The 114,140-nt window shown below is 66.7% G+C and carries 103 protein-coding genes and 3 tRNA genes (1 of these 106 running past the window's edge); 56 read left to right on the top strand and 50 right to left on the bottom strand.

What is annotated here, in order from left to right; genetic code table 11:
- Positions 1-92 precede the first annotated feature (92 nt).
- From N825_RS23835 to N825_RS23855, 5 genes are all read right to left on the bottom strand, one after another.
- The gene (locus N825_RS23835) at positions 93-1,382 is read right to left on the bottom strand and encodes a sensor histidine kinase (RefSeq protein WP_198038872.1); all 1,290 of its coding nucleotides are present in this window, start codon (positions 1,380-1,382) and stop codon (positions 93-95) included.
- A 103-nt stretch (positions 1,383-1,485) separates the two neighbouring features.
- The gene (locus N825_RS23840) at positions 1,486-2,172 is read right to left on the bottom strand and encodes a response regulator transcription factor (protein ID WP_037457872.1); all 687 of its coding nucleotides are present in this window, start codon (positions 2,170-2,172) and stop codon (positions 1,486-1,488) included.
- 5 nt (positions 2,173-2,177) lie between these two features.
- Positions 2,178-2,435: a hypothetical protein gene (locus N825_RS23845; protein WP_037457752.1), complete on the bottom strand. Its 258-nt coding sequence runs from the start codon at positions 2,433-2,435 to the stop codon at positions 2,178-2,180.
- 41 nt (positions 2,436-2,476) lie between these two features.
- Positions 2,477-3,340, bottom strand: coding sequence for a MipA/OmpV family protein (locus N825_RS23850; protein ID WP_084165017.1), 864 nt, complete (start codon positions 3,338-3,340; stop codon positions 2,477-2,479).
- A 258-nt stretch (positions 3,341-3,598) separates the two neighbouring features.
- Positions 3,599-3,673 (bottom strand) — tRNA-Thr (locus tag N825_RS23855).
- Positions 3,674-3,837: 164 nt separating this feature from the next.
- Between N825_RS23855 and dapB the strand changes: the two genes are divergently transcribed.
- The 10 genes from dapB (at position 3,838) to N825_RS23905 (ending at position 13,689) form a co-directional block, all read left to right on the top strand.
- Positions 3,838-4,638 carry a 4-hydroxy-tetrahydrodipicolinate reductase gene (gene dapB / locus N825_RS23860; protein WP_037457753.1) on the top strand — a complete coding sequence of 267 codons (801 nt, stop codon included), beginning with the start codon at positions 3,838-3,840 and terminating at the stop codon, positions 4,636-4,638.
- A 354-nt stretch (positions 4,639-4,992) separates the two neighbouring features.
- Positions 4,993-5,958, top strand: a complete 966-nt coding sequence (locus N825_RS36840; protein WP_051512875.1) for a lytic transglycosylase domain-containing protein — start codon at positions 4,993-4,995, stop codon at positions 5,956-5,958.
- Between the two features lie 72 nt (positions 5,959-6,030).
- On the top strand, positions 6,031-6,237 hold the full coding sequence (locus N825_RS23870; RefSeq protein WP_037457755.1) for a hypothetical protein: 207 nt from the start codon (positions 6,031-6,033) through the stop codon (positions 6,235-6,237).
- Between the two features lie 58 nt (positions 6,238-6,295).
- Positions 6,296-6,850, top strand: a complete 555-nt coding sequence (dcd, locus tag N825_RS23875) for a dCTP deaminase (RefSeq protein ID WP_037457757.1) — start codon at positions 6,296-6,298, stop codon at positions 6,848-6,850.
- A 55-nt stretch (positions 6,851-6,905) separates the two neighbouring features.
- Positions 6,906-8,195, top strand: a complete 1,290-nt coding sequence (murA, locus tag N825_RS23880; RefSeq protein WP_037457759.1) for a UDP-N-acetylglucosamine 1-carboxyvinyltransferase — start codon at positions 6,906-6,908, stop codon at positions 8,193-8,195.
- A 65-nt stretch (positions 8,196-8,260) separates the two neighbouring features.
- Positions 8,261-8,749 (top strand): DUF2948 family protein, encoded by a 489-nt coding sequence (locus N825_RS23885; RefSeq protein WP_037457879.1) that lies wholly within the window; start codon positions 8,261-8,263, stop codon positions 8,747-8,749.
- A gap of 237 nt (positions 8,750-8,986) precedes the next feature.
- Positions 8,987-10,108 (top strand): non-hydrolyzing UDP-N-acetylglucosamine 2-epimerase, encoded by a 1,122-nt coding sequence (gene wecB, locus N825_RS23890; RefSeq protein WP_037457760.1) that lies wholly within the window; start codon positions 8,987-8,989, stop codon positions 10,106-10,108.
- On the top strand, positions 10,098-11,393 hold the full coding sequence (gene wecC, locus N825_RS23895) for a UDP-N-acetyl-D-mannosamine dehydrogenase (RefSeq protein WP_051512878.1): 1,296 nt from the start codon (positions 10,098-10,100) through the stop codon (positions 11,391-11,393). The genes wecB and wecC overlap by 11 nt, the downstream gene beginning before the upstream one ends.
- Before the next feature lie 126 nt (positions 11,394-11,519).
- Positions 11,520-12,638, top strand: coding sequence for an NADH:flavin oxidoreductase/NADH oxidase (locus N825_RS23900; protein WP_037457761.1), 1,119 nt, complete (start codon positions 11,520-11,522; stop codon positions 12,636-12,638).
- Positions 12,639-12,675: 37 nt separating this feature from the next.
- Positions 12,676-13,689: an MsnO8 family LLM class oxidoreductase gene (locus N825_RS23905; RefSeq protein ID WP_037457762.1), complete on the top strand. Its 1,014-nt coding sequence runs from the start codon at positions 12,676-12,678 to the stop codon at positions 13,687-13,689.
- 72 nt (positions 13,690-13,761) lie between these two features.
- Here N825_RS23905 and N825_RS23910 read toward each other — a convergent pair whose 3' ends face one another.
- The gene (locus tag N825_RS23910) at positions 13,762-13,980 is read right to left on the bottom strand and encodes a DUF1150 family protein (protein WP_037457763.1); all 219 of its coding nucleotides are present in this window, start codon (positions 13,978-13,980) and stop codon (positions 13,762-13,764) included.
- Positions 13,981-14,062: 82 nt separating this feature from the next.
- Complete coding sequence (locus N825_RS23915) at positions 14,063-14,539, bottom strand: Hsp20 family protein (protein WP_037457764.1); 477 nt, start codon at positions 14,537-14,539, stop codon at positions 14,063-14,065.
- A 307-nt stretch (positions 14,540-14,846) separates the two neighbouring features.
- On the opposite strand from N825_RS23915, the gene trpB reads away from it, so the two are divergent.
- From trpB to N825_RS23950, 7 genes are all read left to right on the top strand, one after another.
- Positions 14,847-16,058: a tryptophan synthase subunit beta gene (trpB, locus tag N825_RS23920; RefSeq protein ID WP_037457885.1), complete on the top strand. Its 1,212-nt coding sequence runs from the start codon at positions 14,847-14,849 to the stop codon at positions 16,056-16,058.
- Positions 16,055-16,939, top strand: a complete 885-nt coding sequence (trpA, locus tag N825_RS23925) for a tryptophan synthase subunit alpha (protein ID WP_051512880.1) — start codon at positions 16,055-16,057, stop codon at positions 16,937-16,939. Before trpB ends, trpA begins: the two co-directional genes overlap by 4 nt.
- 83 nt (positions 16,940-17,022) lie before the next feature.
- Positions 17,023-18,060 (top strand): acetyl-CoA carboxylase, carboxyltransferase subunit beta, encoded by a 1,038-nt coding sequence (accD, locus tag N825_RS23930; protein WP_084165018.1) that lies wholly within the window; start codon positions 17,023-17,025, stop codon positions 18,058-18,060.
- Positions 18,023-19,354: a bifunctional folylpolyglutamate synthase/dihydrofolate synthase gene (locus N825_RS23935; protein WP_245613214.1), complete on the top strand. Its 1,332-nt coding sequence runs from the start codon at positions 18,023-18,025 to the stop codon at positions 19,352-19,354. The genes accD and N825_RS23935 overlap by 38 nt, the downstream gene beginning before the upstream one ends.
- Before the next feature lie 135 nt (positions 19,355-19,489).
- Positions 19,490-20,188: an OmpA family protein gene (locus N825_RS36845; RefSeq protein ID WP_051512881.1), complete on the top strand. Its 699-nt coding sequence runs from the start codon at positions 19,490-19,492 to the stop codon at positions 20,186-20,188.
- Positions 20,189-20,349: 161 nt separating this feature from the next.
- Positions 20,350-20,841: a DUF4399 domain-containing protein gene (locus N825_RS23945; RefSeq protein WP_245613215.1), complete on the top strand. Its 492-nt coding sequence runs from the start codon at positions 20,350-20,352 to the stop codon at positions 20,839-20,841.
- 33 nt (positions 20,842-20,874) lie between these two features.
- Entirely contained in the window at positions 20,875-21,318 is a 444-nt protein-coding gene (locus N825_RS23950) for a DUF4399 domain-containing protein (RefSeq protein WP_037457765.1), read from the top strand.
- On the opposite strand, the gene N825_RS36850 is transcribed toward N825_RS23950, so the two are convergent.
- From N825_RS36850 to N825_RS36855, 3 genes are all read right to left on the bottom strand, one after another.
- Positions 21,305-23,218 carry an adenylate/guanylate cyclase domain-containing protein gene (locus N825_RS36850; protein ID WP_051512883.1) on the bottom strand — a complete coding sequence of 638 codons (1,914 nt, stop codon included), beginning with the start codon at positions 23,216-23,218 and terminating at the stop codon, positions 21,305-21,307. The two genes, N825_RS23950 and N825_RS36850, sit on opposite strands and share 14 nt — an antisense overlap.
- Positions 23,219-23,245: 27 nt before the next feature.
- Entirely contained in the window at positions 23,246-24,442 is a 1,197-nt protein-coding gene (locus N825_RS39105; protein WP_037457766.1) for a DUF4384 domain-containing protein, read from the bottom strand.
- Between the two features lie 98 nt (positions 24,443-24,540).
- Entirely contained in the window at positions 24,541-27,099 is a 2,559-nt protein-coding gene (locus tag N825_RS36855; RefSeq protein ID WP_084165021.1) for an SUMF1/EgtB/PvdO family nonheme iron enzyme, read from the bottom strand.
- 361 nt (positions 27,100-27,460) lie between these two features.
- Between N825_RS36855 and N825_RS23970 the strand changes: the two genes are divergently transcribed.
- The 4 genes from N825_RS23970 to N825_RS23985 all read left to right on the top strand — a co-directional run bounded on the left by N825_RS23970 (position 27,461) and on the right by N825_RS23985 (position 31,027).
- On the top strand, positions 27,461-27,814 hold the full coding sequence (locus tag N825_RS23970) for a hypothetical protein (RefSeq protein WP_157619509.1): 354 nt from the start codon (positions 27,461-27,463) through the stop codon (positions 27,812-27,814).
- A complete protein-coding gene (locus tag N825_RS23975; RefSeq protein ID WP_037457769.1) occupies positions 27,811-28,170 on the top strand; it encodes a hypothetical protein in 360 nt (119 codons plus the stop codon). Before N825_RS23970 ends, N825_RS23975 begins: the two co-directional genes overlap by 4 nt.
- Before the next feature lie 52 nt (positions 28,171-28,222).
- Complete coding sequence (locus N825_RS23980; protein ID WP_037457773.1) at positions 28,223-29,035, top strand: hypothetical protein; 813 nt, start codon at positions 28,223-28,225, stop codon at positions 29,033-29,035.
- Between the two features lie 123 nt (positions 29,036-29,158).
- Complete coding sequence (locus tag N825_RS23985; protein WP_198038873.1) at positions 29,159-31,027, top strand: ABC transporter ATP-binding protein; 1,869 nt, start codon at positions 29,159-29,161, stop codon at positions 31,025-31,027.
- 16 nt (positions 31,028-31,043) lie between these two features.
- Here N825_RS23985 and N825_RS23990 read toward each other — a convergent pair whose 3' ends face one another.
- The gene (locus N825_RS23990; protein ID WP_037457774.1) at positions 31,044-31,358 is read right to left on the bottom strand and encodes a hypothetical protein; all 315 of its coding nucleotides are present in this window, start codon (positions 31,356-31,358) and stop codon (positions 31,044-31,046) included.
- Between the two features lie 126 nt (positions 31,359-31,484).
- Between N825_RS23990 and N825_RS23995 the strand changes: the two genes are divergently transcribed.
- The 8 genes from N825_RS23995 (at position 31,485) to N825_RS24030 (ending at position 39,476) form a co-directional block, all read left to right on the top strand.
- A complete protein-coding gene (locus N825_RS23995) occupies positions 31,485-32,804 on the top strand; it encodes a class I SAM-dependent methyltransferase (RefSeq protein ID WP_037457776.1) in 1,320 nt (439 codons plus the stop codon).
- Positions 32,805-32,971: 167 nt separating this feature from the next.
- A complete protein-coding gene (chrA, locus tag N825_RS24000; protein WP_051512889.1) occupies positions 32,972-34,390 on the top strand; it encodes a chromate efflux transporter in 1,419 nt (472 codons plus the stop codon).
- 110 nt (positions 34,391-34,500) lie between these two features.
- Positions 34,501-35,640, top strand: a complete 1,140-nt coding sequence (locus N825_RS24005; RefSeq protein ID WP_051512891.1) for an ABC transporter substrate-binding protein — start codon at positions 34,501-34,503, stop codon at positions 35,638-35,640.
- Positions 35,641-35,760: 120 nt separating this feature from the next.
- Positions 35,761-36,642: a branched-chain amino acid ABC transporter permease gene (locus tag N825_RS24010; protein WP_037457779.1), complete on the top strand. Its 882-nt coding sequence runs from the start codon at positions 35,761-35,763 to the stop codon at positions 36,640-36,642.
- Between the two features lie 2 nt (positions 36,643-36,644).
- Positions 36,645-37,487 (top strand): branched-chain amino acid ABC transporter permease, encoded by an 843-nt coding sequence (locus tag N825_RS24015; RefSeq protein WP_037457780.1) that lies wholly within the window; start codon positions 36,645-36,647, stop codon positions 37,485-37,487.
- Positions 37,484-38,278: an ABC transporter ATP-binding protein gene (locus N825_RS24020; protein ID WP_037457781.1), complete on the top strand. Its 795-nt coding sequence runs from the start codon at positions 37,484-37,486 to the stop codon at positions 38,276-38,278. The genes N825_RS24015 and N825_RS24020 overlap by 4 nt, the downstream gene beginning before the upstream one ends.
- Positions 38,275-38,991 carry an ABC transporter ATP-binding protein gene (locus N825_RS24025; RefSeq protein WP_037457782.1) on the top strand — a complete coding sequence of 239 codons (717 nt, stop codon included), beginning with the start codon at positions 38,275-38,277 and terminating at the stop codon, positions 38,989-38,991. The genes N825_RS24020 and N825_RS24025 overlap by 4 nt, the downstream gene beginning before the upstream one ends.
- 116 nt (positions 38,992-39,107) lie before the next feature.
- Positions 39,108-39,476 carry a hypothetical protein gene (locus N825_RS24030; protein WP_157619510.1) on the top strand — a complete coding sequence of 123 codons (369 nt, stop codon included), beginning with the start codon at positions 39,108-39,110 and terminating at the stop codon, positions 39,474-39,476.
- A 9-nt stretch (positions 39,477-39,485) separates the two neighbouring features.
- On the opposite strand, the gene N825_RS24035 is transcribed toward N825_RS24030, so the two are convergent.
- From N825_RS24035 to N825_RS24045, 3 genes are all read right to left on the bottom strand, one after another.
- Positions 39,486-40,826: a PQQ-dependent sugar dehydrogenase gene (locus tag N825_RS24035; protein WP_037457784.1), complete on the bottom strand. Its 1,341-nt coding sequence runs from the start codon at positions 40,824-40,826 to the stop codon at positions 39,486-39,488.
- A 137-nt stretch (positions 40,827-40,963) separates the two neighbouring features.
- A complete protein-coding gene (locus N825_RS24040; protein WP_245613216.1) occupies positions 40,964-41,677 on the bottom strand; it encodes a DUF2189 domain-containing protein in 714 nt (237 codons plus the stop codon).
- Between the two features lie 351 nt (positions 41,678-42,028).
- The gene (locus tag N825_RS24045) at positions 42,029-43,045 is read right to left on the bottom strand and encodes a serine hydrolase domain-containing protein (RefSeq protein ID WP_037457785.1); all 1,017 of its coding nucleotides are present in this window, start codon (positions 43,043-43,045) and stop codon (positions 42,029-42,031) included.
- Positions 43,046-43,264: 219 nt separating this feature from the next.
- Between N825_RS24045 and N825_RS24050 the strand changes: the two genes are divergently transcribed.
- Positions 43,265-44,719: an acetamidase/formamidase family protein gene (locus N825_RS24050; protein ID WP_037457786.1), complete on the top strand. Its 1,455-nt coding sequence runs from the start codon at positions 43,265-43,267 to the stop codon at positions 44,717-44,719.
- 218 nt (positions 44,720-44,937) lie between these two features.
- On the top strand, positions 44,938-45,717 hold the full coding sequence (locus N825_RS24055) for a hypothetical protein (protein ID WP_157619511.1): 780 nt from the start codon (positions 44,938-44,940) through the stop codon (positions 45,715-45,717).
- A gap of 52 nt (positions 45,718-45,769) precedes the next feature.
- Here N825_RS24055 and N825_RS24060 read toward each other — a convergent pair whose 3' ends face one another.
- Complete coding sequence (locus N825_RS24060) at positions 45,770-46,009, bottom strand: hypothetical protein (protein WP_037457788.1); 240 nt, start codon at positions 46,007-46,009, stop codon at positions 45,770-45,772.
- 278 nt (positions 46,010-46,287) lie between these two features.
- On the opposite strand from N825_RS24060, the gene N825_RS24065 reads away from it, so the two are divergent.
- Positions 46,288-46,806 (top strand): PAS domain-containing protein, encoded by a 519-nt coding sequence (locus N825_RS24065; RefSeq protein ID WP_157619512.1) that lies wholly within the window; start codon positions 46,288-46,290, stop codon positions 46,804-46,806.
- A 297-nt stretch (positions 46,807-47,103) separates the two neighbouring features.
- Positions 47,104-49,101 carry an NYN domain-containing protein gene (locus N825_RS36860; RefSeq protein WP_198038875.1) on the top strand — a complete coding sequence of 666 codons (1,998 nt, stop codon included), beginning with the start codon at positions 47,104-47,106 and terminating at the stop codon, positions 49,099-49,101.
- Positions 49,102-49,105: 4 nt separating this feature from the next.
- Here N825_RS36860 and N825_RS24075 read toward each other — a convergent pair whose 3' ends face one another.
- On the bottom strand, positions 49,106-49,867 hold the full coding sequence (locus N825_RS24075) for an alpha/beta fold hydrolase (protein ID WP_037457790.1): 762 nt from the start codon (positions 49,865-49,867) through the stop codon (positions 49,106-49,108).
- A 15-nt stretch (positions 49,868-49,882) separates the two neighbouring features.
- Positions 49,883-50,890, bottom strand: coding sequence for a glycosyl transferase family protein (locus N825_RS24080; protein ID WP_037457791.1), 1,008 nt, complete (start codon positions 50,888-50,890; stop codon positions 49,883-49,885).
- 198 nt (positions 50,891-51,088) lie between these two features.
- On the opposite strand from N825_RS24080, the gene N825_RS24085 reads away from it, so the two are divergent.
- Both N825_RS24085 and N825_RS24090 read left to right on the top strand, forming a co-directional pair.
- Positions 51,089-51,286: a hypothetical protein gene (locus N825_RS24085; RefSeq protein ID WP_157619513.1), complete on the top strand. Its 198-nt coding sequence runs from the start codon at positions 51,089-51,091 to the stop codon at positions 51,284-51,286.
- A 175-nt stretch (positions 51,287-51,461) separates the two neighbouring features.
- Complete coding sequence (locus N825_RS24090) at positions 51,462-51,677, top strand: hypothetical protein (protein WP_037457793.1); 216 nt, start codon at positions 51,462-51,464, stop codon at positions 51,675-51,677.
- A 206-nt stretch (positions 51,678-51,883) separates the two neighbouring features.
- Here N825_RS24090 and N825_RS24095 read toward each other — a convergent pair whose 3' ends face one another.
- Positions 51,884-52,945, bottom strand: a complete 1,062-nt coding sequence (locus tag N825_RS24095; RefSeq protein ID WP_037457794.1) for a zinc-binding metallopeptidase family protein — start codon at positions 52,943-52,945, stop codon at positions 51,884-51,886.
- A gap of 402 nt (positions 52,946-53,347) precedes the next feature.
- Here N825_RS24095 and N825_RS36865 point away from each other — a divergent pair, with 402 nt between their 5' ends.
- Positions 53,348-55,351 carry a hybrid sensor histidine kinase/response regulator gene (locus N825_RS36865; protein ID WP_051512894.1) on the top strand — a complete coding sequence of 668 codons (2,004 nt, stop codon included), beginning with the start codon at positions 53,348-53,350 and terminating at the stop codon, positions 55,349-55,351.
- Complete coding sequence (locus tag N825_RS24105) at positions 55,341-56,408, top strand: HD-GYP domain-containing protein (protein WP_051512895.1); 1,068 nt, start codon at positions 55,341-55,343, stop codon at positions 56,406-56,408. The genes N825_RS36865 and N825_RS24105 overlap by 11 nt, the downstream gene beginning before the upstream one ends.
- Here the strand turns inward: N825_RS24105 and N825_RS24110 are convergent.
- Genes N825_RS24110 through N825_RS24130 form a run of 5 tightly spaced genes read right to left on the bottom strand, consistent with a single transcriptional unit; the run spans position 56,405 to position 62,468 of the window.
- The gene (locus tag N825_RS24110; protein ID WP_037457796.1) at positions 56,405-57,187 is read right to left on the bottom strand and encodes a heme ABC transporter ATP-binding protein; all 783 of its coding nucleotides are present in this window, start codon (positions 57,185-57,187) and stop codon (positions 56,405-56,407) included. The two genes, N825_RS24105 and N825_RS24110, sit on opposite strands and share 4 nt — an antisense overlap.
- The gene (locus tag N825_RS24115) at positions 57,184-58,269 is read right to left on the bottom strand and encodes a FecCD family ABC transporter permease (protein WP_037457797.1); all 1,086 of its coding nucleotides are present in this window, start codon (positions 58,267-58,269) and stop codon (positions 57,184-57,186) included. Before N825_RS24115 ends, N825_RS24110 begins: the two co-directional genes overlap by 4 nt.
- On the bottom strand, positions 58,266-59,165 hold the full coding sequence (locus tag N825_RS24120; RefSeq protein WP_051512896.1) for a heme/hemin ABC transporter substrate-binding protein: 900 nt from the start codon (positions 59,163-59,165) through the stop codon (positions 58,266-58,268). Before N825_RS24120 ends, N825_RS24115 begins: the two co-directional genes overlap by 4 nt.
- Positions 59,162-60,283, bottom strand: coding sequence for a hemin-degrading factor (locus N825_RS24125; protein ID WP_198038876.1), 1,122 nt, complete (start codon positions 60,281-60,283; stop codon positions 59,162-59,164). The genes N825_RS24120 and N825_RS24125 overlap by 4 nt, the downstream gene beginning before the upstream one ends.
- Positions 60,284-60,287: 4 nt before the next feature.
- Positions 60,288-62,468, bottom strand: a complete 2,181-nt coding sequence (locus N825_RS24130; RefSeq protein ID WP_037457798.1) for a TonB-dependent hemoglobin/transferrin/lactoferrin family receptor — start codon at positions 62,466-62,468, stop codon at positions 60,288-60,290.
- A gap of 348 nt (positions 62,469-62,816) precedes the next feature.
- Here N825_RS24130 and N825_RS24135 point away from each other — a divergent pair, with 348 nt between their 5' ends.
- The 7 genes from N825_RS24135 to N825_RS24165 all read left to right on the top strand — a co-directional run bounded on the left by N825_RS24135 (position 62,817) and on the right by N825_RS24165 (position 70,837).
- A complete protein-coding gene (locus tag N825_RS24135) occupies positions 62,817-63,767 on the top strand; it encodes an isopenicillin N synthase family dioxygenase (RefSeq protein WP_037457799.1) in 951 nt (316 codons plus the stop codon).
- A 54-nt stretch (positions 63,768-63,821) separates the two neighbouring features.
- Positions 63,822-64,775 carry an ABC transporter permease gene (locus tag N825_RS24140; protein WP_051512897.1) on the top strand — a complete coding sequence of 318 codons (954 nt, stop codon included), beginning with the start codon at positions 63,822-63,824 and terminating at the stop codon, positions 64,773-64,775.
- Entirely contained in the window at positions 64,775-65,794 is a 1,020-nt protein-coding gene (gene proX / locus N825_RS24145; protein ID WP_051512899.1) for a glycine betaine/L-proline ABC transporter substrate-binding protein ProX, read from the top strand. Before N825_RS24140 ends, proX begins: the two co-directional genes overlap by 1 nt.
- A 28-nt stretch (positions 65,795-65,822) precedes the next feature.
- Positions 65,823-66,899 (top strand): ATP-binding cassette domain-containing protein, encoded by a 1,077-nt coding sequence (locus tag N825_RS24150; protein ID WP_051512901.1) that lies wholly within the window; start codon positions 65,823-65,825, stop codon positions 66,897-66,899.
- A gap of 30 nt (positions 66,900-66,929) precedes the next feature.
- Positions 66,930-67,760: a phytanoyl-CoA dioxygenase family protein gene (locus N825_RS24155; RefSeq protein WP_037457800.1), complete on the top strand. Its 831-nt coding sequence runs from the start codon at positions 66,930-66,932 to the stop codon at positions 67,758-67,760.
- A 264-nt stretch (positions 67,761-68,024) separates the two neighbouring features.
- Positions 68,025-69,401: a C4-dicarboxylate transporter DctA gene (locus tag N825_RS24160; RefSeq protein WP_051512903.1), complete on the top strand. Its 1,377-nt coding sequence runs from the start codon at positions 68,025-68,027 to the stop codon at positions 69,399-69,401.
- Positions 69,402-69,490: 89 nt separating this feature from the next.
- Positions 69,491-70,837: a sigma-54-dependent transcriptional regulator gene (locus N825_RS24165; RefSeq protein WP_037457802.1), complete on the top strand. Its 1,347-nt coding sequence runs from the start codon at positions 69,491-69,493 to the stop codon at positions 70,835-70,837.
- 97 nt (positions 70,838-70,934) lie between these two features.
- Here the strand turns inward: N825_RS24165 and N825_RS24170 are convergent, their stop codons facing one another.
- The 7 genes from N825_RS24170 to N825_RS36870 form a co-directional block, all read right to left on the bottom strand.
- Complete coding sequence (locus N825_RS24170) at positions 70,935-71,384, bottom strand: hypothetical protein (RefSeq protein WP_037457805.1); 450 nt, start codon at positions 71,382-71,384, stop codon at positions 70,935-70,937.
- Positions 71,385-71,386: 2 nt separating this feature from the next.
- The gene (locus tag N825_RS24175; RefSeq protein WP_084165025.1) at positions 71,387-71,737 is read right to left on the bottom strand and encodes a type II toxin-antitoxin system Phd/YefM family antitoxin; all 351 of its coding nucleotides are present in this window, start codon (positions 71,735-71,737) and stop codon (positions 71,387-71,389) included.
- A 459-nt stretch (positions 71,738-72,196) separates the two neighbouring features.
- On the bottom strand, positions 72,197-72,610 hold the full coding sequence (gene folB / locus N825_RS24180; protein ID WP_037457806.1) for a dihydroneopterin aldolase: 414 nt from the start codon (positions 72,608-72,610) through the stop codon (positions 72,197-72,199).
- Positions 72,611-72,676: 66 nt separating this feature from the next.
- Positions 72,677-73,762, bottom strand: coding sequence for a site-specific DNA-methyltransferase (locus N825_RS24185; RefSeq protein ID WP_037457920.1), 1,086 nt, complete (start codon positions 73,760-73,762; stop codon positions 72,677-72,679).
- Between the two features lie 107 nt (positions 73,763-73,869).
- Entirely contained in the window at positions 73,870-74,529 is a 660-nt protein-coding gene (locus N825_RS24190) for a ribonuclease HII (protein ID WP_051512907.1), read from the bottom strand.
- Positions 74,530-74,622: 93 nt separating this feature from the next.
- Positions 74,623-76,221, bottom strand: coding sequence for an FAD-dependent oxidoreductase (locus tag N825_RS24195; RefSeq protein ID WP_037457809.1), 1,599 nt, complete (start codon positions 76,219-76,221; stop codon positions 74,623-74,625).
- 59 nt (positions 76,222-76,280) lie between these two features.
- The gene (locus N825_RS36870; protein WP_051512908.1) at positions 76,281-77,300 is read right to left on the bottom strand and encodes a glycosyltransferase family 2 protein; all 1,020 of its coding nucleotides are present in this window, start codon (positions 77,298-77,300) and stop codon (positions 76,281-76,283) included.
- A 255-nt stretch (positions 77,301-77,555) separates the two neighbouring features.
- On the opposite strand from N825_RS36870, the gene N825_RS24205 reads away from it, so the two are divergent.
- Positions 77,556-78,647: a PA0069 family radical SAM protein gene (locus tag N825_RS24205; RefSeq protein WP_037457924.1), complete on the top strand. Its 1,092-nt coding sequence runs from the start codon at positions 77,556-77,558 to the stop codon at positions 78,645-78,647.
- A 102-nt stretch (positions 78,648-78,749) separates the two neighbouring features.
- Here the strand turns inward: N825_RS24205 and N825_RS24210 are convergent.
- Positions 78,750-78,824: transfer RNA gene (locus N825_RS24210), tRNA-Val, on the bottom strand.
- A gap of 168 nt (positions 78,825-78,992) precedes the next feature.
- Between N825_RS24210 and N825_RS24215 the strand changes: the two genes are divergently transcribed.
- The 3 genes from N825_RS24215 to N825_RS24225 all read left to right on the top strand — a co-directional run bounded on the left by N825_RS24215 (position 78,993) and on the right by N825_RS24225 (position 81,226).
- Positions 78,993-79,793 (top strand): DUF3108 domain-containing protein, encoded by an 801-nt coding sequence (locus N825_RS24215; RefSeq protein WP_245613220.1) that lies wholly within the window; start codon positions 78,993-78,995, stop codon positions 79,791-79,793.
- A 64-nt stretch (positions 79,794-79,857) separates the two neighbouring features.
- The gene (locus N825_RS24220) at positions 79,858-80,256 is read left to right on the top strand and encodes a thiol-disulfide oxidoreductase DCC family protein (protein WP_037457812.1); all 399 of its coding nucleotides are present in this window, start codon (positions 79,858-79,860) and stop codon (positions 80,254-80,256) included.
- A 40-nt stretch (positions 80,257-80,296) separates the two neighbouring features.
- Complete coding sequence (locus N825_RS24225; RefSeq protein WP_037457816.1) at positions 80,297-81,226, top strand: alpha/beta fold hydrolase; 930 nt, start codon at positions 80,297-80,299, stop codon at positions 81,224-81,226.
- Positions 81,227-81,257: 31 nt separating this feature from the next.
- Here N825_RS24225 and cydB read toward each other — a convergent pair whose 3' ends face one another.
- The 3 genes from cydB to gph all read right to left on the bottom strand — a co-directional run bounded on the left by cydB (position 81,258) and on the right by gph (position 84,573).
- A complete protein-coding gene (cydB, locus tag N825_RS24230) occupies positions 81,258-82,268 on the bottom strand; it encodes a cytochrome d ubiquinol oxidase subunit II (protein ID WP_037457818.1) in 1,011 nt (336 codons plus the stop codon).
- Positions 82,269-82,273: 5 nt separating this feature from the next.
- Positions 82,274-83,680 (bottom strand): cytochrome ubiquinol oxidase subunit I, encoded by a 1,407-nt coding sequence (locus tag N825_RS24235; protein WP_037457820.1) that lies wholly within the window; start codon positions 83,678-83,680, stop codon positions 82,274-82,276.
- A 206-nt stretch (positions 83,681-83,886) separates the two neighbouring features.
- Complete coding sequence (gph, locus tag N825_RS24240; protein WP_037457823.1) at positions 83,887-84,573, bottom strand: phosphoglycolate phosphatase; 687 nt, start codon at positions 84,571-84,573, stop codon at positions 83,887-83,889.
- A 158-nt stretch (positions 84,574-84,731) separates the two neighbouring features.
- Between gph and glmU the strand changes: the two genes are divergently transcribed.
- The 5 genes from glmU to N825_RS38080 all read left to right on the top strand — a co-directional run bounded on the left by glmU (position 84,732) and on the right by N825_RS38080 (position 89,077).
- The gene (gene glmU / locus N825_RS24245; protein WP_245613217.1) at positions 84,732-86,126 is read left to right on the top strand and encodes a bifunctional UDP-N-acetylglucosamine diphosphorylase/glucosamine-1-phosphate N-acetyltransferase GlmU; all 1,395 of its coding nucleotides are present in this window, start codon (positions 84,732-84,734) and stop codon (positions 86,124-86,126) included.
- A gap of 90 nt (positions 86,127-86,216) precedes the next feature.
- Entirely contained in the window at positions 86,217-86,543 is a 327-nt protein-coding gene (locus N825_RS24250) for a hypothetical protein (RefSeq protein ID WP_051512912.1), read from the top strand.
- Positions 86,544-86,897: a HepT-like ribonuclease domain-containing protein gene (locus N825_RS37560; protein ID WP_063833915.1), complete on the top strand. Its 354-nt coding sequence runs from the start codon at positions 86,544-86,546 to the stop codon at positions 86,895-86,897.
- A 52-nt stretch (positions 86,898-86,949) separates the two neighbouring features.
- Positions 86,950-88,440 (top strand): NADP-dependent succinate-semialdehyde dehydrogenase, encoded by a 1,491-nt coding sequence (gene gabD, locus N825_RS24260; RefSeq protein WP_281174376.1) that lies wholly within the window; start codon positions 86,950-86,952, stop codon positions 88,438-88,440.
- A 34-nt stretch (positions 88,441-88,474) separates the two neighbouring features.
- The gene (locus tag N825_RS38080) at positions 88,475-89,077 is read left to right on the top strand and encodes a DUF4167 domain-containing protein (RefSeq protein WP_084165029.1); all 603 of its coding nucleotides are present in this window, start codon (positions 88,475-88,477) and stop codon (positions 89,075-89,077) included.
- A gap of 33 nt (positions 89,078-89,110) precedes the next feature.
- Here the strand turns inward: N825_RS38080 and N825_RS24270 are convergent, their stop codons facing one another.
- From N825_RS24270 to N825_RS24345, 16 genes are all read right to left on the bottom strand, one after another.
- The gene (locus N825_RS24270) at positions 89,111-90,031 is read right to left on the bottom strand and encodes an OmpA family protein (RefSeq protein WP_198038878.1); all 921 of its coding nucleotides are present in this window, start codon (positions 90,029-90,031) and stop codon (positions 89,111-89,113) included.
- Between the two features lie 358 nt (positions 90,032-90,389).
- A complete protein-coding gene (gene mnmC1, locus N825_RS24275; protein WP_037457827.1) occupies positions 90,390-91,661 on the bottom strand; it encodes an FAD-dependent 5-carboxymethylaminomethyl-2-thiouridine(34) oxidoreductase MnmC1 in 1,272 nt (423 codons plus the stop codon).
- A gap of 10 nt (positions 91,662-91,671) precedes the next feature.
- Positions 91,672-92,901, bottom strand: coding sequence for a DUF2478 domain-containing protein (locus N825_RS24280; RefSeq protein WP_037457931.1), 1,230 nt, complete (start codon positions 92,899-92,901; stop codon positions 91,672-91,674).
- Positions 92,902-93,016: 115 nt separating this feature from the next.
- Positions 93,017-93,871 carry a manganese catalase family protein gene (locus tag N825_RS24285; protein WP_037457828.1) on the bottom strand — a complete coding sequence of 285 codons (855 nt, stop codon included), beginning with the start codon at positions 93,869-93,871 and terminating at the stop codon, positions 93,017-93,019.
- 93 nt (positions 93,872-93,964) lie between these two features.
- Complete coding sequence (locus tag N825_RS24290) at positions 93,965-94,255, bottom strand: hypothetical protein (protein WP_037457829.1); 291 nt, start codon at positions 94,253-94,255, stop codon at positions 93,965-93,967.
- Between the two features lie 165 nt (positions 94,256-94,420).
- On the bottom strand, positions 94,421-97,570 hold the full coding sequence (locus N825_RS24295; protein ID WP_037457830.1) for an efflux RND transporter permease subunit: 3,150 nt from the start codon (positions 97,568-97,570) through the stop codon (positions 94,421-94,423).
- Between the two features lie 3 nt (positions 97,571-97,573).
- The gene (locus N825_RS24300) at positions 97,574-98,746 is read right to left on the bottom strand and encodes an efflux RND transporter periplasmic adaptor subunit (protein WP_063833916.1); all 1,173 of its coding nucleotides are present in this window, start codon (positions 98,744-98,746) and stop codon (positions 97,574-97,576) included.
- A 110-nt stretch (positions 98,747-98,856) separates the two neighbouring features.
- A complete protein-coding gene (locus N825_RS24305) occupies positions 98,857-99,618 on the bottom strand; it encodes a hypothetical protein (protein WP_157619515.1) in 762 nt (253 codons plus the stop codon).
- 16 nt (positions 99,619-99,634) lie between these two features.
- A complete protein-coding gene (locus tag N825_RS24310) occupies positions 99,635-100,303 on the bottom strand; it encodes a glutathione S-transferase family protein (protein ID WP_051512916.1) in 669 nt (222 codons plus the stop codon).
- Between the two features lie 87 nt (positions 100,304-100,390).
- The gene (locus N825_RS24315) at positions 100,391-103,294 is read right to left on the bottom strand and encodes a PAS domain S-box protein (RefSeq protein WP_037457832.1); all 2,904 of its coding nucleotides are present in this window, start codon (positions 103,292-103,294) and stop codon (positions 100,391-100,393) included.
- A 114-nt stretch (positions 103,295-103,408) separates the two neighbouring features.
- On the bottom strand, positions 103,409-103,849 hold the full coding sequence (locus N825_RS24320; protein WP_037457936.1) for a GNAT family N-acetyltransferase: 441 nt from the start codon (positions 103,847-103,849) through the stop codon (positions 103,409-103,411).
- Between the two features lie 231 nt (positions 103,850-104,080).
- Positions 104,081-108,619: a glutamate synthase large subunit gene (gltB, locus tag N825_RS24325; RefSeq protein ID WP_037457834.1), complete on the bottom strand. Its 4,539-nt coding sequence runs from the start codon at positions 108,617-108,619 to the stop codon at positions 104,081-104,083.
- A gap of 48 nt (positions 108,620-108,667) precedes the next feature.
- Positions 108,668-109,006: a hypothetical protein gene (locus N825_RS24330; protein ID WP_157619516.1), complete on the bottom strand. Its 339-nt coding sequence runs from the start codon at positions 109,004-109,006 to the stop codon at positions 108,668-108,670.
- Positions 108,984-109,646: a DUF6036 family nucleotidyltransferase gene (locus tag N825_RS24335; protein ID WP_037457838.1), complete on the bottom strand. Its 663-nt coding sequence runs from the start codon at positions 109,644-109,646 to the stop codon at positions 108,984-108,986. Before N825_RS24335 ends, N825_RS24330 begins: the two co-directional genes overlap by 23 nt.
- A gap of 31 nt (positions 109,647-109,677) precedes the next feature.
- On the bottom strand, positions 109,678-111,132 hold the full coding sequence (locus N825_RS24340) for an NAD(P)-dependent oxidoreductase (RefSeq protein ID WP_037457840.1): 1,455 nt from the start codon (positions 111,130-111,132) through the stop codon (positions 109,678-109,680).
- Between the two features lie 450 nt (positions 111,133-111,582).
- Positions 111,583-112,545, bottom strand: coding sequence for a complex I NDUFA9 subunit family protein (locus tag N825_RS24345; RefSeq protein ID WP_037457841.1), 963 nt, complete (start codon positions 112,543-112,545; stop codon positions 111,583-111,585).
- 198 nt (positions 112,546-112,743) lie between these two features.
- On the opposite strand from N825_RS24345, the gene N825_RS24350 reads away from it, so the two are divergent.
- The 3 genes from N825_RS24350 to N825_RS24360 form a co-directional block, all read left to right on the top strand.
- Positions 112,744-112,830 (top strand) — tRNA-Leu (locus tag N825_RS24350).
- Between the two features lie 92 nt (positions 112,831-112,922).
- Positions 112,923-113,534, top strand: a complete 612-nt coding sequence (locus N825_RS24355; RefSeq protein ID WP_037457842.1) for a ribonuclease D — start codon at positions 112,923-112,925, stop codon at positions 113,532-113,534.
- Positions 113,535-113,876: 342 nt separating this feature from the next.
- Positions 113,877-114,140, top strand: partial view of a KpsF/GutQ family sugar-phosphate isomerase gene (locus N825_RS24360; protein WP_051512925.1) — the 5' portion only. The gene runs 651 nt beyond the window's last position; 264 of the gene's 915 nt are visible here — the first part of the coding sequence; its start codon is at positions 113,877-113,879; the stop codon falls past the right edge of the window.

Raw genomic sequence — 114,140 nt, forward strand, 5'->3', positions numbered from 1 at the left:
TAAGACAAAGGCTCGACCGTGAAAACGGTTGGGCCTTCGTCGTTTTTGGGATTTGGCATCGCGCGTGCTCCCGCCCCTTGAATCAGGTTGGGTCAGGTCAGGGAAACGATGAAGCTGGTGCCGGGTCCCAAGGTGCTGGCCCTGATCGACCAGCGATGCGCGAGAGTGATCTCGCGGCAGATCGACAGGCCAAGGCCAGCACCTTGCTGTCCTCTGGTCGGGCCGCGCCAGAAGCGGGTGAAGAGCTTCGGAAGATCCTCCGGTCTAAGTCCTGCGCCCATGTCCGTGACGCGCAACTCGTCGGCCGTCACGACGACCGTCACCACCCCGGACGGCGGCGAGTGGAGGATGGCGTTCTCCACCAGGTTCTTCAGCAGGATGAAGATCGCGCTGGCATCGGCGGTGTGCGGCACCGGCAGGCCAGGGAGCAGCAGATTGAAGGAGGTTCGATTCTGGACCGCCTGCCGTTCCATGTATCTGACGACATCGACAGCCACGGCCGATAGATCGACCGTTTCGAAACGGTAGTTCTGAAGCTCGCTCAGCTCGGCCAGATGCAGGAGCTGGTGGACCTGGCGGGCCATCAAATCGACATCCATCAGCAACATCTCGCGCGACGCGAAATCCGTTTCCAGCTCGATCTGGCCACGGATCAGGGCCAATGGGGTCTTCAGCTCGTGGGCGGCGGAGGCTAGGAACTCCTGTTGAACGCGAAAGCCGTCTTCCAGCCGTTCCAGGGCGTTGTTGAAAGCGTTGATCAGGGGCCGGATCTCCAACGGCATGCCATCGGTCGAAAGGCGCTGGTGCAGGTTGTTTGGTGAGATCGTCCCGGCGGCGGCGGACGCCTCGCGCAGCGGTCGCAACAAGCGCCGGAGAGCGATGAGAACAATCAGCGTCACGGCGACCAAGCCCAGGATGGTCGTCGCCAACGCGGTCGGTGACGAGATGACCTGCGTTCTGAGCAGATGCAGCAGCCTTTCGCTCATGCTCAGGTATAGCCAGTGGGGATGCTCGTCGGAGCCGACGGAGAAGACACCGGTACGGAAGGCGGAGATATCGTCAGCCGTCCCTCCTGAACGTGGCGTCTCCGCTTGGCCCGGAGAACTGAGGATGGTGTTTCCCGCCGCGTCGATCAGGCGGTAGTGGATATCCATCTGCAACGCCCGCGGCAGCCATTCCAGGTCTGGTGGCAATTCGATCGCCAGCGGTCGGCCGTCTTCGCTCCAGCGGATCTTCTTCGTCAGCACCTCGGCGGCCTTCCCAAAGGTGTGCGCCGCAAGCACGTCGAAATGGATGTCGTCGATCTCGCGCGACAAGGCCTGAACCCCGACGAACACTAGGGCGAGTGCCAGCAGGAGGGAGCAGAGCAGTTTCGTCGCCAAGCTCGATCCGGCCCAGATCCGGGCTGGCACCGCCACCAGTCGCCGCGGCCCGTACCATCGCCTTCCTTCAAAGCGAGGGAAGGCGGGGTGCCGGGCCGGACCCTCAGACGTGCTCGGTGGTCGCATGTAGGGAGTATCCCTGGGCTCGCAGGTTGACGATGATCACGGTGGAACCGATGCCGAGAAGCTTTTTCCGCAAACGGTGGATGGCGACATCGAGCGCGTTGGGGGTCACGGCGTCCGATAGTCCCCAGGCGGTCTGTTCGAGGCGTCGGCGCTGGACCATGCGGCCATCGGCCTGCATGAGGCATAACAGGATTTGCAGCTCGACGGGGGCCAGGACGACGGACGACGGACCGCGGACGACGATCCCCTCGTCCGGCCGCAGTTCGAGATCTCCCAGGACGGGGTGGTCGCTCCGGATTTCCGCCGGCCGGCGGACCAGCGCCTTGACGCGCGCGACCAGTTCCTCCATGGCGAACGGCTTGGCGAGATAATCATCCGCTCCGTGGTCCAGTCCCTCGACACGGTCGTGCACGGCGCCCCGGGCGGTCAGGATCAGGCAGGGGATGCCGTTCCGGCCTTCGCGCAGGCGCCGCAGTAGGGTGATGCCGTCGCCATCCGGCAGGTTTCGATCGAGGATCAGCGCCGCGTAGTTTTGAAGACCGGCGGCCTGCGATGCCGAGGCGATATCGCCGAAGGCATCGACCTCGATCCCGACACGAACCAGCGCCTTGATGATCAGTTCGGCGAGACGGTCGTTATCCTCGACGAAAAGGATGCGGGACATCTCTATCAGGCCTCCCGCCGCCAATGTTCAACCATCGTACCCAAATCATCGACGCGATTGAAGACGACTGGAACGACGAGCGGGTTCGGCGGGGGCGAGGCCGCAAATCCCCCAATGACGGTCAGCGCCACCGACCGCCGGATCCCCGCGTTGTCCACCGAAACGCCATCAGGATCGGCGCTGACGGTCAAGGTCGGTGATGGTGCCCGCGCGCCGGACTTGGTGGGGGAGACGCCATCGGCGGCATCGAAACAGGTCGGCATGGTGTACCCCGATGATTGGAAAGCCACGGTCGCGGTTTCCGCTAGAAGCGGTAGGCCAGGCCAAGAAACACCGATGGCCGCACCTCACGCTCCGTCAGCGGACTGTCGGCGGCGTCCCCGAGGAGCATACCGACACCGACCTCGCTCCTGACCAGCCAATGCTTGTCGAGGTTGTAGGTCGCGGAGAGCTTGAGGCCGACATCCTGGATTCCGGCGTCCGCCTCATATGTCCGAAGCGGATTTCCCGCCGCCGTCGCCCGTGCCGCCTCGACCGCTGTGACGCCGAAGAAGTTTTCCGTGTGGGAGCCGTCCGCGAATCTGACCGACGCTCCGAGGGAGACCCGCAGATCGGGGAGCGGCGAGAACCCATAGTCGGCCCCGAGCTTCACCGTGGTTCCCGAACCATCGCCAAATCGGTGGTTGACCTCGACGGCGGCCGTGAAGGGGGTGAAATCATATTCCAGGACGGCGGAAATCTTGGCCCCGGCGTCGATCTCGTCCAAGCCTCGAAGACGATCGCCATCGTCGTTGTCGCGCCCGCCGGCATAGTTCACGGCGGTGGAGAACTTGAGGGGGCCCCGCGTCAGGAAATCGATCCCCACGCCGCGGCTGGTCGACACGAAGACATGACCGCCGAACATCCCGTCCAGTTCGAAGATGGGGATCGGATTGACGGTCATCTCATCGCCGCCCAGGTATTCCGGCTCGAGAATGGCGCCGGCTCCGATCATCAGCGAGGTCTCGCTTCCGAAAATGCCAGCGCCCCAGCCTTCCGCCCCTTGCGCGAGGCTCTGTTCAGGCGCCAGCACTCCGGTGATCCCGATCAGGATCACGGCGGCGCGCGACGGATGGAAGCGGAAGGGTCCCCAGGATGCGGGGAGCGCCAACCAGTGTCCGAATGCCATTTGACTTTCCTTGGCTACGAGGCCGTTGCGACATGCGCGGCGACCGTAGCTCCGGGAAAATTACGCGATACTTACGGGGAGACCGGATTGGCGGGACGGATCGGATTGGCGGGAAAGATCGGGATGGTGGCGTCGGATTGGATCGTCGTGCCGCGACAGCACCGTGACGCGCTTCCATTCCAGCTACGATACGAGAGGTCGTCGGAAATCTTGGGAAACGCCCGCTTTCAACAGAGGCATGCTGGACATGCCCTGGAATGGTGCTGCTGGACAGGATTGAACTGTCGACCTCTCCCTTACCAAGGGAGTGCTCTACCACTGAGCTACAGCAGCGCGCCGGGGTGCGGGGTGTATGCCATAGCGTTTTTGGGCACGCAAGGGCTAAAGCTTCGTTTTTCCCAATTCTGGATTGCCTGGCATCGGCGGCTGTTCGGCGCCGCCGATCGTGCTAAAGCTTCGGCTGTTCGGGAAAAGCGGTATCCAAGGAGTGGTTTGGCATGAAGATCGGGGTGGTTGGCTGCGCTGGGCGCATGGGGCAGATGCTGGTTCGCCGCATCCTGGTGACTGCGGGATGTGAACTGGCGGGCGGCACCGACAGGGCGGGGAGCGAGGCCATCGGCAGGGATATCGCAGGCATCACCGGGCTCGATCCAATCGGCATGCTGGTGACCGATGATCCCGTCCAGTTGTTCGCCGATGCGGACGCGGTGATCGATTTCACCTCGCCGAACGCGACCGAGCGTCACGCGGCGCTCGCGGCCCAGGCCAAGACCGTCCACATCGTCGGCACGACCGGCCTCAATCCAGGCCAAATCGACGCCCTGCGCAAGGCGGCGCAGCACACCGCCATCGTCCACGCGCCCAACATGAGCCTGGGCGTCAACCTGCTGATGGTGCTGGTCGAGCAGGTATCGCGGACGCTCGGTCCCGATTTCGACATCGAGATCGTCGAGATGCATCACCGCCACAAGGTCGATGCCCCATCGGGCACCTCGCTGGGGCTCGGCCGGGCCGCCGCCGCCGGCCGCGGTGTCGATCTGGATGCCGTCGCCGCGCGCGTGCGGGATGGCCATACGGGCGAACGCCGGCGCGGCGACATCGGCTTCGCCGTCATGCGCGGTGGCGATGTCGTCGGCGATCACAGCGTCGTCTTCGCGGGGGAGGGCGAGCGGATCGAACTGGGGCATCGCGCCGGCGACCGGGGGATCTACGCGGTCGGCGCGGTCCGCGCGGCGCTCTGGGCCCATGGCAAGCCGCCCGGCCTGTACTCCATGAGAGATGTGCTGGCGCTGGGGTGAAGTATTAACGTGGGTGGGGCGAGTTACCGGGTTCGGCCGCTTTCGAGGGCTGTGATCAATCCGCGACTCGGATAGTCACGATGGTATCGCCCGCTCCATCTTCTGTTTTTGTTCTCTGCGACAATTTGGAGCACCCCCAAGTTCGCCCCCTCGTTCGGCCCCGAATCTGTCTGAAGAAGGGCATAGGGATGGCAATTTCGAGGTGATTCCTGCTTGACAGTGTTGCTGCCGTATCAGTAAGCCAGGGGGAGGCAATCTTCGAATGCAACCTTAAGGAAGAGGCGCAACCCCATGACGCAAAAGCGGAACCAAGGACGCCGAGAGGTCTGTTTAGGATTTGGGGCGAAGGCGTCGATGGTTCTGCTTCTTGCCGGGTTCGTTTCGGGTTGCGCATCGTCCGACCAGGGCGACGTCTCCAATTCATCCTTCGGCGCTCCGGTCCAGGTGGTGTCCCTGACACCGGCGCCGGCGGCACCGGTCGATCCCAAGGATCCCTGGCGCGACCTGATCGCCGAGGCGTCCGACCGGTTCGATGTGCCGGAGCAGTGGATCAGGGTGGTGATGCACCGCGAGAGCGGCGGCCGCTCGATGGTCAACGGCAAGCCGATCACCAGCCCGGCCGGCGCCATCGGGCTGATGCAGGTGATGCCCGCCACCTACGCGGAACTGCGCGACCGCCATGGCCTGGGGCCGTCCCCGACCGATCCGCATGACAACATCATGGCCGGTGCCGCCTATATCCGCGAAATGTACGACCAGTTCGGCAGCCCAGGTTTCCTCGCCGCCTACAACTGCGGTCCCGCCTGCTACACGGCGGTCCAGGCCGGGCGCCAGCGCCTGCCGCGCGAGACGCGCCAGTACATGGCGGCGCTGGCTCCGGTGGTAGGGCGGACGGCGCCGCGTGGGACCGGCGGCGAGCCGGCCGCCTCGACGGTCATGGTGGCGTCGGCGGAATCGTCGCGTCGCGTTCCGGCCGGCAAGCCGGCACAGCCGACGCGCGAGACCATCCAGGTCGCCACGGCGCCGTCCGAGCCGGCCCGCGTCGAGGTCGTCCGCGCCGCCGTGCCGGTGGCGGCACCGATCGTTCAGCCGATCGCCGCCCAGCCCATTCCCCAGCCAGCGGCGGAGGTCGGTTACGACGTCGCCAGCATCGAGGACGAGGAGTACGAGGTTCCGCGTCCCGCCGCCCGTCCGGCATACCGCGAGGCCGAAGCCAGGGTGGTGATGCGCTTCACCCCCATGGGTGGCCTGGACGCGTGCGGCAGCCTGCGCGGCGTTTCCGGCGCGTGCCAGCCGCTCGACCAGGGCGGCCGTTCCTAACGGACAAGCCTCAGGGAGCGGGGCCGATTTGGGCTGCGCGTCGCGCCTCTTGGCTCTATAACGGGGATCGAGATGAGCGATGACCGATCCCCTTCCCAATCCAAGATATCCCCGGCGACCCTGAGGCGACAGGAGCGCCAGGCCGCCGCGCTGCGTGAGAACCTGAGGAAGCGCAAGGAACAGGCGCGTGACCGCCGCCAGCCGGAACCCACTTCCCACGAGACCGCCGTTGGGACGGCCGAGGGGGTCGCCGGGAACGACGCGGACGGCCACGCTTGAGCTTGGCCGCCCGGTCGGGTAGAAGCGCAGGCAGTCCAACCCTTCGGAGACTGCACCGATGTCGATCATGCCCGATACCTGGATCCGCGAGATGGCGCAGACGCACGGCATGATCCAGCCCTTCGTGGAGTCTCAGACCCGCGAGGACGTGATCTCCTACGGCTTGTCCTCCTATGGCTACGACGCGCGGGTGTCGGACGAGTTCAAGATCTTCACCAATGTCGACAGCGCGATCGTCGATCCGAAGAACTTCGCCGAACACGGCTTCGTCGACCGCAAGGTCGATGTCTGCGTCATTCCTCCGAACAGCTTCGCGCTGGCCAGGACGGTCGAGTATTTCAAGGTGCCGCGCGACGTCCTGGTGATCTGCCTGGGCAAGTCGACCTACGCCCGCTGCGGCCTGATCGTCAACGTCACGCCGCTGGAACCGGAGTGGGAGGGGCACGTGACGCTGGAGATCTCCAACACGACGCCCCTGCCGGCCAAGGTCTACGCCAACGAGGGACTGTGCCAGTTCCTGTTCCTCAAGGGCGAGACCCCTTGCGAGGTCTCCTACGCCGACCGCAAGGGCAAGTACATGAAGCAGACCGGCGTCACGCTGCCCCGGCTCTGACGGCTGGTTTTCCTCTCCAAGTCGCGTCCTTATTCCCAAGGTGTGTTGAGTTCCCATGGACAAGATCCGGATTCGCGGCGGCCGGCCGTTGCGCGGCACCCTGACGGTCGGTGGCGCCAAGAACGCGGCGCTGCCGCTGATGACGGCCAGCCTGCTGACGGACGAGACGCTGACGCTCGCCCAACTGCCCCATCTGGCCGATATCACCACGCTGGCGAACTTGCTGTCGCAGCACGGCGTCGCCTTCGGCATGGATGGCTCGGCGCCCCAGGATGGCGCGGCTGGCCGGGTGGTCGACCTGACCGCCAAGGAGATCACCAGCACCACAGCACCCTATGACCTCGTGCGGAAGATGCGCGCCAGCGTGTTGGTGCTGGGCGCGCTGGTCGCCCGTTGCGGTGTCGCCAAGGTGTCGCTGCCCGGCGGCTGCGCCATCGGCGCCCGACCGGTCGATCTGCACATCAAGGGCCTCGTCCAGATGGGGGCCGAGATCGAGCTGGAGGGCGGCTACATCCTGGCGGCGGCCCCTGGCGGACTGCGTGGCGCGCAGATCGTCTTCCCGACCGTCTCGGTCGGCGCCACCGAGAACCTGCTGATGGCGGCCACGCTCGCCAAGGGCGAGACCGTGCTGGTCAACGCCGCGCGCGAGCCCGAGGTGACCGATCTCGCGCGCTGCCTGATCGCGATGGGCGCCGAGATCGAGGGGCTGGGCACCGACACGCTGCGCATCCAGGGCAAGGACCGGCTGCACGGCGCCTACCACACCATCGTGCCCGACCGGATCGAGACGGGGACCTACGCCATGGCGGCCGCCATCACCGGCGGTGACTTGGAACTGATCAACGGCCGGCTGGAGCATCTCCAGTCCGTCACCAAGGTGCTGTCGGGCGCCGGCATCGCGTTCTCGCCGACCGAGCGCGGCTTCCGGGTGTCCAGGGCCAATGGCGCGCTGACCGGCGTCGATGTCATGACCGAGCCGTTCCCCGGCTTTCCGACCGATCTGCAGGCCCAGATGATGGCGATGATGTGCGTCGCCGATGGGGCGGCGATGATCACCGAGACGATCTTCGAGAACCGCTTCATGCACGCGCCGGAACTGGCGCGGATGGGCGCCAAGATCACGGTCCACGGCGCGTCCGCCCTGATCCGCGGCGTTCCCAAGCTGACCGGCGCTCCCGTCATGGCGACCGACCTGCGGGCCTCCGTCTCGCTGGTGCTGGCCGGCCTCGCCGCCGATGGCGAGACCGAGGTCAACCGGGTCTATCACCTCGACCGCGGCTACGAGCGGCTGGAGGAGAAGCTGTCGGCCTGCGGCGCCGATATCGAGCGGATCAAAGTGGCGTGAGGATTGTTCGGATCCGGCGTGGCGTGTGACCGCGCGGCGTGGCAACGGCGGGTGGAGTGGTGTCGATGAGCGGACCGATGAGGCTGAGGGCGGAGGACGAGGATGACCTCCGGGTGATTTCCGGCTTTCTCCAGGACTCCATCGTGCCGATGGGCGAGATGTGCTTCCTGCCCCAGGACAATCGCTTCGTCCTGGTGGCCAACCGCTTCAAGTGGGAGACCGCCGTCGAGGAAGCGCCGCCCGAGCCCCCGGTTCAACTCGCCGACGTCAGCTATGACGATGACGAGGGCGACGACATCCTGGTGCCGTTCGAGCGGACCAACTGCGGCGTCTGCTTCGACGGCGTGACCGCCGTCCGGACCCGTGGGCTGGATCTGCGCGAGCGGCGCCAGATGCTGGCCCTGCTGGCGCTGGAAGCGTCCAGCGACGGCGTCACGCTGCATTTCTCCGGCGGCGGCTGCATCCACCTCGATGCCGTCAACTGGGTTTGCCGCCTGCAAGACATCGGCGAGCCGTGGCCGACCAGCCGCCGGCCCGAGCACCCGGCGGAGTAAGCATCGCCGCAAATACCACCGCCGCCTCGGCGTCCACCCGATCAATAAAAAGCGGCACAAGCGCGATCGAATACTGTGGCTTCCCCTCCTTTTGGCGGTGGTAACCCATCCACGCCCCGGCTCCTTTCGTAAACGACCTTAGGCGACATTGACCCCGCCGACCTCGGTCGCGCACTTTTCCCACCCTAGGACACAGGGCCGGAGCATCCTCCGGCCGCACGCCAGCGGTTGGGACGGATGCGGAAAATACTCTCGGTGATCGGAACGCGGCCCGAAGCGATCAAGATGGCTCCGGTGATCAGCGCGCTCGACACGGCGCCGGGCGTCGAGAACATCGTCTGCGTCACCGGCCAGCATCGCAGCATGCTCGACCAAGTGCTTGAACTGTTCAGGATCACGCCGGACCACGATCTCGACATCATGAGGCCGGGGCAAACGCTGGCCGACATCACGACGGCGGTGCTGACCGGGCTGACCCGCCTGTTCGCCGAGGTCAAGCCGGACCGAGTGCTGGTCCACGGTGACACCACCACCGCCATGGCCGCGACGCTGGCCGCCTTCTACGCCCGCGTTCCCGTGGCCCATGTCGAAGCCGGCCTGCGCACCGGCGATCTCCAGCAACCGTGGCCGGAGGAGATGAACCGCAAGGTCATCGACAGCATGGCCGACCTGCTGTTCGCCCCCACCGCCAGTTCCCGCGACAACCTGCTGCGCGAGGGGCTGGAGAACCGCCGCATCGTCGTCACCGGCAACACCGTGATCGACGCGCTGCTGCACACGGTCGAGCGCCTGCGCGGCGACGCCGACCTTACCCGCGAGCTGGATGCCCGGTTCGGCTTCCTGGACGGCGGCAAGCGGGTGATCCTGGTCACCGCGCACCGGCGCGAGAGCTTCGGCGGCGGTTTCGAGCGGATCTGCCACGCGCTCGCCCGGCTGGGCGACCGCGGCGACACGGCCGTCGTCTACCCGGTCCACCTCAACCCCAATGTCCGCGAGCCGGTCATGAGGCTGCTGAGCGACCGTCCCGGCGTCCACCTGATCGAGCCGCAGGATTACCTGCCCTTCGTCCACCTGATGGAGCGGTCGACGCTGATCATCACCGACAGCGGCGGCCTCCAGGAGGAGGCGCCTTCGCTGGGCAAGCCGGTGCTGGTGATGCGGGACGTAACCGAGCGGCCCGAAGCGGTCGAGGCCGGCACGGTCCAACTGGTCGGCACCGACATCGACCGCATCGTCGGCGCCGCCTCGCGCCTGCTCGACGACGAGCGGGCCTATGCCGAGGCACGGCGCGCCCACAACCCCTACGGCGACGGTCACGCCGCCGAGCGTATCGTCAAGGAGCTGACCCGTGCAGCATAAGTTCTCCCGCGTCGCGATCATCGGCCTGGGCTATATCGGCCTGCCCACGGCCGCGACACTGGCCAGCCGCGGCGTCGAGGTGATCGGCGTCGACGTCAACGAGCACGCGGTCTCGATGATCACCCAAGGCAAGGTGCATTTCAGCGAACCCGATCTGGACATGCTGGTGCGCGCCGCCGTGATGACCGGCAAGCTGCGCGCCGTCGTGACGCCGGAGCCGGCCGAGGCCTTCATCATCGCGGTGCCGACTCCGCTGACCGATGGCAAGCGTCCCGACCTCAGCTTCATCGACGCGGCGGCGGCGTCGATAGCACCCGCGCTGGAATCCGGGAACCTGATCGTGCTGGAGTCGACCTCGCCGGTCGGCACGTCGGCCCGGCTGTCGCGCCAGCTTGCCGAGCTGCGGCCCGACCTGAGCTTCCCGCACGCGGCGGGTGAGCGGTCGGACATCCGCATCGCCTATTGCCCGGAGCGTATCCTGCCCGGCCGCATGGTGCTGGAGCTGGTGGAGAACGACCGGATAATTGGGGGTCTAACCCCGGTTTGCGCGGCGCGCGCCGACCAGCTCTACCGGATCTTCGTCAAGGGCGCATGCCTGCTGACCGACGCCAACACCGCCGAACTGGTCAAGCTGACCGAGAACGCCTATCGCGACGTCAACATCGCCTTCGCCAACGAGCTGTCGATGATCTGCGACGGCATGGGCCTGGATGTCTGGCGCGTGATCGAACTGTCCAACCGCCACCCTCGGGTCAAGATCCTGCAACCCGGCCCCGGCGTCGGCGGCCACTGCATCGCGGTCGATCCCTGGTTCATCGTCGATGGCATGCCCGAACAGTCGCGCCTGATCCGCACCGCGCGCGAGGTCAACGACGCCAAGCCGCTGCACATCATCGAGCGCATCCGGCGCCACGCCAGCCGCTTCAAGGACCCGGTGATCGCCTGCCTGGGCCTGACCTACAAGCCCAATGTCGACGACCTGCGCGAGAGCCCGGCGCTGGAGATCACCGCCCACATCGCGGCGGAGGGGATGGGCAAGGTCCTGGCGGTCGAGCCCCACATCGCGAGGCTGCCGCGCGAGTTGGCGGAGTTCGACAACCTGCGTTTCTGCGACATGTCGGAAGCGCTGGCCGAGGCCGACATCGCCGTGCTGCTGGTCGACCACGCCGAGTTCCGCGCGATCGAGGCCAAGGAACTGCTGAACAAGATCGTGATCGACACGCGCGGCTTCTGGCGCGACCGGATCCACGTCGCGGACCGCTATGGCAGGGCGGCGGCCGAGTAGATCGCCGGAATATCTACGACGCAAGGCTGCCATCCGCGGCCGCGCCGGTTCCGAACCTTCTCCCCAGCGGTTACAGTCGCCATGTGTAACCACACCGGCGCCTGACCGCCAGCGGGAGAATTTCACATGAGCAGCAGCCTTTTCACGCCGATCAAGCTCGCGGGGCGCGAGTTCGCCAACCGCATCGTCATTTCGCCCATGTGCCAGTACAGCGCCGAGAACGGCAACGCCAACGACTGGCACATGATGCATCTGGGCATGCTGTCGAATTCCGGCGCCTCCTTGATGATCCTGGAGGCGACGGCGGTGGAGGCGATCGGCAGGATCACGCCGGGCGACCTTGGCCTCTACAGCGACGATAACGAGGCGGCGCTGGGCAAGGTGCTGGCGGCCTTGCGGCGATATGGCACCGCCCAGATCGGCGTCCAGATCAGCCATGCCGGCCGCAAGGCCTCGGCGCAGTCGCCGTGGGAGGGTGGCCGGTCGCTGCCGGCGGGGCAGGGCGATTGGCAAAGCATCGCGCCGTCCGCGATCCCCTTCGCCGAGAGTTGGCCCTCGCCACGTCCGTTCGAAGCGGAGGATTTCAAGCGGGTCCGCGACGGCTTCGTCGCCACCGCCAAGCGGGCCGCCCGGCTCGGCTTCGACGCGCTGGAACTGCATGGCGCCCACGGCTACCTGCTGCACTCCTTCCTGTCTCCCCTCGCCAACCACCGCGAGGATGCCTATGGCGGCGATTTCGAGGGCCGCACCCGCTTCCCGCTGGAGGTCTTCGACGCCGTCCGCGAGGTCTGGCCGTCCGACCGGCCGCTCGGCGTGCGGATCAGCGCCTCCGACTGGGCCGAAGGCGGCTGGACGATCGAGGAGTCCGTGACCTTCGCCAAGATCCTGAAGGAGCGTGGCTGCGACTTCATCGACTGCTCCAGCGGCGGCGTGACGCTCGGCATCAAGATCCCGACCTCGCCGGGCTATCAGGTCCCCTTCGCGGCGCAGGTCAAGCGCGAGGCCGGAATTCCGACCATGGCGGTGGGCCTGATCGTTGAGCCGAAGCAGGCCGAGCGGATCGTCGCCAAGGGCGAGGCCGACATGGTGGCCCTGGCCCGCACCGTGCTGGACGAACCGCATTGGGGTTGGCGCGCCGCCCGCGAGCTTGGCGGCGAGATCGCCTTCCCGCCGCAATACGCCCGCGCCGCCCCCGCCCTGTGGCCCGGCCACTCGTTCCGCGAAGACTCCTCCGTTATGGATTAAGTCGTCGGCTGGTTCCGACCATGCCGAAACCAATTGGATGACCGTGATGAAAAGCCTGTCCGAAACTCCCGTTTCGGTCCTCGACCTGTCGCCGCTGATCGAAGGCGCCACGCCGGCCGACTCCTACCGCTCCACCCTGGATCTGGCGCGGCACGCCGACGGCTGGGGTTTCAAGCGCTATTGGCTGGCCGAGCACCACAACATCCCCGGCGTCGCCAGTTCGGCGACCGCCGTGCTGATCGGCCATGTCGCCGGCGGGACCGAACGCATCCGCGTCGGTTCGGGCGGCATCATGCTGCCGAACCACGCGCCGCTGATCATCGCGGAGCAGTTCGGCACGCTTGAGTCGCTGTATCCGGGACGGATCGACCTGGGGCTGGGCCGCGCGCCCGGCACCGATCAGGTGACAGCCCACGCGCTGCGCCGCGACCTGGGTCAGACGGGGGAGGAGTTTCCCCAGCTTCTGGCGGAACTGCGGGCCTATTTCCAACCGGCGGTGCCGGGGCAACGGGTGCGGGCGATCCCGGGGGAGGGGCTGGACGTTCCGATCTGGCTGCTCGGCTCAGGCGGCTTCAGCGCCCAGCTGGCCGGACAGCTTGGTCTGCCGTTCTCCTTCGCGCGCCAGTTCTCTCCCGCCAACACCCTGCCGGCGCTCGACCTCTATCGCCGCGCCTTCCGCCCGTCGGAGGTCCTGTCGGAGCCCCACGCCATGGTCGGGATCAACGTGGTCGCCGCCGAGACGGACGCGGAGGCGCGCCGGCTGTTCACCTCGCACCAGCAGAGCTTCCTCAACCTGGTGCGCGGCCATCCCATGCGGATAGCGCCGCCGGTCGATGACATGGACGAGATTTGGAGCGAGCGGGAGAGGGCGGCGGTCGAGAGCCAGCTGCGCGGCTCGATCGTCGGCTCGCCTGACACGGTGCGGGCCGGCCTGGAGCTGTTGCTGGAGGAGACCGCCGCCGACGAGATCATGGTGAGCGGCATGGTGTTCGACCACGCGGCGCGCCTGCGCTCCTACGAGATCGTCGCCGACATCTTCGGCAAGCGCTGAGCCCATTCCGTCCAGGCAAACAAAAGGCCGGCCCGATCCTCCAGGATCGGGCCGGCCTTTTGATTCCACGCGTCAGTGGACGCTGACTGGTTCCAGCTCGTGCTGGCGGACGGCCGCGAAGGCGGCCTCGCGCTCGGGCATCACGGTCAGCGGGGTGCCATCGGCGGCGTGGATCGCGTAGCCGGTCGAGCCATCGACATCGACCACCTTGATGTAGGCGAGGTCATTGACGCCGAAAGCCACGAAATCCTGGCTCGAGATCTGACGCAGTGTCGTCGGGGTGATATTCATGATCCAAGATCTTTCTGTAACGAAACTTCCAACGGGTGATGCCCGTGATCCCTAGAGGCCGGCTTCCTGATACGGTTCGGGCTCAGCGCCCCTGCTCCGGCGTCACGTCGATGGTCCGGGCTGACGAGCCGCCCTCCTGCCCACCCGCCGGCTGCTGGATCGCGATCGTCCGAACCTTCGGTTCCGGAATGGGGCGCTTGAGATCGACATGGAGCAATCCATTGTCGAGTGTGGCGCCCACGACCTCGATCCCCTCTGCCAGGACGAAGCTCCGCTGGAACTGCCGCGCCGCTATGCCGCGGTGCATATAGATCCGCGACTTGTCGTCGGTCTGGCGGCCGCGGATGACGAGCTGGTTGTCCTCGGTCTGGACGGTCAGGTCATCCATCGTGAAACCGGCGACCGCGAGCGTGATCCGCAAGCCATCCTCGCCGATCTGCTCGATGTTGTAAGGCGGATAGCCTTCCGCCGAGTTCTTCGAAATACGGTCGAGAGTGCGCTCGAACTGGTCGAAACCCAGCAGGAGCGGACTGTTGAACAAGGACAATCGTGTCGTCACGCGGCATCCTCCTCCAGCGAGCGAGTAGCTGTTCGGGCCCGAGACCGGCACCCTGGCGGCAGCCCCGGCCGGCGCTGCCATACCGATAGATGGGTAATCGGCGGCGCTGGGGCAAGGCTGACCTGCATCGCATGCTTCCCATGCGTATCATCCTTTAAAAAGAGACGGAGCGCCGCTATGGTGGCCGCTTCCGGAAGGCACGAGAGTTAGCGCAGTGACATCTCCGACCACCAATCAGCCGACCTCCACGATGTCCGCCACATCCTTGACTGGCGACGGGCAGCCCGGCGACCCGCGGGGAAGCGTGATGCAGCGGTTGAACACTTATCGCTCCGGTCCCGACGAGCATGGGCATTTCGGCATCTTTGGCGGTCGTTTCGTCGCCGAAACGCTGATGCCCCTGATCCTGGACGTCGAGGGGGCCTACAACGCCGCCAAGGTCGATCCGGCCTTCAAGGCGGAACTGCGGCACTACCTGACGCATTACGTTGGCAGGCCCAGCCCGCTGTACCACGCGGAGCGGCTGACGGCTCGGTTCGGAGGCGCCAAGGTCTATTTCAAGCGCGACGAGCTGAACCACACCGGCGCGCACAAGATCAACAACTGCATGGGCCAGATCCTGCTGGCGCGCCGCATGGGCAAGCGCCGGATCATCGCCGAGACGGGCGCCGGCCAGCACGGCGTGGCGACCGCGACGGTCTGCGCGCTGTTCGACCTGCCGTGCACGATCTACATGGGCGAGACCGACATCGAGCGGCAGAAGCCCAACGTCTTCCGGATGAAGCTGCTGGGCGCCGAGGTCAAGGCGGTCAAGTCGGGTGCCCGCACCCTCAAGGACGCCATGAACGAGGCGCTCCGCGACTGGGTGACCAATGTCGAGGACACCTTCTACATCATCGGCACCGTCGCCGGTCCGCATCCCTATCCGGCCATGGTCCGCGACTTCCAGTCGGTGATCGGCGAGGAGGTCCGCGAGCAGATGATGTCCGCCGAGGGCCGGCTGCCCGACAGCCTAGTCGCCTGCATCGGCGGCGGGTCCAACGCGATGGGCCTGTTCTACCCGTTCCTGGACGAGCCGACCGTCAAGATGGTCGCGGTCGAGGCGGCGGGCCATGGGATCGAGACGGGAGCCCACGCGGCCTCGCTGACCGGCGGACGGCCGGGCGTGCTCCACGGCAACCGGACCTACCTGCTGCAGGACGAGGACGGGCAGATCCTGGAGGGCCATTCGATCTCGGCCGGCCTGGACTATCCCGGCATCGGACCAGAGCATTCGTGGCTGCACGATGTCGGCCGCGTCGAATACGTCTCGGCGACCGACAACGAGGCGCTGGACGCCTTCCAGATGTGCTCACGCATGGAGGGCATCATCCCGGCGCTGGAACCCGCCCACGCGCTGGCCGCCGTCATCAAGCTGGCGCCGACGCTGCCCAAGGATCACCTGCTGGTGATGAACATGTGCGGCCGGGGCGACAAGGACATCTTCACCGTGGCGGACGCCCTGGGAGTCAAGATATGAGCGCTGCCATCGACACCGGAAACACGGGGTTCGGGGACACCGGGCGCGCCGCCGACAGCGGACGCTTGGCCGCCAAGTTCGAGACGCTGAGGCGCGAGGGGCGCGGCGGTCTGGTGACCTTCGTCACCGCCGGCGATCCCGACTACGCGACCAGCCTGCGGATCGTCCAGGGCCTGCCCGGCGCCGGGGCCGACGTGATCGAGATCGGCATGCCGTTCACCGATCCGATGGCCGATGGTCCGTCGATCCAGGCGGCCTCGCTGCGGGCGCTGCGGGCGGGCATGACGCTGCGCGGTACCTTGAAGCTGGTGACCGAGTTCCGCCAGACCGACGCCGAGACGCCGATCATCCTGATGGGCTATTACAACCCGATCTATTCCTATGGCGTCGAACGATTCCTGACCGACGCCCGCGCCGCGGGTGTCGACGGTCTGATCGTGGTCGACCTGCCGCCGGAGGAGGATGGCGAATTGTGCCTGCCGGCGCTGGCCGCCGGGATCAACTTCATCCGCCTTGCGACGCCGACCACCGACGACAAGCGGCTGCCGACCGTGCTGGCGAACACCAGCGGCTTCGTCTACTACGTCTCGATCACCGGCATCACCGGGGCGGCGACCGCGACCGAGGAGGCCATCACCGAGGCCGTCGGACGGCTGCGCCGCCACACCGACCTGCCGGTCGCGGTGGGCTTCGGCATCACGACCCCGGCGGCGGCGGCCTCCGTCGCGAGGCTGGCCGATGCCGCCGTGGTCGGTTCCGCCATCGTCAACCGCATCACCGCCAACCTCGACGAGACTGGCCTGGCCGCTCCCGGACTGGTGGATGACGTGCTGGCTTTCGTTCGCACCCTCTCGGAAGGCGTTCGCGCCGCGCGGGGCTGACCGGAAGCCATCCGCCCGGCGCCGCCTTCCCAGTCCCCAGCCCTCACGGCATCGGCCCCTCACGACATCGGCGAAGACCCTCCATGAACTGGCTCACCAATTTCGTCCGCCCCAAGATTCGCGCCCTCTACACCAAGAAGGACGTGCCGGACAACCTCTGGCACAAGTGCCCGAACTGCGAGGCGATGATCTTCCACCGCGATCTGGAAGAGAACCTTCATGTGTGCCAGCACTGTGGTTTTCACATGCGGCTGGACGCCGACAAGCGGCTCAAGATGCTGTTCGACGATGACGACTTCCAGGTCATCGAACTGCCCAAGGCGCCGATCGATCCGCTGCGCTTCCGCGACCAGAAGCGCTACACCGACCGGCTGAAGGAAGCCCAGGCCAAGACCGGCAAGAGCGACGCCATCCGCGTCGCGCACGGCAAGATGGGCGGCATCGGCACCGTCATCGCCGCGTTCGACTTCGGGTTCATGGGCGGGTCCATGGGCATCGCGGTGGGCGAGGGGCTTCTGGCCGCCGCCCGGCTGGCCGTCCTGCAGGAGGCTCCGCTGGTGGTGGTGCCGTCCTCCGGCGGCGCCCGCATGCAGGAGGGCATCCTGTCGCTGATGCAGATGCCGCGCAGCACGATCGCGGTCCAGATGGTCAAGGAGGCTGGTCTTCCCTACATCGTCGTGTTGACCGACCCGACCACCGGCGGCGTCACGGCGTCCTTCGCGATGCTGGGCGACCTGCACATCGCCGAGAAGGGCGCGCAGATCGGCTTCGCCGGCGCCCGGGTGATCGAGGACACCATCCGCGAGACCCTGCCGGAAGGCTTCCAGCGCTCCGAATACCTGATGGAGCACGGCATGGTGGACATGGTCGTCCACCGCAAGGACCTGCGGGAGACGCTGATCCGCGTGCTCGACCTGCTGAGCCGTCCCGGACCGTCCGCCGAGATCGTCACCCTGCCGAAGCAGGAGCCGGAGGCCGTGGTCGCCCCGACCGAGGCGGAATCGATCGAGGATCTGACGGCCGAGCCGACCGTCGCCGTCACGTCCGACACTCCCGGCGCCCAACCCCATAGCGGTGAGACCCTTGAGCCTGCCACCCCCGGTGATCGTCCCGAGCGCTGAGCGCGCCGATCCGGTCCTGGACCGGCTCAAGCACCTTCACCCCAAGGTCATCGATCTCTCGCTCGGCCGGACCTTCCGGATGTTGGAGGCGGTCGGTAGCCCGCATCTGCGGCTGCCACCGACGGTCCACGTGGCCGGCACCAACGGCAAGGGCTCGACCATCGCCTTCCTGCGGGCCTTCCTGGAGGCCGCCGGCAAGCGGGTCCATGTCTACACCTCGCCCCATCTGGTGCGCTTCCACGAGCGGATCAGGCTGGCCGGGAAGCTGATCCCCGACGACCACTTGGCGGAAATCCTGGAGGAGTGCGAGACGGCCAACCAGGGGCAGCCGATCACGTATTTCGAGATCACCACCGCCGCCGCCATGCTAGCGTTCTCGCGCGTGCCCGCCGACGTGCTGCTGCTGGAGACCGGCCTGGGTGGCCGGCTCGACAGCACCAACGTGCTGGACCGTCCGGCGGTCACGGCGCTGACGCGCATCTCCTACGACCATACGCAGTTCCTCGGTGACACCTTGACGGCGATCGCCGGCGAGAAGGCCGGCATCATGAAGCCGGGCGTCCCCGCCGTCGTGGCACCGCAACCGGAGGATGAGGCCATGGCCGCTTTCCGCGCCAAGGCCCAGGAGATCGGCGCCCCTCTCTTCGCCGCCGGCGAGGCTTGGACCGTGGTGCCGACCGCCACCGGCTTCCGGTTCGACAGTCCGGCGCGCGGGGTCGACCTGCCGCTTCCCGGACTGCCGGGAGCGCACCAGATCGTCAACGCCGGGGTGGCGCTGGCTTGCCTGGACCACTTGCCGGGGATCAGGGTCCCGGACGAGGCGGTGGCGCGCGGTCTGGCGACCGTCGAATGGCCCGGCCGCCTGCAACGCCTGACCCGCGGACCACTGGTCGACCGGCTGCCGCCGGGCTGGGAGCTTTGGCTGGACGGCGGCCACAACGATTCCGCCGGCGAGGTGCTGGGCGCCCAGGCCGCGCGCTGGAGGCGGGAAGACGGCCTGCCGCTCACCCTGATCTTCGGCATGCTGGCGACCAAGGAGCCGACCGATTTCCTCCGTCCGCTCAAAGCCCACGTGACGATGCTGCGCGCGGTCGCGGTTCCCGGCGAGGAAGCCTCGCTCGCTCCTGGTGACGCCGCAGACGCCGCAAGGGCCGTCGGCATCGCGGATGCCGCCGCCTCCAGCGGCGTGGAGGCGGCGCTGGCGGAGGTCATGGCGCGGGCCGCCGGGCCGACGCGGGTGATGATCTGCGGTTCGCTCTACTTGGCCGGCGCGGTCCTGGCTCGGCACGGCTGAGTACTCCCACCGCGATTTTCGGAAATCTCCAAAGTTATGAACCGGTTCACTGCGGTGCCTCGCCGCGGTGGTTAATGTCGTCTTCATGAACAGGGCATCGCCCAGCCCCAAGCTTCCAGATCATGGAGACCGGACATGAACAGCACCATCGCCCGCCGCATCGCCACCGCCGCCCTGTTGCTCCCGGTGCTGACCGGTCCGGGGAATGCCGCCGAGGTGCGGATGTTCGACCGTCCCCCGACCGTCGCCGAGGTCCAGGAACTGCTGGCCTCTCCCGCTCCCCGCTACCGCAGCATCGAGATCATCGGCGCCGCCGGCAAGGCGGCCCAGAAGGCGGCGCCGTCGTCCATGGCCCAGGCCTCCTACTCGCCCGCCCCCCAGGAAACCGCGACGGCGGTGCCAGCGCCCGCCCACGAGGAGCCGGCCCATCAGGTCGCCGCCACCCAGCAGGCCGCTCCGGCGCGGCCCGAACCCAGCCGGGAGCCCAGCCGCTCCTCCGATCAGACCGCTTTCGGTTTCCGCATCAACTTCGCGTTCAATTCCGCCGTCATTCCCGCCGAATCGTTCGAGTACATCGACACCGTCGGTCAAGTGCTGCGCGGCGAACCCGATGTCGCGATCGTGGTCGAGGGCCACACCGACGCGCGGGGCGCCGACCAGTACAATCAGAGCCTTTCGGAGCGCCGCGCCGAGGCGGTGGCCAAGTACCTGGAGCGCAAGCACCAGATCCCCGCGTCGCGCATCCTCGTCGTCGGCAAGGGCGAGAGCGAGCCGCTGACCGGCAACGCCTTCGACGACGCCAACCGCCGCGTCCAGTTCGCCCGCGTCAACTGAAGGAGCCAGGACTGAAGGGGCCAGGCGGGTAATCCACCCGGTCATGCCCCCTCATCCAAAGGACACCCAGCCCCAAGGGCATTTCAGCTTTGGTCGATCCTGGCCGACAATCACGCCAACGACCGTGGTGATCTTCAAAAAGAACCGCCGGAGAAGTCGAAATGATCGTTCGGGTTGCCGCCTTCCTCCTCGCCTGCGCCATTCCCGGGACGGCCTTGGCCCAGGATGCCGGCCATGGCACCCACGACATGACGGCGCCGGATGGCCAGACGGCTCCGGGGGACGAGCGGCCCAAGCGGATGGCGGCTCCCAAGGATGCCCGGGCCTACATCATCTGGCCCTCCAACGGCACGGTGATCAACGGCGGCAAGTTCTGGGTCCGCATGGGCTTGCAGAACTACGGCGTCGCTCCAGCCGGTGTCCGCCGCGAAGGCACCGGCCATCATCACCTGATCATCGACAGCGAGCTTCCGCCGCTCGACGAGCCGATCCCCAACGACCGCAACCACCTGCATTTCGGTGGCGGCCAGACCGAGGCGCGGGTCGAACTGCCTCCTGGCCAGCACACGCTCCAGATGCTGCTGGGCGACGCCGACCACGTGCCCCACGACCCACCGGTCACGTCCAGCAAGATCACCATCACGGTTCGCTGAGGCCCGGTACGCTGAGGTAAGGAGGTTCAAGCCATGAGATCAAGCGCCCTGGTCGCGGCCGTCGCCGCGGGTTTCGTATCGGTCTTCGTGGCGTTGGCTCCCGGCGCCGCCCCGGCGGACGACCGCCATCCGGCACCCAAGGACGCCTACGCCTATATCGGGTGGCCCAATGACGGCGAGGTCGTGACCGGACGGTTCAAGGTCTGGCTGGGCTTGCGGAACTTCGGCGTGGCGCCGTCCGGCGTCGATAAGCCCAACACCGGCCATCACCACCTGCTGATCGATGTCGGCGTGCCGCCGCTGGACGAGCCGATCCCGAACGACCGCAACCATGTCCATCTCGGCGCTGGACAGACCGAAACCTATCTGGAACTGCCGCCCGGCCGCCATACGCTGCAATTGCTGATGGGCGACGCCGACCACGTGCCGCACGACCCGCCGGTGACCTCCAAGAAGATCACCATCACGGTTCGCTGACCCCGTCCCGCAACAGCCAAATCCTCACCGGCAGGCGTTTGCCACGCAAGCCGATCTCGCCGACCGGCAGTCCATCGGGGATCGGCCCGGCCCCGGCTCCCGCCCGCGCGACGGCCTCCCAGGTCGTCTCACCGACGATCACCTGTGACCAGGGCGAGGTCCGCTCGGCCACCTGCTTGGCGTGGGCCTCCAGCCGGGCCGCCGTGTTGGCGGTGTCCCCCAACAGCGAATATTCCCGATGTCCGGCGCCGCCCAGGCTGCCGACCACCAGCGGACCCGTGTGGATGCCGACCCGGATGATCACCGACGGCAAGCCCTCGGTCCGCCACATCGCGTTCAGGGCCTCCAACTCGCGGCCCATGGCGAGGGCGCAACTCACCGCCTTCGCCGCGTCGGCGTCGATCTCCTCCCGTGTCGTCCGCGCCACGGGTGCCCCGAACACCGCCAGGATCGCGTCGCCGATGAAGCGCAGGACGACGCCGTCGTGGGCGGCGACCACCCGCGTCATCGCCTCCAGGTAGCTGTCGAGCCAGCGGATCAGGGGTTCCGGAGGCAGCGCCTCGCAGATCGTCGTGAAGCCCTTGATGTCCGAGAACAGCACGGTCGCGGTCAGTTCCTGCGGCTTCGGGCGCCCTCCCGCCATGAACGTCGCCCGCTCGCGCCACATCTCCTCCGCGACCGGACGCGAGACATGGGTGGCGAACAAGCTCATCAGGGTCCTGCGGTCGGCACGCTCGCGGAGCGAGCGGTGCGCGGTCATGCCGCCGATGCCTCCCGCCAGCGCCAGCGACGGCGCCAACAAGGGGATCAGCGCCCCACCGGAGGCGAACAGCGCCGCGGCACCCGCCCACAGGCAGGCCATCAGCGCCGTGCCCGCCACCGCCAGCAACCAGACCGGCAGGCCGGCCACCGCCAGCGCCACCCCGATGCCGCCGAGACCCAGCGTCAGGGCGGCCTCCCAAGCGGGATCGAGGCGCTGGCTCGTCCTGTGATCCAGCAGTTGGGCCAACACATGGGCCTGGATCTCGACGCCGGGCATGCTGATGCCCGTGCGGGACAGCGGCGTCCTGTGCCGGTCCGTTCCAGACAGCACGGTGCCGACCAGGACCACCTTGCCGGCCAGCCAGTCCGGAGGCAGCAGCGAGATCAATTCCGCCGGATAGATCGGGAAAGGCGGGGTGGCGTCGTCCGGTCCATGGCGCCACGCGATCCGGAAGGCATCTGGGGGCGGCGGCGTGCCGCCCGCCGCCACCGCCAGCCGCGCCGGAAAGCTGAGCGTGCCGTCATCGGCCGCCGGGACATGCCAGCGCACCGAACCGTCCAGCGTGTCCTTGGCCAAGTTGGCGTAGCCATGCGGAACGCCGGCCAGGAAGCCGCCGAGGAACTCGCGTTGACGTTCGGTCAAACCCGTCCGCTCGAGCGCGGAAATGGCGACCACGGGCATTCCGGGATCGGCTAGGCGGCGACGCAGCCGGTCGTCCAGGTCTGGCAGGGTAGGCTGGTCGAACAGGATGTCGATGCCGACCGCGCGGACCCGCGCATCCCGCAGCTTGCCGATCAGGTCGGCCAGGAACCCGCGATCGACTGGCGAGCGGCAGGCCAGGGTCGCGAAACTGTCCTCGCCGAAAGCGACCAGGGCGATACCGGTGTGCTGCGGCTCCGGCGGCGCGAAGTGCCCGATCATCAAATCGCCGAAGCTCTCGTCCGCCAGCCTCAGCGGCGGCAGGACGCGGGGCAGGGCGAAGGACGCCGCCGCGATGGCCAGGCTGATCGCCAGCGCCATCCTGAACGGAGCCACCTTGGCGGGGATGCCGCGCGGCCGCTGGGTCACCCCCTTGGCGTCAAGCTCCCGCTCCGGCGGTCCGACGTCCCGCGAGCGCTCTCCCGCATCCTTGGGCATCCGGGTTCCATCCGGTCCGTGGAGGCTTCACTCGACCCGCATGACGATCTGGGCCACCACCAGACGCGTCTGGCGCAATCCGTCCAGCGTGGCTTCCAGGCGTTCGACCGCGTCCTTGCCCATGGGGCGGAAGGCTTGGGCGCCCGCTTGCGCGCCAGACTGGCTTCCACCTGGCAGGGATGGCGTCAGATCGCGGTCGGCGGCGAAGCAGCGGACCTCGCTGTCTCCCCCCAGGTCGGACGCGGACAGCGGAAGCGGCATGCGGTCACCGGGGAAGGTCATCGGCGTGTGGCTCTTGACCAGCGAGCCGCCGCTCTCGGGCGACGGGAAGATTGGGATCAGGTCGTTCCGCCGGCGCAGATAGCAGTACAGATGGGCGTCCCGGTTGGTTTGGAGGACCAGCCTGATCTGGTCGCCCTGTCGATATGTCGGATACAACCCGCGATCGGACGACAGTGACAGGTCGAGCGGTGCCAGGGTCTCGCCCAGCGCCGCCAGCACGGGTTCCGCCTGCCGGGTGCAGCCGGCGCGGACCAGGGCCACCGCCAGCGCGCCGGCATCGCCGGAAGCGCCCGTCTTGTCGTCGACCAGCCGAAGCACGAGCGCGCTGCTATGGGTGCGGTCGCCGCTCAGCGCCAGCATGCGCGCGCCGTCCACCAAGGGTGCCTTGGCCGGCCACGGACGCACCTGCGCGCCGGTTGGCCACGCGATCGTCGCGTCGTCGACGCCGGGCGCGTGCAGGATCACCGTGTCGAAGGCGGGATCGGAAGGCTTCTGAAGCTCGGGCGGCCGGTTGGTCGGCGCGCACCATGTTCCCGGCAAGGAGAGGTCGATCGGCGCCAATTCGCCGCCCGATCGGCCCTTGGCGGGGCCGACGGTGCGGGCGGCGCCCAATTCACCTTGGGAAAAGCGGTCGGCGGCGAACAGCCCCGACAGGCGGCCCTGTGCCGGCGAGCCGCCGGACAGTCGGTCGAGCGGACCATCATAGGGTCCCTTGATGGTGATCGTTCGGCCGCTGGCGAACAGGAACAGGGCGTTGGTCCCCTCCGGCAGGTGGACGGGAGCGCCGTCCTCGACCACCTGACCGACGGTGAAGCCAGGGACGGTGGCGGCCACGACGATCGCCTGATCGGCGGTGGCGCTGCCCACGCCGCCCAAGCAAGCCGCCAGCGCCAGCCCTAGGGCCGAGCGTGCGAGATGGGTGAAGGGATAGCGGATGCGCATGGTTAACCTCCGTGAATGCCGCTCCATGCTGCATGCCCCCACCAAGGCCCGCAGTAAACCAGCCGACACCCCGCGCCGGTTTTCAGGTGATCTTTGGACTAGTTCAGCTCCCGGGCAACCCGAAAGCCGTTGGCCAGATAGCGCACGTCCTCGTCATAATTGAGGCGGCCGGTGGCCGACAGCGAGTTGGCGTCGTTCCGCCACGACCCGCCGCGCAACACGCGCTTGCGGCAATCGCCCTGCGTCCAGGCGCCGCCGTCGGCGGGGGCGCCACGGTAATTGTTGTTCCAGCAGTCCGCCACCCACTCCGCGACTCCCCCATTCATATCGTAGAGGCCGAGCGGGTTGGGCTTGAAGCTGCCGACCGGCAGGGGGGTCATCCTCTCGTACATGCCGCCGCAGTTCTCGCAATTCGCGTTGGCGACGCCGACGATGTCGCCCCACCAGAAGCGTCCGGCCGTGCCCGCGCGGGCGGCGTATTCCCACTCGGCCTCACTGGGCAGGCGGTATTTCTGCCCCGTCCGCTTGGACAGCCACGTCACATAGTCGACGGCGTCCTTCCAGTGGACATTGTGGATCGGCGTCTCGTCGGTGGCGCTGGTCATGCGCGGCATGGTCTCGCACCCGCCACCTTGGACGCAGGCGCGCCATTCCGCCACCCGGACCTCGAACATCCCCAGCGCGAAGGGGCGGCCGATCGTCACCTTGTGGCTCGGCATCTCGCTGGGATCGCCCTTGACCGTTCCCATGGCGAAGCTTCCGGCGGGAACGCGCACCATGATCGGACATTCCGCGCAGTCCTGGAAGCTGTTGGACTGCCCCTTGTTCCGCGTCGCCGGCTGGGGAGCGGGATCCGCGGCGGTGGTCTGGGCGGGAGCGGGCTTGACGGGTTCCGGTTTGGGCGGCTCGACCTTCTTCGCTTCCTGCTTGGCCGGCGCCTGGGCGGGCGTGGGGACGGGCGCTGGCGCCGGCTTGGGCGGTTCGGCCTTCGCGATCTCCGTCCTGGGAGCAGGGACCGCCGCGGCGGGGGCAGGTGGAGCAGCCGATGCCATTGGAGCGGGTGCCGGCGTCACGAGGGCCAGCCGGCTCCGCGCCAGCGCGGCGTTGCGGCTGTCGGGGAAAAGCTGGAGATACGCGGTGAAGTCCCCCGCCTGGGCGCTGTCGCGGATGCGCTGCCACATCGCGTCCTCCAGGTCGGGGCCGCTGGCGGGGGTGCCGGCGGGTTCAACCTCGATCCGGACCGACGCGGTCGCCTTGCCGCCCTTGCCATCCTCGGCCAGGATGGCGAAGCTGCCAGCGTCGCCGGGGGCGGACTGGCCCGGGTCATACAAGAGGCCGGGAATTTCGGCGGCCGTCACCTTGTCGCCCAGGCGCAACGCTTGCGAGCCTCTCCTGACCGTGCCCCGCGACGGCAGGGTGGCGACCGTCAGTGTCAGTGGGTCGCCGTCGGGATCGGTGGGCGTCTCCAGGCCAAGTCGCGGCACCGCCAGGCGGAAGGTGCGCTCACCGGCCACCACCGGCGGACGGTTCGACTGGTCGACCGTGATCGCGATGCTGCCGGGCGCCATGCCGCCCTTGTTGTCCATCACCGCGAAGTCGAAGCTGCCTGCGGCACCCACGCCGCCGATCTCCGGCTTGTAGGTCAATTGGGACAGTTGCGCGGCGCTGAGGTAGTCGCCGATCAGCACCAGCCGCTCGCCCAAGCGGATCTGTCCCAGTGTCGGCAGGTTGGAGACCTGCGCGAAGACCTCGTCGCCATCCGGATCGGCGACGCGTCCGATGCCAAGCTTGACCGGTTCGGCCGAGTCCCCGATGACGATTGGCTTCAGGGCGGGAAGTTCGGGGATGCGGTTCGGCGGCGCCGGATTGAAATAGAAGGGTGTGGCGCCCAGCGAGCCGAAGATGAAGGGTTCCTGGCGGCCCTGAGTCGCCTCCATCACGTTGTCGCGCACCCGGCGGAAGAACAGGCCAAGCTCCAGTCCCGGCACCGCGAAGTTTCTCAGCAGCGCGTTGGTGTAGGGACTGTGCTCGCCGCTGCCGTCCTCGGCCAGCGCGTCGGCTCGTGTCGCCAGGGCTACCAGCGTATCGCTCGGCGTGTCGTCGATCCGCGACAGGCCGGCGGAGACGTCGCGTTCCCGCAGGGCACCGGCGTTGTTCTTCGACAGGCGGTCGGCGAAGGGATTGTTGCGGCAGGCGTCCAGGATCAGCACGCCCAGCTTCCGGGCCTGCGCCAGCTCTCCCATGATCAGGTTGAGCGGCATCGCCTCGTAGACCAGATCGCGCTCGCGCTCCAGCTTGGCGTCGGACGGCAGCAGATAGTTCTGGCCGCGCACCTGAAGCCCATGGCCGGCGTAGAAGATCACGGCCACATCAGCCGAGGCGGCGCGGATGCCGAAGTCGCGCAGACGGCCGGAAAACCCCCGGTTATCCAGGTCGTAGGCTTCCTCGACCTCGAAATTCAGCTTCCGCAGGGAAGCGGCGATGGCTCGGGCGTCGTTGCCGGGGTTGGGCAGGGCTGGAGCGAACTGATAGGCGCCGATGCCGACCACCAGGGCGATCCGCTTGTCCGTCTCGGCGGCGCGCGCGATCGTCGCGCCGGTGACCAGCACGCCGCAGACCAGGATTACCAGCAGGCTCAGGAACCGAGTAATTCTCATCAGGGAAGCGTCCCACCCGTCGCATGCCACGCCGCCCGACCAGGATTTCGAGCTCGGCCGGCCGCGACAGCCGACGGCAACATACTCGTTAGATTATATCCCCGACGGGCCAGTTTGAGACAAGCATGAAAAGTAAGTATTCCGAATGCTCAACCAAATCGATTGGGGGATATGCGTAAGGGAATGATCGTTGCTTGTCTTGAGTGGGAAGATGTCCGGTAGCGTGTCCATCGATGGGCTCTTGGGAGGTGTTTCGAAAGAGGTGAATGGCTTCACAGACAAGGGTTATGCGTCCGCCTAACGTTTGCGGACCGACACGGTGGAGCCTCCACCGGTCACCGTAGCCGAGGGGAACGCCTCCATGCCGACACCGACCCGCTTCCTGATCGCCGGGGCATTCATGGCCTTGGCTTCCGCGACCGGCGCCTTGACGGTCGCCATCGGCACGACCACCAGCGCCGCCGCGGCGGAGTTGAACCAGCGCACCCACCTGGAACCCCGCTTCAACGACAAGATCCAGATGCAGATCGCCAAGAGCTGGCGCCGCCAGGGCGAACTCCAGAACCAGGACTTCACCCGCGGAAGCCAGCAGGGCTGCGGCAGCCAATCCGTCGGCAACGTCTTCGTCCCCAAGGGCGCCCAGGCCCCGCGCGAGGTCGTCACGATCATCACCGGCGACGTGATCAACAACGTCGGGCGGGGAGGCTGCCGATGACACCGAGGTTGCTGGCCCTCAGCCTCGCGCTGTCCGCCCCGATGGCTTTGGTTGTCACACTGGCCTTGGGCATCGGAGGCGCGGCGGCCACAGTGGTCAAGGAGGGCGGCCCGCCGGTCGGGGCCAAGGCGGGCGGAGCCCCCGGCCTCTTCCCGAGCGGGGCGGTTCGGCTTCAATGCTGGCAGCATGGCGACCGCATCATCGACGAGAGCGACCTGCGCGACACCGCGATCGATTACTTCGACAGCTCCAGCGGCCTGCGTTTCCGGCGCGGCTCGGCGCCCGACCGGATGGTGATGCTGCTCAACCCCGCGCCGGAGACCACCTGCCTGCTGCAGGAGGAGAAGGCCGAATAGGGCGACGCCCCAATCCATTCCGCCGCGATCACCCATTCACAGGAGAGAACCGATGCCCCCTTGGAACCGACTGGGCCGCCAGCTGGCCGCCGCCGTCCTGACCACCGGCCTCGTCACGGGCGCCGCCGCGGCGGCGCGGGACCGCGCGTCGATCGACGAGACCTTCACGGCCAAGGCGGCCGACCTGCGGGGTGTCGCGGGCCACGTCCATGTCCGACTGCACGACGGCCCCGGTATCCGGCTCAAGGCCGAGGGGCCGCGCTCCTGGATGGGCGAGCTGTCGCGACGGACCGAGCGCGGCACCCTGGTGGTGACGGCGGGCTCCCTGTCCGTGGCCTCGTCGGGATCCTCGGTCAACATCGCGAGCGGCTTTGGCGCCCGGGCGGTCAGCCAGATCGGCGGCTTCACCCTGTCCTCCGGCGATCAGGGTGAGGACGACCTGCCGGAGGTCGAGCTGTGGGTCCCGCGGGGTACGCCCCTGACCGCCACCGGCATGGTTGGCGACTGGGAGATCGGCGACCTCAAGGCGCCCGTGAGACTGGACGTGTCCAGCGGGCGGGTGACGGCGGGCGCCGTGACCGACGGCGATTTGTCGGTGCATGGTGGCGGCACCGTCGCGGTCGCCCGTGTCGATGGCGACCTCGACGCCGATCTGGCCGGCGCTGGCGGCATCACGGTGGGCGGCGGCAAGGTCGGCATGCTGAAGGCATCCATCACCGGTACCGGCAGCATCAGGGTACAGGCTCCGGTGGAACGCGCCGACCTCAGCATCTCCGGCATCGGGTCGATCGATGTCGACAGGATCCGGGAGGAGCCGACGGTGCGGGTCAGTGGTCTCGGCACCGTGCGGACCGGATCGCGTTAACGTTCGTTAAACGGCGCTCGCTGCTGCGGAATCTCGGTAAACGCTGCTTTAACCATGACGACGATAGTGTGCGCCACCGACCGGATCGGCATCCGACGCGCGGTGAGAGCACGAGACGTCATCATGGCATCCTCCCCTTCCTTCGACCGTTCCTCACACGACCTTTCCTCCAATGACAATCAGGAGGCCGTGACCCATAGCGGCATCACCGGTCTCTACAAGGCGTTCTGGCGCCATGCCGAGGGACACAGGCCGCTGGTCGCGGCTTTCCTGTGCCTGCTGTTCCTGGCCCAGACCGTGCGCTTGGCGATCCCCTATTTCTTCGGCGAGGCGGTCAACTCGCTTCAGACGGCGGGAACACAGGCCGACGGCCAGAACATGTCCTTGGCCGGCTGGTACATGGCGCTGATGTTCGGCACCTGCGTGGTTGGCTGGCTGATGCATGGGCCGGGGCGGGTCATCGAGCGATTCATGGCGGTCCGTATCCGCGAGCGGTTCGCCGACGCGCTCTACGCCAAGGCGGTGACGCTGCCGCTGCGCTGGCACGAGGGCCATCATTCCGGCGACACCATCCAGCGCATGGCCAAGGCGACGGCGGCGCTGTTCGGCTTCTCGCAGAACCAGTTCATCTATCTCCAGAACTCGGTCAGCCTGATCGGACCGCTGGTGGCGCTGTGCCTCGTCTCCGCCTGGACCGGCGCCGCGGCGATATTGGGTTATGTCTTGATCTTCGCGATCCTGATCCGGTTCGACCGCATCATGGTCTTCCTGCTGAACGAGGAGAACCGCTTCGAGCGCCGCTACACCGCCGAGCTGATCGACTGCCTGGGCAACATCTCGACGGTCCTGACGCTGCGTCTCCAGGCGGCCACCCGGTCGGCCGTCGCGGCCCGTCTCACCACCGTCTTCGCGCCGCTCCGCCGGGGCATCGTCCTCAACGAGGCCAAATGGTGCGCGATCGACCTGCTCAACAACGGCATCCGCTGCGGTCTGGTGGCGCTGTACGCGTGGCTGGCGTGGCGGAGCGAGGGCGTCATCCTGCTCGGCACCGCCGTCATGGTCCATCAGTACTCCCAGCAGATCGGCAACGTGGTCGGCTCGATGGCGACCAATTGGCAGGATCTCGTCCGCTACCAGACCGATATCGGCAGCGCCGACGAGATCCTGTCGGCGGCCAGTCGCAAATCGGCCTCCGCCCTGCCGGTGGCGTCCGGCTGGACCGAAATCGCTGTCGAGGGGTTGGAGTTCAGCCATGCCAACCAGCGGCAGGACGGGCCGACGCTTCGCGACGTGTCGCTGATCCTGCGGCGCGGCGGCCGCATCGCCTTCGTCGGCGAAAGCGGATCGGGCAAGAGCACGCTGCTGCGCGTGCTGGCGGGATTGTACGAGGCCGACCGCGTGACGCTGTCGATCGATGGCGTGGCACGGTCCGACCTCCGCGACCTCGGCCCGATCGCCACGCTGGTGCCGCAGGACCCCGAGATCTTCGAAGGCACCATCACCCAGAACATCACCATGGGCGTCCCGTACCCGCCGGGTGCCGTCGAGCGGGCTTGCGCGCTCGCCTGCCTCGGACCCGTGATCGAGCGGATGCCCCAAGGGTTGGCGACCGAGATCACCGAGCGGGGCCTCAACCTGTCGGGTGGCCAAAAGCAGCGGCTGGCGCTGGCCCGCGGCATCCTGGCGTCGCGCGATAGTTCGCTGATCATGCTGGATGAGCCGACCAGCAGCATGGATCCGACAACCGAAATGCGGATCTACGACAATCTCCTGGCGGAGTTCCCCGACGCCTGTGTCGCGTCGTCGATCCACCGGCTGCATTTGCTGACCCGGTTCGACACCATCGTGTGGATGGCCGATGGCGCCGTGGTCGACTTGGGCTCGCTGGAGGATCTGCTGGACCGCCAACCCGTGTTCCGAGCACTGTGGGAAACCTACGCTGGCACCCGCGGAAGCGGCGCTTCCCCGGCTGGCTTGGTGCTGGCGGCCTGAACCGGCCCCAACTCCGCTAGGGCTGCTCGCGCCGGGAGCGGCGCCACGAGGTCCAGCGCCGCTCGCCCCGGATCATCACGCCCGCGGTGGGCCGGCGCAGGAAGGGAATGTCCAGGGCCAGCAGCAGCAGGCCGAGCGGCACCATCCAGAATCCCAGGATCGGCAGGAAGCCCAATATCCCGCCGATGATCAGCAGGACGCCGGCCGGTATCCGGATCCACCGCTGGTCGGGATTGCGGAGTCCGCCAACCATCCGGGAGATCCAGCCCGGCAGGTTGCGTTGAAGTCGGTCCAGGCTACGGTCGAGCCTGCGTTCGTCGTGGTTCGTCATGATGCGCCCTGAACTGGGGTGCCGATGTCGGATTGTGAAGAGGCTGCCGCCCGCGTTCGCTCTTTCGGGTTTGCCCGGCACCGCCGGCGCGGGTAGATAGCCGGCGGCGGTGAACGGGGAGTGGTGATGACCGAGTTGGAGCAAGCGGCGCGTGGGCTTCTGGTGGCCAAGCGATACCGCGCGGCGCGCCGGCTGCTCGCCGCCCAGCCGGATCTGTCGGCACAAGGGCACGCCTTGCTTGGCCGGGCCCATCTCGGCATGAAGGACTTCGAGCCGGCGCTCGACCACCTCCGTCGCGCCGCCGCGCTGGACCCCGGCGACATTGACATCCGCGTCCATCTCGCCCGTGCCCTCACCGCCGCCGGATCGCCGCACCTGGCCGTCACCCTGCTGGAGCCCTTGGCGGCGGCGCCTGAGGTGGACCCGCCCGCTTGGGAGGCACTGGCATCGGCTTATCGCCTGGATGCCCGCTACGAGGACGCGATCCGGCTGGTGTCGCGCGCGGTCGCGGCGGGTGGCGTCACAGGCCAGCTTCTTTACGACCAAGCCATGTGCCAACACGCGCTCGGCGACGCCGCCGGCGCCCTGGCGGTGTGGGATGGATTGCTCGACAGTCGGCCCGATCTCGCGGCGGCCTGGTTCCAGAGCCACGCCGCCGCCCTTCAGGTCATCGGCATGGACAACGCGCTCGACCGTCTCCGCCGCGCCGCCGAGTGTCATGGGGCCAACGGCAAGTACTGGGCCTTCCTGGCGGCATACGCCCTGCTGGAGGGCCGCGAGGCCGACGCCGAGGTCATCATCGCGCGGCCACTCCGGGACCGTCCGCATCATCTGGCGCTGGTCGATGGGGTCCGGGCGCTGCTGCCGCGCCTGGCGTGCGATTTCCGGCTGTTCGGCTGCGGCGCCGACCTGCTGCGCCACGGCGTCGCCTTGGCGGAGCGAACCGGGCTCGTGCTGGAGTTCGGCGTCCGGCGCGGCACCTCGATCAACCACATCGCCGACGCCGCCGGTCAGGACGTCCACGGCTTCGATTCGTTCGAGGGCCTGCCGGAGGATTGGGGTACCCAGCCCCAGGGCAGCTTCACCACCGGCTTGGAACTGCCACCCGTGCGGCCGAACGTGACGCTCCACCCCGGCTGGTTCAGCGACACCGTGCGGCCTTTCCTCGCCGCCCATCCCGGCTCGCTCCGCTTCGCCAATCTGGACAGCGACATTTACTCATCGACCAGCACCGTCCTGACCGCGCTGGCCGACCGCCTGGAACCCGGCGTCATCCTGGTCTTCGACGAGTTCATCGGCAACCGCACTTGGCGCGACCACGAGTACAAAGCCTTCATGGAATGCGCCGCCGAAACCGCCATCGATTACGAGTACGCAGCGGTGTGCCCCTTCACCGGCCAAGTCGTGGTGCGGGTGGTGGCATCAGGCCGTGCCACTCAACCGTAGGTCGGCTACAGCGAAGCGGCAGCCGACAAGCAGGCGCGTTGGGAGTGGTGTCGGCTGTCGCTTCGCTGTAGCCGACCTACCTCCGGCTTGCTTGTCTCCGGGGTGAAAGTCGGGCCGGCGCGTGATAGGGTCCGCCTCCGCGAAGAACAACACCAGGAAGATGTCCGATGACCCAAGCGCGCGCCGACGCGGAGACGGATCCCGCGCCCGTGGCGAGCCCCCGTGGACATGGCGTCGGCCTTGGTGAGGCCTTCTGGGTCTGGGCCCGCATCGCGGCGCTCAGCTTCGGCGGACCGGCGGGGCAGATCGCGGTCATGCACAGGATCCTGGTCGAGGAGAAGCGCTGGATCGGCGAGACGCGGTTCCTGCACGCCTTGAACTATTGCATGCTGCTGCCGGGGCCGGAGGCGCAGCAGTTGGCCGTGTATATCGGCTGGCTGATGCACCGGACCGTGGGCGGCCTGATTGCCGGCATCCTGTTCGTGCTGCCCGGCGCCGTCGCGATCATGGCGCTCAGCTGGATCTATGCGGCCTTCGGCAATGTTGGGGTGGTGCAGGGCCTGTTCTTCGGGTTGAAGGCCGCCGTGCTCGCGGTCGTGCTCGACGCGGTCATCCGCATTGGCAAGCGGGCGTTGCGGAACAACGCCATGATCGGCATCGCGGCGGCGGCGTTCCTGGCGATCTTCGCCTTCGACGTGCCGTTTCCGATCATCATCCTGACGGCCGGCCTGATCGGCTTCGTCGGCGGCCGCCTGGGCAACCCGGTCTTCCGGGTCGGCGGCGGGCATGGCAAGGCTGGATCCTCGGTGGTGGCCGACGCCGACAGCCTGCTGGGCGAGGAATCCCCGCTCCACGCCCGGCCGAGTGTGGCGTGGTCGCTCCGGATCGGCGGCATCTTCCTGGCGCTCTGGCTTGGACCGGTGGCGGTCCTGGCCCTCACGTTGGGGTGGGGCGACGTCTACAGCGAGATCGCCGTGTTCTTCTCGAAGATGGCGGTGGTCACGTTTGGCGGCGCGTACGCCGTCCTGGCCTATGTCGCCCAGCAGGCGGTCGAGCATCACGGCTGGCTCCAGCCCGGCGAGATGCTCGACGGTTTGGGTATGGCGGAGACGACGCCCGGCCCGCTGATCATGGTGACGCAGTTCGTGGGCTTCATGGCGGCTTATCGGGACGCGGGCTCGCTGCCGCCCCTGGTGGCCGGCACGTTCGGCGGCCTGCTGACGACCTGGGTCACCTTCGTGCCCTGCTTCCTGTGGATCTTCCTTGGCGCCCCGTTCATCGAGGGCCTGCGGGGCAACGTGGCGCTGGGGGGAGCGCTGTCGGCGATCACCGCCGCTGTCGTGGGCGTCATCCTGAACCTCGCGATCTGGTTCGGCCTGCACGTCATCTTCCGCGAGGTGCGGGAGGTCGCGTTCCTGGGAATGTCGCTGGACATCCCGGTGCCCGCCTCGGTCGACCCCGCCTCGCTGGCGCTGACGGTGCTGGCGGCGCTGGCGATCTTCCGGTTCAAGATCGGGCTGATCCCGACGCTCGGCGCCAGCGCGCTCGCCGGGATGCTGTGGTTCCTGGCCGCGAACGGCCCGTGATGGTCCCTCCGGACGTGGGCGTTTCCCCACCGACGCCAGCCGCCACTTGCATTTTATCGGCTGGCCGTACAAGTATCCGGCCCAAATCGTGAAACGCAGGGAGAATTGAGATGTCCAGGTTGCTTTCGACGGTGGGAGCGATCGCCATCGGCTCGCTTCTGGCCGCTCCGGCCGCCACCACGGCGTGGGCGCAGGAGACGGTGACCGTCGGCGCCATCGAGATCCTGTCCGGGCCGAGCGCCGCCTATGGCACCGCGATCAAGGGCGGACTGGAACTGGCGCTCGACGAGATCAACGCGGCCGGCGGCGTCTTGGGCGGCAAGAAGATCGCCCTGATCATCGAGGACTCGGCCGGGAACAAGGACCAGGCGGTCAACGCCGCGCGCAAGCTGGTCGGCCGCGACAAGGTTCCGGTCGTGATCGGCCCGACGCTGTCCAACGAGATGTTCGCGGTCGGTCCCGTCACCAACGAACGCAAGGTGGTCACGGTCGGCACCTCGACCACCGCCAAGGGCATCACCGAGATCGGTCCGTTCATCTTCCGCACCTCGCTGCCCGAATCCGACGTCGTTCCGGTGACCCTGAAGACGGCCAAGGACAAGTTCGGCGTCAAGAAGATCGCGATGATGTACGCGAACGACGACGCGTTCAGCAAATCCGGCTTCGACAGCATGAAGGCGGCGGCGGAGCAGCTCGGCTTCGAGATCGCGACGATCGAGACGTTCGGCAGCAAGGACAGCGACTTCTCGGCCCAGTTGACCAAGATCAAGGGCTTGAACGTCGACGCCATCACCATCTCGGCGCTGGTCGAGCCGATCTCCGGCGTCGTCCTCCAGGCGCGCCAGCTCGGCATCCCCGCCAGCGTCCGCTTCATCGGCGGCAACGGCGCCAACTCGCCGAAGCTGGGCGAGATCGCCGGCGGCGCCGCCGACGGGTTGCTGGTCGGCAGCCCCTGGTTCATCGCCAAGAAGGGCGAGACCAACGAGAAGTTCGTCGCCGACTACAAGAAGCGGAACGGCAAGGACCCCGACCAGTTCGCGGCGCAGGCCTATGACACGATGTACATCGTGGCCAAGGCGATCGACACCGCCGGCGCCGCCGACAGCGACAAGATCCGGGAGGCGCTGTACAAGACCGACTTCAACGGCGTGATGGGGCCGTTCAGCTTCACCCAGGGCCGCGATCCCGCGTCGAACGAGGGTGTCGTGGTGCTGGCCATGAAAAACGGCCGCTTCGAAATACTGGAGTAGTCCCGCGAACGGTCCCGTGCTAAGGGAGGCCCGCTCCCGGAGCGGGCCTCCGCCACCGCGGATATCCGTGCCACCCGCGACGCGGGACGCTCTTGTTACTGTGAATGGCGTATCGCTTCCATGCTGTCCCAACAATTGGTCAACGGCCTGGTGCTGGGTTCGACCTACGCGCTGTTCGCGCTGGGGTTCACCTTGATCTTCGGTGTGCTCCGGGTCATCAACCTGACCTATGGCTTCTACTTCTCGATCGGCGCCTTCGTTGCGCTGACGGCCGCGCGGTCGTTCGGCGCCAACATCTGGGTGGCCTTGCCGCTGGGCGCCATCGCGGCCGGACTGGTGGCCGTCGTCGCGGACTGGATCCTGCTGACGCGGCTGCGCCGGGCCAAGGCCGGTGAACTGTCCTCCCTGATGGTCACGCTCGGCGCCGTCCTTGCGCTCTATTCGCTGATGGCGGTGTTCATCGGCACCGACATCCAGCGCTTCCCCTTCGGCTTCGTCGACAACTCGGCGATCGAATTCTCCGGCATCCGCATCTCGCTGGTGCAGATGCTGATCATTGGCACCACGTTGGTGCTGGTGGCCCTGCTGTTCGTGCTGCTCCAACGCACCAAGCTGGGCCTGATGATCCGGGCCTTGGCGGAGAACGAGGACGCGGCGCGGCTGATGGGCATCAATGTCGGCCTGACGGTCGCGGCGGTTTCGTTCCTGTCGGGCATGCTGGGCGGGGCGGCCGGCGTGCTGATCGGCCTCAACTTCAACGCGATCCAGCCCTTCATGGGCGAGCACATGATGCTGCGGGGCTTCGCCGTGATCATCATCGGCGGGCTCGGTGACATCCGGGGCGCCCTGATCGCCGGCGTGCTGCTGGGCGTGCTGGAGGTTCTGACGGCGGGCTATATCTCGTCCAACGCCAAGGAGGCCGTCGCCTTCACCATCCTGGTGCTGACCCTGTGGTTCCGCCCGGTCGGCCTGTTCGGCCGCGCCCAGGCGAAGAGGGCGTGACCATGGCTGAATGGCTCGACGATTTCCTCTTCACCTACGAGAACCTTGTCCACGCGCTGGGTGTCCACGGCTTGCTGGCGCTGTCGATGTATTGCGTCATGGCGGTGGGCCAGCTCTCGCTGGGACAGGCCGCCTTCATGGGGATCGGCGCCTATACCGGCGCGCTGCTGACGCTGAACCTGGGGCTGCCGTTCTGGCTGGTGCTGCCGCTCTCCGCCCTGGCGCCTGCTCTGGTGGCGCTGGTCATCGGCGGTCCGACGCTGCGCCTCAGCGGCGTCTATCTCGCGATCTCCACCATCGCGCTGGGTGAGGTGCTGCGTGTCCTCTACATCAACGCCGAATGGCTTACCGGCGGCGCGCTTGGCCTGTCGGGCATCCCGCGCAAGGCGGATCTCTGGCTGATCTACCTGCTGCTGCTGATCGGCGTCGTCGCCTTCTGGGCGGTCGGGCGGTCCAAGATCGGCCGCGCGATGGAGGCGATGCGCGAGGACGAGGCGGTGGCCGGCGTGATGGGCGTCAACCTGCCGCGCTACAAGCTGGGGGCGCTGATCGTCTCGTCGATGATCGCCGGGCTGGCCGGCTGCCTGTCGTCTCACAGCAACAGCTTCATCGGTCCCAACGAGTACGGTTTCGAGATGGCGGTGACGATCCTCAGCTTCGCGCTGCTGGGTGGCATCGGCACCCCCGTGGCTCCCGTGATCGGTGCCATCATCCTGACCGCGCTGCCGGAGGTGCTGCGGCCCTTGCAGGATTTCCGGCTGGTGTTCAACGGCTTGATCATCGTGATCGCGGTGCTGTTCCTGCCGCGCGGCGTCATTCCCTTCCGGTTGAGGCGGGCGCCATGACCACCTTGCTCACCGCCAGCAAACTGACCAAGCAGTTCACCGGCCTGCTCGCCGTCAACGAGGTCGATGTCGCCGTCGAGGCCGGGAGCGTCCACGGCATCATCGGACCGAATGGCGCCGGCAAGACGACCTTGTTCAACCTGATCTCCGGCCTGCTGCCGCCGACATCGGGCAGCCTGACGCTGGATGGCCGGGACATCACGGCCGCGGCGCCCTACGAGCGCACGCGGCTGGGCGTCGCCCGCACGTTCCAGAACATCCGCATGTTCTCCGACATGACGGTGATCGAGAACGTGATGACGGGGATGCACACGCGCCTGGAGTATTCCGGCGTCGCGGCCTTGTTCCGGCTGCCCGCCTTCCGGCGCGGCGAGCGCGCGGCCAAGGAGCGGGCGACGGAGCTGCTGGAGTTCGTCAACCTCGCCGGCAAGGCGCGGTCGCGCTCCGGTGATCTATCCTATGGCGACCAGCGCCGGCTTGAAATCGCCCGCGCGCTGGCCGGCGATCCGCGCCTGCTGCTGCTCGACGAGCCGGCCGCCGGCATGAACCCGACCGAGACCCGCGATCTGGCGACCCTGCTCCGGCAGGTCGGCCAGCGCGACATCACGCTGCTCCTGGTCGAGCACAACATGGGCTTCGTCATGGACCTGTGCGACCGCATCACGGTGCTGAACTTCGGCCGCAAGATCGCCGAGGGCACGCCCCGGCAAGTACGCGACGATCCGTCGGTGATCGAGGCCTATCTGGGCACCAAGGTCGCCGAACGTCTGGCGAAGGCGCACGGCGCATGAGCGCGCTCCTGGAAGTCACCGGCCTCCATCTCGGCTATGGCAGGACCACCGCCGTCAAGGGCATCGACCTGTCGGTGCCGGTCGGCGGGGTGGTCTGCCTGATCGGCGCCAATGGTGCCGGCAAGACCACGACCATGCGCGGCTTGGCCGGACTGCTGAAGCCGACCGCCGGCAGCATCCGGTTCGAGGGCGCCGACATCACCGGCACGGCCGCCCACCGCATCGCGCGCTTGGGCATCCGCCAAGTGCCGGAGGGACGGCAGGTCTTCGCCGAGATGACGGTCGACGAGAACCTTCATCTTGGCGGCTTGCAGGCACCGGACTCGGCCGAGTTCGCCAAACGGCGCGACTTGGTGCTGGAGCGTTTCCCCCGCCTGCGCGAGCGGCTGTCGCAGCAGGCCGGCCTGTTGTCGGGTGGCGAGCAGCAGATGCTTGCTATGGGCCGCGCGCTGATGGGAGCCCCCCGCCTGTTGCTGTTGGACGAGCCGAGCATGGGGCTGGCCCCCCTGTTCGTCGAGGAGATCTTCCGGATCATCGGCGACCTGAAGCGTGAGGGCACCACGATCCTGCTGGTCGAGCAAAACGCCCAGGCCGCGCTGGAGATCGCCGACTACGCCTATGTGCTGGAAAGCGGCGTCATCACGCTGCACGGGCCGGGTCCCGAGATCGCCGACAACCCGCGGGTGGCGGCGGCCTATCTTGGCGGCCACTGAGGCGTTAAGGTGATCTCCGCACGCTTTCGTTGGTGGGCCAGTGTCGGATTGGGCAGTAATCGGTGGGGATGATGGCACGAAACAGTAACCGCGGCGGGGCGCGTCAGGGTCGCCGCGTGATCCGGCCCAGCGCTCCGGCGAGGGTGACGGTGGTCAATGGCATGGCCAGCGTGACCGTCCAGGTCCCCGAGGCCGCGACCGCCTTCATCGAGAAGGCGGCGGAATTCATGCGCGACGGGTCCGATCCCGCCGCGGCGCTCCGCCGCGCCGGTGGCAGCTTCGACGCCTCCGCCCCACCGCCCAGCAGGGACGCGGCGCTGTCGGACGACGACATGGCGCGCCAGCGTGACCAGCACCAGATGGCGAAACTGCGCAACCGCCTGGAGTCCCAGGAATTGCGCAGCGCCGCCGAACTGGGCCAGCGGGTCAGGAACCTGCGCGGCTGGCGCTTGGTCCTGGCCCGCATGGCCGGGGTCGTCGTTTAGTCCAAGTGGTCACTGGGTGGCGGCTTCGCCGACCGCCGTCGTGGCGCCGACACGCCAGACCTTGTTGCCGACATCGTCGGTCACCAGCAGGCCGCCCTTGTTGTCCGGCCTGACATCGACCGGCCGGCCCAGCGCGTCGCCGCCCTCGGTGACGAACCCGGTCAGCACGTCGACCGGCTGGCCCGAGGGCATGCCGTTGGTGAAGGGCACGAAGATCACCTTGTAGCCGCTGCGCGGCTTGCGGTTCCACGACCCGTGCTGGCCGACGAAGACGCCGTTGGCGAATTGCGGAGTGAGGGTTTCGTCGTTCGAGAAGCTCAAGCCGAGCGAAGCGGTGTGGGGCCCGAGAGCGTAGTCCGGAGCGATCGCCTTGGCGACCAGCTCGGGGCGCTGCGGCTGGATCCGCTCATCGACGTGCTGGCCGTAATAGCTATAGGGCCAGCCGTAGAACCCGCCGTCCTTGACCGACGTCATGTAATCGGGAACGAGGTCGCCGCCGATCTCGTCACGCTCGTTGACCGCCGTCCACAGCGCTCCCGTCGTCGGTTCCCAGTCAAGGCCGTTGGGGTTGCGGAGACCGGAGGCGAAGATCCGATGGTCGCCGGTGGCGGGGTTGATCTCCCAGATCGCGGCGCGGCCCTCCTCGGACTCCATGCCGTTCTCGCCGACATTGCTGTTGGAGCCGACCGTCGCGTAGAGCAGCTTGCCGTCAGGGCTGGCGATGACGTTCTTGGTCCAGTGGTGGTTGAGACCGGCGGGCAGGTCGACCACCTTGGTCGCGGGCGCCGTGATCTTGGTCTGCCCCTCCTCGTAGGGGAAGCGCACGATCCCGTCCGCGTTGGCGACATAGAGGTCGTTGCCAACCAAGGCCATGCCGAAGGGCGAGAACAGGTTCTCCAGGAAAGCGGACTTGGTCTCGGCGACGCCGTCGCCGTTGGCGTCGCGCAGCAGGGTGATGCGGTTGGCGCTGGGCACCCCGGCGCCGGCGCGGCTCATCACCAGCCCCATCACCCAGCCCCGGATGCCGGTGCTTTCCTCCTTGGGGGGCGCGTTGGATTCCGCCACCAGCACGTCGCCGTTGGGCAACACATGCAGCCAGCGGGGGTGGTCCAGCCCTTCGGCGAAGGCGGTCACGCCAAGGCCCTGGGCGGCGGTCGGCTTGGCGCCCTCCGGCCATCCGGTCGCCGTGGCGATGTGGACGGTGGGCATGATCGACTCTTCGTTTGGCGCGGGCAGTTCCGGCTTCGGTCCCGTTCCGGCCGCGACGGGAAGGGCCGCGTTCTCGCCACAACCGGCCAGTGTCAAACCGGCCGCGGCGAGAAGGAGCGAAGCGGTGGGAAGGTTGCGCATGTTACCTGGTTCCTGAAATCTAAAGGTGTTGGATCAGATAACAAACCGCACGCCCAGCGGTTCCACCGCCCCCTTTCACAATCCAGTGATCCGATCGCCTGATAAGCGCCAATCGCCTGTTAAGCGATCGTCTCGGATCAATCCGCGATCACCTTGCGGTAAAGATGCCACGTCGCGTGACCCAGGACCGGCATGACGACCGCCAAGCCGACGAAGAAGGGCAATGCTCCCAGGGCGATCGATACCGCCACGATCAGGCCCCAGATCGCCATCGGCACAGGGTTCATCATGACGGCGCGGAGCGAGGTACGAACAGCGGTGACCGGCCCGACATCCCGGTCCAGCAGCAGCGGGAACGAGATGACTGACAGCGCCAGCACCGCCGCCGCGAACAGGAACCCCACCACGTTTCCGACGATGATCAGCCGCCAGCCTTCGGACGTCGTCAGGAGATGATGGACAAAGCCTTCGTTCGAGGCCGGCGCCGAGCCACCGATGGTCATGTCGTAGATCATCGACGCGGCGCTCAGCCATGCCACGAAGATCGCGACCAGCACGATGCCAAGCATCAGGATCGAGGAGATCGACGGCGATTTCAGCACATCGAACGCGTTCAGCCACGTGACCTCCAAGCCCCGCTCGCGCCGCCGACTCAACTCATAGATGCCCAATGCAGCGATCGGGCCCATCAGGGTCAGGCCGGCCACCATGGGATAGAGCAGGGGCCGCAGGTCGGCGCCATAGGCGGCGCGCGCCGCCACCAAGCCGACCAGCGGATAGATGATGCCCAGGAAAACAAGCTGCGTCGGTGTCGCCAGGAAGTCCCGGACGCCCAGTCTCAGGGCGCTCATGATATCCTCGAGCCCGATCCTTCGGACTTCCGGTCTCGAGTTCGCCGTCCTCGCCGCTCCGGGATATGCTGGGTCATACGCCATCCCCGCCAGCGCGGGTCCGTTCGTAACCGTTCTGTTCGCCATCTTCGTGCCTCCCCATGAGAGCGGCCGTCAGAAGCGGTCTTGCCGCGACATCGTCGCGGGGGCCAGGATCCATCGGCCGTCGACCTTTGGGCGGAAACGAGCCGGTTTCAGCCTCTGGTACTAAATCTACCATTGTCCAGAGCGGGGACCACCGCGCTTGGGCGATGGTGTGACGTTTGTCCCGGGTCAACGGAGGGGTGACTAATCCGAACGAGTGGATAGGTGTCAGGGCGCTTGTTCCGCTGCCCGAACGATGCCGTCCCCGATCAGGTCGTGAAGCTCCCGGGCATAGCCGGTGCGGCCCGACGGACTGTCCGTGTCCGACGTGATCACCGCCGTCAGCCCAAGGTCCGGGATCACGTGGATCATCTGTCCTCCGAAACCCCAGGCGTAATAGACCGGGTGTCCCCGCGCCTCGGTGATGAACCAGCCATAACCATAGGCGTCTCCCGTGTGGACCGACCGCGCGCGCGGCGTCCAGGAGACGTCGATCCAACGCTCGGACAGCACCCGCCGGCCGTCGACCACGCCGCCGTTCCGGTACAGTTCACCGAAGCGCAGCAGGTCGCGCGGCGACAGCAGCATGTTGTTGCCCCCGAAATAGATCCCTTGGGGATCGCGCTGCCACGCCGGGATTTGGATGCCGAGTGGTTCGCCCAGCCAATCGCGCGCCAGGGCCAGGGTATCGCGCCCGGTCGTCCGCGTCAGCGCCGCCGACAGGATGTGCGAGTTGCCGGTCGAATAGAGCATCCCGCCGCCGGGTTCGTCGACGAAGGGGCGGGCGAGGGCGAAGCTGACCCAGTCGCGGCTGCCGACCCAACGGCCATAGAACGGCCCCGATGTCCGCTCCAATCCCGCCCGCATCGACAGCAGGTGATCGACGGTGACCCGGCGCAGGCGGGGATCGGCCGAGGCCGGCACGCGCCCTCCCAAGAGCGCCACGATCGGCTGGTCCACACCTTCGAACTCGCCGCGGTCGATCGCCACACCGGTCAGCGCCGCGATGATCGTCTTCGAGATCGACTTGATGTTGACCGGCTGGTCCAGGCCGGGACCGCGAAAGACTTGCTCGATCACCGGCACGCCGTCGCGGGCGACGATCAGCGACCGGAGGGCCGGGAATGCGGCGGCCCGTTGGAGGGTTTCCTCCATCATTCCGGGATCGAGCGAGCGGGCGGCTTGGGCCGGGGCGACTGTCAGGAAGACGAGAAGACAAGTGGAGAGGGCGAGCTTTATCTGCATGGTGCTTACTTGGCGCTTGCGGCCGCCCGGTCAACGGAGCCGCTCGATGTGCCCGAATGTTGGTCTTTCAGCCATATTCCAGGGCATGCCTGGCGGGATTGTTCATGCCCTCCGCCTCTCCCGAAGGCAGGCCCGGGCCTTGCATAATTTAGTATGCGCCCAGGCGCGTCGCGGGGGCGCGACCGGCGCGGCCCCGGACCATACCGGAGACCAAGGAAGATGTGTCAGGGAGACGACCGGAACTGCCCGGATTTCGAAGAGCACCGTCGGAGCTTTCTCAGCACGATGGACCATGAGCGGCGCGGTTTCCTCAAGAGTGCCTTCGCCACCGCCGGCGGCATCGGAGCCCTGGGCGCTGGCGGCCTGTCGCTCGTCAGCCCCGCCATGGCGGCCGCCGCCCAGGCCCAGCAGCCGGAGAGGACGAGCCATCATCACCTGCCGGCCACGGCCGACACCGTCCACTGGGGCTATTTCAGCAAGAGCCTCGCTCCCCGACTGGAGATCTCGCCCGGCGACTACGTCACGATCGAGGCCCTGACCCACCACGCCAACGACGACGCCGAGCGCATGGTCAAGGGCGATCCCGGCGCCGAGAGCGTCTTCCACTGGACCAAGGAGAAGAAGAACGTCGATCGGCGCGGCGCCGGGCCGATGGACGCCTCGATCCTGGGCCGGGGTGCCGGCGAGGGCTTCGGCGTCCATATCTGCACCGGACCGGTCGCCATCCGGGGCGCCGAGCCGGGTGACGTGCTGGAGGTCCGCATCCTCGACATGAAGCCGCGGCCCAGCGCCAACCCCGAGCATGCCGGCAAGACCTTCGGTAGCAACGCCGCCGCGTGGTGGGGCTATCACTACAAGGACCTGCTGACCGAGCCGAAGGAGCGCGAGGTCGTCACCATCTACGAGATCGACGCGCGGGGCGAACGCAATTGGGCCAAGGCGGTCTATAACTACCGCTGGACACCGCAGACCGATCCCTTCGGTGTCGTCCACGCCAAGATCGATTATCCCGGCGTGCCGGTCGATCACGCGACCATCCAGAAGAACTTCGACGTGCTCAAGGGCATCCGCATCCCGGTGAGGCCGCATTTCGGCGTGCTGGCCGTGGCCCCGCGCGAGGTCGAGATGGTCGACAGCATTCCGCCCGGTTATTTCGGCGGCAACATGGACAATTGGCGGCTGGGCAAGGGGGCGACCATGTACTACCCGGTCGCGGTTCCCGGCGCGCTGTTCTCGGTCGGTGATCCGCACGCCTCCCAGGGCGACAGCGAGCTTTGCGGCACGGCGATCGAATGTTCCTTCACCGGAACGTTCCAGTTCATCCTGCACAAATCGGCCGATCTGGCGGGAACGCCGCTTGAGGGGCTGGACTATCCGATGCTGGAAACGGCGGAGGACTGGGTCATGCACGGCTTCAGCTATCCCAATTACCTGGAACAGCTGGGCGCCAACGCGCAGTCGGTGATCTACGAGAAGTCTTCGGTCGATCTCGCCATGCGCGACGCCTTCCGCAAGATGCGGCAGTTCCTGATGAACGCCAAGGGCCTGACCGAGGACGAGGCGATCTCGCTGATGTCGCTCGGCGTCGATTTCGGCATCACTCAGGTGGTGGACGGTAATTTCGGGGTCCACGCGATCATCAAGAAGGCGATCTTCTCAGCCACCGACGCCTGACGACAAAGCGCTGGCCGAAGTGGGACGACCGCCTGGAACGACCTCCGGTTCCGGGCGGCGTCGCATTACTATCGCTTGATCGTTCCTGTTCCGAACGAATAGACAGGACGGGTGGAGGGAGAGCGGAGCAAACCGTTAACCGGAGTGTGCGATGACTGACGGCCCTTCCGCACGGTGAATGCGACAGGATGGTGTCCGTGAAAGTTGCTGGAATGCCCATGATCTCGAAATCGGCCGCGTGTGTCCTTGTGGGGGCGTTCCTGGTCTCCGCCTGCGTCGCCGAACAGGTCACCGACCACGCCTATACCGCCGTTCGGGAATCGGGCGTGTTCGACCAGGTGGCGAAGCGGACCGGAGTCACCGCCCTGTTCGACGAGGCGGCCGCCCGCTACGCCGAGGCGATGGCGACCGACGCCGTGCCCATGTCCACCGTCGGGGTGCCGCTGACGCAGCTGGCGGGTGGAACCATCACCGGGCCGCGTCCGCCAGACTTGGTCCAGCAGGCGCTGACCGAGATCGCCGCCGAGCAGGGGCCGGGTGTCGCGCGCCGCATGATGATCGCCATGGCGACCGGTGGCACCACGCTGGTCACCAACCTGCCGTCGATGGCGTCGGGAGTCAAATCGGCCCAGGAAAAACTGTTCGCCGCCCAGGAGGCGCAGATCCAGGTCGACGCCGCCTATGCCGCGAGCGAGGCGACGCGGGCGGAAACCACCCTGATACCCGACGAGGACCGGCCCTTCGAGGCGGCGGCCCTTCTCAATCTGGTCGATCAGCCCGCTGGAACCAAGCTCGGCTGGAGCAATCCCGCGACGGGCGCGGTTGGCGCCGTGTCGGTTGGGGCCGCCGAGACGGCCGGCGAAACCGCTGGAACCAAGCCGCGGGACAAGGGCGTCACCTGCCGCACCGTCATGCGCGAGTACCTGCATGGCGCGGTGTCGCGCGGCGGCTTGGGAACGGTGTGCCGGGAAGGTGAGATCTGGTATGATCTAAGTTGACATCCGGGTCGGGATCGGGAACCAGCGGATGGTGTTCCTCGGAAACACTCGGCTACAGGAGCTTCTCGATCCGCTTCGGCGCGATCGGCTGGGGTTGCGCCACAAGGATGGGTTTGGACGGTTGGTGAGCGATGCTGGTGTTGGCGACATCGACGTGGACCGCTGTCGGCCAAGGGCTTCCCACGGTCGCTTGTTCCGCGGCGCCGGCCGCGTACCCAATTGAACAGGCCAGGACGATGGTCATGGCCTTGACCGTCCTAAGCACCGCCGTTTCAGTCGTTTGGACGTGCATATCTCGTCTCCCGCTTGATCCGGTCCTAATTCAACAATCGACGTCCCGATTCGTGGCGAGTCGAAACAATGGAGCGAATCATTTCATCCGCAAGGGGGCGTGGCTGTGATTGTGATCACCGCGCGATCGTTAAACTTTGCGGCACATTTCGACTCATCTACATTTTGTGCTGCTCTCATCGTTTGCTTACAATGCCTAAACTATAGTTTGGGCTGGATTATGGATGGCCGTAAAACACGTCAGGTTATTCTGATTGGCAGCCAACGGAGTGCGATGGTTTGACCAGTATTTGGGCCGAATACGCCAGGAGCGGCCTTGAAGGGTTTCCGTCGGTCTCCTCCCCATTGGTCGAGGAGGCCTGGGCCTACTGGAGCGTCAAGCGCGGTCGACGGCGGATGCCGTCGCGGGCCGACTTCGATCCCGTCGAGATCCCCCGCCTGCTGTCCTCGACGGCCTTGGTCGAGGTGCTGCGCGATCCGCTCGATTTCCGGTTCCGGTTGTTGGGCACCGCGATCGACAAGATCACCACCAAGAACCTACGCGGCGTCCGCTTCTCCGAACTGCCGTTCCTCCACCAAGGCAACAAGGGTTGGCAGGATTACGAGTACGTCGCCACCACTGGCCGCCCTCTGTTGACCGACCGTCCCTATGTCGGGGAAAGCAAGCTGGTGCTGCGCCTGACGGATTCGCTGTTCCCACTGTCCAACGATGGGGAGACGGTGAACATGGTCTGGAGTTTCCTGGACATCTGGCAGCTTCCGCCACGCGAGCGGATCTGGAACGGCATCGCCGGCTAAGATCGCGGAATAAAAAAAAGCCCCGCAGCGGATGACGCGCGGGGCTCAAGTCTACAAGGAAGAACCGCACCGAGATTGGCGCCCGCACAGTGTGGGGCTGAAATGGTTAACGAGTCGCTAACCATAATCAACTTCCATTTGTTTTTTGGAAGAGCGCCAACAGCGTTCCGCGCCATCGCCTGGTTATGGATTTTTAGGCTTATGTTATCTAAACTTTCGGTAGGATAAAAGGCGAGCGTGATCCGTGCTGGTATCCATCCAGCCGGGCAGGGCCGCGAATGAGTGGGAACGGTGGCCGTGACGCAGCAAGTGGATCGTATCAAGACAGCCGTTTTCGTCGATTTCGACAATGTCTATCTAAGTCTGCTGAACGTGAATCCTCAGTCCGCCGAGCGGTTCGCGACGGATCCGCTACGGTGGCTGAAGTGGCTCGAGAGCGGCTCCCACGAACAGAGCGAGCATCCGGCGAAGCGCGCCATCCTGATCCGGCGCTGCTACCTCAATCCCTCCGCGACCGGATTCGGCAATTACAGGGCCTATTTCAGCCGAAACGCCTTCTCCGTCATCGATTGTCCCCCCGTCACGGCGCGCGGCAAGAACAGCGCCGACATCGTGATGGTGATGGACATCCTGGACACGCTGACCCACACCACCCGGATCGATGAGTTCATCATCCTGTCGGCCGACGCGGATTTCATGCCGGTGCTGCTGCGTTTGCGCGCCCACGACCGCCAGACCACGATCTGGAGCCGGTTTTCCGCCGCGGCCTATCGGGCGGCTTGCGATTTCGTGATCGACCAGAACGTCTTCGTGGAGCAGGCCTTGGGCATCGAGCCGCGGTCGACCTTCAGTCCCCAGCCGGCCATGGCGCCCGTCGCCTTGGGGCGCGATACCTACACCGCCTTGTTGCCGCGCGTCGCGGGCGCGTTGGTCGAGCGGGCGCGTTCGACCGGCCCCATCGCCAGCCGGGATGTGCATGAGGCCATGCGCAAGTTCCCCCAATTCACCAACAGTTCCTGGTTCGGCTTCGGTAACCTGCGCTCGCTGGTGGACCACCTCTGCCACCTGGAGCCTGGGCTGGAATGCAGGACCCTGACCGATTCCGAATGGCGACTGGAATGGCGGGCCGGTGTTCAGCCCAGCTTCGGGCAACCGGGTTTCGGGCAGCCGGGCCTTGGGCAACAGCCAGCGGTGTCGGAGGCCACGCGGTTGGACGACGCGGCGCTCCGGACCCGCATCATGGATATCGTGCGCGCGGAACTGCGCGCGTCCGACCGCCCGGTATCGCTGGCCGCCCTGGGCCAGACCATCACCCGCACGCTGGGCCACGAGGTCAAGGACCAGCGCCAGTGGGCGGGTCACGGCACCTTCAAATCGCTGATCCTGGCGAATGGCGGGGCCGATATCGGGATCGACACGACGGGAACCGGCTTCGCGTTCGACCGCTCGCGCATGCCGCCCCAGCCGGCGGCCGCCCCGAACGACCACTCGGCCGATCAGCCGCCCGACCGGCCAACCGACATGGAGGCGGCGGAACTCCAGGATTTCATTGGCCGGATCGCCTCGATCACCGATATCCCGCCGCTGTCCGCCGCCACCTATGGCAAGCTGTTCGCCCTGATCGGCGAGGCGTTGGCGCGTGAGCCGTTCCAGGATCAGCTGGGGCTGGAAAGCCAGGTCGCGGCGCTGTGCGCGGACCAGGGCCTCGATGTCGACAAAGCGTCGATCTGCTATGTCGTCACCGGGCTCGCCATGTCCGACTTCAGCTTCACGACCGACCGGCCAGACCCTGGCGTGATCGCCCGCGTCTTCATGGAGAACGCCATCGCGAACTGCGCCAACGCGCAGCTGCCACTGGCGGATCGCGACCGCGCGCTGTTCTCCATCTGGCTGACCGGGGCCACGTGGCGCGATCTCCAGTCCGGCCGCAATGCCGTCACCGGCACCGGTTTCGCCTCGACCTTGGAAAGCGACGGCTTCCCGGCCCTCATCCAGACGACGGCCGACATGGTGCTGAGGGAGGTCCGGGCCAGGGGCACCCTGACGGGGCTCGATCTGGTCGAGATCGTCCGGCGCGTCAACACCCGCGGCGACCGGTCGTGGTTCGGCTGCGGCAACCTGCGCATCCTGGTGGAGAGGATCATCGACCTGTATCCCGAGATGATCGTCGATCAGCCGCCCGGCCAGCCCTGGGGCTTTGTCCTGAAGGGGGAACGGGCACCGATCCAAAATCCAGCATCCGATCCTGGGACCGATCAGTCGAATGACCGGGCCGAACCCATGCTGGTCGGCTGACGTCTCAAACGCGGTCGATGAAGCGGGCGATCGCGTCCAGTGTCCGTTCCGGCTGGTCGCGGTGGGGGATGTGGCGGCAGTCGGGCAGGTCCAGCCGCTCGAAGGAACCGCCGGTCTGGCGCTCGATCGCGTCGATCTGCGCCAGGGTCGCGTACTCGTCCTCCAACCCCTGGATGGCGAGAAGCGGGCAGCGGATGCCGGGCAGCAGGTTCTCGATGTTCCATGAGCGGAACGATGGGTCGAGCCATGCGTCGTTCCACCCCCGGAACGTCGCGTCGGCATCGTCGTGATAGCGGCCCAGGCGCTTGGAAAGGTCGGTGTCGCGATAAGCCGCCTTGGCGTCCTCGATCCCGGCGATCGTGATGTCCTCCACGAAGACATGGGGCGCCATCACGACGGCGCCGCGCAACCGCCGCACCCCCGATCCCGCCAGGATCAGCGCGATCGACGCGCCATCGCTGTGCCCGATCAGCACCGGATCGGCGATCGAAAAGGCGTCGAGCACGTCGGGCAGGGACCTCAACGCCTCGTCATGGAGATAGCCGGGGCCGCGCGGCCTCTCCAGCCGCTCCGACCGGCCGTACCCGTGGCGGGAATAGACCAGCGCGCCGCAGCGTGACGCCGCCGCGACCTTGTCCGGAAAGTCGCGCCACAGTCCGATCGACCCCAGCCCCTCGTGGAGGAACACCAGCGTCGGGCGGCCCTCGTCACGCGGTTCGATCCACCGTGTCTCCAGTCGCCGTCCGGCCGCCATGATGAAGGGCATTGGTCCGCTCCCCCGTCACTCGCGGAACCGAGTCAGCGAACGGGACCGCCATAGGGACTCGGCCATCTCCTCCGCCTGTTCGATCGACCCCGCCCGGCCGACCGCCTTCAGCCCGATCGCCGCCGTGGCGATCACCGCCTGCTCGGCGACCGGATTATCCAGCTCGCCGGCCCAGAGCGATGCCGGGTGGCTCGGGTCCAGGTCCTCCGCCCGCCACTGGTAGGTCGTCTCCATCCGCTCGGCCAGCCGGGGTGCCCAGAACTCCTCCGCCGCCTCGCCGTCGATCACGGTCGCGACCGTGCATTCCTTCAGGGGAGAGCGCTGCGCCTCGCCACCGATGCCCTTGAAGATCGCGGCGCGCGGCTGGCCCAGTCGGATGGCGATCTCCTGGTGCAGCGGGCGGTAGGGCGGGTGGAAGACGCTCTGGATCTGCGCCGGCGCTCCCAAGGGGTTGATGTCGCGGGCGAAGGTGTTGACCGCCGTCCGCACGCCCAGCAGCGGCCGAAGCTGGAACAGCCGTTCAAGCTCCGGGCAGAAGTCCGGCAGGCGGATATAGGCGAAGCTGGAGCTTCGCAGGCTGGCGGCCGCCTCGGTCAGCGAGCCGCAGGGTTTGATGCCAAGCCGCGCCAGGGCGGCCGGGGTGGGGGCGTAGCCTTCCGATCCGCCGTCGATGCCGTGCATCAGCACCTTGACGCCTTCGGACGCCAGCAGCAGCGCCGACAGCACGAACCAAGGCTGCTGGCGGTGGCGGTCGGCGTAGGATGGCCAGTCCAGATCGGGGACCACCGCGTCGTCCGGCGGCGTCAGCACCGATTTGGCGGCGCGGACGAATCCCGCCAGTTCCGCCCCGGTCTCGCCTTTGCGCCGCAGCAGCAACAGGAAAGCGCCGAGCTGGATCGGATCGACCTTGCCGCGCAGGACCATCGCCATGGCGGCCTCGGCCTCGTGCTCCTCCAGGTCGCGGAACAGCTTCGGTCCCTTGCCCAGCGCCCTGGTGTATTCGGCGAACGGATGCTCCTGCATGCTTGGCTACTTTCCCGGATGTTCGACTGGGTCACGGTGGATCGGGTCACACTATAGGGCGTCACGGCGCGCCGCGGCCAGTTCGTCGGCCAAGGGGGTGGGGCCAAGTGTTTGGCCAAGCGGTTGGAACGAGCGGCCTGGTCCCTGGTTCCCACCACGACACCCATTTCTAGTTTCACTCCGGAGAGGATGCCGCCGATGGCCGAGGACAATCAGGATCAAGCCCGTGAGATGGCCCGCGAGGGTCTGGAAAAGGCCAAAGCCAACAAGCCTGGCGAGGCGACCGAACTGATCGAGGAGGCGAAGCGCCTGGATCACGACGCCATCGCCGATATCGTGCCGGAAAGCGAGGACATCGACCGCGACGATCCGGCCGGGACGGCGCCCGCGACATGATGACCTATGCCGCGGCGCATGACGCCGAACATCGCGGTTGATGCCACGGCGAAATACGCCTAAAGCCATAATACCATTGACATGGCATGCGGATTCTTCACAAAATCCGCATGCTTCCGCAACCGTCGAGAGATCGCGTGGAGGCTGACACTCCACGATCAGGGAGCGCGCGCCCATGGCCAGCTACGCGAACATCAAGCCCCGAACCCTTCCGCGGTTGATCGAGGACCCCGCCACGCCAGCGGAAAGCGGCACCCTGACCTTCGCCCCCCGCTCCCCCTCGGCGGAGATGATCGCCGCCGGTATGGCGATCAGCGGCCTCAGCGCCCTGAAGATCCGCGCGCTCTACGAGGCGATGATCGACGCTGGAGACGAGGTGGAGCAGGCGTGAACATCACGAGCGGCTAAGTGGCTATTCCCGTAGGTCGGATAAAGCGAAGCGGCATCCGGCAAGCAGGCGCGTCGATGTCGGGTGCCGTTTCGCTCTATCCGACCTACCATGATACTTGAATTGGCGTGCCATCGTATTGGAACGATGGCGCACCGATGGCTGGCGAATACTTGAGAGTACCCGCCAGAACCGTCGCACCCGAACCCTCAATGCGTCAGGTCGTGGATGTAGCCCAGCTTCGTGATCACCGCCGGTGACAGGATGAAGGGGTAGAAGTCGGGCTGGCCCATGCTGCGGTTCATGGCGTTGACCGCGTAGGTCAGCGGCAGCCAGTTGTCTATCAGGATCTCGATGTTGGTCGCCTTGTGCGGGTCGAAGTCCACTTCGGCCTGCATTTCGGAACCCAGCTTGATCTTCGGCTTGACCTTGATGCCGAAAGCGCGCGCCGTCTCCAGCGTGTCGACGATGTGCAGGTAGTGGGCCCAGGTCTCGGCGAAATCCTCCCAGGGGTGGGCGGTCGCGTAGGTGCTGACGAAGCTTTCCTGCCAGTTGGCCGGCGCGCCATTGGCGTAGTGGGTTTGGAGCGCTTGGCCATAGTCGGCGCGCTCGTCGCCGAACACGGCGCGGCACTTCTCCAAGGCTTCCTCGCCCTGATCGCGGATCAGCTTGTCCCAGAAGTAATGGCCGACCTCATGCCGGAAGTGCCCCAGCAGGGTGCGGTAGGGTTCGCCCATCTGGGTCCGGCGGCGTTCGCGCTCGGCGTCGTCGGCCTCAGCGACGTTGATGGTGATCAGGCCCTCGTCATGGCCGGTCAGCACCGTCGTGACATTGCCGTTGGCGTCGACCTGATCGGACAGGAAGTCGAAGGCAAGCCCACCCTGGGGATCGTCCACCCGGTTCCGCAGCGGCAGCTTCAGCTTGAGCAGCGTATAGAACAGGTGGTGCTTCGCCATCTCCAGCTTTCGCCAACGGGCCATGTTCTCGGCGTCGGACAGGTCGGGGATGGTGCGGTTATGACGGCAGGCGGCGCAATGCGTCTCGGTGGAATCCGACGGGATCAGCCAGTTGCAGGCGTCCAGTTCGGCGTTCTGGCAGAACTTGTACAGGGTTCCGGGAGCGCCCAGCGCCGTGAAAACCTGACCTTCCGGCTCCAAGGCCGTGACCTTGTTGACTTCGGGAATGTAGCCCAGCTGGTGACCGCAGCTCTCGCAGAGGGTGTTCTCGAAGTAGAGCGGCTGACCGCAGTGTTCGCATTCAAACAGCTTCATGTGACATTCGCCTTGCCAGAAAGGTGCTGCGTCACGGGAATGCGTCTCCGCGTCCCGCCCCCGCGCGCGATGGCCCACGTAACGCGTTATCGGCGTGCGTGTTCCAAGAAAAGCGGCTGAAGTTTTAGGGAAGTTACCGTCAGGCGAACAATGCCGCGCAACAAAGGTTTGGATGAGAGCAGAAGGGGCGGTGGATCCAATCGCCGCAAGGCGCCGCTCCCGCATGACAACCTTCTTGCCGGCTTGGGTATTCATCCACCCCGCCAACTATAAGATAAAATCGCCGAAGTTAACAAATCGAACAGGATCCTTGAATTATTATCGATTCACCATGGTTTACAGGCTTGTCGGCATATGAACTTCGAGATACTAGGGTTATGCTTCACGTCTGACGAAGGCGGGATGGTCTTTTCGCATAATCCATGGCTGGTGGCGCTTTCCTTCGCGACCGCGGCCTTCGCCTCCTTCGTCGCCTTGGACATGATCGAGCGGCTTCGCCAAGCGAATGGGCGCGCCCGTCAGGTATGGCATGCCGGCGCCTCGGCGGCGCTGGGTGGTGGTATCTGGTCGATGCACTTCATCGGCATGCTGGCGTTCAGCGGACCGGCGGAACTCCAATACGATCCGGCGATGACGATCCTGTCGCTCGCCATCGCGATCGTCTTCGTCGGTGCCGGTCTCGGAGCCATGAGGCGCGCCAGGGATTACCGGACGAGGAGCCTGACGGCTGGCTTGCTGGTCGGGCTGGGGGTTTCGGCCATGCACTACACCGGCATGGCGGCGATGCGTTTCTCCGGAACGATCGCCTACAAGCCGTCCCTGTTCGCCCTCTCGGCCGTGATCGCCGCAGCCGCTGCCATCGTGGCGTTGATGCTCGCCTTTGGTTTGAGGAAGGCGCACCAGCGCGCCATCGCGGCGGTCGTCATGGCATTCGCCATCTGCGGCATGCACTATACGGGCATGGCGGCCACCGTGATCCGGCTGGAACTCCTCGCCCCGCCAACGATGGGCACCAGCCACACCTCGCTGGCCATCGCCGTCGCCGCCGGAACCTATGGGCTCCTGTTCCTGGCGCTGGTCGCCACCATCGCCGACCGCAGGATGACCGCGGCCGCCGTCCGGGAAGCCGGGCGCCTGAAGGTCGTCAACCTCGCCCTGGAACAGGAGATCGGCGAACGGCGTCGGATGGAGGAGGAGTTGAGGGTCGCGCGGGACGAGCTGGAACTCCGGGTCGTGGAGCGGACCCGCGACCTTGAGGAGGCCCGCTCCCGCGCGGAGGCGGCGAACCATGCCAAGTCGGATTTCCTCGCCAGCATGAGCCATGAGCTGCGGACGCCGTTGAACGCGATCCTGGGCTTCGCGCAGCTTCTGGATTTCAACAGCGCCCGGGAGCCGCTGACCGCGAAACAGAGACGGGCGAGCGAGCAGATCGCCAAGGCCGGGCGGCATCTGTTGCAATTGATCGACGAAGTGCTCGATCTGGCACGGGTCGAGGCTGGACACCTCGTCCTGTCGATGGAGGCGGTGGATGCCCGCGGCTTGCTGGACGAGGTCGTCATGGCCTTGCAGCCGGTGGCGCAGGACGCGGGTGTCACCCTGTCGACCCTCGGGTCGGAGATGCTGCCGGTGATGGCCGATCGGACACGGCTTTCCCAGGTCGTCACGAACCTCGTCTCCAACGCCATCAAGTACAACCGCCGTAATGGGACTGTCGAGTTGTCCGGCGAGCGGAGGCGCGACGGCATGATCGAGATCACGGTCCGTGACACCGGCCTCGGCATTCCGGCCGACCGTCTCCAGGACTTGTTCGTTCCGTTCAACCGGCTCGGCCAAGAGTATGGCACCATCCAGGGCACCGGCATCGGCTTGAGCATCACCAAGCGGCTGGTCGACGCCATGCATGGCACCATCGGCGTCGAAAGCACCGTGGATGTCGGCAGCGTCTTCCGCGTGGCGCTGCTCCTGTCGCCGGTCGAAGCCCAGCCATCGCTGAGGGTGCCTCAGGAAGCGACGGTAAGGGCCGGTTCCCACAGGCTGCTGTACATCGAGGACAACCCGTCGAACATCGAACTGATGCGCGATCTCGTCGATGTGGTTCCCAGCCTCGATCTGCAAGTCGCCGCCGATCCACTCATCGGTCTCGATCTCGCTTGGACCACGTCGCCCGAGGTGATCATCCTCGATATCAACCTGCCCGGAATCAATGGCTTCGAGGTCTTGAAGCGCCTGCACGCGGATCCCCGGTCGGCTGGCATTCCGGTGATCGCGCTGACCGCCAACGCCATGCCCCGCGAGGTGGAAAAGGGGCTCGCCGCCGGGTTCCATTGCTACCTGACCAAACCGCTGAAGGTGACGGAGTTCCTCGCCGCCTTGGATAGCGCGCTGGAGCGGCGTCATGCGGCCTGACGGTTGGAGCTCCGACGACAGGATGGCCGGCGCGCGCATCCTGATCGTCGACGACCTGCGGGCGAACATCGAGGTGCTCGAATCGCTGCTGGAATCGGCTGGCTACGAAGACATCGTATCCGCCACCGAACCCCACGCCGGGCTCGACCTCTATGCCGACCTGAAGCCGGATCTGGTGCTGCTGGACTTTCGGATGCCGGGGATGACTGGCGCGGATTTCCTCCGCGAAGCCCTGCGGCGCGTGCCGGACCAGTATCCGCCGGTGCTGGTCGTGACCGCGCAGAACGATCAGGCGACGCGCCGAGCCGCCTTGGAGGCGGGAGCCCGCGACCTCGTCACCAAGCCCTTCGACTTCTGGGAGCTTCTCGCCCGGGTGCGCAATCTCCTGGAGCTGCACTTCCTGGCCCGCGAACAACAGGAGCGGGCGGATGCGCTGGAATCCGTCGTGGAGGCCCGAACGCGGGAGCTTAGGGTGGCCCATCGGGAAATCGTCCAGCGGCTATGCGCCGCCGGTGAATTTCGTGACCAGGACACCGCCCAGCATGTGGCGCGGATCGGTTCCGGAGCCGGCGCGCTGGCGCGGCGGATGGGATGCGCCGAGGACTTCGTGGGGCTGATCGAGGCCGCCGCTCCCCTGCATGACATCGGCAAGATCGCCATTCCGGATAGCATCCTCCTGAAGCCGGGTCCCCTCACCGAGGATGAATGGGTGATCATGAAAGGGCATACGACGGCCGGACACAGCATCCTCGCCGGGAGCGGCGTCGGGATGCTCGACCTCGCCGCCGAGATCGCGCTGAGCCACCATGAGCGGTGGGACGGCAAGGGCTATCCCCACGGGCTTTACGGCGTCTCCATCCCGCTCGCGGCCAGGATCGTCGCCATCGTGGATGTCTTCGACGCCTTGAGCTCGGAGCGTCCGTACAAACGGGCTTGGCCTCGGGCCGACGTGGTGGCTTACCTCCGCGACCAAAGGGGCCGTCATTTCGACCCGGAGATCGCCGACGCCTTCCTGGCCGGGCTGGACGCCTGGGACGATTCCACCGCCAAAGTCTAGGCCGCCGGAACGATCAACGGCCGGTCCAGGTCGGTTCGCCGCGACACCAGGACGGGATGGTCGAAGGTGGCTGACAGGGCCTCGGGCGTCATGACGCTCCAGGGGGTGCCAGTCTCCAGCACCCGGCCGCCCCGCATCAGCACGATGGTGTCGGCGTGGACGGCGGCCAGATTGGGGTCATGCAGAACCGCCAAGACCGCCCAGCCCCGCCGGGTCAGTCCATGCGCCAGTCCCAGCAGTTGCGCCTGATGGCGGATGTCCAGGCTGGCGGTCGGTTCGTCCAGGATCAGGTGGCGCGCGGAAGTTTCGGCCGGATCGTCCAGTTGGGCCAGCACGCGGGCGAACTGGACCCGCTGCTGTTCGCCGCCCGACAGGGACGGGTAGGAGCGTCCCGCCAGATGGATCGCGTCGGCGGCCACCAGGGCCCGCTCGACGATCCTGACATTCTCCGCGTGGGTGCGGCGGGAACGGTGCGGCGCGCGGCCCAGCATCGCCACCTCGCCGACGCGGAGCGGGAAGGACAGCGTCACCGCCTGGGACAGGACCGCGCGCCGGCGGGCGAGATCCCCGGGATCCCACTCGGCCAGCGGGCGCCCGTCCAGCGTCACCGAGCCGCCATCCGGCGCCACCTCGCCCGACAGCAGCCGGACCAGCGACGACTTGCCGGCCCCGTTCGGCCCCAGCACCGCCGTCAGCGTTCCCGGTGTGAGATCAAGCGAGACGCCGTCGACCAGAGCCTTGCCGCCCCGGCGCAGCGACACGTTGCTGGCGCGGATCACGGCGACAGTTCCCGCCGCCGGCGGATCAGCAGCCACAGGAAGAACGGGCCCCCCAGCAGCGCGGTCACCAAGCCGATCGGCAGTTCCGCCGGAGCCACCACCGTGCGGGCCACGATATCGGCGCAGACCAGCAGGGTGCCGCCGAGCAGCGCCGAGGCCGGCAGCAGCCTGCCATGGCCGGCGCCCGCCATCAGCCGCACCAGATGCGGCACGACCAAGCCGACGAAGCCGATCACGCCCGCCACAGCCACGCTGGCGCCGACGGCGGCCGCCGCGACGATCACGATGCCCCGCTTGGCCGGCTCGACCCGGAAGCCCAGCAGCGCCGCCTCCCGCTCACCCAGCAGCAGGGCGTCCAGCACTCCCGCCCAGCGTCCCGCCGCCAGCACGGCGCCCAGCGCGAACGGGGCCAGCCCCAGCACCGTCGTCCAAGTGGCCCCGCCGATCGACCCCATCGTCCAGAACGTGATGTCGCGCATCTGCCGGTCGTCGCTGCCGAACACCAGATAGCCGGTCGCGGCCGAGGCGATGGCGCTGATCGCGATGCCCGCCAGCAGCAGCGTCGCGACATCGGTCCCGCCGGTCCGCCCCTGACCTCCCTGCACGTGGCCGCCGCGCGCGATCCGCTGGACCAGCAGCGTTGTGCAAACGCTGCCAAGGAAGGCGGCCAAGGGCAGGCTGAAGGGGCCGAGCATCCCCGCGGCCAAGGCCGGCACCCCCAGCACGATCACCGCGACCGCCGCCAGCGCCGCACCGCTGGAGATGCCGATCAGCGCCGGATCGGCCAACGGGTTGCGGAACAGCCCCTGCATCATGGTGCCGCTGACCGCCAGCGCCGCACCGACGCCGAACCCCAGCAGCGTGCGCGGCAATCTCAATTGAAGAACGATCGCGGCGTCCCGCGCCGCCACGTCTCCGCCCAACAGGGCCGCGATCACCGTCCGGGACGGGACGGCGGAGGCTCCGATCGCGAGGCTGGCGATCACCGCGCAGCATGCCAGCACGGCCAGCGGCACCAGCAGGCCGACGGTGCCGAACCAGCGCCAGGGCACCGAACCGTCCCGCAGCGGCACGGAGGTCATGACCGTTCAGCTGCTGGCTTCGGGAAGTCCCCGGCATGGTCTGGATGCAGCGCCCGCGCCAGATCGGCGATGGCGTCGGGCAGCCGGGGCCCGAAGCCCAGCAGGTAGAGCGTGTCCATCGCCACCAGCCGACCGTTCATCGCGGCGGGCGTTCCGGCGAACTGGGGCATGCGGAGGATCGCGTCGCGGCCTCCCGCGGAGTCGACGGCGTCGGCTGGCAGCAGCAGCACGTCGGGGGCCGCCGTCAGGATCGCCTCGCCGGACGCGGGCTTGTAGCCCTCGTACCCGTCGATCGCGTTGACGCCGCCCGCCAGCGTGATCATGGCGTCGGCCGCCGTGTTCCGCCCCGCCGCCGTGGGGGCGCCCCGGCCCAGCCCCATCAGGAACAGCACGCGGGGCTTGTCCTGGATACTGGCGACGATGGACCCGACGGCGGTCAGGTCGCCGGTGATCCTTTGAGCCATCGCCTCCGCCTCGCGCTCGCGGCCCAAGGCGGCGCCGACCGCGCGCACCTTCTCCACCACGCCCTCGACCGTCGGCCGGTCCGGCACCATCCGGGTGGGAATGCCGAGCGAGCGGATCTGCTCGATCACTGGCGGTGGACCGGCGTTGTCGCTCACCAGCACCAGATCGGGCCGCGTCGCCACGACGCCTTCCGCCGACAGCGCCCGCATGTAGCCGACCTGGGGCAGGGCCCGCATGGCGGTCGGGAACTGGCTGGTGCTGTCCACGGCGACCAACCTGTCACCCAGATCCAGCTGGTTGACGATCTCCGTGATGGCCCCGCCGACCGAGACGATGCGGTCCAGGGGTTCGGCGGGCTTGGTGGGTTCGGCGGCGACCGCGATCGACGCCAGCACCAGCGAGAAGACCACCGGCGGCAGCCATGCCCTCATGGCGCGCTCTCCGCATCCGGCAAGCTGGCGGCCAGTTCCCGCCACCCCTCCAATTCCGGTTCCGACGGCCTGCGGCGGCCGAACACGAAGGCGATGGTCTCCCCGGCGGCGTCGAACAGTTCGAGCGAGGTCACGACGCCGTCCGAGGTCGGCTTCCGCACCACCCAGGCCGACGCGATGTGGTCTTCCCGAAGGTGCAGGTTGAAGCCGGGATCGAGCACGTTCAGCCACGGCCCCATCGTCTTGATCCGGTGGACCGGCCCGGTGTGGATCTCGATGCAGCCGCGGTTGCCGACGAATACCATGATCGGCAATCCGCTTTCCGCCGCCGAGTTCAGCACCACCGCCAGCGCCGAGACCGCGACTGGCCGCGCCCGCTCCACTCCGGCGAGGCGCAGCGCCTGCACCCGCCCAAGATTGAAGCGCCGCAGCAGGCCGAAGAATTCGTGGGTATCCAGCAGCGCGTCCCAGCCGGTATGGAATCCCGCCAGATCGACCAACTCGTCCGCCTTCGGTGCCGGACGCTCCGGCGGCGGTTCCGCGACGAACGCCGTCGTCTGGTCGTCGGTGCCGCGATCGGCCACCAGCCGGTCGAACGCGGCGCGGTCGCTGGCGTCGGTCAGGTAGATCTTGTGAACCGCCACGCCCGCCGCGTCGAACACCTGGAGACTGTGCCGCGCGTTGCCGTGGCTGTCCTCCCGCACCATGAACAAATGGCGCCAATGGTCGAGGAACAGCCGCAGGTCGATATCGGGATCGAGCACCAGCCCCATCGACGCGCCGCACTGGATGTTCCGATAGGTTCCCGTCTTCTCGATGACGGCGTGCTCGTTGCGGGTCAGCGCCATGACCGGCCCGATCGCACCGACCCGTTCAAGGAAGTCGCCCCAGTCGCCGCCGCGCAGCCGCAGGCTGATCCGGCCGCAGCCGCTGGCGATCAGCGCCGCTTCCGGCACCTCCAATTGGTTGGCCGCGTCCCGCGCCCGGATGCCGGGATGGTCTTTCCGCAGCACCTGCCAGCAATCCCACAGCAGGTCGTTGGCGGGCAATGGCATACCGGGCAGGGCCTTCAGGGACATGCCGATCAAGGCGGGCGCGGGGGCGGTCTTGGACTTCATGGACTCACCACTTCAGGATGGCGTTGACCGCGATGGTGCGGCCGGGTTGGGCGTAGCGTTCGATGCTGGTGGAGGTCCGGCTCTGGCCCGTCACGTCCTGCGGGTTCCAGTACCGCTCGTCGGTCAAGTTGAAGAGGCCGGCGTTGAGCGTGAAGTTCGGCGTCACGTCCCAATAGGCCATCAGGTCGACCACGGTGGAGGACGGCGGCTGATACAGCGTGTCGTCACTGACCCTGGATTTGCGGGCGGTGTATGTGGTCGCCAGCTCGACGCCCCAGGCGTCCTCGGGATGGTCGTAGCGGATGCCGCCGACCAGCTTCAGGGGATCGACGCTGTCGATCGGATCGCCGGTCTCCTCGTCCTCGCCCCGGGCATACCCAAGGCTGCCCAGCAGGGTGACGCCGTGGCCCACGGTCCAGTCGCCGCGCGCCTCGGCACCCCAGATCTTGACCCGCTCCAGGTTCCGCGCCTGGAACAGTTGCAGCCCGCCCGCCGTGCCGACCACGACCTGTTCGATGAAATCGCGGTAGCGGTTGTAGAAGCCGCTGACGCTGAAGCCGGCGTCGCCGAAGTCGCCGCGCAGGCCCGCCTCGAAACCGTCGCTGGTTTCCGGCTCCAGATCGGGGTTGGGCAGGACGGCATAGCCGAACGCCGCGTTGGTGAAGCCGATATTGGCGTCGTCATAGGGTGGGCTGCGGAAGCCATGGGCGTATTGCCCGAACACGGTGAAGCGGTCGTCCAGGTCATAGGTCACGCCCAGCTTGGGCGACACCGCCGTCTCGGTCACCTTGCCGACATCCAGGGTGCCGGGGTTCAGGTTGCGGTAGTCCTGGTCCGGTTCCGGATCGAGCTTGTAGTAGTCGATCCGCACTCCGGGCGTCAGGCCGAACCGGCCGATCCTGATCTCGTCCTGGACATAGGCGCCGGCCAGCAAGGTGGTGCTGTCGGGAAAGGTCTTGTTGGGGAACAACTCGCCGCCGACGAACCGGGTGACGGCGCCGGTCACCAGATTGGTCTCGGTCCGGTCGCGCGGCCTCGACGTGTCGGAATAATCGATGTCGATGCCATAGGTGAAGGTGTTGGAGAGGCCCGCCAGCACCGCCTTGCTCATCAATTGGACATCCAGGCCATAGATGTCCTGGTCGAACTCCTGGTCGGTGACGCGGAGCCGCCGCTGCCCGGCGGTCAGACGGCGTTGCGTGCTGTCCTCGCTCCGGCTGACCCGCTGCCAGGAGAGCTGCCAATTGATCTGGTCGATGAAGCCGATCGGGGCGTCGTGCTGGTGGTCCAGCGACAGGCGATAGCGGTCGGTCGTGTCGCGCGCCAGGCTGTCCAGCACCGTGGCGGAGCGCTCCGACCGGATGTCGGTCCAGGTCACCGCCTTCCGCATCTCGCCGGTCAGCTTCAGCGTGTCGTCGTCGCCGGCGTTCCAGACCAGCTTGCCCAGCAGGTTGTTGGAGAAGTAATCCTGCGGATTGGCCGTGGCCCGGCCATTGGTCTCGACCTCCTCGCCGTCGCGCCGGGTCGCCACCAGCATGCCCTCCAGGCTGCCGACCCGGCCGGCCAGCGTGGCGGTGCTGGCGAAGCTGTCATCGGCGCCGTCATAGGCGGTCTTGCCGCTGACGAAGACGTCGCGGCCGAATTCCGCCAGGTAATCGGCGGGGTCCTTGGTGATGTAGGCGACAACGCCGCCGATCGCGTCGCTGCCGTGGAGCGACGACGCCGGGCCGCGCACGATCTCGACCCGCTTGACCGTGTCCAGGTCGACATAGTCGCGGTTGAAGGTCGGGCTGGTCGCCGGAAAGTCCGGAAGGCGCGCGCCATCGACCTGGACCAGTACCCGGTTCCCGCCGATGCCGCGGATGTTGTAGTTGGTCAGGCCCGAGCGGGAGGGATCGTTGCCGATCGACACGCCCGGCTCGTAGCGCAGCAGATCGCGTGGGTTCGACACCAGCCGCCGGTCGATCTCGTCGTCGGTGATGACCGAGACGGTGCCCGGCACCTCGCCGATCGGCCGCTCGCTCCGCGTTGCGGTCACCGTCACGGGATCGAGCCGCAGCACCGATGCCGGCGGCGGGCTTTCCTCCGGCGGAGGCTGCTGGGCGAGGGCTCCCATGGCACCTAGGGCGATGAGGCTGGACGACATCAGGACCGTGCGGCTGAGGCGGAAACCAGGACGGGACATTCCCGCGCCCGTGGCTCTGATGCTAATGATACTAAGACTCAGTCGCAATTTGTTTTTCTCCGGTCTGGAAGTCGGGTGACCCGGTGGGCATCTAATTGCTAATGAGAATCGTTCTCATTTACAAGGTGGAAATTGGGCTAATTTTCTGGTGGCGCCTGAACGGACGATAAAGTGGAAACCGATTAATCAGTATGCTGATGAATTGACGCATACCGGTGCCATTCGCCCGCGTCTCCGATCCTGAAACACCCCGGTATGCTGATAAACCCGTGCTGGCACGATCCTTGCCAACCCGTTCACCGTCCCGGTGTCTCGACCGGGGCGCGGGGAAGAGCAGGGGAACCGGCCATGGACGATTTCACGACGATCCCGATGATCGACGTCAGCGCCTTGAGGGGCGGCGGCGGCGACGAAAAGGCTGCTTGCGCTGGTTTGATCGGCGACGCCTGTCGACGCGCGGGGTTCTTCCAGATCACGGGCCACGGCGTCGATCAAGCCCTGCTCGACGGCGTCCACGACGTGGCGAAGGACTTCTTCGCTTTGCCCACCGCGGACAAGATGGCGGTGGCGCTGACCAAGTCACCCCAGTATCGCGGCTACTTCCCCCTGAAGGGCGAGGTCACCGACACCGCGTTCGGCGGCGATCCCAAGGAAGGCTTCGACATCTCCCTGGAACTGCCGGTCCAAGCGGCGGGCGCTGGGGGGTGGCCGAAGCTGCGCGGTCCCAACCAGTGGCCGGACGGCATGCCGGAGTTCCGCCAGCGGCTGACCGATTACCACGGAGCGCTTTGCGACCTGGGCCGCTCGTTGTCACGGGGCTTCGCGCTGGCTCTCGACCTGCCGGAGGATTTCTTCCTGTCGAAGCTGGACGCACCGACCGCGATCCTCCGCATCCTCCACTACCCACCGGTCGAAACCGTCGCCGATCCCACCAGCCTGCCGCCCCACGGGTGCGGCGCCCATACCGACTACGGCTACCTGACCATCCTGGCGCAAGACGGTTCGGGCGGCTTGCAGGTCCAGAACCTGGCTGGCGCCTGGATCGACGTGCCGCCGACCCCCGGCGCCTATGTCTGCAACATCGGCGAGATGATGGCGCGCTGGACCGGCGACGAGTTCCGGGCGACCTCGCACCGCGTCGTCCGCGTGTCCCCTGGCTCCCGCTATTCCATTCCGTTCTTCCTCCATCCCAATCCCGACGTGCTGATCGAGCCGCTGCCAAGCCGCGGCGCCGTGGCGTTCGAGCCGACCACCAGCGGCGCCTATCTGCTACGGCGCCTCGAAGGAGCCTACGCCTGACCGCCCCCGATCCCGCCAACCGCCTCCCGACCCCCGGGCCACTGGAGACGCTCCATGGGTAACGACGACTGGTTCTCCGCCGTCCATATTCCCGTCCAAGGTTGGGCCGACAATCTGGTGCTCTGGCTGGCCCAGCATTGGCGGCCAGCCTTCCAGACGGTCCGGGCGCCGATGATCGCCGCCATCGACGCGCTGACGACGGTGCTGACCTCGGCGCCGCCGCCGCTGGTGCTGATACTGCTGTTCCTGCTGGCGTGGCAGATCAGCGGTGTCCGCAACGCGGTCGTCGCCACTGCCCTGATGTTCGCGGTCGGCATGATCGGCGTCTGGTCCGACGCGATGCGGACCCTGTCGCTGGTGACGGTCGCCGTGCTGCTGTGCTTCGGGATCGGCTTTCCGCTCGGCATCCTGTCGGCGCGCTCCGACCGGCTGGAGGGCGCGCTCAAGCCGCTGCTCGACCTGATGCAGACCCTGCCGGCCTTCGTCTATCTCGTGCCGATCGTGCTGCTGTTCGGCATCGGCGACCTGTCCGGCGTGTTGGTGACGGCGGTCTTCGCGGTGCCGCCGCTGATCCGGCTGACCAGCCTCGGCATCCGGGGCGTCCCGCCGCCGATGGTCGAGGCCGCCGTCAGCCTGGGTGCCACACCCGCCAACGTGCTGTTCATGGTCAGCCTGCCGATCGCCTTGCCCGCCATCCTGACCGGCATCAACCAGACCATCATGATGTCGCTGGCGATGGTGACCTACGCCTCGATGATCGGCGTCGGCGGACTGGGGCAGCTGGTCCTGCGCGGCATCGGCCGGCTCGACATGGGGCTGGCGATGGTGGGCGGCGCCGGGATCGTGGCGCTGGCGATAGTCCTGACCGACCTGGTCCAGCCACGCGGCACGGCGCCCCGCGTCAAGCGCGTCTCCCGCTCCACCCCGATCGGCCTCGTCCGCGCCCTGATCGCCCGCGTCTCCCGTCCCGCCACACCCACCGCGATTCCCATGAAGAGAGGTTCCTGATGCCGTCGTTCCACCGCCTTGGCAAACTCCGCCTGCTGGCGCTTCTCGCGCTGGGATTGGCCGCGGCGCCGGCCGTCAACGCCGCGTCATCCCTGCCGGGAGCCGGCGTCACCGTCCAGGCGACCCATGACAGCACGGCGGAGACGCTGTTCCAGACGGAGATCGTCAATATCGGGCTGGAGAAGCTGGGCTACACGGTCAAGCCGATCCTGCCGCTGCAAATCCCCGCGATGTATCTGGCGGCGTCCACCGGCGACGTCACCTTCACCGCGTCGGCCTGGAACCCGCTCCAGAACGCCTTCTTCGAGCGTGTCGGCGGCAGCTCGACGCTGGTTCGCATGGGCGGTCTGATCTCCGGCGCCAGCCAGGGCTATCTGGTCGACAAGAAGACGGTCGCCCAATACGGCATCAAGAACGTCGAGCAGCTGAAGGACCCCAAGATCGCCGCCGTGTTCGCCGATGGCGGCACCAAGGCCAAGCTGATCGGCTGCCCGCCCGGCTGGGGCTGCGAGCGCGCGATCGAGCATCAGCTCACCGCCTACGGCCTGCGGCCGACCGTCGAACACGTCCAGGGTGACATGGCCGTGCTCGCCGCCGACGTGATCGCCCGTTACAACGAGGGCAAGCCGGTCCTCTACTACACGTATACGCCGCTCTGGCTGTCGCAGGTGCTGGTGCCCGGCCGCGACGTCGAGTTCCTGGAGGTGCCGTACACCGCCTTGCCCGAACCGACCGATCCCAGCGCCACCACGCTGCCCGACGGGCGCAATGTCGGGTTCACCAAGAACACCATCCACGTCGTCGCCAACAAGGAGTTCATCGAGAAGAACCCTGTGGCCAGGAAGTGGTTCGAGCTGGTCTCCATCCCGATCGCCGACGTCAACGCCGAGAACTTCCAGATCTACAAGGGCGAGAAGTCGTCGGAACAGATCCGCAAGCACGCCGAGGACTGGATCGCCAAGCATCAGGCCGAGGTCGACGCCTGGATCGCCGAGGCGGCCCAGGCCGCCAAGTCCTGACCTTCATCGGCATCCGGGAAACGCCGCCATGACCTCCGCCACCCCATCCTCCGCGACACCGACGGTCATCACGATCGAGAACCTGTGGAAGCTCTATGGCCCGGCCCGCAAGGTCAAGGCCGCGGCGGCGGCGCTGGGGCGGGGCGGCGCGGTCAAGCATCTGCCGACCGGCCACGGCGTCTTCGCCGCCGTGGCGGATGTCAATCTGGAGGTCCGGCGGCGCGAGATCCTGTGCGTCATGGGACTGTCGGGCAGCGGCAAGTCGACGCTGATCCGCCACATCAACGGGTTGATCCCGCCGACGGTGGGGACGGTGCGGGTCGATGGCCGCTCGGTCCAGGACCTGTCGGCGCCGAGCCTGCGGGAGCTGCGCGCCAGCCAGGTCGGCATGGTGTTCCAGAGCGCCAGCCTGTTCCCCCACCGCTCCGTGCTGGAGAACGTGACCTTCGGGCTGGAGGTGCGGGGATTGCCCAAGCAGGCGCGGGAGGACATGGCGCGGGAGTGGCTGGCGCGCATGCGGCTGCACGACTGCGCCGACCTGTTCCCGACCGAACTGTCCGGCGGCATGCAGCAGCGGGTCGGGCTGGCCCGCACCATGGTGACCGACCCCGACATCCTGCTGCTGGACGAGCCGTTCAGCGCGCTGGACCCGATCATCCGCCGCGACTTGCAGGCGCAGTTCGTGGCCCTGGTGCGGGACCTGAACAAGACGGCGGTCTTCATCACCCACGATTTCGACGAGGCGCTGAAGATCGCCGACCGCATCGCCGTCATGGTGGAGGGGCGGATCGTCCAGATCGGCCCGCCACACGACATCCTGATGCGCCCGGCCACTCCCCAGGTCGCCGACTTCGCCACCGACGAGCTTCGTCGGCGCCATGCCAGGGCCGGCGACCTCGCGATGGGCGACACCTTCGGAACGGACACGCCAGCCAGCGCCACCATCCGTCTGCCGGCGGCGGCTCCCTTCGCCGACGTGCTCGAAGCCCTTGGACGGGATGACGTCACCATCGCCGTGATCGCCGAGGACGGCAGCACCACCGGCCACATCGACCGCGGCTCGATCATCCGGCATCTGGGGGGAGCCGGACTGTCCGCCGCCTGACACACCAACCACCATCGAAAAAGGTGAGACATGCCCAAGCATTTGACCAAGGATCAGGTCCGCCATTTCCGCGAGGAGGGCTGGCTCGCGCCCCTGCGGGCCATGAGCGCCGAGGACGCCCTGAAATGCCGCGACGGCGTCGAGACGCTGGAGCGCCAAGTCGGCCGCGAGGCCAACGCCTTCATGAAGATCAAGGGCTACCTCGCGTCACCGTGGATCGTGGAACTGGCCCGTCGGCCGGAGATCCTGGACGCGGTCGAGGACATCATCGGCCCCGACATCATGCTGTTCGGCGCGTCGATCTTCGCCAAGGGCGGCCGCGATAGCCGTTATGTCTCGTGGCACCAGGATTCGGCTTATTTCGGCCTGTCACCGCATGAGGAGATCACCGCCTGGGTGGCGTTCACCGAGAGCACGGTGGACAATGGCTGCCTGCGGGTGGTCCCCCGCACCCACACCGGTCCCGACCGCGAGCACGTCGAGACCTACGCGCCCGACAACATGCTGGCGCGTGGCCAGGAGCTGCAAGGGATCGACGAATCCCAAGCGGTCGACCTCGTGCTGAAGCCCGGCGAGTTCTCGCTGCACCATGAACGCACGGCGCATGGCTCCAGCGCCAACCGCACCGGCGACCGGCGGATAGGGTTGGCCTTCTTCTACATTCCCGCCCATGTCGGCTCGACCATCGGCCGCCGCACGGCGACGCTGGTCCGGGGCGTGGATCGTTTCAACCACTGGGACCCCGATCCCCTGCCACAAACCGAACTGGATCCCGTCGCCTTCAAGGCGCTGGAAGCCGCCTGGGGTCAGTACAAGGACGGCGAGGTCCGGCAGGCGGCGAACGAGCCCACCACGGCCTGAGTGTTCACCGCGTCGTTTTCCGGAATTCCAGCCACGCCAACCGGGCGGCGTGCCGAATTCCGGAACGATGGGCCGGCGCTTCGCCGACCTCCGCCGGCATGACCCATACGTGTCAAACACTTAACGTCTTGTCGACACCGGTCCCAAGAATGGCACGGAACCTGCTCTAGGTCCCTCAGTTGTACTGCCGCTCGACACGAAGAATGCCCGGCATCCCCAGTGGGAACGGTCGGCGATAGCGGTAGGGTCAAGGGAGAGGGAACCATGCAGGCCACAGGAAGCGCCGGCGCCGCCGCCGCGCCCGTTCACCACAAGAAAATCTACCAGCACCTCTATTTCCAGGTCCTCTGCGCCATCGTCATCGGCGTGGCGGTCGGGTATTTCTACCCGGAATTCGGCGCCAGCCTCAAATGGCTGGGCGACCTCTTCATCAAACTGATCAAGATGCTGATCGCCCCGATCATCTTCTGCACCGTCGTCCACGGCATCGCCAGCATGGAGGACATGAAGAAGGTTGGCCGGGTCGGCATCAAGGCTCTGATCTACTTCGAGGTCATGACCACCCTGGCGCTGATCATCGGTCTGGTCGTAGTCAACCTGTGGCAGCCGGGCGCCGGCATGAACGTCGACGTCAACTCGCTCGACACCAAGGCGATCGCGGCCTACACCTCGAAGGCGTCCGAGCAGGGCACCATCGAGTACATCATGCACATCGTGCCCTCGACGGTGGTCGGAGCCTTCGCGGAAGGCGAGATCCTGCAGGTCCTGTTCTTCGCCCTGCTGTTCGGCTTCGCGCTGTTCTCGCTGGGTGAGAAGGGCAAGCCGCTGCTGGGCATCATCGACCAGTCGGCCCATGTCTTCTTCAAGATCGTCGGCATCGTGATGAAGGTGGCCCCGATCGGCGCGTTCGGCGCGATGGCCTTCACCATCGGCAAGTACGGCGTCGGCTCGCTGCTGTCGCTGGGCCAGCTGATGCTGGCGTTCTACGCCACCTGCCTGCTCTTCATCTTCCTGGTGCTGGGAACGGTCGCCCGACTGGCCGGCTTCAGCATCATCAAGTTCATCAAGTACATCAAGGAGGAGCTGCTGATCGTCCTCGGCACCTCCTCGTCGGAATCGGTCCTGCCCCGCATGATCGCCAAGATGGAGTTGCTGGGCTGCGAGAAGTCGGTCGTCGGTCTGGTGATCCCGACCGGCTATTCGTTCAATCTCGACGGCACCTGCATCTACCTGACCATGGCGGCGATCTTCCTGGCCCAGGCGACCGGCGTCGACCTCAGCCTGTCGCAGGAGATCGGCATCATCGCCGTCCTGCTGCTGACCTCCAAGGGTGCCGCCGGCGTCACCGGCAGCGGCTTCATCGTGCTGGCGGCGACGCTGGCGTCGGTCGGCCACATCCCGGTCGCCAGCATCGCGCTGATCCTGGGCGTCGACCGCTTCATGTCGGAGGCGCGGGCCCTGACCAACCTGATCGGCAACGGTATCGCCACCGTCGTCGTCGCCCGTTGGGAAGGCGCCCTGGATGTCGACCGCATGCATCGCCATCTCAACAACGAGACGGACGCCGAGGCCGATAGCCCGGAATCGGTCCTGGTGACCGAGGAGGAAAGCTCCGGCATCGGCCAAGCGCGCGCCTACTGAGCCTGGGTCCACCGAACCCTGGGTCACCATGATGGCGGGGAGTCCCTCGGGGCTTCCCGCCATCTTTCGGTTCGATGGGAGCCAAAGAGATGTCGGGAACCCTGAGCGTGCTGCTGGTCGAGGACGACGACGCCGTGCGCGCGTCCAGCATCCAGACCTTCCAACTGGCCGGCATCGACGCCAAGGGCTTCGGCTCCGCGGAGCCGGTCAGGGACATGCTCCACCCCGATTTTCCCGCCGTCATCGTCACCGACGTGCGACTGCCCGGCATGAACGGCCTGGCCTTGCTCGAACACGCGACGCGGGCCGATCCAAAGCTGCCGGTGGTGGTGATCACCGGTCACGGCGACATCTCCATGGCGGTGGAAGCCATGCGGATCGGCGCCTATGATTTCATCGAGAAGCCCTTTCCGACCGAGCGCCTCGTCAATTCGGTCCAGCGCGCGCTGGAGCGGCGCGCCCTGACGCTCGAGGTCGGCACGCTGCGCCGCAAGCTGTCCGACCGCGACGGCATCGAGACGGTGCTGCTCGGCCAGTCGCCCGCCATCCAGGAGGTCCGCCGCGTCATCCTCCAGGTGGCGGACGCAGCCGCCGACGTGCTGATCCTGGGCGAGACCGGGACAGGCAAGGAACTGGTCGCCCGCTGCCTCCATCAATTCTCGCCCCGCCGCGACAACAACTTCGTCGCCCTCAACTGCGGCGCCATGCCGGAGACGATGTTCGAGAGCGAGGTGTTCGGCCACGAGACCGGTGCCTTCACCGGCGCCAGCCGCCAGCGCGTCGGCCGGCTGGAACACGCCGACGGCGGCACCCTGCTGCTCGACGAGATCGAGAGCATGCCCCTGGCGCTCCAGGTCAAGCTGCTGCGCGCCGTGCAGGAACGCATGGTCGAACGGCTCGGCTCGAACAAGGAGATCCCGATCGACGTCCGGATCGTCGCCGCGACCAAGGAGGATCTGGCGGAACTGAGTCGTCAGCAACGCTTCCGCGCCGATCTGTATTACAGGCTGAACGTCATCTCGGTGACCCTGCCGCCGCTCCGCGAGCGGCGCGAGGACATCCCGCTGCTGTTCGAGCATTTCGTGCTGCAGGGTGCCGCCCGCTTCCGCCGCGAGGCCCCCGTGCTGTCGAGCGGCCAGCGCCAGAAGCTGATGGCCTACGCGTGGCCCGGCAACGTCCGCGAGCTGCGCAATGTCGCCGACCGCTTCGTGCTGGGCGTCCACGGCAGCCCGCTCGACCTCACCAAGGCGGGCGCCGACGCCGAGCCGCCCTCCTTCGCGGAGCAGGTCGACGCCTTCGAGCGCGCGACCCTGGCCGAAGCGATGTCCCGCCACCAAGGCAACATCGCCGCCGTCAGCGATAGCCTCAAGCTTCCCCGCAAGACCCTCTACGACAAGCTGAAGCGCCTCAACCTGGCGATCGAGACGTTTCGGTAAGGCTCTATCAGCGCGGATTGTTGGCGTCCCATGTCCTCCCCATATCCGAGGCCGGGTGGGCGTGCTGTCGGCGGTGCTGACCTAATCGAGCGATTGGTCAGTACCGCCGCACTTGCAAGACCTTCTTGGCTTGGTAGCGTTCGACGAACGCGTCGCGAATGCGGCGGAACTCGCTCGGCGGCAAATGACCGTAATGGAAGCGACCCGGCTGACGTGGAAGGTTCCGTAAGTCTTGCGGCCATAGGTCGATGTTGCACTCCGAAATCAGCAACCATTGTGGGGCGGAATCCAGCCCGGCTTTTCGCTTGGCATGATCGGAAAGTTTAATCCCAACTTGATCGTCGCTTGGCGGCGAATGGGAAATCGGGAGATAGACAACGTACTGATCCAGCTCGGAGCCCGGCTCGGTATCATCCTGCGACTTCTTCCTAAATGTCGCAACGACACACGCCGGATGATCCTTATCAGCGGTCGGCGCATCCTTCCGTCGATGCCATCTGTATTCATACTGAACCACCAGACCGAGATCCAGTTCTGGCAGTGGCATGCTCAGGCATCCTCGTCGAGATGGTTATATCTTGCGTCCATCTCGGAGTTTGCAATCTGCTCGACCAGCCATTCAGGCAAATCCTCGGTTGCCATGGCCCGCTTATCGCGTTTTTTCAAGCGCGCGTACTCTTCCGCCGATACGATGACAACTGACGGCTTGTTGTAATGTGAGACATACACAGGCTCTTCCTCAGCGATCGCTCTGTACTCGCCAAAGTTTTTCTGCACATCTCCTGAACTCACTTGCGGCATGGTCATCTCCACAGCATTCTCACGGCAAATCTTACGTAACATGTTGGCTATTGTCCAAGCCTGCTTATTCCAAGGCTGAAAAAAGGCTGGATCCAACATGTTTCGCTAAACAGAGCCTTCGGTAATCACTCCCGAGATGGCCATCCGGCTGTCCAGATCGTTCGGCAGCCGTGCCGAGATCTGGCTGGCACTTCAATTCGATCACGACATGGCGAAGGCGGGAAGCCCCGCCTAGAGAAGTTCCCGTCTAGAGAGGTTTCCGATCAGGATGGGGGGCGTGCTTCCATAGGGGCCGATCTTCCTCTTGAAGCAACATTCCGGGCGGGCTTTCACCCCTTTCGTCATGCGCGGACTTGATCCGCGCATCTGTAATCCGGAGTTCAGCGAACGAAAACAAACTGAGGTGGAAATCCTCATATCGGTTTCCGCTCGGAGATGCGCGGATCAAGTCCGCGCATGACGAAGAGAGTGGAAGAGACGGAACGTCCTTGAGGCTCAAAAACCATGTCCGCGCCGATCGAACCTGATCCGGGGATGCAAGCTGATCGAAAACCGCCCTTAAACCTGCTTGCGCTCGATCTCCACGCCGATGCTGGCGGCTTCGGCGAAGACGTCCAGCTTCTCGACGCGCACCGTGGCGACCTTGACGCGGCGGTCGATCAGCAGGCGCTCGGCGATGCGCTCCGCCAGCGTCTCGCACAGGTTGACATGGCCGGCGCCGACGATCTCCTTGGCGGCCGCGATCATGGTGTCATAGGACACAACGTCGGCCAACTGGTCCCGCGACGGGCCGGGACGCAGCTCGACTTGGAGGTCCAGGTTGACGCGGATGCGCTGCGGCTTCTCCCGTTCGTGATCATAGGCGCCGATTTGCGCGTCGAGCACGAGGTCACGGATGAAGACGCGGGTGAGAGCGCGCTCGGCGGACTGGCGCGCCACCGGGGCGACGACTTGGGCGAAAAGCTTGTTCATGGCGCGCTGCTTTACCATTCCGGCCCCTTCAAGCCAAGCGTCGGCGATGAGATAATAAAGGGTTTATCAGCAATGCAGCTCCGCGAGAACTTTCTGCCTCAGCATGTCGATTGGGCGCTGCTCTCCATTGCCCGCGTCGAAATGCCAGAAAGTCCAGCCATTGCAGGCCGGCAAGCCCTGCATCGCGGCGCCGACCTGATGGATCGATCCGCAATGATCGCCCAGATGGTTGCTGCCGATCAACATGCCATCGGCGCGGACATGCGCCGTGTGCTTGCGGCGCTGGTCGGATAGGACGGTGCCGGGGTTCAGCAGACCGCGCTCGATCAGCCAGCCGAACGGCACCCGCGGCGCTTGGCGCTTGGCCGGCGCGTAGAGCAATTCCTTGTTCGGAGCCTCCTGGACGGCGGCGATCCGCGCGTTGGCGACCTGGGCGTATTGGTGCTCGCGCTCGATCCCGATCCACGACCGGCCAAGCCGCTTGGCGACGGCGCCCGTCGTGCCGGTGCCGAAGAACGGGTCCAGCACCACGTCGCCCGGCTCGGTCGAGGCCATGATGCAGCGGTAGAGCAGGGCTTCCGGCTTCTGGGTCGGATGGGCCTTGTTGCCGTCGGCGTCCTTGATCCGCTCCTGGCCGGTGCACAGCGGGAACAGCCAGTCGCTTCGCATTTGCAGGTCGTCGTTGAGGCTCTTCATCGCCTCGTAGGCGAAGTGGTAGCGGGCCTCCTTGGACTTGGCGGCCCAGATCAGGGTCTCGTGCGCGTTGGTGAAGCGGCGGCCCCGGAAGTTGGGCATCGGGTTTGTCTTGCGCCAGATCACGTCGTTGAGCAGCCAGAAGCCCAGGTCCTGGAGCGCCGAGCCGACGCGGAAGATGTTGTGGTAGCTGCCGATCACCCAGAGGCAGCCGTCATCCTTCAGCGCGTGCCGGGACGCCGCCAGCCAATCTCGCGTGAAGCGGTCATAGGTCGCGAGATCGGCGAACTTGTCCCAGTCCTCCTCCACCCCCTCGACGCGGGAATGGTTCGGCCGCAAGAGGTCGCCCCCCAACTGGAGATTGTAGGGAGGGTCCGCGAACACCATGTCGACCGAACCGGCCGGCAGGCCGTTCATGACGGTGACGCAATCGCCGACCAGAATGCGGTTCTGGTGCATCGGGACCACGGTGGAGGGCGCCTTGACGGCGGGCCCGCGGAAGGCCTTGGGGGAAAGTGCTTGACTCATTGCGGCAAGATGAGTCGAGCGCGAATCCGCGTCAATCCTTATTTGTCGAACTTGGAGTCGCCCGCCACTTTCTCCATCGATCGAGTCTCCAGCGCAACCTTTACCGGTCCGAAGCTGCGCCGGTGATGCGGTGTCACTCCCAATGAAATCAATGCCTTACGGTGCTCCGCCGTCGGATAGCCCGCGTTTCGCTCCCAGCCGTATCCCGGATGCCTCCGCGCCAGTTCGGCCATCATGCGGTCGCGTTCCACCTTCGCCACGACCGACGCGGCGGCGATCGACAGCGACGCGGCGTCGCCGCCGACGATGGTGACCGTGCGGCACGCCAGACCCGGCGCCTTGTTGCCGTCGATCAGCGCCACCGCCGGGGTGGAGCGAAGCCCTTCGACCGCCCGCCGCATCGCCAGCAGGCTGGCCTGGAGGATGTTGATCCGGTCGATCTCCTCGACCTCCGCGATCCCGATCGCGACGTCGCAGCACGCCAGGATCAGTGGCGCCAACTCCTCGCGGACGCCGGCCTTCAAGAGCTTGCTGTCGTTGATCAGGGCCGCCAGGGCGGGGGGCAGGCCCTCGGCGGGCAGGATGGCGGCGGCGGCGACCACGGGACCCGCCAGGGGACCGCGTCCGACCTCGTCCACGCCGCAGACGAGGATGCCGGTGCCATAACCGGCGGCGATCTCGTGGGTCAGGTCGGGCATCGGGGGACCGTTCGGGTTGCGCCGCCGCCGGGGACCCGGCGCGGCTGTCCGGCGGTGATAGCCCAGCCGTCCCGGCCAAGCCAGTGTTCCCCGTCAGATCAGCGCCACCTTGAGGTGATCGGCCAACCGCAGCGCCAAGGCCACGATGTTGATCGTCAGCATGGCGCAGCCTCCGGTCGGCACCACGGAGCCGCCGGCGACGAACAGGTTCGACAGTCCGTGCACCCGGCAATCACCGTCGACCACGCCGGTCTTGGGATCGGCGCTCATCCGGGTGGTGCCCATATAGTGGCTGGACTGGTGGATGGTGTCGGGCCACGGCTGTTCCGGACCCGCCGGGATCAGCTGGAGCCGCCCACCACCTCCCGCACCCATGCCGCGGGCGACGAGGTCCTGGCCGGACGCCCAGGTCCGCTTGTCCAGCTCCGTGGTCCGCCAATCCACCACCATGCGGCGCAGGCCCAGCGCGTCCCGGTCGTCTCCCAGCATGATCCTGCTGTCGGGGTTGGGAACCTGCTCGAAGAAATGCTGGACCTCGTAGACGCTGGACGCGCTCTTGTCGTTGAACCAGCGGTTCCAGGTTCCCTTGAGCGCGGAGCCGAAATCTCCCAGCAGGGTCTCGACATCGTGGCGCAGGTGCTCCGATACCTGGCGGTGCTTCAACCGGGCCACCAGATGCCGAAGCGCCTGATAGCCCGCCGTCTCCTCGCCATCGAAGGTCTGGTTGATGAAGGCGACATAGTTGCCGATGCCCTCGGCCTCCTGTCGCGCCGGGGTTGGCTGGAACCCGATCAGCATGTCGACCCAGGTGGGGGCCAGCCGGTCGGCCCAGCCCTCCGGATCATAGAAGCGGTAGACGTCGATCGCGTCGGGGATCATCACGCGGCCGGCGACCATGTTGAGGTGTTCCATGAAGTACCGGCCGACGACATCGTGGCCGTTGGCCAGTCCCGCCGGCGCCTTGTCGTTGGACAGCAACAGCAGCCGCGCGTTCTCGATGCCGGCGGCCAGCACGACGGCGCGGGCCTTGATGGTGTGGGTGTGGCCCGTCAGCGTCCTGACGTCCAGTTCGGTGACCTTTCGCAGGTCGTCGTCCGTCCGCAACGCCACGGCGGTCCCATTCAGCATCACGGTGACGTTGCCGGCATCCGGTTCGAAATCGGCTTTGTAGCGATGGCCGAAATGGGTCCGTGGGCTGCGCTGATAAACCTTCTCCTGGACCAGGCTCTTGTCCAGCGGCAGCCGATAGGCCGCGAAGTCCGGTTCCACCCCCGCCCACTCGTCGGCGTCGAAACCATGGCCGCCCAGTTGGAACAGCGGCTTGGCGCGGTTCCAGTAAGGCTTCAACTCGGCATGCCCGATCGGCCAGCCGGAGAGCGGCACCCAGGGACGATCCTGGAAGTCGATCGGGTCCAGCGGCGCGCAGTTGCCGCCCCAGAGGCTGGTCATGCCGCCGAACAGGCGGGCGCGGAAGCTTTCCAGGTCCAGGATCAGGTCGGACTGGTTGCCGGCCACGTTCAAGGCCGCCGTGTCGGCCTGGAAGTCCATTCCGCCGCTTTCCAGCAGGATGACCTTGAAGGGAGACCCCAGCATCTCGCGCGCGATGGAGATGCCGGCGGCGCCAGCGCCAACGATGCACAGGTCGGCGTCGAACCGCTCCCCATCGGAGAGTTGGCGAAGATCAAGGAACATGGGCTACCCGACGACGTGCGATGCAAACTGAAGGTTTGGGTACCATGTGGTCGACGCGATCATAGGGCCGGACCGCCGTGGTGGCCGATATGCGTCACATCCAGGAACTTGCGCGCGACACCCCGCAGCGCCACCCGGGACCGGCGGCCGGCCGCGCGGCCCAGACGCTTCGACATGCGGGGAACGCTGAAGAACGGATTGCACAGCAACGCGAGCGTCAGGCACAGCGCCGCCTGGGAGACCCTCTTCTCCGCGTGGTGGACGCTGGCGTTGCGATAGTTCTGCCGCGCCTTGCCGTCGATCCATTCCAGGAAGCGGATGAAATCCGGAGCGCTGTCGAGCGCCCCCATGAACTCCTCGGGGGTGCGCATGGGCCGCCCGGCCAGGATGGCCCGGTTGCGGGCCTCGATGTAGCGGATCAGCCGAATCTGGTGCGCGGCCTTGCCCGACGTGATGCTGCCGCCATGGACGCGGTAGTCGGTCAGGATGGTCGGCAGCACCCGCGCCTGCCCACGGGCCGTCATGCGGTGGAGAAGCTCCAGGTCCTCGGCGGAATTGAAGAACGGATCATAGCCGCCGATCTCGAGCGCGATGTCGCGCCGGAACATGACGGTCGGTCCCTGGATCACGAACATGGAGCCGGCCAAGCGGGTTTCCTCGAACTCGGCCGCTGTCGTCGGTCCCGTTCGCAGCGTGCGCAGAGGCTTGCCCGCTCGATCGACCAGACGGGCGAAACCACCCCACAGAACGACCGATGGGTCCTGTTCCGCCGCCCTGATCTGAAGCTCCAGCCGGGCCGGCACCATCACGTCATCGGCGTCCAGCCGGGCGATCCACGGGTATTTGGCCTGGAACAGGCCGACGTTGCAGTTGCGGCTGATGTTTCGGCTGTTGTTTCGAAGCAGCCTGATCCGGTCGTCCTGGCGCGCCAGCCGTTCCACGATTTCGATGGTCGCGTCGGTCGAGCCATCGTCGCACACCAGCAACTCGAAATGCGGGTATGTCTGGGCCCTGACGCTTTCGATCGCTTGCTCGATGAATTCGGCGGAGTTGTAGGACGGCATGACGACTGAGATCATGGCGGATATACCCTGCTTTTTTAGACTTAAATTTGTCTCCCTTGATAGCAGGCATGACATTCGGCGTACGCGTCCTAATCGGCCCTAGAACACCCGGCGTAAAAGTAACCAATCCAGATGATGTTGCAAATTTACCGGGCAATTCGCGCGCTTTCGTGTGACGCGCCCAAGAGACTGGTTTGGCGCGGGATTTTGCCCTGAATAAGCCATAATGTTCACTTTACGTTCCGAGTTTTGGCGGTTATCCTGATCGGCATGGACGAGATCGCGCGCAGGGCTCTGAAGGGGCGGGGTGCCATCGGGAACGAGAGTTCGCGCTTCGAGCGCGAGCGCCGCGTACTGGTCGATGACGGCTGGTCAGGAGCTTGGGTCCCTGGTGGCGACGAGGATCCGCCGCCGCTCCGGACCACCGTGTCCGACGACGCCTCGCGGACGATCATCGCGCGCAATGACTCGCCCGATATCCCGTTCGAGCAATCTTTGAACCCGTACAAGGGTTGCGAGCACGCCTGCATCTATTGCTTCGCCCGGCCGACCCACGCCTATCTAGGCCTGTCGCCTGGTCTCGACTTCGAGACCCGGCTGTTCCGCAAGAGGAACGCCGCCGACTTACTGGCCAAGGAACTGCGGGCCAAGTCCTACACTTGCCGGCCCTTGGCGATCGGAGCCAACACCGACCCGTACCAGCCGATCGAGCGGGATGAGCGGATCACCCGCTCGGTGCTGGAGGTCTGCCGCGACTTCAACCAGCCGATCGGCATCATCACCAAGTCGGGCTTGGTGACCCGCGATCTCGACATCCTGGCGCCCATGGCGGCCAAGGGGCTGGCCAATGTCTCGGTCTCGATCACCACGCTCGACCGCGACCTCGCCCGCCGGATGGAACCGCGCGCCAGCACGCCGCCCAAGCGGCTGACGGCCGTGCGGGAACTGGTCGCGGCGGGAGTGCCGGTGTCGGTGCTCGCCAGCCCGATGATCCCCGGCCTCAACGACCACGAGATGGAGGCGATCCTCGAGGCCGCCGCCGGGGCGGGCGCCACGGGGGCCAGCTATATCTTGCTTCGCCTGCCGCTGGAGATCAAAGACCTGTTCGAGGAATGGCTGCGCGAGCACGTACCCGACCGGGCCGCCCGCGTGCTGAGCCTGATCCGTCAGGCGCGGGCTGGGGCGCTGTACCAATCGGACTTCGGCACCCGCATGACCGGGACCGGTCCGATCGCGGACCTGCTGTCGCGGCGCTTCAAGCTCGCCACCCGGCGCCTGGGGCTGGGCGGCCGGCGATGGGAACTCGACTGTTCCCAGTTCAAGCCGCCGCCGATGAGGGGCGACCAGCTGGCGCTGCTTTAGATTTTCCTCCGGCACACGACGCCGATCCACCGAGAGCGGAACTATTTCACCAGGTGTTCTGCCGACCTACGGCTACTGATTTATGATTGAATATCGGGGGGATGGTGGGCGGTACTGGGATTGAACCAGTGACCCTTCGCGTGTGAAGCGAATGCTCTCCCGCTGAGCTAACCGCCCATCCGTGTTCCGCCGGGGCAAAAGCCCGTCCGTGCGGCGGAGGCCCTATTTATTCGGGGCCGCGGTCAATGTCAAGCGCCGGAAGCGTGGTTTTGAATTTGCCGGGATGGGGCCGAGCCCCACATGCATGGGGTGGTTCGATCAACAGGAGGCTACCCCGTGCCGATCATGACGCCATCGCGTTTCCTCCCGGCCACGATGCTGGCCGCGGCAGCCTTGATGGTGGGTGCGCAAGGTGCCTTGGCGGCGGAGAGGGTCAGGCTCGGCTACGCGATCTATGCCGGCGGGTTCGAGGTTCTCCAGGCGTCGATGCTGCTGGATGTCCAGCGGAACAGCTACTCGGTCGAGGTCAGCGCCGAGACGCAGGGGCTGCTCGGCACGTTCTTCCCATGGCGGACCCTGTCGCGCTCCGACGGCGTGCTGCGGGCGGGCGAGGCCGAGCCCCGCGTCCACCAGCAACAGGGAAGCTGGCGCGGACAGGGGAGGACGGTGCGCCTCGACTATGACGGCGCCGGTGGTGTCGCCGCCGATGTCATGCCGCCCGACGACCCGGCCGAGCGCGAGCCGGTGCCGCCCGAGATGATCCCCAACACGACCGATCCGCTCTCCGCCGTGCTGTCGGTGGCGGCCGGCGTCGCCCTCGGGCGCGGCTGCACCGAGACGGTGCCCGTGTTCGACGGCCGCCGCCGCTACGACCTGAGTTTTCGAACGGTGGGAAACCGTCAGCTGGCGCCCAACCGGTACTCCGTCTTCAGCGGTGCCGTCACCCAGTGCGAGGTCACCTCCAAGGTCCTGGCCGGCAACTGGAAGCGGGACGGTGCCGCGACCGAGGAGGAGAAGCGGACGCCCTACGCGCTGATGCTGGCGCCGGTGATCGAGGGAATGCCGCCGATCCCCGTCAGGCTGGAGGGTGCCAGCCGGTTCGGCGACGTGATCATGCACCTGACCTCCGCCGACGCCGCCCAGTGAGCCGCCAATCCGTGGCACGATTTCGCCCCTGGTCGGGCGGCATTGGACACCCATCTCCCTCGATATGACAGACCAACCAACCCCGTCTCCCGCCGCGACCGTCTATTACGACGGCGGCTGCCCGATCTGCTCGCGCGAGATCGCCCTCTACCGGCGCCGCGACGTCGAAGGCCAAATCCGTTGGCACGATCTGCGCGCCGAGCCGATCGCCGCGAATGGCGATGGCCCTGGTCAGGAGGCCGCACTGGCGCGCTTCCACCTGCGCCGCGCCGATGGCGTCTGGCTTTCGGGTGCGGCGGCTTTCGCGGCCCTCTGGTCGATCGTCCCCGGCTTCAAGACGGTTGGCATGTTGGCCCGTCTTCCCGGTATGCTCTGGGTGCTGGAGCTGGCCTATCGCGGCTTCCTGCGCGTACGGCCTCAGCCCGCGGGCGCCGTGTGCTCGGACGGTTGCCGTAGCGCCTGAGCGTCCACCAATCAGTCCGGGAGTAGGTGGTGTGAGAGCCATGACGATCATACCGCTTTTCCTCGTACTGGCCATCATGGTCGGGGTCGGGCTTTGGCTCTGGACGCCCGATAAATCGCGCGCGGACCTGGAGGCGCGCTATCTCCAGTCGCCGGACGACCTGATCGAGGTCGCCGGCATCCGCCTCCATGTCCGCGACAGCGGCTCTCGCGAGGCGCCGCCCAAGGCGCCGGTGGTGATCCTGATCCATGGCTTCGGGTCCAGCCTCCACACGTGGGAATCCTGGGCCCGCGAGCTGTCGGTCGATCACCGGGTCATCAGCTTGGATCTTCCAGGGTCCGGCTTGTCGGATCCGGACCCGACCGGCGATTACACGGTCGGACGCGACGTGGAGATCGTCAGGGCCGTCATGGACGCGATGGGGATCGATCGCGCCAGTTTGATCGGCCAGTCGATGGGCGGCAGGATCGCCTGGAACCTCGCCGCCCGGGACCCTGGGAGGGTCGAAAAGCTCGTCCTGATCGCCCCGGACGGGTTCGCCGCTCCCGGCGTGGAGTATGGCCGCAAGGCGGAGGTCCCGTTGCCGATGAGGCTGATGCGGTATGCCCTGCCGCGGGTTCTGCTGAGGATGAACCTGGAACCGGCCTTCGCCGATCCGGCCAAGATGACGGACGCCTATGTCACCCGTTATCACGACCTGATGCTGGCTCCCGGCGCCCGCGACGCCTTGATCGCCCGGATGGAACAGGACACACGCGAGGATCCCGTTCCCCTGCTGCGCCTGATCCAGGCGCCGACGCTGCTGCTCTGGGGTACCAAGGACGCGATGATCCCGATCGCCAACGCCGCCGATTACCTCGGCGCCTTGCCGAACGCCAAGCTTGTGCGCCTGGACGGCATCGGCCACGTTCCCCAGGAGGAAGCGCCCGCGGCGGCCCTGGAGCCGATCAAGGCGTTCCTCAAGCCTTGAGGCATGGCAGCCCCAGGGTCAACGCCGATAATCAATGATACCCGGCATCCTCGGTGATCTTGCCGCGGAAGACGTAATAGGAATAGATCGTGTAGATGACGATCGTCGGGATCAGGAAGGCCATCCCGACCAGCAGGAACTCCTGTGTCTCCGGCGGCGACGCCGCGTCCCAGATGCTGATGTCCGGTGGGATCACGTTGGGCCACAGGCTGACCGCCAATCCCGCGAAGGACAGCAGGAACAGCCCCATCGACAGCAGGAAGGGCTGGACCTCGCGGCGGTTGTTGATCGCCCGCCAGAACAGCAGCCCCAACCCCACGGTCAGGATCGGCACCGGCGACAGGTACAGGATGTTCGGCCACGTGAACCAGCGGGCGGCGATGGTCTCGTTCGCCAGCGGCGTCCAGACGCTGACCAGGGAGATGAAGCCGATCACGCCCAGGAATAGCGGCTTCGACAGCTTGTAGGCCCAGGCCTGGAGCGTCCCCTCCGTTCGCCAGATCAGCCAGCCGCAGCCGAGCAGCGCGTAACCCAGCACGAGGGCCACGCCGGTGAACAGGCTGAAGAGGGAGAACCAGTCGAACATGCCGCCGACATAGCTGCGGTTCTCCACGGTGAAGCCCTGGATGAAGGCGCCCAGCGCCATGCCCTGCGCGAAGGTCGCGACCAGCGAGCCGAAGTGGAAACTGGCGTCCCACAGGTACCGGCTGCTCTTGGCCTTGAAGCGGAACTCGAACGCGACGCCCCGGAAGATCAGGGCTATCAGCATCGCCAGCAACGGCAGGTACAGCGCTGGCAGGATCACCGCGTAGGCCAGCGGGAACGCCGCGAACAGGCCGGCGCCGCCGAGGATCAGCCAGGTTTCGTTGAAGTCCCAGACCGGGGCCACCGAGTTCATCATGACGTCCCGGTCCTCATGCCGTCCCGCGAAGGGAAACAGGATGCCGAGGCCGAGGTCGAAACCGTCCATCAGGACGTACATGACGATCGCGAAGGCGACGATGCCGGTCCAGATCAGGGTGAGGTCTTGCCACCATTCCATAACAATCACTCCGCCGGTTCGATGGCTTCGTCGGTGGCCGACAGGGGCCGCTTCGGCCGCCCGGTATCCAGTCGCGCGTTCTTCGTGGTCTCCCCGCGGTGTGGCTGGGGACCCAATTGCAGCAGGCGCAGGATGTAATAGGTGCCGGCGGTGAAGATCAGCGCGTAGGTCACCATGAAGGTCACCAGCGAGGTCAGGGCGCCTCCCGCCGTCAGCGACGGCGTCACGCCATCGGCGGTCCGCACCAAGCCTTGGACCATCCAGGGTTGCCGTCCGATCTCGGTGGTGAACCAGCCGGCGATGATCGCGACGAAGCCGGCCGGCGTCATGGCGACCGAGAGCCAGTGGAGCCAGCGCGTCTCGAAGGCCCGCCCGCGCCACCGCAGGAAGGCGTAGGCGGCCCCGACGAACAGCATCAGGAAACCGATCCCGACCATGATTCGGAAGGTCCAGAAGACGATCGGCATGTAAGGCCGGTCCTCCGGCGCGAATTCCTTCAACCCCGGAACCACGCCGTCCAGCTCATGCGTCAGGATCAGGCTGGACAGATAGGGGATGCCGATCTCGTAGTGGTTCTCCTCCGCCGCCATGTCGGGCAGGGCGAACAGGATCAGCGGCGCTCCGGCGCCCCCTTCCCAGTGCCCTTCCATCGCCGCGATCTTGGCTGGCTGCATTTCCATCGTCTTCAGGCCGTGCAGGTCGCCCAGCAGGATCTGCAAGGGGGCCAGCACGACGATCATGCCCATCGCCATGGGATAGTTGATGCGGGTGTATTCCGGGAAACGGCCCTTCAGCATGTACCAGGCGCTGATGCCGGCGATCACGAAGGATGTCGTCAGGAAGGCCGCCGTCACCATGTGGGCGAGGCGGTAGGGGAAGGACGGATTGAACACCACTTCCCACCAGCTGGTCACGAAGAACCGGCCGTCACGGATCTCGAATCCGGCCGGGGTGTGCAGCCAGCTGTTCGACGACAGGATCCAGAACGACGAGATGATGGTGCCCATCGCGACCATCAGCGCCGCGAAGAAATGCATGCCGCGTGGCACCTTGTCCCGGCCGAACAGCAGGATGCCCAGGAACGCCGCCTCCAGGAAGAAGGCGGTGATCACCTCGTACTGGATCAACGGGCCCAGCACGTTGCCGGTGATGTCGGACCAGCGGCTCCAATTGGTGCCGAACTGGTACGACATGACGATCCCGGACACCACGCCCATGCCGAACGAGATGGCGAAGATCTTCGTCCAGAACTCGGAAAGCCGGCGATAGACGTCGCGGCCGGTCCGTAACCAAAGTCCTTCGAGAACCATGATCCAGTTCGCGAGGCCGATGGTGAAAGCCGGAAATAGGATGTGAAAAGATATCGTGAAAGCAAATTGAATGCGCGACAACATCAACGGATCGATGTCCATTGTCCGCTCCTGTCCCTGACCTGCGTGTTCCGAAGCGGCGCTTTGGATCGCCTTGCCTCCGGTACCACCTAGCTGGCGCTTGGCGATACCTTGACCAGTGCGACGACTTGGCATCCCTCTTTGGAGCCGCGAACCCCCCGCGGGCCCCTCGATGGGCGGTTCAATGGACGCGGGAACGAAACGTTGCGGTGATTTCGCTCAGGAACTCATCGGCGGCCCAATTTATCGAGCAGGCCATCGAGGGCGGTCGGAAGTTCGGTGAAGTGGTCGATGATGGCGTCGGCACCCATCTCGGCCGTCGGCACGTGCGGATAGCCGTAGCTTGCGGCCACCACGGGGATGCCGGCGCCGCGCGCCGCCGCGATGTCGTTGTGGTTGTCGCCGACCATGATGGCGGCGCCATCGGTCACGCCAAGCTGGTCCATCACCCAGCTGACATGGCCGCCATCGGGCTTCCGCACCGGCAGGGGGTCGCCGCCGGCGACCGATCCGAAATACCGGGCGAGGTCGAGCTGGCCCAGCACCTCGCGGGTGACCGTCTCCGGCTTGTTGGTGCACAGGCCCAGGCGCAGGCCACGCGCCAGCAGCAGGTCCAGCGTCTCCAGCACGCCGGGAAAGATCTGGTCCGGCGAGGCGCTTTCCCGTTCGTAGAAGTGCAGGAAGTCGTCGTAGATCTTGGGAGCCTGGTCGGGGTCGAGGGGCGCGCCGGTCGCCTCGAAAACCCTGCGCAGCAGGATCGGGGCGCCGTCGCCGACCATGCCTCGGATCTGGTCGACGCCGACATGCGGGCGCTCGTACTTGGTCAGCAGCTTGTTGACCGCCGCCGTGATGTCGGTGGCGCTGTCGATCAGGGTGCCGTCCAGGTCGAAGATGACGGCTTGAAGCTCGGGCATCGAAGTTTCCCCAAATGAGTCAGTCCAGGTCGAACAGCCAAGACCCCGTCCCAAGAGCCCAGCCCAAGAACCCATCGAGGGCTTTGGCCTTGGCCGGAGGTGTGGCACAAGGGAGGCCAAACACCTCCCGTGAACGCGGATCGAACGATACCGGCAGCATGACAATGACACACCAGCGTACAGATTCCAGCCGTCCCTTCGCCTGCATCATCTTGGCGGCGGGCAAGGGCACCCGCATGAAGTCCGACCGGCCTAAGGTGCTGCACGAGGTCGCCGGCCGTTCGATGGTGGGCCATGTGGTGGCCGCCGCGTCGGCTTTGGCGCCGGAGCGGATCGTTGTCGTGGTCGGGCCCGGCATGGACGACGTCGCGGCCGAGGTCGCCCCCCACGCCACCGTCGTGCAGGAACGCCAGCTCGGCACCGCCGACGCCGTCATGGCGGCGCGGCCTCTGCTCGACGGTTTCGCCGGCGACGTCGTGGTGGCCTATGGCGACACGCCGCTGGTGACGCCGGCGACCCTCTCCGCGATGATCGCCGCCAGGGGAGGGCGGGGTGGTGGCTCGGGCGGCGATCCCGCCGTGGTCGTGCTCGGCATGCGGCCGGATGAGCCCGGCGCCTATGGCCGGCTGATCCTGGGGGCGGACGGCGGCCTGGAGGCGATTGTCGAGTACCTGGACGCGACGGAGGAGCAGCGGGCGGTGACCCTATGCAACGCCGGGCTGATGGCGTTCGACGGCGGGCGCATGTTCTCCCTGCTGGACGGCATCGGCAGCGACAACGCCAAGGGTGAGTTCTACCTGACCGACGCCGTCGCCGTGGCGCGCGCGGCGGGTCATTCCTGCCGCGTGGTCGAGGGACCGGCGGAGGAGGTGATCGGCGTCAACTCTCGGGCGGAACTGGCCGTCGTCGAGCGGCTGATGCAGGGCAGGCTGCGGGCGGTCGCGATGGCGGGCGGTGCCACATTGGCCGATCCGGAGACTGTCTATTTCAGCCACGACACCCGCCTTGGCCGCGACGTGACGGTTGGGCAGAACGTCGTGTTCGGCCCTGGGGTCGAGGTCGGCGACCGGGTCGAGATCCGCCCCTTCTGCCATTTCGAGCGGGTCCGCGTCGCGTCGGGCGCCCAGATCGGCCCCTACGCCCGGCTGCGTCCGGGCGCCGATATCGGACCGGACGCCCATATCGGCAATTTCGTCGAGATCAAGAACGCCCGGATCGACCAAGGCGCCAAGGTCAACCACCTGACCTATATCGGCGACGCCACCGTCGGAGCCAAGGCCAACATCGGCGCCGGCACGATCACCTGCAACTACGATGGCTTCTTCAAGAGCCATACCGAGATCGGCGCCGGAGCCTTCATCGGCTCCAACTCCGCGCTGGTGGCGCCGGTCACGATCGGCGCCGGGGCCATCGTCGGCGCCGGCAGCGTCGTCACCCGCGACGTGCCCGCCGAGGCCCTGGCGGTGGAGCGCGCCAAGCAGGCGGTGTTCGAGGGCTGGGCCACCAGCTTCCGCGCCCGCCGCGCGGCGGAGAAGGCGGCGAAGTCCAAGTAGCCTCGGATTATTGGCTGGGGCGGGAGATACCCATGCTGGCATGCCGGCATGGGACCGCCTATATTGAGGCCATCGCATCGAGGACGAAACATGGGCCATCTGGCGCTCGACAGGTACAAGAACATCGAAGCGAAGCTCGATGCCTTCTGTGATCGCTGGAAGGTCGCCGAATTGGACCTGCTGGACCTACCGGAGCAGGAGCGTTCCGACCCGGAGGCCGAACTGGACGTGCTCGTGACCATGCGTCCCGACGCGGACTGGACCTTGTTCGACCGCGTCAGCATGCAGGATGAGCTTTCCGACATCTTCGGCCGCAAGGCTCATTTCTACAGCTGGACCGGATTAGTCGAGTTTGGCGATCGGGATCGGGCGCGGATGTTCCGCGATTCCGCCCACCGACTTTACGTCGCCGTCTGAATGTCACCGTCCGACCGGCTGGCGCTCGGGCACATCCGCGACGCCTGCGGCTTGATCGAGAGCTTCGTCGGCACGCTCGACGCGACTGGGTTCGAGAATGACAGGCGGTCGATATCGGCGGTGGCTTACCAGATGATCATCGTGGGCGAGGCGACCAAGCGGCTCTCCATGGTTTTTCGGGACCAGCACGGCGGGATCAACTGGCGGTCAATCGCCGGTACTCTGGATGTGCTGGTCCACGACTTCCAGAACCTCGATGTGATCATACTCTGGCGCGCCGCCACTCGGCACGTGCCCGCTCTGGGATCGGCCGTCGCTGGCATGCTCGAACCTGTCATGCCCGCCGCGACCTGATCAGGGAAACCAGGGGTCCATACAAGAAACACGCTAAGCAAGGAGACCACCGATGAGCGTCATGACCCAAACCGCGAACGCGCTAGGCTTGAAGGATGCCGGGCTGTTGCGCGGCCAGTGTTATGTCGACGGTCAGTGGATCGATGCCGACAGCGGCAAGACCATCGACGTCACCAATCCGGCCAATGGCGAGAAGCTGGGCACCGTTCCGGCGATGGGCGCCGACGAGACGCGCCGCGCGATCGAGGCCGCCAACAAGGCCTATCCGGCGTGGCGGGCCAAGACCGCCAAGGAACGCGCCAAGATCATGCGCGCCTGGTTCGACCTGATGATGGAGAACCAGGAGGATCTGGCCCGCATCATGACCGCCGAACAAGGCAAGCCGCTGACCGAGTCGCGGGGCGAGATCGCCTATGCCGCCTCGTTCATCGAGTGGTTCGGCGAGGAGGCCAAGCGAGTCTACGGCGATACCATCCCGCAGCACCTGGCCGGCCGCCGGATCGTCGTGACCAAGGAGCCGATCGGCGTCTGCGCCGCCATCACGCCCTGGAACTTCCCAGCCGCAATGATCACCCGCAAGGCGGGTCCCGCCTTGGCGGCGGGCTGCCCGATCGTGATCAAGCCGGCCACGGCGACTCCGTATTCCGCCTTCGCCATGGCGGTGCTGGCGGAACGGGCCGGCGTGCCGGCCGGCATCCTCAGCGTGCTGACCGGTTCCGCCAAGGAGATCGGCGGCGAGATGACCGGGAACCCGATCGTCCGCAAGCTGTCCTTCACCGGCTCGACCGAGATCGGCAAGCAGCTGATGTCGCAATGCGCCGGCACGGTCAAGAAGGTGTCGCTGGAACTGGGCGGCAACGCGCCGTTCATCGTGTTCGACGACGCCGACCTGGACGAGGCGGTCAAGGGCGCCTTGGCCTCCAAGTACCGCAACGCCGGTCAGACCTGCGTCTGCGCCAACCGCCTGCTGGTTCAGAACGGCGTCTATGACGCCTTCGCCGCCAAGCTGGCCGAGGCGGTCAAGGCGCTGAAGGTCTCCGACGGCATGGAGGAGGGGGCCCAGCAGGGTCCGCTGATCGACATGGCCGCGATCGAGAAGATCGAGGACCACATCCGCGACGCGCTGTCCAAGGGCGCCCGGGTCGTCGTCGGCGGCGAGCGTCACAAGCTGGGCGGCACCTTCTTCCAGCCGACCATCCTGGCCGACGTCACCACCGAGATGAAGGTGACCCGCGAGGAGACCTTCGGACCCGTCGCCCCGCTGTTCCGCTTCGACACCGAGGAGGAGGCGGTGCGGATGGCGAACGACACCGAGTTCGGCTTGGCCTCGTACTTCTACAGCCGTGACATCGGCCGGATCTGGCGGGTCGCCGATGCCCTGGAATACGGCATCGTCGGCATCAACGAGGGCATCATCTCGACCGAGGTGGCTCCGTTCGGCGGCATGAAGGAGAGCGGCACCGGCCGCGAGGGCTCCAAGTACGGCATCGAGGACTACCTCGAGATCAAGTATCTGTGCATGGGCGGCATCGACAAGATCTGATTTCCAGCTCAGGTTTCAAAGGTCGCCAAGGCTGATGGGGGGTGTCGGATGTGGTTCCGATGCCCCTCGATCGAAAAATGGTAAGCGTTCCTCAATCGAACCGACGATTTTGCATGACCGGAGCCCCTGTTCCGGTCTATTCCAAAAGGTTCGAACCAATCGCGGTGCGGCGCGTACACGTTTCAAGCGCCACCATCGCGAGCCGGTCCCAACAAAGGACGCACAAGTGCCGCCGCCAAGACATAATCGCCCCTCCTTCCGAAGCCAGAACCGAGCCCCCGGCATTGATGGCGGCAGTCCCGAAAGGGTCCGCGGCGACGCCATGACCAAGCACGCGCGGTATCTGGATCTGGCGCAGGATGCCAAGGCCGCTGGCGACGAGATCACCGCCCAGGGCCACCTGCAATACGCCGAACACTGGTACCGCACGGCCATGGCCGACCGCAGGCCGCCCGATCCGATCGAGCAGCCGCAGGACGACGACGGTCAGATGATGATGGACCAGGGTCCCGGTGGCGGCCCCGGCGGTCCGAATGGCCCGAACGGCGGTCCGAACAACATGGACCGCAAGCCCCGCCGGCGTGGCCAGCGCACGGGGCCCCTGCGCCGCCGTCCGCCGCCGGACCAGCCGCTCTAGGCGGCTTCGGGCCCGCGGCTCACGGGAGGTCGCTCACGGAAGATCTTCGACCGCGACCAGGATGCCGACGCAGCGGTTCAAGGGTTCCGACACCCCGTCGTTCGTTGGCATCGGCATCTTGGCCTCGCCCATCCCGACCGTTTCGATCAGGTGACCGGGAACTCCGGTCCGCTCCAGCAGCTTGGCGACCGACCCAGCGCGTGCCAGAGCCAATTCCTCGTTGAAGGTCGCGGACCCCACGGTGTCCGCGTAGCCGACGATCCTGATCGCCCGCACCCGCAGTTCCGATATGAAGCGGCTGGCCGTCAGGGTCTTGCGCTCGCCGCCGGGCGTCAACGTGGCGCTCCCCGGATTGAAATGCACCTCCTGGATCTTGAACAGCATCTGGCTGAGATCCGGCTGTGCGCCCACGCGTGCCCGCGTCGGCACCACCGAAACGTCCGATGGCAACCGCTCGGCCGGCGCCAGCGAGGTGACGGCACCGGGCTTGCGCGCCGGCGCGTGTGCCGGCTCCTCGCCTCTGGCGGCGACGGCGATCCGTTCCGGCTTCTTGGGCGGGATGGCGGCGACCTGCGGGTCACGCGCCGGGCTCGGCTTGGCCGGGCTTGGCTTGGTTGGCGGCGTCCTTACTGGAGCCGCCCCTGGAGCGGCCATCCTGTCCGGTGACGCGGAGGGGGAGGGCGACCCGGCCGAGGGCTCCGATCCGGTGATGGGAGCCGGAGCGGGAACCGGCTCTGGCTCCGGCTGGGATGGGGTGATCCCAAGGGAGGCTTCGGCGTCCTCCTCCTGATCGTCCGCGCCCGCCAATTCGTCCGGTGGAATCGATTCGCCACCCGCTTCCGGTTCGTCGCCGGTGGCGCCCGCGACCACACCGGGCTGGGCATCGGGCTCCGGGATGACGGCTTCCGGCTCGTTTAGACCTGGCGGCGTGACCTCCGGCGGCGTGGTCGGCACCGGCGATGGCTCTGGCTGGTTCGCCAGTTGATCCTGTGGCTGACCGGCGCCCTGGTTCTCCGCGACCGAATCCTGTGACGTGGCTGAGCTATCTTTCTTTTCCGACTCGCTGTCGCACGCCACCAAGGCGAAGGCGAGAACAAGACTAAATAAGCGGGCGTTATGCCGCTTCCTCCAAGAATTCATTGTCAGGCCCCGTTCCCCGTAATTTTACGGATCGACCGTAGCCACCGGATCAGGCATTTCGCTTGTGGCAATTCGTGGACGGAGACGCCTTGTCGCAACACTGTGTCTCGATTTACACAGTTATCCTGTCGCGCGTCTGGATCAATCCGGTTTTTTACTACTTTCGCGCGGATCAGGCCCTGCGCTGCTTGAGATCGCGCACCAGAAAGCGGGCGGGATGAAGCGCCGCCATCATCTCCCGCCGAGCGGCGAGGTCTGGCGATCCGGATTCTCCGGTGATCAGCGCCGCCAGCAGTTCCCCGGCGAAAGGCGCCGTGACCAAGCCCCGTGCCCCCAGGCCCGCCAGCACCCATAGTCCCGGATGACACTTGGCATCTGGAAAGCTCCGCTCCAGCTTGCCTTGACGCAGTCCAGCGAAGTCCTCCATGAAGCGGTCGTGGATGACGACCGGGCCGACCAGCGGCAGATGGTCGGTCGTCATCGCCCGCAGCGACGCCCGCCCACCGAGTGGTGCCGCGCCGGCGAACAAGTCCGGGAGAAGAGCGGCGGCCTCCGCGAGGTTGCTGGCGTCGTCGGAGTCGCTGGGATGTTGAACCAAGGCCGGTACCGCGTCCTCGACCCGGTCGAAGGTGGCGCCGATCAGGTATTCCCCGTCACGGGCCGGAATGACATAACCGCCATGGCTGATCACGCACCGGGGGCCTTCCCGGTTTCGGCTGGCCGATACCCTGGTGACTTGGCCGCGGCGCGGCGATAGGGGAAGCCAGTGGGTTTGCTCGAAGGCGCGGGCATCCAGGCTGTTCGCCAGGATCACAACATCGGCGGGCTCCAGGTCGCGGCCATCGGCGCAACCCGCGTGCCACGCTCCACCTTCGCGCCTCAGGTCGACGATCTGGCACTCCAGATGGACGATGGCGGTGTCCGAGAGCAAGCCGCGGGAGTACGACGCCGGATCGATCCAGCCCGCGTCCGGAAACCATAGGGCTGGATGATCGATGCGAACGCCGGCCAACACCGTCGCCTCCTCGGCGGCAACGGCGCGCATTGCGGAGGTCGGCAAAACCTCGGCCCGCAGGACGGCGGCATGGCTTTCCACCTGCCGATGGTTGATCGCCAGTTGCAGCACGCCACAGGCCGACCGATCCACCGCCGAACCCAACCGCGTCAGTTCCCGCGAACCATGAAGATAGGCTTGCGTGTGGAAGAACCGCTCGGGCGACCGTCCCGCCACCAGGCGCGGCATGTGGATGCCGGCTGGGTTGCCGGACGCTTCGGCGGCGACACGCCCGCGCCGTTCCGCCACCGTGACGCTCCAGCCCCGTCGCGCCAAGGCGGCCGCGGCGGAAGCTCCCGCGATCCCGCCGCCGACCACGAGCGCCCTGGCCGGTGCCACGATCGGCGGTGGCGGCCGGAACCACGGTGGAATGCCGTCCGCGGCCTTCATTACCGTACGATCATTCCGGACGGCGTAACGCCACTTGCCGACCAAAGTTCTTGAACCGCTTCGGAGTGGCGTCGTCCGCGACGCAGTCCGCCATGCCGTCCGGATCGTCGACCACGAAGCCGGCGAGGATCTCGACGCCATAGCTGAACAGCCGAGGCGTCAGGGGAGTACCCGGACCGGCCAGCGCCACCCGCGAGCCGCGCGCCAGATCGAGCAGCCGGGGCAGGGAGCGGTTCGCCAGCGTCGATGCCGTGATGACCGCCGCGGCACACCCCGGCAACAGCCAGTCGGCGGCGGCCGCCGGGTATTCATCGGCGCTGGGCAGGGCGTCGATCACCCGGGCGCGCGGCATCCGGCGCGCCACGTCGGGAAATGACCCGACGCAGACGACACGGCCTTCCTCGCCGGTGAAGGCGTCCAGGCCATTGGTGTTCGGGCCCTTGGTGTTCGGGCCATTGCCGTCACCGGCGACGATGTCGGGCCGATTGTAGTGGGCGTTGATTGCGGCCACACCCAAGGCCGCCTCGAACAAATCGGTCGACTGGACCAGCGCGGCGAGTCCCTTCAGCCCCAGCGCCGCGAAGCCCTCCAGCGGACGGCCCGCTTGGTCCGCGCCCCGCGGCACCCGGGCCAAGCCGCAGCCATCGGGCCCCTCGACCAGTAGCCAATGGGCGCCCCGCGTGACGCGCTGGACCTCGCCATCCCCAACCCCGAACAGGAGGTCTTGATATAGCCGCTGGCCACCCCACCAAGCCCACAGCGCCGCCTCGTCGGGTCGCAGCAGGTCGCAGTGGCCGCCGCAGAACTCCAGCCAGTCGTCGATCAGGCGGCCCGAGACGGCGGTGAGGACAGGATATCCTTCGGACATGGCCCATAGCAGCTCATCGGCCAAGCCCCCGCCACTTTTCTCCAGTCCGCCGAACTTGTTGACGATCACCAGATCGGGCTTGCCGTCCAACGCCGCGCGCAGCCGCGATCCGGCTTCGGCCACCCCGGCCGGATCGACCCGGCACGAATTAGAGCCCGTTCCCAGATCCTGTGAGATCCGGATGGCGTCGCCGCTGGCGACGTCGACCAACTCCATGACGCAGGCGCAACCATCGCCGACATCCTGATTGCGCTGGATCAAGCCCGCGACGTTGAAGCCCCGCCGGCTCAGTTCGCTGGCGAAATCGCCCAGCAGCGTGTCCGTCATGGCCTTGGGCCCATGGATGACGGCACCGGGTCTCAGTACCGGCATCGAGACTGGCACCTTACCCACCGCCACCTCCCGCATGTCGTGATCCACTCCGAAGGAGCGGCGCGGGAGTGTAGGTCATGCCAGCGGCGGAGTCACCGCCGCCGGCCGACCATCGTCACATCTGTTCGCTTTGGGCGCCCGAGCCCTTGCGCGCCGGTCCCAGCACCGGCTCGTCGCCGAGCGGCGCCGCCTGGACGGCGGAGAAGGTGCCCTTGCCGTCCATCGACGCGCCTTGCGTGAACCGGCCGGCGGGAGGTGCCTCGCCATCCTTGTTGGTGCCGAAGAAGGCGTAGCTGTATTCCTGCTTCTCCAGGCTCTGGTCGAAGCTGTTCGGGATCGGCAGGGCCGCGGCGCCGCCCAGTTCCTCCAGTACCGCCAGCCATTGCTGCTGGTGCATGGTGTCGCGGGCGATCAGGAAGCTCAGCATGTCCTTCATGCCGGGATCGTGCGCCGCGTTGTACAGCCGCACCGCCAGGGTGCGCCCCGTCGACTCGGCCGTGACGTTGGCGAACATGTCGCCCGCCAGATTGCCGCTGGCGTAGACATGCGAGCAATCGAACGGCACGCCGTCGGCATTGCCGGGGAACGCCGCGAGACCGGTCGAGAGCAGGTGTTTGTGCAGCATCCCCTCGACGGTGTGCCGGGGGCGTTCGCCGCTCATGACGGCGTTGACGAGCGGGTTGGACTCGGCGGCGGTCTCCTGGAGCGACAGCGGAGCGTCCTCCAGGTTCAGGGCCACCGCGGTCGCAAGCATCTCGATATGGCCGATTTCCTCGGTCGCGGTATGCAAAAGCATGTCGCGATACTTGGTGGTCGGACCGCGAGCACCCCAGGCTTGGAAGAAATATTGAAGACAGACGCGGATTTCGCCTTCTATACCACCGATCGCTTGTTGAAGCTGGCGTGCGAACAACGGATCGGGGGTCTCGACGCGAACCGGATACTGCAGACGCTTATCATGATAGTACATGGCGGAAACCTTCGTCTTACGGAATGACGCCTCCCGCAACAGAACGAAGGTTATGCCGTCATGAAAAAAATCGCCCCTACCACCAATGCGCGGTCAGCCGGCGTGGAGGCTGTTCGGCGCGGTGTGGATGGTCACGTTGCCAATGCCAGCCAGCATCTGGCGGAGACGGGCGACGACCTTCTGCCCATCGGCTTCCTTGGCGGCGACGGCGCAGACGACCATGCGATCCTGCGCGCTGGTGTCGAGCAGGATATGGTCGGTGTGATAGACGCCAGGACTGTATGCGACCAATCCGCTTCCCTTCAGCAGACCGCGCAGTTCCTCGACGGTGAGAGTGTTGGGTTCCGCGACGATTTCGACCGCGCTGATTTCAGCTATGCTCATGGCGTGATTGTTCCCCGACCCCTGGTTCAGCGGCCTCGGCTCATCCAGACGAAGCCATCCCGGATATGATACCGCGCCGCAACAAAACCATGAGGCGAGATTTGGCGGAGCCATAAGAACTTTAGCGGGATCCATCCGGATTACACCACGGGCGGAACGTGCCGATCACTCCGCCGGGGCTGGTGTGGGGTCTCGATCCGGGCGGCCCTGGACGCGCCGGGTGGTCCATTCACGCATGTTCTGGATCACGACGTAGAGCATAGGTATCACGAACAGGCCCAGGCTGGACGCCGTGATCATGCCACCAAACACCGCCGTCGACACGCCGCGCCGGCTGGCCGCCGCGGCGCCCGCGGCGGTCACCAGCGGCACCAGACCGAAGATGAAGGCGAGACTGGTCATGATCACGGCGCGGAACCGCAACCGGGCACCCTCGCGCGCCGCGTCCTGGATCGACTCCCCCGCCTCGCGCCGCTCCTTGGCGAATTCGACGATCAGGATGGCGTTCTTGCTGGCGAGCGCGATCAGCACGACGACGCCGATCTGGGCGTAGACGTCGTTCGCCAACCCAGTCACCATCAAGGCCAGCATGGCGCCGCACAGTCCAACCGACACCGACAGCAGGACCGCGATCGGGATGGTCCAGCTCTCGTAGAGTGCCACCAGGAACAAGTAGGCGAACAGCACGGCCAGGGCGAGGATGATCGGGGTCTGGCCCGCCGCCTCCTGCTCCTGCAATGAAATTCCCGACCACGCGAACGAGAAACCCGCGGGCAGCGTGTTTTCCGCCACCTCGGTCATGGCGTTCAACCCATCGCCCGAGCTGAAGCCGGGGGCGGGCGACCCCTGGATGGCGACGCTGCGGTAGTTGTTGTACCGGTTGATCGCCTGCGGCCCCAATTGGAACCGTACGGAGGCGAGGCTTCGCAGCGGCACCATGGACCCGCTGGCGCTTCGGACATGGATGCGCCACAGATCCTCGACCTGATCGCGGTCCTTGGCCTCGGCCTGGACATTGACCTGCCAAGTCCGGCCAAACTTGTTGAAGTCGTTGACGTAGAAGCCGCCCAGCGTGGTTTGCAGCGCGTTGTAGACATCGCTGACCGCGACACCGAGCGCCTGCGCCTTGTCGCGGTCGACCTCGACGAACAGCCGGCGGGTATCGACCCGGTAGGTTGTGAAGACCTGCGCCAGCCTGGGATCCTGGTTGGCGGCGACGACCAATCCGCCGGCGGCGGCCGACAGCCGCGCGGGCTCTCCCCCCGTCAGGTCCAGCAGCCTGAAGTCGAACCCCGCCGTGTTGCCCAAGCCGGAGATCGGCGGCAGGTTGAAGGCCAGCACTTGGGCGTTCGGCACCGTCGCGGTGCGCTGGGTGATCTGGTTCAGCACGCCGAAGGCCGAGGTTTCCGCCTCCGCCCGCTCCTCGAAGGGGTCGAGCAGCACGACCATGAAGGCGGCGTTGCCGGTCTGCAGACTGTCGAGCAGGCTGAAGCCGGCCACCGCCGTGACGCTTCGGACACCCGGAATGTCGCGGACCTGGGCCTCAACGTCGCGGACTACCTGTTGTGTCCGGTTGAGCGCCGCGTTCTGCGGCAGCCGGAGTTCCATGAACAGGGCGCCCTGGTCCTCGTCTGGCAGGAAGCCGGCGGGCACGATGGTGGACAGGCCGAAGTAACCGCCGAACGCCACCCCGACCGCCACCAGAGACAACAGCGAAACCCGCACCAGCCGGTTGACCACGCGCGAGTAACCGTTCCGCGTGTTGTCGATGCGGTCCTGGATCCAGCCCATGACCCGGCCATGCTTCTCGTGCGGCTTCAGCAGCAGCGCGCACAGTGCCGGGCTCAGCGTCAGGGCGTTGACCGCCGACAGCAGCATGGCGACCGAGACGGTCAGCGCGAACTGGGCGTAGAGCGAGCCGGTGATGCCGGGGATGAAGCCGACCGGGATGAAGACCGACAGCAGCACCAGGGTGATCGCGACGATCGCGGGCGTTATCTGCGACATCGCCTTCCGCGTCGCCTCCCGAGCCGGCAGGTTCTCGTCGCGCATGACCCGCTCGACGTTCTCGACCACCACGATGGCGTCGTCCACCACGATGCCGATCGCCAGCACCATGGCGAACAGCGAGATGGTGTTGGCCGACTGGCCGAACAGCAGCAGGAACGCGAAGGTCCCGATCAGCGCCACCGGGACCGCGATCAGCGGGATCAGCGTCGCCCGCCAATTGCCGAGGAACAGGAAGACGACCACCAGCACCAGCACGAACGCTTCGATCAGCGTGGTGACGACCTCCTCGATCGACGAGGTGACGAACACGGTGGTGTCGTAGGTCACCTCGTAGTGAACGCCTTCCGGAAAGCGCGATTTCAGCCCGTCCAGCACCCCCAGGACCTGCGACGCCGTGGTGACCGCGTTGGCCCCCGGCGACTGGTAGATGCCGAGCACGGCGGCCGGCCTGCCGTTGGATGTCCCGGCGGAGGAATACGAGCGCGCCGCCAGTTCCACCCGCGCCACGTCGCTGAGGCGCAGCAGCGAGCCGTCGGCGTTGGCGCGCAGCACGATGGCCTTGAACTGATCGACATCGGTCAGGCGGCCGGCGGCCTGGAGCGAGAATTCGAGCTGCTGGTTGTCCGGCTGGGGCTGCGCGCCGATCTGGCCGACCGCCGCCTGGACGTTCTGCGACTGGATCGCGGTGACCACGTCATTGGGCGACAGGCCGAAGCTGGTCAAGCGGTCGGTCTCCAGCCAAACCCGCATGCTGTAGTCGTACTCGCTGAACAGCCGCGCCTCGCCCACGCCGGGCACCCGCGAGATTTCGTCCAGCAGGTTGATGCGGGCGTAGTTGTTGAGGAACAACTCGTCGTACTCGGGTGATTCCGAGACCAGACTGATCATCTGCAGGAAGGCTGACGACTGCTGGCGGACCTGCACGCCCTGCCGCGCCACCTCCTCCGGCAGGGACGCCTCGGCCAAGCGCACCCGGTTCTGGACATTGACGGTGTTGATATCCGGGTCCGTGCCGACGGCGAAGGTGACGGTCAGCGTGTAGCTGCCGTCGTTGCCGCTGGTCGAACTCATGTAGATCATGTCCTGGACGCCGTTCACCTGGCTTTCGATCGGCTGGGCGACCGTCGCCTCCACCGTCTCGGCGTTGCCGCCGGGATAGACGGTGGTGACGCTGACCTGGGGCGGCACGATGTCGGGGAACTGGGCGACCGGGATGCGGGTCAGGGCCAGCAGGCCCGCCAGCGTGATCACGATCGAGATGACCATCGCCAACCGGGGGCGGTCGATGAAGACGGAGGAGAGCATGGCTCAAGCCCCCTGGTTGGGATCGACCGGACTGGGCTGGACGGATGCTCCGGGGCGGACCTGCTGGATGCCCTGGATCACCACGCGGTCGCCCTCCTTCAAGCCCGACCGGACGACGACGCGGCCTTGCTCCAGCGTCTCGCCGGTTTCCACCCGCAGGATCCGCACCTTGTCCTCGCCATCGACGCCGAGAACGAAATTGCCTTGCTGATCGGCCTGGATCGCGGCTTGGGGGATCGTGATGGCGAGTTCGGCCTGTTTGGGTTGGATCAGGACGCGGACGAACTGACCGTCGCGCAGCATCTCCTGGGGGTTGGGCACCTCGGCGCGGATCGGCACCGTGTCGGTCTGCTGGCTGACCGTGATGCCGACGAAGTTGACCGAGCCCGGGTGCGGATATTCCGTGTCGTCCGGCAGCATCACGCGGACCACGAAGTCGTTGGCGTCCAGTCCCTCGTCGCCCGCCGCGCGCTGGGCGTCCAGCAAGGTGCGCTGGCTGACCTGGAACAGCACGTGGATGGGATCGCGTGTCACCAGTTCGGCCAGGGGGCCTGACTCCGGGTTGACCAGGTCGCCCACGTCGAACAGCGCCAATCCGATCCGGCCGGCGATCGGCGCGCGGATCTCCGTGTAGCTCAAGTCGATCTCGGCTTGCCGCAGGGCGGCCTGCGCCTGGAGCACCCCGGCTTCCGCCGTCCGGGCGGCGGCTTGCCGCTCGTCCACGGTCGCTTCCGCGATGTTGTTGCGCTGGACCAGTTCCTGGGCGCGGCGGAGCTGGACCGTCGCATTTTCGCGTTCAGCCTCGGCCCGGGCGAGATCGGCGCGGCGCTGCTCGACGATGGCTTGGTAGATCTGGGGCTCGATCCGGAACAGCGGCTTGCCCTGGTCGACGATCTCGCCTTCCCTGAACAGCCTCTCCTGGAGGAAACCCGTCACCCGCGCCCGGATCTCGATCCGCTGGACCGCCTCGATCCGGCCGATGAAGGTTTCCCCGATGGTCACCGGCTCCGGCTTGACCTGGAAGACGCCGACCGGGATCGCTTGCCGCTGTCGCGGGGCGCCTTCCTGCTGGGCCTGCCCGCCGCCCTGATCGCAGGCGGACAGCGCCAGCAGGGCTAATGCCGCGACCAATACTCGGCGTGGGGCGATGTGCGGGGGGACTGGCAACCTTCTCATCGCCTTGGCTCCGTGGGCAAGCGGGCTGGGCCACGGTGATGCGGCGATCCCGGATACGGTTGCCAAACGCGCGAGAAAGCCCGTGGTTCAAGCCCGCGGCTGAAAGTAGCCTATTTGTTGGGCGCCTGAGTGGGGGCCGTGGTCGGTGCCACGGCCGACAGCACGACGCGGGCGCGGATGACCAGCTTCTCCGAAACGTTCATCGGCGATTCCTCCGCCGCGTCCGCCGGTGCCGCCATCGCCATGGGCATCGCCGCTTCGCGGGTCTTGCGGACGAAGGACTGCACCGGCGCGTCGGCGAAGTCGATATTGCCCATGCGGAACGAGCGGCCGGGGAAGCTCTGCTCCAGCGACTTCAACTCGGCCGCCGCCTTGCCATAGATCTCGGCGCGCAGCCGCGCCCGGACTGTCTCGGTCTCGGCCAGGGTCGGGGTGAACTCGATCGCGCCGATCCGGAGCTGAAGTCCCGGCCGGCTCGCCTGCTTCGCCTTGTCGGCCAAGCCGCCGAGCGCCGATTCCGGCAGGCGGGCCTCGATCACCGCCCGGCGGCGTTCCAGTCCGGCTTGGTCGGTCGAGCGGTCGAACTGGACGATCCGCCAGTCGGCGTTCGGAACCAGTGCCCCGACCGACTTCAGAAGATCGTCGCGTTGCCCACCCGAATCGGATCCTTGGCCCGACGCCGCGGCGTCGGCGACGATCGAGACGCGCGCCGTATCGGTGCCGACCCAGTCCTCCGCCGTCAGGTCCAGCACCACCTGATCCATCGTCGGAGCGATGATCTGCGCCGCGGCGGGGGTGCCGAGGACCAAAGGCAGGCCTAGGGACAGACCCAAGGCGAGCGGAAGGGCGAGGGACGGAAATATGCGTGGCATGCTTGGGGATCCAGGCTCAGAAATCGAGGTCGGCGTAGTGGGCCGGCGGCGGGTTGCCGGGTAGGGCGTCGCCCAGCAGGGGCCGGAAGCAGCGGCGCGACTTGATGCGCGAGTACCACAGCCGCGCTTCCGGATGATCGTCCCAAGGGACGTCTCCCAGGTAGTCGACGGCGGAGAGATGGGCGCCGGCGGAAATATCGGCCAAGCTGAAGGTGTCGCCAGCCAGCCAGTTGCGGCGCTCCGCCAGATAGGCGATGTAGTCGAGGTGATAATGGATGTTCTGCAAACCGGCCCGGATCGCGGCGGCGTGGGGATAACCCCAGCCGAGATACCGCTTGATCAGCTTCTCGCCGACCAGGTTCTCGGTCACCTCCGCGTTGAACTTGCCGTCGAACCAGGACACCAGCCGCCGCGTCTCCGCGCGCTCGGTCGGTGTCGATCCGATCAGCGGCGTGTCCGGATAGGCCTCGTCAAGGTACTCGCAGATGGCGGTGTGATCCGCCAGGGATGTCCCGTCCTCCTCGACCAGCACCGGCACGTCGCCAGCGGGGTTCAAGGCCAGGAATTCCGGTCGCCGGTCCGAGATCTTTTCGACCTGCAATTCGAAGTCGAGCCCCTTCTCGCCCAGCGCTATTCGCACTTTGCGGGAGGACGCCGAGAGCCAGTAGTGATACAGGGTTCGCATGGGGTGGGCACCATAACGCAAGCTTTCCGCCAAACATAGGGGGCGCTTGGCGGTATATGCCCATTTGGCGAAGCGCCGCGAGAGACATCAAGTGGTCGCGAGCAGGCGCGGTTTGATCACGCGCGAGGCGGGCAGCCGGATGGTGACCGTCGTTCCGACGCCGGGCTGGCTCCGCAACTCCAGCGTTCCGCCGTGCAGATTGACCAGCGACCGGGTGATCGGCAATCCCAGGCCGGTGCCGGACTCGCCGGCCATGTAGGCGTTGCGGGTCTGGCCGAACGGTTCCAGGACCTTCGTCATCTGATCGGCCGCGATGCCGATGCCCGTGTCCCGCACGCTCATGACGATGTCGCCGTCGTCGGCCTGATGGCCGGTGACCTCGATCTCGCCGCCGCGCTCGGTGAACTTGACGGCGTTGGTCATCAGGTTGATCAGGATCTGCTTCAGCGCCCGCTCGTCCCCCATCACGGGAGGCAGGCGGTCGATGTTGGTCTTCAAGGTCAGGTCCTTGCGCAGGGCCCGCTCGCGCACCAGCCGGATGACGGGATCGATGATCCGGGTCAGGTCGACCTGCTCCTCCTCCAACTCATAGCGGCCGGCCTCGATCTTGGACAGGTCGAGGATGTCGTTGATCAGGCTCAGCAGGTGGCGCGCGCTGTCCAGGACGTTGCGGTTGTACTCGGTGTAGCGCGGCGAGCCGAGCGGACCGAAATATTCCTGGTCCATGATCTCCGAGAAACCCAGGATGGCGTTCAGCGGTGTGCGCAGTTCATGGCTCATATGGGCCAGGAACTCCGACTTCGCCTTGCTCGCGGCTTCCGCCAGCCCGCGGGTCTCCTCCGCCTCCCGGCGCGCCTGATCGAGCTTCCGCGCCAGCACCGACAGGTCGGCCGCCTGCCGTTCCAGCCGGTCGCGCGCCTGGAAGATCTCCTGCTCGCGGCGCTTCTGGTCGCTGATGTCCAGCAACACGCCGACCGACATGCGCTGTCCGTCCGCGACGTATTCATCGACCGCGAGATAGGCGGGGAAGGTGCGGCCGTCGCGGGTGCGGGCCATCACCTCGCGGGCGACGCCCAGCGTCGGCTCGGCCCCGATCGTGGAGTTGGGCAGGGGCGGTATCAGGGTGTCTATGGTCAGGCCCTTTGCCTCCGCCGCGCGATAGCCGAACAGGTGCTCCGCGGCGGGATTGAAGAGCTGGATGCGGCCCTGCTCGTCGTGGACCAGGATGCCGGTGACCGCGACGTCCAGGACCGCCCGCAACCTAGCCTTGCTGTCGGCCAGCGCGCGCTCGTTCTCGCGCAGTTCCGTGACGTCCTGGATGATGCCGAACAGCCGGATGGTCTGGTCACCCTCGGTCCTGCTGCGGGTGAACTCCTCGCGGACGTGCCGTTCGGTGCCATCGGGACGGATGATGCGGTATTCCCGCGTGCAGTCCGGCCCATCGGCCAGATCGGCGTCGTTCAGCCGCGAGCGGTCGTCGGGGTGGATCGAGGCGCGCCAACTTTGCAGGGTCGGCGGCGAATCCGGATCCCGGCCCCAGATGTCATAGAGGGTGTCGGACCAGACGACGCTGCCGCTGGTCAGGTCGATCGCCCACCAGCCGATCCCGGCGAGACGTTGTGCCTGCCGCAGCCGCCTTTCGCTCTCGCGCAGCCGCTCCTCCTGACGCTCCCGCTCGGTGACGTCGTTGGCGGCGACCATCAGGAACAACTGACCCGACGCGTCGGAGAAACCGCCCACGGTGATCAGCACGCGCCGGATATGGCCATCGGAATGGCGCAGCCTGAGGATCTGCGGCGGTTGCGGGTCACTCGACCCGCCGGAGCGAAGCAGGTCGTTGGCGCGGTTGCGCTCATCGGCGGGGAAGGCCTCGATGAATGGGCGCTGGACAAGCTGTAGTTCGGACACGCCGCACAGCGCGCCATAGGCCGCGTTGGCCCGCGCCACCCTGCCGCCGGCATCCACCATGCAGAATCCGGTCCCCGCCGCGTCATAGGTCGCCGAGAGCAGTCCATGGGCCAGCACCTGACGGCGGTACTGGGCCAGCATCAGCACGACCACGGTGGTGAAGCTCGTCAGCACGATCGCCGCGATCAGCGAGTTCTGCGCCAGATCGCGGTTCCAGTCGGCCAGCACGTCGGTTTCCGCCAATCCCACCGCGACGAACAGCGGAAGGGTTCCGATCCGCTGATAGGCGATGATGCGGGATTGATCGTCGAAGCAGCACTTGACGCTGACCGACGCGGGAACCTGCTGTTGGCTCCCCAGGATGGTCCGCAGCAGGATGTCGTCCGGCAGCTTGCGGCCGATCAGGTTCTCCTTGAAGGGATGGGAGGTGACGATGGTGCCGTTCTCGTGCATCAGGAACAGGATGCTGTGCGGCCCGGTCGCCATCGAGTCGAAGAAGCGGCGGGAAATGTCCGGCTTGACCGCCGCGGCGGCCACGCCGGCGAAGGCGCCGTCGCGTGGCCTGCTGATGCGTCGGCTCATCGAGAAATAGATGTCGCCCGCGACGCCGTCCATCGCGGGCGGCCCGACGAACAGGCTGGGACCGGAGGTGTCCTTGTGGGCTTGGAAGAAGTCGGTCCGCGAATCATCGATCGGCTCGACCGGGTAGCGGCGGGAATGGATGCGGACCAAACCGACTGGATCGATGATCAGCATGTGCCGGATCTGGGCCAGTTCGCTGCCGATGCTGCTCGCTTCCAAGGTCGCCAGATAATCCCAATCGCTCCAGGAGTCACCGATCTCCGAGATGTTCAACTCGCTGAAATGCTCGACCGCGCTGCGGAGCGCGATGTCGTTGATCTCGAACATGCGGAGCGTGTGTTCGGTGGCGAGATTGACCAGCGCCCTCGATTTTTCCGCGGCCTGCGCCAGGGCGTCGTTTCGGGTGGTCCACTCGTTGTAGCCGAGCATCGCGACCACCACGAAGAGCAGCACCGCGTAGATCCGGATGAAGATTGTCGGCGTAACACGCTGTTGGGTCACGAGAGTTCCAGGATTGGAGTCACTCAGGCGGAGACCGTGCGGTCGCCTGTCCTAAGACATAGCACGAAGGTGATACCTTGCGCCACGCAAACGGATTGCGACCGATTGAACCCTCTATTTCAGATATACTACATATGGTTCCAGAAGAGAGACCGCCGTGGGGGCCATGACCCATCCATTTCGCTCATAGAAGGCGCGGGCACCTTGGTTGGCCGCGAGGCAGCTCAGGCGGGCGGGCCGGAACAGGTGGGAACAGGCGTGGTCGAGCAACAGGCTGCCGATGCCGCGATGCTGCCATCGGGGATCGACGAACAGGTTGTGCACGAAGTTCTCGGGCCGGTAGATCGATGCGAAACCGACCACGACCCCATGGGTCTCGGCGACCCAGACCTCCTCGTCCTCGTTCGCGCGCGGATAGTCGTCCAGGACGAAGGTGGCGGCCGGCTGCCAGTGGAACGCGGCCCGGCGCGAGGCGAGGTAGATTTCGGCGCAACGCGGACCGTCGGCCGTCCTGGCCAACCGGGTCGTGATGGAGGCTCCCTCACACTCGGGCATGGCGTCGGTTCCCTGCGCGGCCACCGTTTCCAAGTCCATCCGCCGGGACGGTCCCGGAGAGTGATGCAATCACGGTAACCATAGCCAAGGCGCTGCGGCCGCGATAGGGCGGCACCGCCCAGGGGCGCCCCATGCGACATCTCGCGCGTCGGAACGAAAAGGCGCCTCCCAGCCATAGCCGGGAAGCGCCCATTCTTTCGTCCATCCGCGCTGGCGGATGCCGGGTGGGTATCAGTCGGCCGCTTGCGCCGTCCGCACCGGAATCCCCAGCCGGTGGATCATCTCCTTGGGCACCACCTGCCAGAAATCGCCCCGCACCAGATGCCAATCGTTGAGCAGGCGCTCGGCGAACTTGCTCTGCGTCTCCGTGACATGCTCGGTGATCAGGTCGCGCAGCATCGCCTCGTAATGCGGCACCTCGATCCGCTGGAAGATGACGCTCTCCTCGTTGACCTTGCGGGAGAAGCTGTCGTCCTCGTCGTAGACGAAGGCCATGCCGCCGGTCATGCCGGCGCCGAAGTTCTCGCCGACGCCGCCCAGGATCACCACCAACCCGCCGGTCATGTACTCGCACCCGTTGGAGCCGCAGCCCTCGACCACCACCTTGGCGCCGGAGTTGCGGACGGCGAAGCGCTCTCCCGCCTGACCGGCGGCGAACAGCTTGCCGGCGGTGGCGCCGTACAGCACGGTGTTGCCGATGATGGTGTTCTCGTTGGACTTCAGCGGGCTGCTGGTGCTCGGCCGCACCGTGATCGTGCCGCCCGACAGGCCCTTGCCGACATAGTCGTTGCTGTCGCCCAGCACCTCCAGCTTCATGCCCTGCACCGCGAAGGCGCCGAGCGACTGGCCGCAGGACCCGCGCAGCCGCACCGTGATGTGGCCGGGCTGGAGCCCGGTCATGCCGAATTTCCGCGTGATCATGGCGGAGAGACGGGTGCCGATGGCCCGGTGCGTGTTGCGCACGTTATAGGCCAGCTGCATCTTCTCGCCCTCCTCGAACAGCGGGCGGGCGTCGGCGATCATGCGGGCGTCCAGCGTGTCCGGCACCTCGTTGCGGCCCTGCATCGTGCAGTACCGCGCGCTGTCGCCAGGGTCGGCCTGGGCCAGCAGCGGGTTGAGGTCGAGGTCGTCCAAATGGGCGCCGCCGCGGCTCAGCTGGTGCAGCAGGTCGGTCCGGCCGATCACCTCGTTCAGCGTGCGGAAGCCCAGCTGGGACAGGATCTCGCGGACCTCCTCGGCCAGGAAGCTGAACAGGTTGATCACCCGTTCCGGCGTGCCGACGAACTTCTTGCGCAGCTCCTCGTCCTGGACGCAGACGCCGACCGGGCAGGTGTTGCTGTGGCACTGCCGGACCATGATGCAGCCCATGGCGATCAGGCTGGCGGTGCCGACGCCGTATTCCTCGGCGCCCAGCATGGCGGCGATCACGATGTCGCGGCCGGTCTTCAGGCCGCCGTCGGTGCGCAGCCGGACGCGGTGGCGCAGCCGGTTCAGCGTCAGCACCTGATGGACCTCGCTCAGGCCCATCTCCCACGGCACGCCGGCGTACTTGATCGAGGTCTGGGGGCTGGCGCCCGTCCCGCCGACATGGCCGGAGACCAGGATGATGTCGGCGTTCGCCTTGGCGACGCCGGCGGCGATCGTGCCGATGCCGGAACGAGACACCAGCTTGACGCAGACCTTGGCGTCCGGGTTGATCTGCTTCAGGTCATAGATGAGCTGGGCGAGATCCTCGATCGAGTAGATGTCGTGGTGCGGAGGCGGGCTGATCAGCATGACGCCGGGCGTCGAGTGGCGCAGCCGGGCGATCATCTCGGTCACCTTGAATCCGGGCAGCTGCCCGCCCTCGCCGGGCTTGGCGCCCTGGGCCACCTTGATCTCGATCTCGCGGCACTGGTTCAGGTATTCGGCGGTGACGCCGAACCGGCCCGACGCCACCTGCTTGATGGCCGAATTCCAGTTGTCGCCGTTCTTGTCCGGCTTGAACCGCGCCGGGTCCTCGCCGCCCTCGCCGCTGTCGGACTTGGCGCCGATCCTGTTCATGGCGACGTTGAGCGTGCCATGGGCCTCGGGCGACAGGGCGCCCAGCGACATGGCCGGCGTGATGAAGCGCTTGCGCAGCGACGTGATGCTCTCGACCTCGTCGACGGAGATCGCCTCGCGCGTCGAACGGAAGTCCAGCAGGTCGCGGATCTGGATTGGCGGCCGCTTGTTGGTGGCCTCCGTGTACTTCTTGAACGTCAGATAGCTGTCGGTCGCCACCGCCTGCTGGAGCATGTGGATCAGACCGGCCTCCCAGGCGTGCCGCTCGCCGTTGCGGCGGTACTTGTAGAAGCCGCCGATCGGCAGGGCGATGACGTCCTCGGCATAGGCCAGGGCGTGCTGCTCCAGCACCTTCTTCTGGATGCCGGCGAGGCCGATGCCCGAGATGCGGCTGACCATGCCGGGGAAGTGCTCGGCGACCAGCGCGCGGCTGAGGCCGACCGCCTCGAAGTTGCAGCCGCCGCGGTACGAGCTGATGATCGAGATGCCCATCTTGGACATGATCTTCAGCAAGCCCTCGTCGATCGCCTTCTTGAAGCGGTACAGGCACTGCTCCAGCGTCAGGTCGCCGAACAACCCGCGGCGGTGGCGGTCGGCGATGGCCTCCTGCGACAGATAGGCGTTGACCGTGGTGCCGCCGACGCCGATCAGCACGGCGTAGTAATGCACATCCATGCATTCGGACGACCGTACGTTCAGCGACGTGAAGGTGCGGAGCTGCTGGCGTACGAGATGCGTGTGGACGGCGCCGGTCGCCAGGATCATCGGCATCGGCGCGCGGCCGGCGCTGACCCGCTCGTCCGACAGGATCACGTGGGTGGCTCCCCCGCGAACGGCGTCCTCGGATTCCTGTCGGATGCGGCGCAGCGCGTCACGCAGCCCGTTGGAACCGCCGTCGACGTCGAAGGTGCAGTCGATCTCGGCGGAGGTCGAGCCCATGTACTCGCACATGGCGCGGAACTCGGCCGTCGTCAGCACGGGGCTCTCCAGCTGGAGCAGGCTGCACTGGGTGGCGTCCTCCTCCAGAATGTTGCCCAGGTTGCCGAGGCGCGTGCGCAGGCTCATCACCCGGCGCTCGCGCAGGCTGTCGATCGGCGGGTTGGTGACTTGGCTGAAGTTCTGGCGGAAGAAGTGGTGCAGGCCGCGGTACTTGTCGGACAGGACGGCCATCGGGCTGTCGTCGCCCATCGAGCCGACCGCCTCCTTGCCCTCGTCGACCATCGGATGCAGGACGGTCTCCAGGTCCTCCATCGTGATGCCGACGGCCAGCTGGCGGCGACGCAGCTCGTCCTTGGCCAGCACGGCGGACTCCGCCGGAGCGGCCTTAACCAAGCTGTCCAGCTCGGTCATGTTGCCGATCCAGTTGGCGAAGGGGCGCTGGGCCGCGAGATGGTCCTTGATCTCGCGGTCGTGGTACAGCTTGCCTTCGGCCAGATCGACCGCGATCATCTGCCCCGGCCCGAGCCGGCCCTTCTCCACGACGGTGCTCTCGTCCACCTTGACCATGCCGGTCTCGGAGCCCGCGATCAGCAGCCCGTCATTGGTGATGGTGTAGCGCATCGGGCGCAAGCCGTTGCGGTCCATGCCGCCCACCGCCCACCGGCCGTCGGTCATGGCCAGCGCCGCCGGGCCGTCCCACGGCTCCATGACGGCGTTGACATAGCCGTACAGCGCGCGGTGCGCCTCCGGCATGCTGTCGCCGGCGGCCAGCGCCTCGGGCACCAGCATCGTCTTGGTCATCGGCGCGGAGCGGCCGGCGCGGGCGACCACCTCGAACACCGCGTCCAGCGCGCCGCTGTCGGACGAGCCGATCGGGATCACCGGCTTGAGATCGTTGACGTACGAGCCGAAACGCTCGTGCTCCATCCGCGTCTCGTGCGCCTTCATCCAGTTGACGTTGCCTTTCAGCGTGTTGATCTCGCCGTTGTGGGCGAGCATGCGGAATGGCTGGGCCAGCGGCCAAGTCGGGAAGGTGTTGGTCGAATAGCGCTGGTGATAGATCGCGACGTTGGAGACGAACCGCTCGTCCAGCAGGTCGGGGTAGAACGAGGTCAGCTGCTCCGCCAGGAACATGCCCTTGTAGACGATCGAGCGGGCCGACAGCGTGCAGATGTAGAAGTCGTTGATCTGCTCGGCGCGGACGGCGGTCTCGATCCGGCGGCGGATGATGTAGAGCTCCAGCTCGAACTTGTCGTCGGTCTCGCCCTTGGAGTTGCCGATGATGATCTGCTCGATCTCGGGCCGGGTCGCGTTGGCCTTCTCGCCGATGATGTCGACGTTGATCGGCACTTGGCGCCAGCCATAGATATAGTAGCCGAAGTTCAGGATCTCGGTCTCGACGATGCAGCGGCAGCGCTCCTGCGCCTCCAGCGACAGGCGCGGCAGGAAGACCTGGCCAACGGCCAGCGGCCGGTCCGGCGGGATGTGGCCGATCAGCTTGACGTAGTCGTGGAAGAACTGCTGCGGCACCTGGACATGGATGCCGGCGCCATCGCCCGTCTTGCCGTCGGCGTCGACGGCGCCCCGGTGCCAGACCGCCTTCAGCGCCTCGATCCCCTTTTCCACCACCGACCGGCGCGGCTTGCCGTCCAGTGTCGCGATCATGCCGACGCCGCAGGCGTCATGTTCGTCCGCCGGATCATAGGCGTGGGTGGCCGTCAGGGTTTCGACGTTCGCCCGATACTCGGCAACGAACTGCTCGCCTGCGGTAAGGGTGTTTTCGGGCATGGCTGTTTGTCCTTTCTGAACCACAGGGTCGAGTAGTCTGGCTGATGGTCAATGGGTGAGGTGAAGACCGGCGCCGGCTGGAACCAACCCCGCGAGATCCGCGCGGATACGTTCCGCCGTCGTCACATGGGCCTTGTCTGGTCGGGCGGTCGGCCCCGCCTCGTTTTCGAAGAGGTGATGACGAAGCTTCCGCGCCTTCTCGGCTTCCGGCTCGTTACGGACACCGTCATCGGCGATGGCGCCAAGCAGGGCTTCGGCGACTTCGTCGTCCCAGTCGGATAGCGATTTTCGTTCGTTCAAAAGGTCGAGGCAGCGCTCCAGCACCCAGTTCTCATGGTTGATCGCCGCCTCGATATCGGTCCGGTCAAAGCTCCTGCGACCCATCATTTCCCTCCATCACGCGCGATGCCAGGAGCATGTCCTTGACTTGGACAGGAAGCTCCAGCCGTTCCATGAGCCGCTGGGGAGCAAGCTCGAAGTATTCTTCCATCACATCCACGAACCGGTCCATGAAGCCCATCGCGGCATTCTTGTCAGCCATCCAATCGATCAACTGATTGAAGCGGGCTGTCAGAGCATCCGAGGTTGTCCGATCAACGAGACCAGGAAGGTCTCTTCGATCTTTCTCACGATCCGCTCCAAGCTTCAGGAAGAACAAGTCCTCCACCGTCAGCATTTTGACTTCGACATCCTGTTGTCCGACGCTCATGGTCGTAAACTTGGGCGATTGCTCCAGATCTTTCAGAATGACACGTCCCCAGATGGCCTCCGATGACGTCACGTCGATCTTGAACAACCGTCCATGAATCTGTCGAAATTCTTTCTCCACTTCATAGATGATCGTCTCGTCGATGTTCTTCGAGTAGAAATCGACGTCCTTGCTCAAGTCCCGGACGCCATGAGCCGCCAGAGCGGTGCCGCCCACCATCACAACCGACTTCGGCAACTCCCCGCCCCGTGCGGAAATCCGTTCCAGGACGCTCTTCAAGACCATAAGGGCGTCGTTCAGATCCAGAAGTTGCTTCATCGCCCAGCCTTTCCGGAGGAAGCGGCTGGTTCTATTCCGCCGCGACCGCCGCCGAGGCGTTCGCTTCGGCCTTCTGGAGCAGGTAGGTGTGCATGTGCTCGGCGACGTCGCGGCCATCGCGGATCGCCCACACCACCAGACTGGCGCCGCGCACGATGTCGCCGGCGGCGAAGACACCGTCCAGGCTGGTCATCATGGTGCGGAAGTTGACCGTCACGGTGCCCCAGCGGCTGACCTTCAGGTCGGTCGCGCCGAACAGGGTCGGCAGGTCCTCGGGGTCGAAGCCCAGCGCCTTGATCGCGAGATCGGCCGGCAGGACATAGGACGAGCCCTCGATCACCTGCGGCGTCTGCCGGCCGCTGGCGTCGGCGACGCCCAGGTGGATGCGGTGGGCGCGCACGCCGGTGACGACGCCGTCCTGGCCCTCGAAGCCCTCGGGCGCCGATTGCCAGACGAACTCGACGCCCTCCTCCTCGGCGTTGTGGACCTCGCGCTGCGAGCCCGGCATGTTGGCTCGGTTGCGGCGGTACAGGCACTTGACCGACTTGGCGCCCTGGCGGATCGCGGTGCGGACGCAGTCCATCGCGGTGTCGCCGCCGCCGATCACGACCACATCCTTGCCGGCCGCGTTCAGCGCGCCGCTGTCGTAATCGGGGACCGCGTCGCCCATGCCCTGGCGGTTGCTGGTCGTCAGATAGGTCAGCGCCGGGACGATGTTGCCCAGGTCGGAGCCGGGGCCGGACAGGTCGCGCGCCTTGTAGACGCCGGTGGCGATCAGCACGGCGTCGTGCCGGGCCCGCAATTCCGCCAGCGAGGCGTCGCGGCCGACCTCGAATTCGGTGTGGAATACGACACCCTGGTCCACCAGAAGCTGTACCCGGCGCTCCACCACGTACTTCTCCAGCTTGAAGCCGGGGATGCCGTACATCATCAGGCCGCCGATCCGGTCGTGGCGGTCGTAGACATGGACCTCGTAGCCCTTGGCGCGCAGCTGTTCCGCCGCGGCCATGCCGCCGGGGCCGCCGCCGATGATGCCGACGGACTGGCCGCGCTCGCGGGTCGGCAGGCGAGGCTTGACCCAGCCCCGCTCCCAGGCGGTGTCGTTGATGTACTTCTCGATCGAGCCGATGGTGACGGTGCCGTGGGTCGATTGCTCGATCGTGCAGTTGCCCTCGCACAGGCGGTCCTGCGGGCAGATGCGGCCGCAGATCTCCGGCAGGTTGCTGGTCGCCGAGGACAGCTCGTAAGCCTCCTCCAGGCGGCCTTCGGCCGTCAGCTTCAGCCAATCCGGGATGTTGTTGTGGAGCGGGCAGTGAACCTGGCAGAACGGCACGCCGCATTGGGAGCAGCGGCTGGATTGCTCGACGGCGCCCGGCTGGTCGAACTCGCCATAGATCTCGTCGAAGTCGTGCCGGCGCGCCGACGCGTCCCGTTTGTCGGGCATGCGCTTTTCGGTGTGGACGAACTGCAACATTTTCTGCGCCATGGCGAACGATCCTTCAGCTCAGTCCCCTGCGGGCGCCCAGGCTCGATCAAGCCCCATCGGCACCAGAGGGTCACGGCCACACCGGCGTAACCGCGTGGAGGTGGAAACAAACTTATCCAGACTAGGTCGGGTTGGGTGGATATACGTCATATTCCCCAGCCTGACTAGCGGAAAAAAGCGAATAGGTCACGTTTATTGACCAATTCGTTCTCTTCAACCCGATCTGATTGATTATTGGGCAGGCTGGAGAGCCTGTTTGATAACTAATAGGTCCGAAGTGGGACTATCAAGGAGAAAGCCCAGTATTTCCGGGCTTCGGCGGCCAGTCCCTAGTCTCAACCGATGATGCGGTGCGGCAACACGCGAGGATAGTCAAAAAAAATGCGGGCTGAGAAGCCCGCATTTGCGAAGAACGGCGCCGTTGGATCAAATAGGCCCGGAAAACCCCAATCACGTGCCGTACCCGGCCCGCTGGGAGAAGCGCCCGCCGATCCGGTACCGGTCGAGATAGGTCGGGATGATCACCTCGGCGGCGGTCGGGCTGATCCCAAGGTCGGCCAAGGTCGCGGCGCCCGGCGCCACGACGTTGTCGGACCTCAGCAACTCGACCTGATCCTCCGTCAGCATCGGCTTGGGCAGCTTGCCCAGAACCTTGCCCTGGAACTCGGCGACCGACCACGGCACGGACACCAGGAAGCGCTTGCGCTTGGTCTCCGCCAGGACCAGTTCCATCAACTCCTTGAAGGTGTAGACCCGGGGACCTCCCAGCTCATAGGTCTTGCCCGGAGCCTCCGCGGAGGCCAGCGCCTTCATGATGGCGTCGGCGACGTCGCCGACATAGACCGGCTGGAACTTGGTGTGGCCCCCGCCGATCAGCGGCAGGGCCGGCAGGACGCGGGCCATGGCGGCGAAGCGGTTGAAGAAGCCGTCCTCGGGACCGAACACGACGCTGGGGCGGAGGATCGTCGCCTCCGGGAAGGCCTCGCGCACCGCCTGCTCGCCGGCGGCCTTGGTCCGCGCGTAGGCCGACTTCGACTTGGCGTCGGCCCCGATCGCCGAGATCTGGATGAAGCGCTGGGCGCCCGCCGCCTTGGCGGCGCGCGCGATCCGGGCCGGCGCCTCGGCCTGGGTTCCCTTGAAGCTGTTGACGCCCGACTCGTACAGGATGCCGATCAGGTTGATCACGATGTCGGACCCGCGCACCGCCGCCGCGACCGACGCGTCGTCGCGGATGTCGACCGCGATCGGCACGATCTGGCCGACGGCGCCGTTGGTCCGCAGGAAGTTCGCGGAGCTGGGATGGCGCGTCGCGATGCGGATGACGGTCCCGGTCTTGGCCAGACGCTTGATCAAGTGACGGCCGATGAACCCGGACCCGCCGAAAACAGTGGCCACCCGATACCGAAAGGACATCGCACTCTCCAAGCCTGAAAATTGCCGGCGCCCCCGTTTTCGCGCCGTGACGCGCGCCGAGGGCTGTTGGGCAGTGCTTATAACCAAATGACGGGCGGGGAGCCAGCGTCGCGGTGGATGCCGGCGCCGGAACGGAATACGGGTTTGAAAAAGCATTTGACAGCATGCGGCGGGGGCCATATACCCCGGCTCCACATCGCCCAGGTGGCGGAATTGGTAGACGCGCAGGTTTCAGGTACCTGTGGCAGAAATGTCGTGGAAGTTCGAGTCTTCTCCTGGGCACCAATTCCTCGGTAACGGCCGCTAGATCGCAAGCACCCCAACTCTCCGGTGCGAGTGGATCGAAGCGGCCGTTCCCGCTTCCGGGACGGACGGCAGTGCCCATAGAGCTTTACGACGGCGATCTCCCCGACGATTACGATTTCGGCTCCAGCGTCGCGATCGACACCGAAACCATGGGGTTGAACCCCGTGCGCGACCGGCTCTGCCTGGTCCAGCTCTCGGCGGGCGATGGCAACTGCCACTTGGTCCAGCTGCGCCAGGGCCGTTACGAGGCGCCGAACCTCAAGCGCCTGCTGACCGATCCGTCCGTCACCAAGCTGTTTCACTTCGCCCGGTTTGACATCGCCGCCCTCCAAGCTTACCTGGGGGTGGTGTGCGAGCCCGTCTATTGTACCAAGATCGCCTCCAGGCTGGTTCGCACCTTCACCGATCGCCACGGGTTGAAGGATCTATGCAAGGATCTGCTGGGTGTGGAATTGTCGAAGCAGCAGCAATCCTCCGACTGGGGCGCGGTCGAGCTGACGCCGGAACAGCTGAGATACGCGGCGTCGGACGTGCTGCACCTGCACCAACTGCGCGAGCGGCTGGACCGGATGCTGGAACGCGAGGGCCGCACGGATCTCGCCGCCGAATGCTTCCGCTTCCTGCCGACCCGCGCCGCCCTGGACCTCGGCGGCTGGGCCGACCAGGACATCTTCGCGCACTGACGCTCTGCCCGCCGGCCGCGTCGACGGGTGGGAAGTTCGCCCAGCGGATGGACGTAATGCCGCGTTCCGCGTCAATTTGACGGCAGCGCGGGTTTGACCGCGTTTCGGCTGGTGGGCATACTGCCGCTCGCCAAGGGCCGGAATCGTCGGGGCGCCACACGCCGCCCGGACCCCCGCCCGGCCGACGCGCCGGGCAAGTTTCGCAAATTTGGGAGTTATCCGGCCTTGGACCATTCGATCGACAGCGACAGGACGCGCGCGGAAACGACGCCGGTCGACGTGTCGCTCGACGCGACGGGCCGCGCCGCGGCTGACATCGCCGTGGCCGGACGGGTGCTGCGCATGGAGGCGGAGGCGCTGGTCGATCTGGCCGCCAGCCTCGATCGCGGTTTCGGCCGGGCGGTCGATCTGCTCGCCGGCATCACCGGGCGGGTCGTCGTGACCGGCATGGGCAAGAGCGGCCATGTCGCCCGCAAGATCGCGGCCACGCTCGCCTCCACCGGCACGCCGGCGCTGTGGGTCCACCCCGGCGAGGCCAGCCACGGCGACCTCGGCATGATCGGCAAGGACGACGCGGTGATCGCGCTGTCCAACTCGGGAGACACG

Origin of the sequence: Skermanella stibiiresistens SB22, assembly GCF_000576635.1 — a bacterium.
GTDB lineage: Bacteria > Pseudomonadota > Alphaproteobacteria > Azospirillales > Azospirillaceae > Skermanella > Skermanella stibiiresistens.

Excerpts from the sequence above, each read along its gene's own strand:
- N825_RS23840 (WP_037457872.1), bottom strand. The coding sequence starts at position 2,172 with ATGTCCCGCATCCTTTTCGTCGAGGATAACGACCGTCTCGCCGAACTG.
- N825_RS23845 (WP_037457752.1), bottom strand. The coding sequence starts at position 2,435 with ATGCCGACCTGTTTCGATGCCGCCGATGGCGTCTCCCCCACCAAGTCC.
- N825_RS23850 (WP_084165017.1), bottom strand. The coding sequence starts at position 3,340 with ATGGCATTCGGACACTGGTTGGCGCTCCCCGCATCCTGGGGACCCTTC.
- dapB (WP_037457753.1), top strand. The coding sequence starts at position 3,838 with ATGAAGATCGGGGTGGTTGGCTGCGCTGGGCGCATGGGGCAGATGCTG.
- N825_RS36840 (WP_051512875.1), top strand. The coding sequence starts at position 4,993 with ATGGTTCTGCTTCTTGCCGGGTTCGTTTCGGGTTGCGCATCGTCCGAC.
- N825_RS23870 (WP_037457755.1), top strand. The coding sequence starts at position 6,031 with ATGAGCGATGACCGATCCCCTTCCCAATCCAAGATATCCCCGGCGACC.
- dcd (WP_037457757.1), top strand. The coding sequence starts at position 6,296 with ATGTCGATCATGCCCGATACCTGGATCCGCGAGATGGCGCAGACGCAC.
- murA (WP_037457759.1), top strand. The coding sequence starts at position 6,906 with ATGGACAAGATCCGGATTCGCGGCGGCCGGCCGTTGCGCGGCACCCTG.
- N825_RS23885 (WP_037457879.1), top strand. The coding sequence starts at position 8,261 with ATGAGCGGACCGATGAGGCTGAGGGCGGAGGACGAGGATGACCTCCGG.
- wecB (WP_037457760.1), top strand. The coding sequence starts at position 8,987 with ATGCGGAAAATACTCTCGGTGATCGGAACGCGGCCCGAAGCGATCAAG.
- N825_RS23900 (WP_037457761.1), top strand. The coding sequence starts at position 11,520 with ATGAGCAGCAGCCTTTTCACGCCGATCAAGCTCGCGGGGCGCGAGTTC.
- N825_RS23905 (WP_037457762.1), top strand. The coding sequence starts at position 12,676 with ATGACCGTGATGAAAAGCCTGTCCGAAACTCCCGTTTCGGTCCTCGAC.
- N825_RS23910 (WP_037457763.1), bottom strand. The coding sequence starts at position 13,980 with ATGAATATCACCCCGACGACACTGCGTCAGATCTCGAGCCAGGATTTC.
- trpB (WP_037457885.1), top strand. The coding sequence starts at position 14,847 with ATGCAGCGGTTGAACACTTATCGCTCCGGTCCCGACGAGCATGGGCAT.
- trpA (WP_051512880.1), top strand. The coding sequence starts at position 16,055 with ATGAGCGCTGCCATCGACACCGGAAACACGGGGTTCGGGGACACCGGG.
- accD (WP_084165018.1), top strand. The coding sequence starts at position 17,023 with ATGAACTGGCTCACCAATTTCGTCCGCCCCAAGATTCGCGCCCTCTAC.
- N825_RS36845 (WP_051512881.1), top strand. The coding sequence starts at position 19,490 with ATGAACAGCACCATCGCCCGCCGCATCGCCACCGCCGCCCTGTTGCTC.
- N825_RS23945 (WP_245613215.1), top strand. The coding sequence starts at position 20,350 with ATGATCGTTCGGGTTGCCGCCTTCCTCCTCGCCTGCGCCATTCCCGGG.
- N825_RS23950 (WP_037457765.1), top strand. The coding sequence starts at position 20,875 with ATGAGATCAAGCGCCCTGGTCGCGGCCGTCGCCGCGGGTTTCGTATCG.
- N825_RS36850 (WP_051512883.1), bottom strand. The coding sequence starts at position 23,218 with ATGCCCAAGGATGCGGGAGAGCGCTCGCGGGACGTCGGACCGCCGGAG.
- N825_RS39105 (WP_037457766.1), bottom strand. The coding sequence starts at position 24,442 with ATGCGCATCCGCTATCCCTTCACCCATCTCGCACGCTCGGCCCTAGGG.
- N825_RS36855 (WP_084165021.1), bottom strand. The coding sequence starts at position 27,099 with ATGAGAATTACTCGGTTCCTGAGCCTGCTGGTAATCCTGGTCTGCGGC.
- N825_RS23970 (WP_157619509.1), top strand. The coding sequence starts at position 27,461 with ATGCCGACACCGACCCGCTTCCTGATCGCCGGGGCATTCATGGCCTTG.
- N825_RS23975 (WP_037457769.1), top strand. The coding sequence starts at position 27,811 with ATGACACCGAGGTTGCTGGCCCTCAGCCTCGCGCTGTCCGCCCCGATG.
- N825_RS23980 (WP_037457773.1), top strand. The coding sequence starts at position 28,223 with ATGCCCCCTTGGAACCGACTGGGCCGCCAGCTGGCCGCCGCCGTCCTG.
- N825_RS23985 (WP_198038873.1), top strand. The coding sequence starts at position 29,159 with ATGGCATCCTCCCCTTCCTTCGACCGTTCCTCACACGACCTTTCCTCC.
- N825_RS23990 (WP_037457774.1), bottom strand. The coding sequence starts at position 31,358 with ATGACGAACCACGACGAACGCAGGCTCGACCGTAGCCTGGACCGACTT.
- N825_RS23995 (WP_037457776.1), top strand. The coding sequence starts at position 31,485 with ATGACCGAGTTGGAGCAAGCGGCGCGTGGGCTTCTGGTGGCCAAGCGA.
- chrA (WP_051512889.1), top strand. The coding sequence starts at position 32,972 with ATGACCCAAGCGCGCGCCGACGCGGAGACGGATCCCGCGCCCGTGGCG.
- N825_RS24005 (WP_051512891.1), top strand. The coding sequence starts at position 34,501 with ATGTCCAGGTTGCTTTCGACGGTGGGAGCGATCGCCATCGGCTCGCTT.
- N825_RS24010 (WP_037457779.1), top strand. The coding sequence starts at position 35,761 with ATGCTGTCCCAACAATTGGTCAACGGCCTGGTGCTGGGTTCGACCTAC.
- N825_RS24015 (WP_037457780.1), top strand. The coding sequence starts at position 36,645 with ATGGCTGAATGGCTCGACGATTTCCTCTTCACCTACGAGAACCTTGTC.
- N825_RS24020 (WP_037457781.1), top strand. The coding sequence starts at position 37,484 with ATGACCACCTTGCTCACCGCCAGCAAACTGACCAAGCAGTTCACCGGC.
- N825_RS24025 (WP_037457782.1), top strand. The coding sequence starts at position 38,275 with ATGAGCGCGCTCCTGGAAGTCACCGGCCTCCATCTCGGCTATGGCAGG.
- N825_RS24035 (WP_037457784.1), bottom strand. The coding sequence starts at position 40,826 with ATGCGCAACCTTCCCACCGCTTCGCTCCTTCTCGCCGCGGCCGGTTTG.
- N825_RS24040 (WP_245613216.1), bottom strand. The coding sequence starts at position 41,677 with ATGAGCGCCCTGAGACTGGGCGTCCGGGACTTCCTGGCGACACCGACG.
- N825_RS24045 (WP_037457785.1), bottom strand. The coding sequence starts at position 43,045 with ATGCAGATAAAGCTCGCCCTCTCCACTTGTCTTCTCGTCTTCCTGACA.
- N825_RS24050 (WP_037457786.1), top strand. The coding sequence starts at position 43,265 with ATGTGTCAGGGAGACGACCGGAACTGCCCGGATTTCGAAGAGCACCGT.
- N825_RS24055 (WP_157619511.1), top strand. The coding sequence starts at position 44,938 with ATGATCTCGAAATCGGCCGCGTGTGTCCTTGTGGGGGCGTTCCTGGTC.
- N825_RS24060 (WP_037457788.1), bottom strand. The coding sequence starts at position 46,009 with ATGCACGTCCAAACGACTGAAACGGCGGTGCTTAGGACGGTCAAGGCC.
- N825_RS24075 (WP_037457790.1), bottom strand. The coding sequence starts at position 49,867 with ATGCCCTTCATCATGGCGGCCGGACGGCGACTGGAGACACGGTGGATC.
- N825_RS24080 (WP_037457791.1), bottom strand. The coding sequence starts at position 50,890 with ATGCAGGAGCATCCGTTCGCCGAATACACCAGGGCGCTGGGCAAGGGA.
- N825_RS24085 (WP_157619513.1), top strand. The coding sequence starts at position 51,089 with ATGGCCGAGGACAATCAGGATCAAGCCCGTGAGATGGCCCGCGAGGGT.
- N825_RS24090 (WP_037457793.1), top strand. The coding sequence starts at position 51,462 with ATGGCCAGCTACGCGAACATCAAGCCCCGAACCCTTCCGCGGTTGATC.
- N825_RS24095 (WP_037457794.1), bottom strand. The coding sequence starts at position 52,945 with ATGAAGCTGTTTGAATGCGAACACTGCGGTCAGCCGCTCTACTTCGAG.
- N825_RS36865 (WP_051512894.1), top strand. The coding sequence starts at position 53,348 with ATGGTCTTTTCGCATAATCCATGGCTGGTGGCGCTTTCCTTCGCGACC.
- N825_RS24105 (WP_051512895.1), top strand. The coding sequence starts at position 55,341 with ATGCGGCCTGACGGTTGGAGCTCCGACGACAGGATGGCCGGCGCGCGC.
- N825_RS24115 (WP_037457797.1), bottom strand. The coding sequence starts at position 58,269 with ATGACCTCCGTGCCGCTGCGGGACGGTTCGGTGCCCTGGCGCTGGTTC.
- N825_RS24120 (WP_051512896.1), bottom strand. The coding sequence starts at position 59,165 with ATGAGGGCATGGCTGCCGCCGGTGGTCTTCTCGCTGGTGCTGGCGTCG.
- N825_RS24125 (WP_198038876.1), bottom strand. The coding sequence starts at position 60,283 with ATGAAGTCCAAGACCGCCCCCGCGCCCGCCTTGATCGGCATGTCCCTG.
- N825_RS24130 (WP_037457798.1), bottom strand. The coding sequence starts at position 62,468 with ATGTCCCGTCCTGGTTTCCGCCTCAGCCGCACGGTCCTGATGTCGTCC.
- N825_RS24135 (WP_037457799.1), top strand. The coding sequence starts at position 62,817 with ATGGACGATTTCACGACGATCCCGATGATCGACGTCAGCGCCTTGAGG.
- N825_RS24140 (WP_051512897.1), top strand. The coding sequence starts at position 63,822 with ATGGGTAACGACGACTGGTTCTCCGCCGTCCATATTCCCGTCCAAGGT.
- proX (WP_051512899.1), top strand. The coding sequence starts at position 64,775 with ATGCCGTCGTTCCACCGCCTTGGCAAACTCCGCCTGCTGGCGCTTCTC.
- N825_RS24150 (WP_051512901.1), top strand. The coding sequence starts at position 65,823 with ATGACCTCCGCCACCCCATCCTCCGCGACACCGACGGTCATCACGATC.
- N825_RS24155 (WP_037457800.1), top strand. The coding sequence starts at position 66,930 with ATGCCCAAGCATTTGACCAAGGATCAGGTCCGCCATTTCCGCGAGGAG.
- N825_RS24160 (WP_051512903.1), top strand. The coding sequence starts at position 68,025 with ATGCAGGCCACAGGAAGCGCCGGCGCCGCCGCCGCGCCCGTTCACCAC.
- N825_RS24165 (WP_037457802.1), top strand. The coding sequence starts at position 69,491 with ATGTCGGGAACCCTGAGCGTGCTGCTGGTCGAGGACGACGACGCCGTG.
- N825_RS24170 (WP_037457805.1), bottom strand. The coding sequence starts at position 71,384 with ATGCCACTGCCAGAACTGGATCTCGGTCTGGTGGTTCAGTATGAATAC.
- N825_RS24175 (WP_084165025.1), bottom strand. The coding sequence starts at position 71,737 with ATGTTGGATCCAGCCTTTTTTCAGCCTTGGAATAAGCAGGCTTGGACA.
- folB (WP_037457806.1), bottom strand. The coding sequence starts at position 72,610 with ATGAACAAGCTTTTCGCCCAAGTCGTCGCCCCGGTGGCGCGCCAGTCC.
- N825_RS24185 (WP_037457920.1), bottom strand. The coding sequence starts at position 73,762 with ATGCACCAGAACCGCATTCTGGTCGGCGATTGCGTCACCGTCATGAAC.
- N825_RS24190 (WP_051512907.1), bottom strand. The coding sequence starts at position 74,529 with ATGCCCGACCTGACCCACGAGATCGCCGCCGGTTATGGCACCGGCATC.
- N825_RS24195 (WP_037457809.1), bottom strand. The coding sequence starts at position 76,221 with ATGTTCCTTGATCTTCGCCAACTCTCCGATGGGGAGCGGTTCGACGCC.
- N825_RS36870 (WP_051512908.1), bottom strand. The coding sequence starts at position 77,300 with ATGATCTCAGTCGTCATGCCGTCCTACAACTCCGCCGAATTCATCGAG.
- N825_RS24205 (WP_037457924.1), top strand. The coding sequence starts at position 77,556 with ATGGACGAGATCGCGCGCAGGGCTCTGAAGGGGCGGGGTGCCATCGGG.
- N825_RS24215 (WP_245613220.1), top strand. The coding sequence starts at position 78,993 with ATGACGCCATCGCGTTTCCTCCCGGCCACGATGCTGGCCGCGGCAGCC.
- N825_RS24220 (WP_037457812.1), top strand. The coding sequence starts at position 79,858 with ATGACAGACCAACCAACCCCGTCTCCCGCCGCGACCGTCTATTACGAC.
- N825_RS24225 (WP_037457816.1), top strand. The coding sequence starts at position 80,297 with ATGACGATCATACCGCTTTTCCTCGTACTGGCCATCATGGTCGGGGTC.
- cydB (WP_037457818.1), bottom strand. The coding sequence starts at position 82,268 with ATGGAATGGTGGCAAGACCTCACCCTGATCTGGACCGGCATCGTCGCC.
- N825_RS24235 (WP_037457820.1), bottom strand. The coding sequence starts at position 83,680 with ATGGACATCGATCCGTTGATGTTGTCGCGCATTCAATTTGCTTTCACG.
- gph (WP_037457823.1), bottom strand. The coding sequence starts at position 84,573 with ATGCCCGAGCTTCAAGCCGTCATCTTCGACCTGGACGGCACCCTGATC.
- glmU (WP_245613217.1), top strand. The coding sequence starts at position 84,732 with ATGACAATGACACACCAGCGTACAGATTCCAGCCGTCCCTTCGCCTGC.
- N825_RS24250 (WP_051512912.1), top strand. The coding sequence starts at position 86,217 with ATGGGCCATCTGGCGCTCGACAGGTACAAGAACATCGAAGCGAAGCTC.
- N825_RS37560 (WP_063833915.1), top strand. The coding sequence starts at position 86,544 with ATGTCACCGTCCGACCGGCTGGCGCTCGGGCACATCCGCGACGCCTGC.
- gabD (WP_281174376.1), top strand. The coding sequence starts at position 86,950 with ATGAGCGTCATGACCCAAACCGCGAACGCGCTAGGCTTGAAGGATGCC.
- N825_RS38080 (WP_084165029.1), top strand. The coding sequence starts at position 88,475 with ATGGGGGGTGTCGGATGTGGTTCCGATGCCCCTCGATCGAAAAATGGT.
- mnmC1 (WP_037457827.1), bottom strand. The coding sequence starts at position 91,661 with ATGAAGGCCGCGGACGGCATTCCACCGTGGTTCCGGCCGCCACCGCCG.
- N825_RS24280 (WP_037457931.1), bottom strand. The coding sequence starts at position 92,901 with ATGCCGGTACTGAGACCCGGTGCCGTCATCCATGGGCCCAAGGCCATG.
- N825_RS24285 (WP_037457828.1), bottom strand. The coding sequence starts at position 93,871 with ATGTACTATCATGATAAGCGTCTGCAGTATCCGGTTCGCGTCGAGACC.
- N825_RS24290 (WP_037457829.1), bottom strand. The coding sequence starts at position 94,255 with ATGAGCATAGCTGAAATCAGCGCGGTCGAAATCGTCGCGGAACCCAAC.
- N825_RS24295 (WP_037457830.1), bottom strand. The coding sequence starts at position 97,570 with ATGCTCTCCTCCGTCTTCATCGACCGCCCCCGGTTGGCGATGGTCATC.
- N825_RS24300 (WP_063833916.1), bottom strand. The coding sequence starts at position 98,746 with ATGAGAAGGTTGCCAGTCCCCCCGCACATCGCCCCACGCCGAGTATTG.
- N825_RS24305 (WP_157619515.1), bottom strand. The coding sequence starts at position 99,618 with ATGCCACGCATATTTCCGTCCCTCGCCCTTCCGCTCGCCTTGGGTCTG.
- N825_RS24310 (WP_051512916.1), bottom strand. The coding sequence starts at position 100,303 with ATGCGAACCCTGTATCACTACTGGCTCTCGGCGTCCTCCCGCAAAGTG.
- N825_RS24320 (WP_037457936.1), bottom strand. The coding sequence starts at position 103,849 with ATGCCCGAGTGTGAGGGAGCCTCCATCACGACCCGGTTGGCCAGGACG.
- gltB (WP_037457834.1), bottom strand. The coding sequence starts at position 108,619 with ATGCCCGAAAACACCCTTACCGCAGGCGAGCAGTTCGTTGCCGAGTAT.
- N825_RS24330 (WP_157619516.1), bottom strand. The coding sequence starts at position 109,006 with ATGATGGGTCGCAGGAGCTTTGACCGGACCGATATCGAGGCGGCGATC.
- N825_RS24335 (WP_037457838.1), bottom strand. The coding sequence starts at position 109,646 with ATGAAGCAACTTCTGGATCTGAACGACGCCCTTATGGTCTTGAAGAGC.
- N825_RS24340 (WP_037457840.1), bottom strand. The coding sequence starts at position 111,132 with ATGGCGCAGAAAATGTTGCAGTTCGTCCACACCGAAAAGCGCATGCCC.
- N825_RS24345 (WP_037457841.1), bottom strand. The coding sequence starts at position 112,545 with ATGTCCTTTCGGTATCGGGTGGCCACTGTTTTCGGCGGGTCCGGGTTC.